This is a genomic window from Virgisporangium ochraceum (assembly GCF_016863655.1).
Taxonomy (GTDB): domain Bacteria; phylum Actinomycetota; class Actinomycetes; order Mycobacteriales; family Micromonosporaceae; genus Virgisporangium; species Virgisporangium ochraceum.
On the sequence record NZ_BOPH01000069.1, the window covers coordinates 1 to 104,597 of the forward strand.

106 protein-coding genes and 3 pseudogenes are annotated in these 104,597 nt (G+C 70.8%); 54 read left to right on the forward strand and 55 right to left on the reverse strand.

Annotated elements, in window-relative coordinates; all coding sequences use genetic code 11:
- Positions 1–5 precede the first annotated feature (5 nt).
- From Voc01_RS23735 to Voc01_RS54670, 6 genes and pseudogenes are all read left to right on the forward strand, one after another.
- A complete protein-coding gene (locus Voc01_RS23735; RefSeq protein WP_203929831.1) occupies positions 6–929 on the forward strand; it encodes a DUF58 domain-containing protein in 924 nt (307 codons plus the stop codon).
- A gap of 64 nt (positions 930–993) precedes the next feature.
- Positions 994–1,953: a VWA domain-containing protein gene (locus tag Voc01_RS23740; RefSeq protein WP_203929729.1), complete on the forward strand. Its 960-nt coding sequence runs from the start codon at positions 994–996 to the stop codon at positions 1,951–1,953.
- Positions 1,954–1,965: 12 nt separating this feature from the next.
- Positions 1,966–2,658 carry a response regulator transcription factor gene (locus tag Voc01_RS23745; protein WP_203929730.1) on the forward strand — a complete coding sequence of 231 codons (693 nt, stop codon included), beginning with the start codon at positions 1,966–1,968 and terminating at the stop codon, positions 2,656–2,658.
- 1 nt (position 2,659) lies between these two features.
- On the forward strand, positions 2,660–3,877 hold the full coding sequence (locus tag Voc01_RS23750; protein WP_203929731.1) for a sensor histidine kinase: 1,218 nt from the start codon (positions 2,660–2,662) through the stop codon (positions 3,875–3,877).
- A gap of 487 nt (positions 3,878–4,364) precedes the next feature.
- A complete protein-coding gene (locus Voc01_RS23755; RefSeq protein WP_203929732.1) occupies positions 4,365–5,504 on the forward strand; it encodes a hypothetical protein in 1,140 nt (379 codons plus the stop codon).
- 1,397 nt (positions 5,505–6,901) lie between these two features.
- Positions 6,902–7,312: pseudogene (locus tag Voc01_RS54670) on the forward strand (sensor histidine kinase); the annotation flags it as partial.
- Positions 7,313–8,349: 1,037 nt separating this feature from the next.
- Here the strand turns inward: Voc01_RS54670 and Voc01_RS54675 are convergent.
- Positions 8,350–8,988: pseudogene (locus tag Voc01_RS54675) on the reverse strand (pentapeptide repeat-containing protein); the annotation flags it as partial.
- 93 nt (positions 8,989–9,081) lie between these two features.
- On the opposite strand from Voc01_RS54675, the gene Voc01_RS23765 reads away from it, so the two are divergent.
- The 7 genes from Voc01_RS23765 (at position 9,082) to Voc01_RS23795 (ending at position 16,124) form a co-directional block, all read left to right on the forward strand.
- Complete coding sequence (locus Voc01_RS23765; RefSeq protein WP_203929734.1) at positions 9,082–9,507, forward strand: roadblock/LC7 domain-containing protein; 426 nt, start codon at positions 9,082–9,084, stop codon at positions 9,505–9,507.
- A gap of 64 nt (positions 9,508–9,571) precedes the next feature.
- Entirely contained in the window at positions 9,572–10,084 is a 513-nt protein-coding gene (locus Voc01_RS23770; RefSeq protein ID WP_203929735.1) for a DUF742 domain-containing protein, read from the forward strand.
- Positions 10,062–10,643 carry a GTP-binding protein gene (locus tag Voc01_RS23775; protein WP_203929736.1) on the forward strand — a complete coding sequence of 194 codons (582 nt, stop codon included), beginning with the start codon at positions 10,062–10,064 and terminating at the stop codon, positions 10,641–10,643. Before Voc01_RS23770 ends, Voc01_RS23775 begins: the two co-directional genes overlap by 23 nt.
- Positions 10,644–10,662: 19 nt before the next feature.
- Positions 10,663–11,862, forward strand: coding sequence for a sugar ABC transporter substrate-binding protein (locus tag Voc01_RS23780; protein ID WP_203929737.1), 1,200 nt, complete (start codon positions 10,663–10,665; stop codon positions 11,860–11,862).
- A complete protein-coding gene (locus tag Voc01_RS23785) occupies positions 11,855–13,030 on the forward strand; it encodes a sugar ABC transporter substrate-binding protein (RefSeq protein ID WP_203929738.1) in 1,176 nt (391 codons plus the stop codon). Before Voc01_RS23780 ends, Voc01_RS23785 begins: the two co-directional genes overlap by 8 nt.
- Positions 13,023–13,811: a 3-oxoacyl-ACP reductase FabG gene (gene fabG / locus Voc01_RS23790; RefSeq protein ID WP_203929739.1), complete on the forward strand. Its 789-nt coding sequence runs from the start codon at positions 13,023–13,025 to the stop codon at positions 13,809–13,811. Before Voc01_RS23785 ends, fabG begins: the two co-directional genes overlap by 8 nt.
- A 438-nt stretch (positions 13,812–14,249) precedes the next feature.
- Positions 14,250–16,124 carry an elongation factor G gene (locus tag Voc01_RS23795; protein ID WP_203929740.1) on the forward strand — a complete coding sequence of 625 codons (1,875 nt, stop codon included), beginning with the start codon at positions 14,250–14,252 and terminating at the stop codon, positions 16,122–16,124.
- Between the two features lie 258 nt (positions 16,125–16,382).
- On the opposite strand, the gene Voc01_RS23800 is transcribed toward Voc01_RS23795, so the two are convergent.
- The gene (locus Voc01_RS23800; protein ID WP_203929741.1) at positions 16,383–17,372 is read right to left on the reverse strand and encodes an ATP-dependent DNA ligase; all 990 of its coding nucleotides are present in this window, start codon (positions 17,370–17,372) and stop codon (positions 16,383–16,385) included.
- Positions 17,373–17,451: 79 nt separating this feature from the next.
- Between Voc01_RS23800 and Voc01_RS23805 the strand changes: the two genes are divergently transcribed.
- The 5 genes from Voc01_RS23805 to Voc01_RS23825 all read left to right on the forward strand — a co-directional run bounded on the left by Voc01_RS23805 (position 17,452) and on the right by Voc01_RS23825 (position 24,043).
- On the forward strand, positions 17,452–19,527 hold the full coding sequence (locus Voc01_RS23805) for a sensor histidine kinase (RefSeq protein ID WP_203929742.1): 2,076 nt from the start codon (positions 17,452–17,454) through the stop codon (positions 19,525–19,527).
- Between the two features lie 81 nt (positions 19,528–19,608).
- Positions 19,609–20,811: a GAF domain-containing sensor histidine kinase gene (locus tag Voc01_RS23810; RefSeq protein ID WP_203929743.1), complete on the forward strand. Its 1,203-nt coding sequence runs from the start codon at positions 19,609–19,611 to the stop codon at positions 20,809–20,811.
- A 66-nt stretch (positions 20,812–20,877) separates the two neighbouring features.
- Positions 20,878–22,176, forward strand: a complete 1,299-nt coding sequence (locus tag Voc01_RS23815; RefSeq protein WP_203929744.1) for a vWA domain-containing protein — start codon at positions 20,878–20,880, stop codon at positions 22,174–22,176.
- Positions 22,173–23,120 carry an ARPP-1 family domain-containing protein gene (locus Voc01_RS23820; protein WP_203929745.1) on the forward strand — a complete coding sequence of 316 codons (948 nt, stop codon included), beginning with the start codon at positions 22,173–22,175 and terminating at the stop codon, positions 23,118–23,120. The genes Voc01_RS23815 and Voc01_RS23820 overlap by 4 nt, the downstream gene beginning before the upstream one ends.
- Positions 23,121–23,320: 200 nt before the next feature.
- Positions 23,321–24,043, forward strand: a complete 723-nt coding sequence (locus Voc01_RS23825; protein ID WP_203929746.1) for a YqjF family protein — start codon at positions 23,321–23,323, stop codon at positions 24,041–24,043.
- Here Voc01_RS23825 and Voc01_RS23830 read toward each other — a convergent pair.
- On the reverse strand, positions 24,030–24,554 hold the full coding sequence (locus tag Voc01_RS23830) for a hemerythrin domain-containing protein (protein WP_203929747.1): 525 nt from the start codon (positions 24,552–24,554) through the stop codon (positions 24,030–24,032). The genes Voc01_RS23825 and Voc01_RS23830 overlap by 14 nt on opposite strands.
- Positions 24,555–24,642: 88 nt before the next feature.
- Between Voc01_RS23830 and Voc01_RS23835 the strand changes: the two genes are divergently transcribed.
- Both Voc01_RS23835 and Voc01_RS54680 read left to right on the forward strand, forming a co-directional pair.
- On the forward strand, positions 24,643–24,858 hold the full coding sequence (locus tag Voc01_RS23835; protein WP_203929748.1) for an AsnC family protein: 216 nt from the start codon (positions 24,643–24,645) through the stop codon (positions 24,856–24,858).
- Positions 24,858–25,442, forward strand: a pseudogene (locus Voc01_RS54680) (Clp protease N-terminal domain-containing protein); the annotation flags it as partial. The gene Voc01_RS23835 and the pseudogene Voc01_RS54680, both read left to right, overlap by 1 nt.
- Positions 25,443–25,462: 20 nt before the next feature.
- Here the strand turns inward: Voc01_RS54680 and Voc01_RS23845 are convergent.
- The gene (locus Voc01_RS23845) at positions 25,463–25,774 is read right to left on the reverse strand and encodes a DUF3817 domain-containing protein (RefSeq protein ID WP_203929750.1); all 312 of its coding nucleotides are present in this window, start codon (positions 25,772–25,774) and stop codon (positions 25,463–25,465) included.
- Positions 25,775–25,779: 5 nt separating this feature from the next.
- Positions 25,780–26,145: a hypothetical protein gene (locus Voc01_RS23850; protein WP_203929751.1), complete on the reverse strand. Its 366-nt coding sequence runs from the start codon at positions 26,143–26,145 to the stop codon at positions 25,780–25,782.
- A 42-nt stretch (positions 26,146–26,187) separates the two neighbouring features.
- Between Voc01_RS23850 and Voc01_RS23855 the strand changes: the two genes are divergently transcribed.
- Together Voc01_RS23855 and Voc01_RS23860 are read left to right on the forward strand one after the other, a co-directional pair.
- Positions 26,188–26,964, forward strand: coding sequence for an endonuclease/exonuclease/phosphatase family protein (locus tag Voc01_RS23855; RefSeq protein ID WP_203929752.1), 777 nt, complete (start codon positions 26,188–26,190; stop codon positions 26,962–26,964).
- Positions 26,965–27,022: 58 nt separating this feature from the next.
- Positions 27,023–28,498 (forward strand): S8 family serine peptidase, encoded by a 1,476-nt coding sequence (locus tag Voc01_RS23860; RefSeq protein WP_203929753.1) that lies wholly within the window; start codon positions 27,023–27,025, stop codon positions 28,496–28,498.
- Positions 28,499–28,557: 59 nt separating this feature from the next.
- Here Voc01_RS23860 and Voc01_RS23865 read toward each other — a convergent pair whose 3' ends face one another.
- Together Voc01_RS23865 and Voc01_RS23870 are read right to left on the reverse strand one after the other, a co-directional pair.
- On the reverse strand, positions 28,558–29,304 hold the full coding sequence (locus tag Voc01_RS23865; RefSeq protein ID WP_203929754.1) for an ATP-binding protein: 747 nt from the start codon (positions 29,302–29,304) through the stop codon (positions 28,558–28,560).
- 73 nt (positions 29,305–29,377) lie between these two features.
- On the reverse strand, positions 29,378–30,061 hold the full coding sequence (locus Voc01_RS23870) for a phosphoribosyltransferase (protein WP_203929755.1): 684 nt from the start codon (positions 30,059–30,061) through the stop codon (positions 29,378–29,380).
- 107 nt (positions 30,062–30,168) lie between these two features.
- On the opposite strand from Voc01_RS23870, the gene Voc01_RS23875 reads away from it, so the two are divergent.
- The 11 genes from Voc01_RS23875 to Voc01_RS23925 all read left to right on the forward strand — a co-directional run bounded on the left by Voc01_RS23875 (position 30,169) and on the right by Voc01_RS23925 (position 39,580).
- Complete coding sequence (locus Voc01_RS23875) at positions 30,169–30,630, forward strand: phosphatase domain-containing protein (protein ID WP_239160442.1); 462 nt, start codon at positions 30,169–30,171, stop codon at positions 30,628–30,630.
- A gap of 88 nt (positions 30,631–30,718) precedes the next feature.
- Entirely contained in the window at positions 30,719–31,360 is a 642-nt protein-coding gene (locus Voc01_RS23880; protein ID WP_203929757.1) for a sortase, read from the forward strand.
- A gap of 75 nt (positions 31,361–31,435) precedes the next feature.
- A complete protein-coding gene (locus Voc01_RS23885; RefSeq protein ID WP_203929758.1) occupies positions 31,436–33,997 on the forward strand; it encodes a chemotaxis protein CheW in 2,562 nt (853 codons plus the stop codon).
- 6 nt (positions 33,998–34,003) lie between these two features.
- Entirely contained in the window at positions 34,004–34,462 is a 459-nt protein-coding gene (locus Voc01_RS23890; protein WP_203929759.1) for a chemotaxis protein CheW, read from the forward strand.
- A 156-nt stretch (positions 34,463–34,618) separates the two neighbouring features.
- Complete coding sequence (locus Voc01_RS23895; protein ID WP_203929760.1) at positions 34,619–35,614, forward strand: hypothetical protein; 996 nt, start codon at positions 34,619–34,621, stop codon at positions 35,612–35,614.
- A 129-nt stretch (positions 35,615–35,743) separates the two neighbouring features.
- Positions 35,744–36,997 carry a protein-glutamate methylesterase/protein-glutamine glutaminase gene (locus tag Voc01_RS23900; protein WP_203929761.1) on the forward strand — a complete coding sequence of 418 codons (1,254 nt, stop codon included), beginning with the start codon at positions 35,744–35,746 and terminating at the stop codon, positions 36,995–36,997.
- Complete coding sequence (locus tag Voc01_RS23905) at positions 36,994–37,857, forward strand: CheR family methyltransferase (protein WP_203929762.1); 864 nt, start codon at positions 36,994–36,996, stop codon at positions 37,855–37,857. Before Voc01_RS23900 ends, Voc01_RS23905 begins: the two co-directional genes overlap by 4 nt.
- Positions 37,858–37,861: 4 nt before the next feature.
- Positions 37,862–38,248, forward strand: coding sequence for a response regulator (locus tag Voc01_RS23910; RefSeq protein WP_203929763.1), 387 nt, complete (start codon positions 37,862–37,864; stop codon positions 38,246–38,248).
- Positions 38,245–38,724, forward strand: coding sequence for a chemotaxis protein CheX (locus Voc01_RS23915; protein WP_203929764.1), 480 nt, complete (start codon positions 38,245–38,247; stop codon positions 38,722–38,724). The genes Voc01_RS23910 and Voc01_RS23915 overlap by 4 nt, the downstream gene beginning before the upstream one ends.
- Positions 38,721–39,083, forward strand: coding sequence for a response regulator (locus Voc01_RS23920; RefSeq protein ID WP_203929765.1), 363 nt, complete (start codon positions 38,721–38,723; stop codon positions 39,081–39,083). The genes Voc01_RS23915 and Voc01_RS23920 overlap by 4 nt, the downstream gene beginning before the upstream one ends.
- 8 nt (positions 39,084–39,091) lie before the next feature.
- Positions 39,092–39,580, forward strand: a complete 489-nt coding sequence (locus tag Voc01_RS23925; RefSeq protein ID WP_203929766.1) for a hypothetical protein — start codon at positions 39,092–39,094, stop codon at positions 39,578–39,580.
- A gap of 108 nt (positions 39,581–39,688) precedes the next feature.
- Here Voc01_RS23925 and Voc01_RS23930 read toward each other — a convergent pair whose 3' ends face one another.
- From Voc01_RS23930 to flhA, 3 genes are read right to left on the reverse strand one after another with little or no spacing between them, the layout of a single operon-like run.
- A complete protein-coding gene (locus tag Voc01_RS23930) occupies positions 39,689–39,961 on the reverse strand; it encodes a hypothetical protein (protein ID WP_203929767.1) in 273 nt (90 codons plus the stop codon).
- Positions 39,948–42,320: a hypothetical protein gene (locus tag Voc01_RS23935; RefSeq protein WP_203929768.1), complete on the reverse strand. Its 2,373-nt coding sequence runs from the start codon at positions 42,318–42,320 to the stop codon at positions 39,948–39,950. Before Voc01_RS23935 ends, Voc01_RS23930 begins: the two co-directional genes overlap by 14 nt.
- Complete coding sequence (flhA, locus tag Voc01_RS23940; protein ID WP_307781590.1) at positions 42,298–44,361, reverse strand: flagellar biosynthesis protein FlhA; 2,064 nt, start codon at positions 44,359–44,361, stop codon at positions 42,298–42,300. Before flhA ends, Voc01_RS23935 begins: the two co-directional genes overlap by 23 nt.
- A 165-nt stretch (positions 44,362–44,526) precedes the next feature.
- On the opposite strand from flhA, the gene Voc01_RS23945 reads away from it, so the two are divergent.
- On the forward strand, positions 44,527–45,753 hold the full coding sequence (locus Voc01_RS23945) for an EAL and HDOD domain-containing protein (protein ID WP_239160444.1): 1,227 nt from the start codon (positions 44,527–44,529) through the stop codon (positions 45,751–45,753).
- A 30-nt stretch (positions 45,754–45,783) separates the two neighbouring features.
- Here Voc01_RS23945 and Voc01_RS23950 read toward each other — a convergent pair whose 3' ends face one another.
- From Voc01_RS23950 to Voc01_RS24085, 28 genes are all read right to left on the reverse strand, one after another.
- Entirely contained in the window at positions 45,784–46,860 is a 1,077-nt protein-coding gene (locus Voc01_RS23950; RefSeq protein WP_203929770.1) for an EscU/YscU/HrcU family type III secretion system export apparatus switch protein, read from the reverse strand.
- Positions 46,860–47,630 carry a flagellar biosynthetic protein FliR gene (gene fliR / locus Voc01_RS23955; RefSeq protein ID WP_203929771.1) on the reverse strand — a complete coding sequence of 257 codons (771 nt, stop codon included), beginning with the start codon at positions 47,628–47,630 and terminating at the stop codon, positions 46,860–46,862. Before fliR ends, Voc01_RS23950 begins: the two co-directional genes overlap by 1 nt.
- Positions 47,627–47,896, reverse strand: coding sequence for a flagellar biosynthesis protein FliQ (fliQ, locus tag Voc01_RS23960; RefSeq protein ID WP_203929772.1), 270 nt, complete (start codon positions 47,894–47,896; stop codon positions 47,627–47,629). The genes fliR and fliQ overlap by 4 nt, the downstream gene beginning before the upstream one ends.
- A gap of 13 nt (positions 47,897–47,909) precedes the next feature.
- Positions 47,910–48,683 (reverse strand): flagellar type III secretion system pore protein FliP, encoded by a 774-nt coding sequence (fliP, locus tag Voc01_RS23965; protein WP_203929773.1) that lies wholly within the window; start codon positions 48,681–48,683, stop codon positions 47,910–47,912.
- Positions 48,680–49,042 (reverse strand): flagellar biosynthetic protein FliO, encoded by a 363-nt coding sequence (gene fliO, locus Voc01_RS23970; protein WP_203929774.1) that lies wholly within the window; start codon positions 49,040–49,042, stop codon positions 48,680–48,682. The genes fliP and fliO overlap by 4 nt, the downstream gene beginning before the upstream one ends.
- The gene (gene fliN, locus Voc01_RS23975; RefSeq protein ID WP_203929775.1) at positions 49,039–49,848 is read right to left on the reverse strand and encodes a flagellar motor switch protein FliN; all 810 of its coding nucleotides are present in this window, start codon (positions 49,846–49,848) and stop codon (positions 49,039–49,041) included. Before fliN ends, fliO begins: the two co-directional genes overlap by 4 nt.
- A gap of 5 nt (positions 49,849–49,853) precedes the next feature.
- Positions 49,854–50,801: a flagellar motor switch protein FliM gene (locus tag Voc01_RS23980; protein WP_203929776.1), complete on the reverse strand. Its 948-nt coding sequence runs from the start codon at positions 50,799–50,801 to the stop codon at positions 49,854–49,856.
- A gap of 177 nt (positions 50,802–50,978) precedes the next feature.
- Positions 50,979–51,428: a flagellar basal body-associated FliL family protein gene (locus tag Voc01_RS23985; RefSeq protein ID WP_203929777.1), complete on the reverse strand. Its 450-nt coding sequence runs from the start codon at positions 51,426–51,428 to the stop codon at positions 50,979–50,981.
- An 18-nt stretch (positions 51,429–51,446) separates the two neighbouring features.
- On the reverse strand, positions 51,447–52,355 hold the full coding sequence (locus Voc01_RS23990; RefSeq protein WP_203929778.1) for an OmpA/MotB family protein: 909 nt from the start codon (positions 52,353–52,355) through the stop codon (positions 51,447–51,449).
- Between the two features lie 67 nt (positions 52,356–52,422).
- Entirely contained in the window at positions 52,423–53,199 is a 777-nt protein-coding gene (locus tag Voc01_RS23995; protein ID WP_203929779.1) for a motility protein A, read from the reverse strand.
- The gene (locus Voc01_RS24000) at positions 53,199–53,531 is read right to left on the reverse strand and encodes a flagellar FlbD family protein (protein ID WP_203929780.1); all 333 of its coding nucleotides are present in this window, start codon (positions 53,529–53,531) and stop codon (positions 53,199–53,201) included. The genes Voc01_RS23995 and Voc01_RS24000 overlap by 1 nt, the downstream gene beginning before the upstream one ends.
- Positions 53,532–53,592: 61 nt before the next feature.
- Positions 53,593–54,804 (reverse strand): flagellar hook protein FlgE, encoded by a 1,212-nt coding sequence (locus tag Voc01_RS24005; RefSeq protein ID WP_203929781.1) that lies wholly within the window; start codon positions 54,802–54,804, stop codon positions 53,593–53,595.
- A 44-nt stretch (positions 54,805–54,848) separates the two neighbouring features.
- Complete coding sequence (locus Voc01_RS24010) at positions 54,849–55,325, reverse strand: flagellar hook assembly protein FlgD (protein ID WP_203929782.1); 477 nt, start codon at positions 55,323–55,325, stop codon at positions 54,849–54,851.
- A gap of 24 nt (positions 55,326–55,349) precedes the next feature.
- A complete protein-coding gene (locus Voc01_RS24015; RefSeq protein ID WP_203929783.1) occupies positions 55,350–57,287 on the reverse strand; it encodes a flagellar hook-length control protein FliK in 1,938 nt (645 codons plus the stop codon).
- A 3-nt stretch (positions 57,288–57,290) separates the two neighbouring features.
- Positions 57,291–57,908: a lytic transglycosylase domain-containing protein gene (locus Voc01_RS24020; RefSeq protein WP_203929784.1), complete on the reverse strand. Its 618-nt coding sequence runs from the start codon at positions 57,906–57,908 to the stop codon at positions 57,291–57,293.
- A 2-nt stretch (positions 57,909–57,910) separates the two neighbouring features.
- A complete protein-coding gene (locus Voc01_RS24025) occupies positions 57,911–58,354 on the reverse strand; it encodes a hypothetical protein (protein WP_203929785.1) in 444 nt (147 codons plus the stop codon).
- Complete coding sequence (locus tag Voc01_RS24030) at positions 58,354–59,655, reverse strand: FliI/YscN family ATPase (protein WP_239160445.1); 1,302 nt, start codon at positions 59,653–59,655, stop codon at positions 58,354–58,356. The genes Voc01_RS24025 and Voc01_RS24030 overlap by 1 nt, the downstream gene beginning before the upstream one ends.
- Positions 59,652–60,341, reverse strand: a complete 690-nt coding sequence (locus tag Voc01_RS24035) for a FliH/SctL family protein (RefSeq protein WP_203929786.1) — start codon at positions 60,339–60,341, stop codon at positions 59,652–59,654. Before Voc01_RS24035 ends, Voc01_RS24030 begins: the two co-directional genes overlap by 4 nt.
- Positions 60,322–61,329, reverse strand: a complete 1,008-nt coding sequence (gene fliG / locus Voc01_RS24040; RefSeq protein WP_239160446.1) for a flagellar motor switch protein FliG — start codon at positions 61,327–61,329, stop codon at positions 60,322–60,324. Before fliG ends, Voc01_RS24035 begins: the two co-directional genes overlap by 20 nt.
- A gap of 37 nt (positions 61,330–61,366) precedes the next feature.
- Entirely contained in the window at positions 61,367–63,004 is a 1,638-nt protein-coding gene (gene fliF / locus Voc01_RS24045) for a flagellar basal-body MS-ring/collar protein FliF (protein ID WP_203929787.1), read from the reverse strand.
- Positions 63,001–63,258, reverse strand: a complete 258-nt coding sequence (fliE, locus tag Voc01_RS24050) for a flagellar hook-basal body complex protein FliE (RefSeq protein ID WP_239160447.1) — start codon at positions 63,256–63,258, stop codon at positions 63,001–63,003. The genes fliF and fliE overlap by 4 nt, the downstream gene beginning before the upstream one ends.
- A 63-nt stretch (positions 63,259–63,321) precedes the next feature.
- Positions 63,322–63,732: a flagellar basal body rod protein FlgC gene (locus Voc01_RS24055; RefSeq protein ID WP_203929789.1), complete on the reverse strand. Its 411-nt coding sequence runs from the start codon at positions 63,730–63,732 to the stop codon at positions 63,322–63,324.
- A gap of 70 nt (positions 63,733–63,802) precedes the next feature.
- Positions 63,803–64,150, reverse strand: coding sequence for a flagellar basal body rod protein FlgB (locus tag Voc01_RS24060; RefSeq protein ID WP_203929790.1), 348 nt, complete (start codon positions 64,148–64,150; stop codon positions 63,803–63,805).
- Positions 64,151–64,404: 254 nt separating this feature from the next.
- Positions 64,405–64,731 (reverse strand): hypothetical protein, encoded by a 327-nt coding sequence (locus tag Voc01_RS24065; RefSeq protein WP_203929791.1) that lies wholly within the window; start codon positions 64,729–64,731, stop codon positions 64,405–64,407.
- Between the two features lie 7 nt (positions 64,732–64,738).
- A complete protein-coding gene (gene fliS, locus Voc01_RS24070; protein ID WP_203929792.1) occupies positions 64,739–65,137 on the reverse strand; it encodes a flagellar export chaperone FliS in 399 nt (132 codons plus the stop codon).
- 27 nt (positions 65,138–65,164) lie between these two features.
- A complete protein-coding gene (gene fliD / locus Voc01_RS54145) occupies positions 65,165–66,634 on the reverse strand; it encodes a flagellar filament capping protein FliD (protein WP_203929793.1) in 1,470 nt (489 codons plus the stop codon).
- Between the two features lie 122 nt (positions 66,635–66,756).
- Positions 66,757–67,626 carry a flagellin N-terminal helical domain-containing protein gene (locus Voc01_RS24080; protein WP_239160448.1) on the reverse strand — a complete coding sequence of 290 codons (870 nt, stop codon included), beginning with the start codon at positions 67,624–67,626 and terminating at the stop codon, positions 66,757–66,759.
- Positions 67,627–67,744: 118 nt separating this feature from the next.
- Entirely contained in the window at positions 67,745–68,611 is an 867-nt protein-coding gene (locus Voc01_RS24085) for a sigma-70 family RNA polymerase sigma factor (RefSeq protein WP_239160449.1), read from the reverse strand.
- A gap of 252 nt (positions 68,612–68,863) precedes the next feature.
- Here Voc01_RS24085 and Voc01_RS24090 point away from each other — a divergent pair, with 252 nt between their 5' ends.
- The 12 genes from Voc01_RS24090 to Voc01_RS24145 all read left to right on the forward strand — a co-directional run bounded on the left by Voc01_RS24090 (position 68,864) and on the right by Voc01_RS24145 (position 80,042).
- Positions 68,864–69,346 carry a flagellar protein FlgN gene (locus Voc01_RS24090; RefSeq protein ID WP_203929794.1) on the forward strand — a complete coding sequence of 161 codons (483 nt, stop codon included), beginning with the start codon at positions 68,864–68,866 and terminating at the stop codon, positions 69,344–69,346.
- Entirely contained in the window at positions 69,347–70,747 is a 1,401-nt protein-coding gene (gene flgK / locus Voc01_RS24095) for a flagellar hook-associated protein FlgK (RefSeq protein WP_203929795.1), read from the forward strand.
- A gap of 6 nt (positions 70,748–70,753) precedes the next feature.
- A complete protein-coding gene (flgL, locus tag Voc01_RS24100; RefSeq protein WP_203929796.1) occupies positions 70,754–71,629 on the forward strand; it encodes a flagellar hook-associated protein FlgL in 876 nt (291 codons plus the stop codon).
- 11 nt (positions 71,630–71,640) lie between these two features.
- On the forward strand, positions 71,641–72,096 hold the full coding sequence (gene fliW, locus Voc01_RS24105) for a flagellar assembly protein FliW (RefSeq protein ID WP_239160450.1): 456 nt from the start codon (positions 71,641–71,643) through the stop codon (positions 72,094–72,096).
- Between the two features lie 58 nt (positions 72,097–72,154).
- Positions 72,155–72,400, forward strand: a complete 246-nt coding sequence (gene csrA, locus Voc01_RS54150) for a carbon storage regulator CsrA (RefSeq protein ID WP_203929797.1) — start codon at positions 72,155–72,157, stop codon at positions 72,398–72,400.
- Between the two features lie 83 nt (positions 72,401–72,483).
- Entirely contained in the window at positions 72,484–74,472 is a 1,989-nt protein-coding gene (locus Voc01_RS24115; RefSeq protein WP_203929798.1) for a PAS domain-containing sensor histidine kinase, read from the forward strand.
- A gap of 377 nt (positions 74,473–74,849) precedes the next feature.
- Complete coding sequence (locus tag Voc01_RS24120) at positions 74,850–75,248, forward strand: hypothetical protein (protein ID WP_203929799.1); 399 nt, start codon at positions 74,850–74,852, stop codon at positions 75,246–75,248.
- A complete protein-coding gene (locus Voc01_RS24125) occupies positions 75,245–76,099 on the forward strand; it encodes a hypothetical protein (RefSeq protein ID WP_203929800.1) in 855 nt (284 codons plus the stop codon). Before Voc01_RS24120 ends, Voc01_RS24125 begins: the two co-directional genes overlap by 4 nt.
- Positions 76,096–78,201 carry an AAA family ATPase gene (locus tag Voc01_RS24130; protein WP_203929801.1) on the forward strand — a complete coding sequence of 702 codons (2,106 nt, stop codon included), beginning with the start codon at positions 76,096–76,098 and terminating at the stop codon, positions 78,199–78,201. Before Voc01_RS24125 ends, Voc01_RS24130 begins: the two co-directional genes overlap by 4 nt.
- A gap of 226 nt (positions 78,202–78,427) precedes the next feature.
- Positions 78,428–78,619, forward strand: a complete 192-nt coding sequence (locus Voc01_RS24135; RefSeq protein ID WP_203929802.1) for a hypothetical protein — start codon at positions 78,428–78,430, stop codon at positions 78,617–78,619.
- A 23-nt stretch (positions 78,620–78,642) separates the two neighbouring features.
- Positions 78,643–79,389 carry a hypothetical protein gene (locus Voc01_RS24140; protein ID WP_203929803.1) on the forward strand — a complete coding sequence of 249 codons (747 nt, stop codon included), beginning with the start codon at positions 78,643–78,645 and terminating at the stop codon, positions 79,387–79,389.
- Between the two features lie 20 nt (positions 79,390–79,409).
- Entirely contained in the window at positions 79,410–80,042 is a 633-nt protein-coding gene (locus tag Voc01_RS24145; RefSeq protein ID WP_203929804.1) for a hypothetical protein, read from the forward strand.
- Positions 80,043–80,363: 321 nt separating this feature from the next.
- Here the strand turns inward: Voc01_RS24145 and Voc01_RS24150 are convergent, their stop codons facing one another.
- Positions 80,364–80,615: a hypothetical protein gene (locus Voc01_RS24150; protein ID WP_203929805.1), complete on the reverse strand. Its 252-nt coding sequence runs from the start codon at positions 80,613–80,615 to the stop codon at positions 80,364–80,366.
- Between the two features lie 175 nt (positions 80,616–80,790).
- Between Voc01_RS24150 and Voc01_RS24155 the strand changes: the two genes are divergently transcribed.
- Positions 80,791–80,991 (forward strand): hypothetical protein, encoded by a 201-nt coding sequence (locus Voc01_RS24155; protein ID WP_203929806.1) that lies wholly within the window; start codon positions 80,791–80,793, stop codon positions 80,989–80,991.
- The gene (locus Voc01_RS24160; RefSeq protein WP_203929807.1) at positions 80,988–81,272 is read left to right on the forward strand and encodes a hypothetical protein; all 285 of its coding nucleotides are present in this window, start codon (positions 80,988–80,990) and stop codon (positions 81,270–81,272) included. Before Voc01_RS24155 ends, Voc01_RS24160 begins: the two co-directional genes overlap by 4 nt.
- A gap of 1,864 nt (positions 81,273–83,136) precedes the next feature.
- Here Voc01_RS24160 and Voc01_RS24165 read toward each other — a convergent pair.
- The 3 genes from Voc01_RS24165 to Voc01_RS24175 all read right to left on the reverse strand — a co-directional run bounded on the left by Voc01_RS24165 (position 83,137) and on the right by Voc01_RS24175 (position 85,982).
- Positions 83,137–84,012 (reverse strand): hypothetical protein, encoded by an 876-nt coding sequence (locus tag Voc01_RS24165; RefSeq protein ID WP_203929808.1) that lies wholly within the window; start codon positions 84,010–84,012, stop codon positions 83,137–83,139.
- A gap of 506 nt (positions 84,013–84,518) precedes the next feature.
- On the reverse strand, positions 84,519–84,998 hold the full coding sequence (locus Voc01_RS24170) for a hypothetical protein (protein ID WP_203929809.1): 480 nt from the start codon (positions 84,996–84,998) through the stop codon (positions 84,519–84,521).
- A 423-nt stretch (positions 84,999–85,421) separates the two neighbouring features.
- Positions 85,422–85,982 (reverse strand): hypothetical protein, encoded by a 561-nt coding sequence (locus Voc01_RS24175; RefSeq protein WP_203929810.1) that lies wholly within the window; start codon positions 85,980–85,982, stop codon positions 85,422–85,424.
- 106 nt (positions 85,983–86,088) lie between these two features.
- On the opposite strand from Voc01_RS24175, the gene Voc01_RS24185 reads away from it, so the two are divergent.
- Positions 86,089–87,527, forward strand: a protein-coding gene (locus tag Voc01_RS24185) for an IS3 family transposase (protein ID WP_373873863.1) whose coding sequence is annotated in 2 segments (ribosomal slippage) — positions 86,089–86,434 and positions 86,434–87,527 — 1,440 coding nt in all. Because the reading frame shifts where the segments join, the coding sequence is not laid out codon by codon here.
- A gap of 10 nt (positions 87,528–87,537) precedes the next feature.
- Here Voc01_RS24185 and Voc01_RS24190 read toward each other — a convergent pair.
- Positions 87,538–89,316, reverse strand: coding sequence for an AAA family ATPase (locus Voc01_RS24190; RefSeq protein WP_203929813.1), 1,779 nt, complete (start codon positions 89,314–89,316; stop codon positions 87,538–87,540).
- A 103-nt stretch (positions 89,317–89,419) separates the two neighbouring features.
- A complete protein-coding gene (locus Voc01_RS24195; protein WP_307781591.1) occupies positions 89,420–89,572 on the reverse strand; it encodes a helix-turn-helix transcriptional regulator in 153 nt (50 codons plus the stop codon).
- A gap of 312 nt (positions 89,573–89,884) precedes the next feature.
- Here Voc01_RS24195 and Voc01_RS24200 point away from each other — a divergent pair, with 312 nt between their 5' ends.
- Together Voc01_RS24200 and Voc01_RS24205 are read left to right on the forward strand one after the other, a co-directional pair.
- Positions 89,885–90,490, forward strand: coding sequence for a helix-turn-helix domain-containing protein (locus tag Voc01_RS24200; protein ID WP_203929815.1), 606 nt, complete (start codon positions 89,885–89,887; stop codon positions 90,488–90,490).
- A complete protein-coding gene (locus Voc01_RS24205; protein ID WP_203929816.1) occupies positions 90,480–91,691 on the forward strand; it encodes a tyrosine-type recombinase/integrase in 1,212 nt (403 codons plus the stop codon). Before Voc01_RS24200 ends, Voc01_RS24205 begins: the two co-directional genes overlap by 11 nt.
- Positions 91,692–91,767: 76 nt before the next feature.
- Here the strand turns inward: Voc01_RS24205 and gsmA are convergent, their stop codons facing one another.
- The 4 genes from gsmA to Voc01_RS24225 form a co-directional block, all read right to left on the reverse strand.
- Entirely contained in the window at positions 91,768–92,625 is an 858-nt protein-coding gene (gene gsmA / locus Voc01_RS24210; RefSeq protein ID WP_203929817.1) for a sporangiospore maturation cell wall hydrolase GsmA, read from the reverse strand.
- Between the two features lie 645 nt (positions 92,626–93,270).
- Complete coding sequence (locus Voc01_RS24215) at positions 93,271–94,290, reverse strand: zinc metalloprotease (protein ID WP_203929818.1); 1,020 nt, start codon at positions 94,288–94,290, stop codon at positions 93,271–93,273.
- A gap of 85 nt (positions 94,291–94,375) precedes the next feature.
- A complete protein-coding gene (locus Voc01_RS24220) occupies positions 94,376–95,008 on the reverse strand; it encodes a response regulator transcription factor (protein WP_203929819.1) in 633 nt (210 codons plus the stop codon).
- Between the two features lie 41 nt (positions 95,009–95,049).
- Complete coding sequence (locus Voc01_RS24225; protein WP_203929820.1) at positions 95,050–95,946, reverse strand: peptidoglycan DD-metalloendopeptidase family protein; 897 nt, start codon at positions 95,944–95,946, stop codon at positions 95,050–95,052.
- 205 nt (positions 95,947–96,151) lie between these two features.
- On the opposite strand from Voc01_RS24225, the gene Voc01_RS24230 reads away from it, so the two are divergent.
- The 3 genes from Voc01_RS24230 to Voc01_RS24240 all read left to right on the forward strand — a co-directional run bounded on the left by Voc01_RS24230 (position 96,152) and on the right by Voc01_RS24240 (position 99,571).
- Positions 96,152–98,038, forward strand: a complete 1,887-nt coding sequence (locus Voc01_RS24230) for an ATP-binding protein (protein ID WP_203929821.1) — start codon at positions 96,152–96,154, stop codon at positions 98,036–98,038.
- Positions 98,035–98,730 carry a response regulator transcription factor gene (locus Voc01_RS24235; RefSeq protein ID WP_203929822.1) on the forward strand — a complete coding sequence of 232 codons (696 nt, stop codon included), beginning with the start codon at positions 98,035–98,037 and terminating at the stop codon, positions 98,728–98,730. Before Voc01_RS24230 ends, Voc01_RS24235 begins: the two co-directional genes overlap by 4 nt.
- Positions 98,731–98,842: 112 nt before the next feature.
- Positions 98,843–99,571 (forward strand): hydrolase, encoded by a 729-nt coding sequence (locus Voc01_RS24240; protein WP_239160452.1) that lies wholly within the window; start codon positions 98,843–98,845, stop codon positions 99,569–99,571.
- Here the strand turns inward: Voc01_RS24240 and Voc01_RS24245 are convergent.
- From Voc01_RS24245 to Voc01_RS24275, 7 genes are all read right to left on the reverse strand, one after another.
- Entirely contained in the window at positions 99,561–100,010 is a 450-nt protein-coding gene (locus tag Voc01_RS24245; RefSeq protein WP_203929824.1) for a deaminase, read from the reverse strand. The genes Voc01_RS24240 and Voc01_RS24245 overlap by 11 nt on opposite strands.
- Positions 100,007–100,621 (reverse strand): RibD family protein, encoded by a 615-nt coding sequence (locus Voc01_RS24250; protein WP_203929825.1) that lies wholly within the window; start codon positions 100,619–100,621, stop codon positions 100,007–100,009. Before Voc01_RS24250 ends, Voc01_RS24245 begins: the two co-directional genes overlap by 4 nt.
- Positions 100,622–100,627: 6 nt before the next feature.
- Positions 100,628–102,061, reverse strand: coding sequence for a glycosyltransferase family 2 protein (locus Voc01_RS24255; RefSeq protein ID WP_203929826.1), 1,434 nt, complete (start codon positions 102,059–102,061; stop codon positions 100,628–100,630).
- Positions 102,058–103,167 (reverse strand): HEAT repeat domain-containing protein, encoded by a 1,110-nt coding sequence (locus tag Voc01_RS24260; protein ID WP_203929827.1) that lies wholly within the window; start codon positions 103,165–103,167, stop codon positions 102,058–102,060. Before Voc01_RS24260 ends, Voc01_RS24255 begins: the two co-directional genes overlap by 4 nt.
- Complete coding sequence (locus Voc01_RS24265) at positions 103,164–103,538, reverse strand: response regulator transcription factor (RefSeq protein ID WP_203929828.1); 375 nt, start codon at positions 103,536–103,538, stop codon at positions 103,164–103,166. Before Voc01_RS24265 ends, Voc01_RS24260 begins: the two co-directional genes overlap by 4 nt.
- Before the next feature lie 38 nt (positions 103,539–103,576).
- Positions 103,577–104,086: an SRPBCC family protein gene (locus tag Voc01_RS24270; protein WP_203929829.1), complete on the reverse strand. Its 510-nt coding sequence runs from the start codon at positions 104,084–104,086 to the stop codon at positions 103,577–103,579.
- Positions 104,087–104,160: 74 nt separating this feature from the next.
- The coding region (locus Voc01_RS24275; RefSeq protein WP_203929830.1) for a proprotein convertase P-domain-containing protein at positions 104,161–104,597 on the reverse strand (437 nt) is incomplete at its 5' end.

Consider the following 104,597-nt stretch of genomic DNA (forward strand, 5'->3'; position numbering starts at 1 on the left):
CCACGATCCACCAGCTCGCACCGCAGCAGCGGCTGCGGCGGCTGGAGCTCGTGATCACCCGGCGGCTGGACGGCCTGCTGCACGGCCAGCACCTCGGCCTGCTGCCGGGCCCGGGGAGTGAGCCGGCGGGCAGCCGCGAGTACCGGCCGGGTGAGGACGAGGTCCGGCGCATGGACTGGGCGGTCACGGCCCGCACCACGGTGCCGCACGTCCGCACGGTCGACGCCGACCGCGAGCTCACCACCTGGGTGCTCGTCGACGGCACGGCCAGCATGGACTTCGGCACCGCCGACCACGAGAAGCGGGAGCTGGCGGTCGCGGCCGTGGCGGCGGTGGGGTTCCTCACCGCCGGTCACGGCAACCGCCTCGGCGGGTTCGTCGTCGGGAGCGGGCCGATGCGCCGCTACCCGCCGCGGACGGGCAGGATCCACCTGCTCGGCATGCTGCGGGCGCTCCTCGACCGCGAACGCCAACCGGAGGGCGAGGCACCCGGGCTGCACGACGCGATCGGGTCGATGGCGAGGCTCGCGGCGCGGCGCGGCCTGGTCGTCGTGGTGAGTGACTTCCTGGACCAGCAGAGCGCGGCCTGGGAGACCTCGATGCGACGCCTCGCGGCCCGCCACCAGGTGCTGGCCGTGGAGGTCCTCGACCCTCGCGAGCTGGAGCTTCCCGACGTCGGTCTGCTCACGCTCGTCGACCCGGAGACGGGCCGCAAGCGCGAGGTGGCGACGACGCGCAAGCTGCGCGAACGCTACGCCGCCGCGGCGGCCGGGCAGCGCCTGGAAACGGCGGCGGCCATCCGCCGCACGGGCGCCGCCCACCTGCGCCTGCGCACCGACCGCGACTGGATCTTGGACCTGGTGAAACACGTGCACGCCCAGCGCCGCCTGGCCCGGGCGGCACACAGACCCGGAGGGGGCGCGGCATGACGACCGAGCGAAGCTCGGGCGGCGTGACGGCGCGTCCTTGTGCGGCATACGGAGGTGGAGCTTCGTGACATTTGAATCGCCGGCGAGGTTGTGGCTGCTCATCGGGGTGGCGGCGCTGGCCATCGCGTACGTGTTCGTGCAGCGACGGCGTAGCCGTTACACCGTCCGCTTCACGAACCTGGCGCTGCTCGACAAGGTCGCGCCGAAGCGACCGGGCTGGCGCCGGCACCTGCCGGCGGGCCTGTTCCTGGCGATGCTGGTGCCGCTGGTGGCCGGCTTCGCCCGGCCCGCCGACGACGTCGAGGTTCCGCGCGAGCGGGCCACGGTGATCGTCGCCGTGGACGCGTCGACCTCGATGCGGGCCACCGACGTCGACCCGAGCCGGCTGCAGGCGGCCGAGGACGCCGCGCGCGAGTTCGTGCGCGGGCTGCCCGAGGAGTTCAACGTCGGCCTGGTGACGTTCGCCGGTGGCGCGAGCCTGCAGGTGGCGCCGACCACCGACCGGGCGGCGCTGGAGGCCGGCATCGAACGGATCTCCGACGGCTACGCCGGTGCGCAGGGCACGGCGATCGGTGGCGCGATCGACGCGGCGCTGCAGGCGATCCGCGGCTTCGACGCGGAGGCCGGCGAGGAGCCGCCGCCGGCGCGGGTCGTGGTGCTCTCCGACGGCGCCAACACGTCCGGGCGCAACCCGGCGGAGGTGTCGGCGGAGGCGGCCGCGGCGGAGGTGCCGGTCGACACGATCGCGTTCGGCACCGCCGACGGCACGATCAGCCAGGGCGGCCGCACCACCCGGGTGCCGGTCGACGGCGGGACGCTGGAGCAGGTCGCCACGGCGACCGGCGGCGGCTACCACGAGGCGGGCAGCAGCGACGAGCTGCGGGCCGTCTACGAGGACATCGGCTCCGACGTCGGGTACGTCACGCGGAAGCAGGACGTCTCGGCGCGCTTCATCGGCGTGGGTCTGATCTTCGCGATGGCGGCGGCGGCCACATCCATGCTCTGGTTCGCGAGATTGCCCTAGGTTCGAAGAATCATGCGATTGCTCCTGGTCGAAGACGAGGAAGATCTGGCCGGCGCGCTCCGACTCGGGTTGGAGCGCGCCGGCTACGCCGTCGACGTCGCCGGTGACGCCGCCGACGCCTACGAGCGCCTCGCCGTGAACGCCTACGACCTCATGCTGCTCGACATCAACCTGCCCGACGCCGACGGGTTCACGGTCTGCCGCGCGATCCGCCGCGGCGAGGTCGACGTCGCCGGCGGCCCGGGCCTGCGGATGCTCATGCTCACCGCGCGTGGCGCGTTGAAGGACCGCGTGCGCGGCCTCGACGAGGGCGCCGACGACTACCTGGTCAAGCCGTTCGCGCTGGCCGAGCTGCTGGCGCGGGTCCGGGCGCTGCTGCGCCGCGACACCGCGGCGGTCGGCTCCGTGCTGACCGTCGGTGACCTGCAACTGGACGCCGCGCGGCACAGCGCCTCCCGCGGCGGCGCGCCGCTGCGCCTGACGCCGAAGGAGTTCGGCGTGCTGGAGTACCTGATGACCCGGCCCGGGCACGTGGTGCCGGCCGAGGAGCTGCTCGAGCACGTCTGGGACGAGAATGCCGACCCGTTCACCGAGACCGTGCGGGTCACCGTCGGCACGCTGCGCCGCAAGCTCGGCACCGGCTCCGACGAGGGCCCGCTGATCGAGACCGTGGTCGGGCGCGGGTACCGCCTGCGGGAGGACTGACATGAGGCTGCCCCGGTTCACCCACTCGATCCGGTTCCGCCTGACCGCCCTGTACTCGCTGCTGCTGTTCGCGCTGGCCGGGTCGGCCCTGGTGGTGACGTACGTGGCCGTCGAGCGGAGCACCGATCCGAAGCCGATCACCGAAAGCTACGAGGTCGAGCTGCGCAAGCGCGGCTACGACGGCCGCGAACGCACGATCGACACGGTCGACATGGCCGCCGTCGAGGAGGTGGAGTCGGCGGTCAACTTCCGCACGCTGCAGACGCTGCGCAACTACTCCGGCCTCGCCCTCGGCGGCCTGTTCCTGGCCAGCCTCGGCATCGGCTGGGTGCTGTCGGGCCGGGCGCTGCGCCCGGTCGGCCGGATCGCCCGCACCGCACGCGAGATCCAGGCGACCGACCTGTCCCGCCGGATCGACCTCGGCGGCTACCGCGACGAGCTGCGCGACCTCGCCGACACGATCGACTCGATGCTCGGCCGGCTCGACTCGGCGTTCGCCGCCCAGCGGCAGCTCATCGACGACGCCTCGCACGAGCTGCGGACGCCGCTGGCGATCATCCGGGCGAACCTCGACGCGACGCTCGCCGTCCCCGGAACGGGGTCCGAGGAGCGCGACCGGGCCGTCGCGGTGATCGACCGGGCCACCGTGCGGATGTCGCGGCTGGTCGAGGACCTGCTGGCGACCGCGCGGCGGGAGGCCGAGGGCTTCGACGACGCGGCCGTCGACCTGGCCGAGGTGGCGCGGGAGGCGGGTGAGGAGTTCGCGGCGGTGGCGGGGGAGCGGGGGGTGGCGATCGAGTACGCGCTGGGTAGCGGGCTCGTCGCGTCCGGCGACCACGACGCGCTGCGCCGCGCGGTGGCGAACCTGCTGTCGAACGCGGCCCGGCTCGCGCCCGCCGACACCGTCGTCACCGTGGGCGCCGGCAACATCGACGGATGGTTGTGGATCGCGGTGGCCGACCGCGGTCCGGGCATCGACTCTGGCGACCGCGAGAAGGTCTTCGACCGGTTCTGGCGGCGCGAGACCGGGGGGCGCGACCGGGGCGAGCGGCGGACCGGGCTGGGCCTCGCGATCGTGCGGCAGATCGTGGAGTCGCACGGCGGCCGGGCGGCGGTGCACTCGACCGTGGGCGCCGGCAGCACGTTCGTCCTCTGGCTTCCCGCCGACGGGGTGGAGGGTCCGGTGCCGATCGAGGTGAATCCCCTGGTGAAGGCCTGACCCGGTCATGATTCCGGACCGGTTCCGGGCATGAGGGAGGCCGGCACTCACGGGGGAAAGTGCCGGCCTCGAATAACAAGGGTATGGCCTGCACGCGCGCTGTGCAATCGGCCGTCGGCAACCCGACGGGAGGAAAATTTCGCAGGTTCGCCCGGTTGTCGACCGCTTCAAGATCGAGTAATCACGCTGCGACAGCATGCGATGTTCGGATGGCCGCAAGACGGCTGATCGGCCGATGTCTGCCTTCCGGTGTTGACCGGACGTGCACCTTTCGACGTAGATTCACGGACGGTCGGAAATCCGGGGAGGGAGATCACTCGTCCCTGGCTTCCGCGTAGGGCCGAGGGCTCCGCGCGGAGTGGCGGAGAGAGCGGTTTCCCGCCAGCGCCGGTCGCGGAAGCGGCGGGTGGTGGCGGCAGAGCGGGAGGCGACATTGGCGGTCGCGGAACGCCGGTCCAGCGTTGGCTGGGTTCGGGTGGTCACAGCGGTGGTTCTCGCGGTGGCCGTACTGGTGCCACTGGCCACGGTCGCCGCGTGGGCGTCGTCCGACAACGGCGACGGTCGTACCCGCATCGAGGCGGAACGACAGGGCGTGGAGTACCTGCGTCCGCTCACCGCACTGCTCGGCGCGCTGGTCACCGGCCAGAGCGCCGCAGTGCGCGGTGAGCAGGTCGACAACCAGCAGCTGGAGGCCAGGCTGGCCGACGTCGAGCTGGTGGAGCTGCGCAACGGCGCCGAGCTGAGCACCCGGTCACGGTGGCCCATCCTGCGCGACTCGATCCGGGAGCTGGTGCGCAGCGCCGGCAACCCCGGCCTCGACGCGTACCAGCGCTGGGCCCAGGCGGTCGACCTGACCGTCGCGCTCGTCCGGCGCGTCGGTGACACGTCGCGGCTGTTCGTCGACGCCGAGGTCGACTCGTCCTACCTCATCGACGCCGGTCTGCTGCGGCTGCCCGAGATCATCCAGGCGGCGGGCCAGCTCTCCGACCTCGGTCACCTCAATCCCGGTCTCAGCGCCACCGACCCGCGGGCGGCGGTGCTGCGCGACCGCATCGCGACGAACGCCGCGCAGGTGGCGACCGGGCTGGGCAACGTGGCCGACGCCAGCAGCAACGAACGGGTGGGCAGCGCGCTGCTGTCGCCGCTCGACCAGTTCGGCGCGGCCACCGACCAGCTCGCACCGTCGGTCGCGGTCGCGAGCATGCCGCCGCTGCCCGACAACCTCACCGCCGCCTCGGTCGGCGTCCGCGACTCGTCGGGCCGGCTGGCCCAGACCGTCTGGGCCGAGCTCGACCGGCTCCTCGTCATCCGGCTCGACGACCTGTCCAGCCGGCGGATCGAGATCCTCGTGGTGTCGGTGCTCGGCCTGCTGGTGGCGGTCGCGGTCGGAGTCGCGCTGCTCGTGATGACCCGGCGCACGCCGGCGTCGCCGCGCCGGCGCAGCCCCGCGCACGCCGCACCGGAGGACCCGACGCCCGAGGGCGGCCAGTCGCTGGGTGCGTCGCTGAGCGCGACGTTCGGCACCGAGCCGCCCGGCCAGCCCGGCGGGCTGTACACCGGTCCGCACTCCGACCCGGCGATCGCCGCCGTCGTGAACACACCGAGATCCGCGGCAGGTGCCCGGTGATCTTCCGGCTCCGCCGGCGGCTCGGCCGGCTGCGGGTCTCCCAGCGCCTGGCCCTGCTGGTGCTCGTCCCGCTCGCCGCGGTGGTCGGCCTGGCCGTCCCGGTCGTCACCGACCGCGTCGACAGCGCGCAGGCGCAGGCGTCGATCGCCGACGAGGCGGAGACCCGCCGCACCGTCGGCTCGGTGCTCGAGGAGCTCCAGCGGGAGCGGCTGCTGTCGCTGATGTACCTGGCCGTCGACTCCGCCGACAGCAGCTCCGTCGTGCGGCAGAGCCAGGCCGTCAACGACGCCATCGACGACCTGCGCAGCCACGCCGACCAGCGGCTGCGCCCCGGCATCGCCGAGCTGGTCACGCTGCTGGGCATCGTGCGGCCGCGCGTGCTCGACCGCAGCGTGCTGAGCATGGTGGCGCACGAGGTGTTCAGCCGCGGCATCGAAGCGATCATCTACAACATCCCGCCGCCCACCGCGGCCGGCACCGACGCGGCGCTGTCGCCGTCGGCGCCGCTCGACGAACTGCTGCGCGCGAACGAGCAGGCGGCCCGGTTCGGCACCGCGGCCCTGGTCGCGGTCGTCGAGGCGGCACCGGGCGAGAAGCTGCTCCGCGAGGCCGAGGTCGGGCTGGAGCTGTACACCGCCCGCTTCACCCAGCTGGCGAGCGTCAACCAGCGCAGCCTGCTCACGGCGGCCGAGAACAGCCAGGCCTCGCAGCGGGTCGTCGCGCTGGCCGCCAACCCCGGCGAGGGCGCCCTCAACGAGAAGGTCATCCGCATCGCGTCGGCGGTCGAGACCTACACGACGCTGCGCCGGCTCGTCGGTGACCGCATCGCCCGCGAGATCACCGACGCGGCCGCCGAGGACGCCAACGCCGCGCTGCGCGAGGCGATCATCGTGGGCCTCCTCGCGTTCCTCCTGCTGCTGTTCGTGGCCGCGCTCGCCGCCGCCGGTGCCCGGTCGATCGCGGTACCGCTGGCCCAGCTGAACGCCGCCGCGGTCGCGGTGGCCCGGGCCACCGGGCGGGAGCTGGAACGGGTCAGCGACGTCGAGAACCAGTCGGAGTCGACGCCTGCCCTGAGAGCCGTGCCCACCACCGGACCCGGTGACGTGGCCGACCTGGCGGCCGCGTTCAACCAGGTGCAGGAGGGCGCGGCGGCGCTGCTGGAGCGGCAGGTCACCACGCGGCGCAACGTCTCGGCGATGTTCGCGACCGTCGCCCGGCGCACCCGGAACCTGGCCGACCGGCAGCTGAACCTCATCGACGTCCTCGAACGCCAGCAGCAGGACCCGCAGCTGCTGGAGCGGCTGTACCGCCTCGACCACGTCGCCACCCGCCTGCGCCGGAGCGCCTCGGCGCTGCTGGTGGTGTCGGGTGCCGCCGACGACCCGGCCACCGGCCCGATGCGGCTCGCCGACGTCGTGCGGGCGGCCGCCGCCGAGATCGAGCAGTTCACCCGGGTGCGGCTGGAGGACGCCGTCGACGTGGCGGCCGTGCCCCGCGTGGTCTCCGACCTGATCCTGCTCGTCGCCGAGATCCTCGACAACGCGGTGTCGTACTCGCCACCGCCCGGCCCGGTGACGGTGTCGGTCTCGGTTCTCGGCGAGGGCTGCCGGATCTCGATCGCCGACGTCGGCATCGGCATGTCGGCCGACCAGCTTGAGGCCGAGAACAAGCGGCTGGTCGACCGGGAGCGGCTGGAGATCGCACCCACCCGGGTGCTGGGGCTGTTCGTGGTGGGCCGGCTGGCCCGCCGGCACGGCCTCACCGTGACGCTGCTGGCCAACGAGCCGCAGGGTGTGCTCGCCCACATCGACCTGCCCGCCCGCCTGCTCACCGCACCGGTCGGGGTCACCGCGCCGGCGCCGCAGCCCCGCGGCATGCGCCAGGCGGTCCGCAGCGCCGCCGCGTCGACGCTCCCGGTGCCCGAGCGCACGGTCGTCGCGATGCGGACCGCGGCCGGCGAGCACTTCGACTGGTTCGGCGACCCGCCGATGCTCCCGGCCGGCGCGCAGCCGGCGATGCTTCCCGGTCCCATGGCCGACGACGAGACCGGTCCGCTGCCCGTCCGCGGCGGGGCCGACGCCATGCCGCTGGCCGCGTTGGGCATGCCGCGCGCGGGCCGGACCCCGCCGGCGTCGGCCGTGCCGTCGCCGCTCGTGCCGCCGTCGGTCGCGTCGGGCCCGATCGTGCCGTCGGCCGGCGGGCGGCCGCTGGCCCCGGCCGCGCCCACCGCGTTCGCCGGGCCGCCGTCGATGCCCGCGGCGCCGGTGGGAGGAGCGCCGGGCTTCGGGGGAGCGTCGGTTCCGCCGATCCGTCCCGGCTCGCTGCGTGACCGTCCGCAACTGCCCGGCGAGGGCCCGACGGCCGCGGTTCCGCTCCCGTCGACCCGGTCCCCGCTCCCGCCCGACGGTCCGGCCGACGGGCCCGACGCCGACGGCGGCCCCGTCGAGGAGCGGGGCGGGCTCAGCCGGCGCGTTCCCGGCCGCAACCTGCCGAGCGGCATCCCGGCGGCCGACCAGCGCGATCCGGCACCGGTCGACCCGGCGATCGCCCGCGCCGAGGCGGAGGCGTTCAGCCAGGGCTTCGCCCGCGGCGTGGCGACCGTCCCCGGCACGACGCGTCCGTCGGAGCAGCCCGGGACGTCCGACACCCGGCCCCTGGCGCGGCCCGGGTCCCCGGCCGGGGAGTCGTCGGCGCCGCCGCAGTGGCCGCTGTCGGCCGCGATCCCGACGCAGCGCGCACCGATGCCGGCCGAGCGGCTCGACCGGGACGCTCCGGTGAGCCCGGCTCCCACCGGCAACGCGCCGGTGAGTTCGGCACCGGTGAGTTCGGCACCGGTGAGTTCCGCACCGGTGAGTTCGGCACCGGTCAGCTCCGCGCCGGTGAGTGCCGCACCGGTCAGCCCTGCGCCGGTCAGCGGCGCGCCGGTGAGTTCAGCGCCGGTCAGCGCCGCGCCGGTGAGTTCGGCGCCGGTGAGTTCGGCGCCGGTCAGCCCCGCGCCGGTCAGTTCCGCGCCGTTCAGCCCGGCGGCTTCGGGCGGTTCCGCGCCGGTCTCCGGGATACCGACCGGTTTCCCGCCGGCCGGGGTCGCGACCCCGGGCCCGGTGGCACCGATCGGGCCCACCCCCGAGGACGCCGCCCGGTACCCGCTCCCCGCCCGCCGGGTGCCCGGAAGCACACGCAACGGGTGGGCCGGCGAGGACACCCAACCGGTCCCGCCTCCGGCCGCCCGACCCCCGGCGGTGCCGCTCGACGACGGACAGCTCACCCGGCGGGTGCCCGGCAGCCACCTCGCCAACGAGCTGCGGGCCCCCGGTGCGGTGCAGCCGGCGCCGGCGGGTACCGCCCCGCGCTCCGGGCGCACGCAGGCCCCGATCGACCGGGACCCGCAGTCGGAACAGCTCCAGCTCGACGCGATGTTCGCCGGGTTCGCCCGCGGTGCCGCCGCGGCCGAGGCCGGCAACGGTGTACCGGACCGTGGTCCCACCAACGGCGGTCCGTCGTCCCATCAACCCACCCCCAGCTATCAGTACGACAGCGGTACACCTAACGGGGCCGAACCGCAGAATGTGGAGCGACGATGACCATCGCCTCGCCGGAAGCACGTAGTTTCAACTGGCTGTTGGACCGGTTCGCCGCCGAGACCGCTGGTGTCTCCGACGCGATCGCCGTCTCGTCCGACGGACTGCTCATCGCGATGGCCACCACCAGCAACCGCGACGACGCCGAGCGGTTCGCGGCCATCACCTCCGCGATCACCAGCCTGGCCGGCGGCGCGTCGCGGCTGTACCAGATGGGCTACACCAACAAGGTCATCATCGACTTCGAGCACGGCTACCTGCTGGTGGCGACGATCTCGGCCGGATCGGCGCTGGGCGTGCTGGCGTCGCGCCGGGCCGACCTCGGCACGATCGCCTACGAGATGGCGGTGTTCGCCAACCGGGCCGGCCGCGTCCTCACCCCCCAGCTGATCGACGAGTTGAAGAACTCCGTGGCGGCGGTATGACCGCCGTAGCGGAGCGGAGGCGGGCATACCGCGGTCTTTTCGCACTTCCTCCGGGCGGCGCGGTATGAGTAGCGTGGGCCCGTCGGACCGGTTGCGGCCGTACATGCGCGGTGCCGCGGCCGAGCCCGCGCCCGGGCCGCTGCCGGCCGTGCCGGCCGGGCCGTTCCACGGGCACATCGTCGACGGCGAGATCGTCTCCGACCTGTCCGGCGACGCCCTCGACGACGACGAGCCCACCGACGCGTCCCCGCTACGCCCTTACCAGCTGACCGGCGGACGCACGGTGCCGGTCGACCCGACGCTGGCCATCGAGGCGCAGGTGGTGGCCGTCGGCGACGTGTGGGCGACGCCGCAGATGGTGCGGTACGAGCACCGAGACGTCGTGAGCGCCGCCCGGGCGCCCGTGTCGGTGGCCGAGCTCGGTGCGTTGCTGCGGCTGCACCTGCAGGTCGTGCGGGTACTCGTGGCCGACCTCGCCGCCGCCGGTCACCTGCGGGTGCTGCGCCCGCAGCACTCCATCGCCAAGGATCCGGCCATGATCGAGAGGGTGATCCGTGGGCTATCCGCAATATCCTGAGCCGATCGCTCCCACCCCGATCAAGATCGTGATCGCCGGTGGGTTCGGCGTGGGCAAGACGACCGCCGTCGGCGTCATCTCGGACTCTCCGCCGCTGACGACGGAGGCCGCGATGACCGACGTCGCCGCGCAGATCGACCGCACCGGCGAGGTGCCGGAGAAGACGACGACCACGGTCGCGATCGACTTCGGCACGATCCGGCTCGACGAGGGCCTGAAGCTGTACCTGTTCGGCACGCCCGGGCAGGACCGGTTCGGGTTCATGTGGCACGACATCTGCCTCGGGGCGCTGGGTGCGCTGGTGATCGTCGACACCCGTCGCCTCGACGACTGCTACCCGGCCATCGACTACTTCGAGCAGGCCGGCATCCCGTTCGTGGTGGCCGTCAACATGTTCTACGGCCGCCTGAAGCACAACCTCGACGACGTCCGCTGGGCGCTCGCCGCCAACGGCGACACCCCGTTGATCACGTTCGACGCGCGGTCCCGCCCGTCCGTCCGGGACGCTCTGCTCACCGTCTGCCGGCACGCGTTGGAACGTGCGACCGCCGGCGTCTAGCCCCCGTAGGAGATCTGCTGTGAAGTTCCGCCTGCGCGGGACGCTGTCGGTCGCGCTGCTCGCCGTCTCACTGGGCGCTGTGACGGCCTGCGGCTCCGACTCCCCGCCGGACGAGCCGTCGACCCCGGCGGCGGCAACCCCCGGATCCGCGTCGCCGGCCGACCTCATGACCGAGGCGAAGACCATGGTCGAGGGCGCGTTCAAGGGCACCAACAAGGCGCCCGACGGCGCGACCCGGATCGCGGCGAAGGGCTACGGGATCGCGATCATCTCGCGCGGTCAGCAGTCGCCGAGCTCCAAGGTCCCCACCGACGCGGCCGACGAGGCCGCCCGCGCGCTCGGCTGGAAGGTGGTCCGGTACGACCTGGCGCTGGATCCGCGCAAGGCCGGCCAGGCCGTCCAGTCCGCCATCGCCGAGGGCGTGCGCGGGATCGTCACCAACGTCGACTGCGCCTTCGCGCCGGCGGAGTTCGCCGCGGCGAAGGCCAAGGGCATCCTGATCATCCCGCTGTTCGCGTTCGACTGCACCGACCCGACCGTCACCGGTCAGACCGGACCGGCGCAGTTCACCACGTTCGTCAACTACACCGGCACCAACCAGCGCAGCGACCCGGGCCGGCAGAACGCCGCCGCCGGTGTGCTCGCGGCGAACGCGGTGATCCTGGCGACCGGCGCCAAGGCGAAGGTGCTGGCGTTCAACGAGACGACCTCGACGGTCCTCAACTACATGCACCTCGGGTTCGTGTCGCAGATCAAGAAGTGCACCACGTGCGAGCTGCTCGGCGAGGTCAGGTACACGGCCGCCGACGTCGCCAGCGGCGCGCTGCGCGGCATGGTCGACGAGGCGCTGCGCCGCCATCCCGAGGTCACCGCGATCCGGGGTGCGAACTCCACCGCGGTGCAGACGGCGATCGCGCCGGCGCTGCAGGCGGCGAAGAAGCAGAACCAGGTCGTGGTGGTCGGCGGCGAGGGCCAGCAGGCCGACCTCGACCTGATCCGCGCCAAGCAGGGGCTGAACATCACGATCAGCTTCGACACGCCGTGGCACGCGTGGGCCGCGATCGACACGTTGAACAGCGTGTTCAACGGCGAGCAGCCGCGGGTGCCGGGCGTCGGCGTGATGCTGATCGACCGGGAGCACAACCTCCCGCCGTCCGGACCGGTGCAGCACAACGTCGACTTCCGCTCCGTCTACAAGAAGGCCTGGGGAGTTGACTGACCGGCTCCGCCTGGTCGGGCTGGTGCTGCTGATCGGCGCGCTGACCGCGTGCGGCGGCGCCCAGCCGGCACCGCCCGACGACGACGCGACGGCGGTGCCGACCGGCACCGCGGCGGCCGAGGTGCTGGCGCAGGCCCGTGCCGTCACCGAGGCGGCCTGGAAGGGCACGTACCGCTCGCCCGACCCGGGTACCCGACTCGCCGCGAAGAACCGGAAGATCGCGGTGATCTCGCGCGGGCAGCAGTCGCCGACGTCGGCGGTGCCGGTGAGCGGCGTGGTCGAGGCCGCCCGCGCGCTCAACTGGGACGTGACCGTTCTCGACCTGAAGCTCGACCCGTCGAACGCGCCCGGCGCGGTGCAGAAGGCGATCGACCTCAAGGTGAACGGGATCGTGGCGAACTTCGACTGCGCGTACGCGCCGGCCGAGTTCGCGAAGGCGCGCCGGGCCGGGATCAGGATCGTCCCGCTGTTCGGCTTCGACTGCACCGACCCGAGCGTCACCGGGACGGCGGGCGAGCCGACGTTCACGACGTTCGTCAACTACGGCGTGGCCAGGGTCGACACCGCCCGGTACACGAAGAACTTCGGCACGGTGGCGGCGAACGCGGTGATCGCGGCGACCAACGGCACGGCGCGGGTCATCGCGTTCAACGACCCCTCGTCGACGGTGCTGAGGTACACCCACGCCGGGTTCGTCGAGCAGCTTCAGCGCTGCCCCGGCTGCGAGGTGCTCGAGGTGGTCGAGTTCGGCAGCGCCGAGCTCGGTCCCGCGCTGACGGCGAAGGTGAAGGCGGCCCTGGACCGGCACCCCGACGCCACCGTCGTCCGCAGTCCCCACTCGGCCGCGACCCAGGTGAGCATCGGTCCGGCGGTGGTCGCGGTCGGCCGGCAGGCCGACCTGGTGGTCATCGGCGGGGAAGGTCAGGCGAGAGACCTCGATCTCATCCGTACGCGACAGGGTCTCACGATGACGTTGAACACTGACTCACAATGGGCCGGTTGGGCTACCGTCGACTCGCTGAACAGCGCGTTCAACGGGGAGGAGCCCCGGCCCGCCGGGTTCGGAGGTCTGCTGGTCGACCGTGACCACAACCTGCCGCCCTCCGGACCCGTCGAGCACAATGTGAGCTTCAGGAACGTCTATCGAAAGGCTTGGGGAGTTGGCTGACAACCTCGCCGGTGAACCCGGTTCCGGCTCCGCCGGTCGTGTCGCACTGGTCACCGGCGCAGCCCGGGGTATCGGTGCCGCCACCGCTGTGCGTCTCGCCGCTGACGGCTACGCGGTCGGCGTCCTGGACCTGACCGAGGAGTCCGGCAAGGAGACCGTGGAGAAGATCACCTCGGCCGGCGGCCGCGCCATCGCGGTCGGTGCCGACGTGAGCGACAAGGCCCAGGTCGAGGCCGCGGTCGCGCGGGTCAGGGACGAGCTCGGCCCGGTGGCGGTGCTGGTCAACAACGCGGGCGTCATCCGCGACAACATGCTCTTCAAGATGACCGACGACGACTGGGAAACCGTCATGAACGTGCACCTGCGCGGCGCGTTCCTGATGACCCGCGCGGTGCAGAGCCAGATGGTCGACCAGCAGTTCGGGCGCATCATCAACCTGTCGAGCAGCAGCGCGCTGGGCAACCGCGGCCAGGCCAACTACTCGGCCGCCAAGGCCGGCCTGCAGGGCTTCACGAAGACGCTGGCGATCGAGCTCGGCAAGTTCGGCATCACCGCGAACTCGATCGCGCCCGGCTTCATCGCCACCGACATGACCGCCGCCACCGCCGAGCGGATGGGCGTCGACTTCGACACGTTCCAGAAGGCGGCGATCGAGCGCATCCCGGTGCGCCGCGTCGGCAAGCCGGAGGACATCGCGGCGCTGGCCTCGTTCCTGGCGAGCGAGGAGTCCGGCTTCGTGAGCGGCCAGATCATCTACGTGGCCGGCGGCCCGCTGAACTGACGCTCGCTGCCTCTTTTGCACAGACGGTGGTCGATCCACGCGGGTAAGCGCAGTGGATCGACCACCGTTTATGCATTGCGGGGCCGCGTTCCAGTGCAGGGCGGACATTCCGGCCGCACCCGGCGGCAGCGCCGGCGATCTTGGACGCCTGTGCACGCCATAGGGTGCACAGGCGTCCAAGATCGCCGAGCCGGCCGCTCCGCGCGGCGCCGAAGCCGCAGGACATGTCCGAAAACCGCTAGCCGCGGCATTGTCGGCGCATGCCGGAAGGATGCCGCCCGCTGAGCCCTCGCGCGGCGGGCGGCGTAATCCGGTTGCCGCCCCACGCCACGGCTGCTTCGGTAGGGCAGTAGCCGACCGAGAGGATACCGAGATGGCGCGCACGTTCATGTCTCGCGAGAAGGGAAGATTCGCCCACCCGGAGGACATGAACGCCCGGTGCACTTTCTCAACCTGGGAATCCTTGCGCACGTAGACGCCGGCAAGACCAGCCTCACCGAGCGGCTCCTGCACGCCGCCGGTGTCATCGACGAGGTCGGCAGCGTCGACGCCGGTAACACCCGGACCGACTCGATGGAACTCGAGCGCCAGCGCGGCATCACGATCAAGGCCGCCGTGGTGTCGTTCCCGCTCACCGACGACGTCACCGTCAACCTGATCGATACGCCCGGCCACCCCGACTTCATCGCCGAGGTGGAGCGGGCGCTCGCCGTGCTCGACGGTGCGGTGCTCGTCGTGTCGGCGGTCGAGGGTGTGCAGGCGCAGACGCGCGTGCTGATGCGGGCCCTCGCCCGCCTGCGCCTACCCATGCTGATCTTCATCAACAAGACCGACCGCCGTAACGCCGACCCCGGCCGGGTGCTCGCTGAGCTCGCCGGCCTGGTGCCGGCCGTCGACGCCGGAGCCGACCTGCTCCCGCACCTCGCCGAGTACGACGACGACCTTCTCGCCGCGTACGTCGACGGCGAGCACCCGGGCGACCTCACGCGGCGGTTCCGGCAGCAGACCGCCGCTGCCCGCGTCCACCCGGTGTTCTCCGGCTCCGCGATCACCGGCACGGGGGTCCCGCAGCTCATGGACGGCATCGCGACCCTGCTGCCGACGGCGGCGGCCGACCCCGACGCGCCCCTCTCGGGCACCGTGTTCAAGATCGACCGCGGGCCCGCCGGCGAGCGCATCGCCTACGTCCGCATGTTCGGCGGCACGCTGCGCGTCCGCGACCGCCTCGGCGACCTCGGCCGGATCACCGGCATCGAGGTCTTCGAGAACGGCGCGGCCGTCGCGCGTCCGGCCGTCGTGGCCGGGCGCATCGCGACGCTGCGCGGTTTGTCGCGGGTGAGAATTGGTGACGCGCTGGGTCGTCCAGCCGTTGACCGCAGCTTCGCGTTCGTGCCGCCGTCGTTGGAGACGGTCGTCGAGCCGGCCGGTCGCCGCGACGCCGGCGCCCTGCACGCGGCCCTCACGCAACTGGCCGAGCAGGATCCGCTGATCAACCTGCGGCAGGGCCGGGACGGGCTGGCGGTGTCCCTGTACGGGGAGGTGCAGAAGGAGATCATCGAGGCGACGCTGCGCAGGGAGCACGGCATCGACGTCACGTTCCGGGAGAGCACGACGATCCATGTGGAGCGCCCGGTCGGCAGCGGCAGCGCCGAGGAGGTCATCGCGACCGGCGACAACCCGTTCCTGGCCACCGTGGGGCTGCGGATCGACCCGGCGCCGCCCGGTAGCGGGCAGGCGTTCCGCCTGGAGGTCGAGCTGGGTTCGATGCCGTACGCCTTCTTCGTCGCGGTCGAGGAGACGGTGCACCGCACCCTGGCCGAGGGCCTGCACGGCTGGCAGGTCGTCGACTGCACCGTGACGATGAACCGCTCCGGCTACTGGGCACGGCAGAGCCACTCCCACGGCACGTTCGACAAGAGCATGTCCAGCACGGCCGGCGACTTCCGGAATTTGACCCCACTGGTTCTGATGGACGCGCTACGCGCGGCCGGCACCCGCGTGTACGAGCCCGTGCACGCGTTCCACCTGGACTGCCCGGCCGACCTGTTGCCAGCGCTGCTCCCGACGCTGGCCCGCCTGCGGGCCGTGCCACTGGGTGCCACCGGCGGTGAGATCACCGGCGAGATCCCGGCCGCCTCGGTGCACGACCTGCAGCTGGTCCTGCCATCGCTGACGAGGGGCGAAGGAACCCTGGAAACCACGTTCGACCACTATCAGCCTGTGGCGGACCCGCCACCGGACCGGCCGAGAACCGACCACAACCCGCTGAACCGCAAGGAGTACCTGCTGGCCGTGGTCCGCCGAGTCCCCTGACACACCGCGCGCCCGTTCTGCGCGTGCCCGCGCGCTCGTGCCGTCGCCCCGCGCGCGTGCCCCCGCGTTCCCGCGCGCCTGTTCCCCGCGTGCCCCGCGCCCGTATGCCCCCGCGCCCGTCCACCGTGCCCCGAGCGCCTGTGCCCCACGCCCGCCGCGTGCCGTCGCCGTTCACGCCGCCGTCGCCTTCCGTGCCTTCCGCGTGCCCGCCGCGCGTGTGGGGCGGCGTGTGGGGCGGCGGACGCGCGCAGGCCGGCGTTACACGTCCAGCAGGGGCACGTCGTACACGGACAGGTCAGCGCGCATGCGCACGAAGCGCACCGCGTGCCGCCACCGGCTGTGCTCGTACGCCGAGTCCACCTGGACCTCCGCCACGATCACTGGTGCGACCTGCCGGTACTCCAGTGGCCCCGACCGGTCGAAGGCGCCGGTCCAGCCGGCCGGAAGCGGGCGGGGCCAGGGGTGGTTGATCCGGCCGTCGCGGCGGGTGCCCGCCGGCGTGAGCAGTGGGGCGAGGTCGGCCTGCGCCGGTGCCGCGAGCGGCGTGGTGCGCCCGGCGTACCGGAGGCGGCCGTCGGCGTCGAAGCGGGCGAGGAGAAGCACCTCGGGTCGGGTGGTCGGGCCGAGCACCCCGGCGACGATCGCCTCGGTGGTGTGCCGGCGGCGTAGCTTGCGCCAGCCGCGCCGGCCCGGCTGGTAGCGGCTGCGCACCGGCTTGATCACCAGCCCTTCGACGCCCTGGGCGGTCCAGGCGTCGAGCCATTCGCGGGCTTCGGCCGGGTCGGTCGTCTGCGGGCACACGGTGAGCTGCGGGGGCGCGTCGGCCAGCGTCGTGGTCAGGGCCGCGCGGCGGTCGGCGAGGGGCCGGTCGAGCAGTTCCGCGCCGTCGGACTGCAGAAGATCGAAGGTGACCAGGTGAGCGGGGTGCCTGTACGCCTCGCGCACCGGGCTGCCGGCGGCCACCCGCCGCTGGAGGAGGGCGAAGCTGGTCCGGTTGCGTTCGGGTTCCCAGATGACCAGTTCGCCGTCGAGCACCAGGCCGGGCGGCAGCGCGCGGGCGAGCCGGGTGACCTCGGGGAAGTACCCGGCGAGCGGCTTACCGCTGCGCGACTGCAGGTAAACGCCGGAGGCGGTGTCCCGGAACACCAGGACACGCCAGCCGTCCCACTTGGGCTCGTACACGTACGCCCCGGTCGGTAGCCGGTCGACCGCCGTGGAGAGCATCGGCGTGACGGGCGGCGTGAGCATGCGGACCCCAGCTGGTCGGGCGGGGGTCGAACTTCGGAGACTGGACCCGCTGGTCCGGTCACCTTGCAATAGTGACAGAATGTGGCGATTTACGGCGATATCGCGGAAGTATGTCGCGCGCCCGCTGCTCGTGTGGGCGCTGCTGCTCGCCGCGGTCGCCACGGGCGTCTACTGGGTGGACACGAACGGCCACCACGAACTGGAGCACCGCTTCCGGCTGCGCGTGGTGATCGCGTCGGACTTCGTGTCGACCTACGCCGAGGACCTCATCGCCCGGGAACGCACGCAGGCCCTGCAGTTCCTCTCCGGTCCGACCGTCGAGGCCCGCGTGTTCGAGCAGGCGGTCGCGTCGTTCGGCTACTCCGCCGCGGTACTGCTCGACAGCAACGGGCAGGCGATCCACGCCGTGCCCGCGAACCCGACCACGCTGGGCGTCGACCTCACCACCCGGTACGAGCACCTGCGCGTGGCCCTGCGCGACGGCCGGCCCAGCGTGTCGTCGGTGGTGACGTCGGCGGCGGAGGGCCTGCCCGTGGTCTCGTTCGCCACGCCGTACGAGACGCCGGCCGGGCGACGCGTGTTCGCCGGTGCCATCGACATCCGGTCCAGCTCGCTCGGCAACTACCTCAGCCACGCGATCGCGTTGGCCGGCAGCCACGTCTACCTGGTCGACAACGCCGGACACGTGGTGGGTGCCAACCAGAACGTCGTCGGCATCAGCACCCTCGCCGAGCACGAGCCGGAGCTGGCGCACGCGGTCGCCCGGAATGAGAGCGGCTCCTACGAGTCCGACGAGGAGGCGTGGCACTACGACTCGGCCCCCGTGCCCGGCACGCCGTGGAAGCTGGTCGCCTCGGTGCGCAACGAGGTGCTGTACCAGCCGATGGACGGAACCGCCGCGGGTGGCTGGGTGGGGCTCGGTGGCCTGGCCGTCCTCGGTCTGTTCGGCGTGCGGCTGTGGGCCCGCAGCGCCCGGAACCGGGCGGAACTGCGCGAGAGCGAGGAGCGCTTCCGTGGCCTGTTCGACGGCTCGCTCGTCGGCATGCTGCTCGTCGGCGCGTCCAACGGGCGGTTGCTGCGGGTCAACCCGGCGCTGTGCGACCTGCTCGGCTACCGCGGCACGACGCTGGCCGGCCAGACCCTCGACGACATCGTGCACCCCGACGACCTGGCGGCCTACGACTCGCTGCGGGCCGACGCGGTGGCCGGCACCCGGCGCGGGTTCACCACCGAGCTGCGGTTCGTCGACGCGATGAGCCGCGCGCTGCCGGTGGCCCTCACCGCGACGCTGGTGCGCGACGCCGACGGCCGGCCGCTGTACTTCGCCGCGCAGGCCGTCGACGTCAGCGAGCGGCACCGGTGGGCGGCCGAGCAGCGCCGCATCCAGGTGGAGCTGACCAGCCGCGCGGGCGACCTGGAGCGGGCCAACGACGCGCTCAGGTCGGCGCAGCAGCGCACCGCCGACCTCGTCGCGATGCTGTCCCACGACGTGCGCCAGCCGCTGGGGGTCATCACCGGCTACTGCGAGGTGCTGCTGGAGGGCTGGGAGGCCCTCAGCGACGAGAAGAAGCTGCGCGAGGTGGGCCGCATCTCCCGGGCCGGCGGCAAGATGATGGAGCTGGTCGAGGAGGTGCTGACGCTCACCGAGGTCGACCAGGGTGGCCTGAAGGCCCGGCGCAGCGGCATCCGCATGGAGGAGGCGCTCGGCGAGGCCCTCGACGGTCTCAGCGCCTCCGAACGCCCGCGCACCCGCGCCGACGTGGAGCCTGGCCTCGCCGTGCTGGCTGACGCCCGTCACCTTCAGCAGATCCTCGTGAACCTGTTGAGCAACGCCCACAAGTACGGCGGCGAGGACGCCGAGGTGCGGGTGCAGGCGGGCCGGCTGGACAACGCGCTCGTGGAGATCGTCGTGTCCGACTCCGGCGAGGGGGTGCCCCCGGAGTTCGTGCCGCACCTGTTCGAACGGTTCAGCCGGGCGGCGAGCGGTGTCGCGCCGACCCGCACCGGTACGGGTCTCGGCCTGTACATCGTGCGCGAGCTGGTCGAGGCCAACGGCGGGACGATCCGGTACGAGCCGAACCGCCCGACCGGCAGCCGGTTCGTGGTGGAGCTGCCGGCCGACCCCGCGCGCGTGCGCGAGCTGACGTCGAGGTGATCGATCTGGCGGACAGCCGCCGACCGGCTGACCTACCGTGAGGTCGTTGGGGGACGCCGAGTTCGGGGGAGCTGGGGTGCGATGGTTGCTCCGACGCGTGCACAGACCGACCGCGCCGTCCGCGACCTCGGCCTGCTCGCCGCCCGGCCGGAGCCCGACCTCGACACGATGGTCGAGCTGACCGCCGCGATCTGCGGCACCCCGGTCGCGCTGGTGTCGGTGCTCGACCACGACCACCACACGGTCATGTCCGGGTTCGGCGTCGAGGCTGGTGCGCCGGTGCGCGGCCAGGCCCTGTGCGCGCAGACGATCAGCGGCCACGGCCTGCTCGTGGTGCCCGACGCGCGGGCCGACCCGCGGTTCGCCGACCACGCCGACGTCCGGAACGAGCCCGGTGTGCGCTTCTACGCCGGTGCGCCGCTGGTGACCGCCGACGGCTTCGCCCTCGGCACCCTGTGCGTCACCGACGCGGTGCCCCGCCGTCTCGGGCTGGGCCAGCTCCGCGCGTTGCGCGCGCTCGCTCGTCAGGTGACGACGCTCCTGGAGCTGCGGCACGGCGCCACCCGGCTGGCCCGCGAGTCGGTGCGGCGGCACGAGACCGAACGCCTCCACGACGAGCTGGTGCCGCTGCTCCGCGGTGAGCTGCGCCAGCCGCTGGCCGAGCTGCGCCGCAACGTCGAGGTGCTCCGCGACGTCGAGTTCTGCCCCGCGGAGGTGGCCGCCCGGCTCGGTGCCTCGGCCCACGCGCACGCACCGGTTCTGCTGCGGCTGCTCGACAACCTGATGCGGATGGCCGAACCTGCCGCCGCCCAGTCGCACAGCGAGGCGACGGCCAACGAGCGGCGCGCGGTCGACCTGAACACGCTCGTCGAGTGGTCGGTGCGCGAGGTGCGCCCGATCGCCGAGGCGCGCGACATCCACCTGCGCCTCGACGCGGGTCCGGCCGCGCCGGTGCCGGCCGACCCGCGCCGGCTCGCGCAGGCGTTGGCACACCTCATGTTCAGCGCCGTGAAGTTCACGCCGCCGACCGGACGCATCCGCGTGCGGATCGCCGGTGGACCCGCGGCACCGATGCTGGAGGTGCGGGTGCTCGGTCTCGCCGACGCACCCGCGACGCTGTTCCCGCACCTGGTGAACGGCGCCCTCGGCGCGCCGCCGGTGTCGGGCGAGGACGCGGGGCTCGCCGCCCTCAAGGTGGTGCTCGACGCGCACCACGCCGCGGTGGCGGTGTGCGACACCCCGGGCGAGGGAACCGCGCTGCAGGTGGTGTTCCCGCCCGCCTAGCGGTGGAAAACCCTTCCCGCAAAGGGTTTTCGGGAACCTATCGTCGTCTCCGACAAGGAGACGACGATGAATGCAGAACTGATCGCCCAGCTGACGGCTGAGCTCGCGGCTTCCGATGAGCCGCTGCGGGTGTCGCGCTCCGGCCGGATCACGGGGCCGGCCGGAGCCGACGCCCACGACGCCGCGTACGCGGCCGACGCCGAGGCCTACGCCCTCCTCGCGCTCGTGCCCGGCACCTCGGTCGAGCAGCGGGCCGGCATTCTCCTGCGCCTCCTGGGCGCGTCGCGTACCGGGATGAGCGCGCAGACCCGGCGCACGGTCGAGCGGGTCACGCGGGTCCTCGTCCTCGGCCTGCCGGCGCACACGGTCGGCACGGTACTGCTGGCGCTGCGGCACCGGCGGGCGAACCACAAGCACGTCACGCGCGCCGCGCTGCGGCTGCTCACCGAGCACGCCGAGGCGGCGACGTTCGTGCGCACGCACCGGCGGATGGCGGTGTCCATTGTGGAGCACGCGCTCGGCAAGGCGACCGCCCGCGGCGTCGCGCGCGCCCTGCGCACCGGCGAGGTCGTCGCCGACGTGCGGCGGTCCTTCCTGCGGTTCGTGTCCGACCCGGCGCTCGCCACCCAGCGGCTGCTGGAGGTCTACGCCGAGGCGCGGGTCGACGAGGTCGCGGTGGGCGTCCAGCGGCTCGACCTCGACCTCGACGGTGAGCGGCCGGCCGTCGTCACCGCGACCAACCGCGGCGACCTCGCCGCGACGCTCGTGCACCGGTTCCGGGGCGGCGACTCCGCCGACCTCGACGCCGCGCAGGAGCGGTACCTGGCCGCGGCGGCCGCCGCGGTGCCGCGGTTCCCGGGCCGGCTGGCCCTGGTGATCGACCGGTCGGCGTCGATGGACGGCTACGGCGAGCGGGAGTGGGCGGTGCGTTCGCAGGTGGCGGCGCTGGAACTGGTGCTGCGTCAGCGCAGCGCCGAACTGGTCACCGTGTACACGCCGGGTTCGGGCACCGACCTGGCGGGCGGCGTCGTCGCGGCGCTGCGCGAGCGGCCCGACCTGGTGGCGGTGGTCTCCGACGGATACGAGAACACCTACCCGGGCGACCTGGCCCGCGTGGCGGCGACGCTGCCGCGGCTGGGCGTGCGGACGGGTGTCGTGTTCTGCACGGCGACGTTCAGCCACAGCGACGATCTCACGCTGCGCCGGCCGGCACCCGGCCTGCCGCGGCGGGCGTTCTGGCACGAGGCCGACTTCGCGTCGCTCGTGCTGTGGATGCTGTTCCAGACGGAGGCCGCCGACGCGGCCGAGTGGCAGCGCACCGCCCTGCGGGAGCGACTGTCCATTGTGGAAGGAGGTGCGGGATGACCGCCCTCGCGATGATCGACCTGGCCGGCTTCCGGCTGGGCGTACCGCAGCGCGCCGGTGTTCTCACCGTCGTGCCGGTGTTCGGTCCGGCGTACCCGGGGGTGCTGTCGCCGCGTGACGGCGTGAAGCTCGCCCGGGTCGACGGGTACGGCACCGTGATCCTGCGCAACCCGGGCAGCGACGGCGTGGCGATCGTGCCCCTGCACATCGGTTACGTGCAGGACGGCGCGCAGAACCACGCGCTGTGCCGGTCGGCGTTCCTGGCCGCCGGCCAGGAGCTGCGGTTCACCGACGCGTGCTGCGTGCAGGAGACCACCGGTGGCTACCTCGGCGAGCGCGACCAGTGGTTCTTCACGCTGCCGGTCGAGCTGCGGGCGGCGGCGCTGGAACTGCGCGGCGAAGCCAACTACAGCAAGCTGTGGGGAGCGATCTCCCGGCTGAACCGCGGCTACGGCCTGCCGGGCCGGGGCCACCTGGAGTCGATCCTGGCGCGCAAGCGCAACGTGCTCACGCAGTTCCGGAGCCGGCTCGAGCTGGTCGCGGAGCAGTTGGGTGCGCTGTTCTTCCTCGGTTCCCGGCTGGTCGGCGCCGAGATCGCGCCGTCGCCGGCGTACTTCGCCGACGTGTGGCCGGCGCTGGTCTGCTTCGCCTACGGCCCGGCGGCCATGCGCCGCGAGCCGGTGGCGGAGTCGGCGGTGGAGCCGTACGCGGTGTCGACGCTCGACGAGCTGGAGTCGGCCCGCGCGGCCGACGTCGCCGCGCGGGCCGACGAGGTGCGCGGCTGGATCGACGCGGCGAACTGGACCGCGCCGGCGGTCACCGAGGAGGACCGTTACCTCCACATGCGACTGTGCACAGTGGACGGTGAGCGCGTCGCCGGCCAGGTCGTGCTGGCCGACGACCGTCCGGTCTACGCCTCGCTCTTCAGCAAGGAAATCAATTGACCGCGTAGGCACGGGAAGTGTCTACTAGAGACACGCCGGGAACTGCACCGGGCATGGCGAGCGGAACCTCGAATTCCAAGCGCGAGAACCGATTGCATATGGAGCAATTAAATGCTCGCCGCCGCGCTGGTCGCCCGTCCCGGCAAGACCTCAACAGAGTACGACCCCCGGGGAATCCCGGGGGTCGTACTCTTCTGTGCGTGGTGACCATTCCCGAATCGCCCGTGGTGCACCGGCCGGTCATGTACCAGAGCTGGCTCGACCTGACGTTCCTGCACTGGCGCTACCCGGCCGACGTCGTGCAGCGGCTGCTGCCGCCCGGCCTCACCGTGCAGGAGTTCGACGGCTCCGCGTGGATCGGGCTGGTGCCGTTCACGATGAGCGGCGTCCGGTTCCCCGGTGTGCCGGCGCTGCCGTGGATGTCGCGGTTCCCGGAGACGAACGTGCGCACGTACGTCACCGGTCCCGACGGGTCGCAGGGCATCTGGTTCTTCTCGCTCGACGCCACCCGCCTGCCCGCCGTGCTCGTCGGGCGCACCACGTACCGGCTTCCGTACGTGTGGTCGCGCATGCGGGTCCAGGCCACGCCGGGCCGGTTCCGGTACACCTCCGCCCGCCGGTGGCCGGGTCCGCGCGGGGCGCGGTGTGACGCGGTCGTGGCGAGGGGACCGGCGATCGAGCCGGGTGCGCTCGAATACTTCCTGACCTACCGGTTCCAGCTGTACTCGGTGATCCGGGGCAGGCTCGTGCAGGCGCTGGCGGCCCACGGGCCGTGGCCGCTGTTCGGCGGAACGCTGGAGTCGTTGTCGGAGAACGTGATCGCCGCCGGTGGTCTGCCCGCACCGGAGGGCGAGCCGCTGGTGCACACCTCACCCGGGGTCGCCGTGCGCATCGGGGGATGGCGGCGGGTCACAGGTCGCTGACCTTGGTGGGCCGGTTGGCGAGGGCGTCGCGCACGCGGTCGACCAGGCCGCTGCCGGCGGCGCCGAGGCGGGTGCCCGGCACGTGGGGATGCGGACGGGTCGGCGCGATCCGCTTCGCGGCCTCGGCCCGGCTACCGAGGTCGGCCAGCCGGTCGGGTGGGCAGGCGTGGCGCACCCGCGGGAACAGGTCGCGTTCCTGCTCGTCGACGTGGGCGCGGACGGCCACGATCACGGCCGTGAGGTCGGTGTCCTGGACCGCGTCGAGGGCCCGTTCGACGTCGGCGTGCTGCCGCAGTCCGCGGTCGGCCAGCGCGTCGCCGTCGGGCAGCAGGTCCCGGACGGCCGGGTAGAGGTACAGCTCCTCGGCCACCGCGTGCCTGACCACCTCGGCCACGATCACGTCGACGAGGTCACGGCGGTGCGCGGGGTCGCTGTCACCGGTCTCGAGTTCGGTGAACAGGCTCTCGATCCGCCGGTGATCGGTCACCAGCACCTCGATCAGATCCGTCATGTCACCCGGGTTACCCCTCCCGCCACTGCCGGTACCGTGGTGTCAACAAAGGTTGACGACTGGCCAGTTGTCAATGTAGGTTGACAGCATGGAAGAGCCGAACCAGTCGGTCGCGGCGGCAGCCAGCAGCGCCGACCCCACCGTGGGTCTGCGCGCCGTCGTCGCGCTGTACCGGCTCGCCGAGACGCTCGAGGCGCTCCAGGTGCGCAACGCCCGTCACAAGGGCTGGTCGTGGCAGGAGATCGCCGACGCGCTCGGCGTCAGCAAGCAGGCCGTACACAAGAAGCACTCGGGGAGGGTGTGATGTTCGAACGGTTCACGCACGAGGCCCGCGAGGTGGTCGTCGGCGCGCAGGAGGTCGCCCGGCGGCTGGACCACCCACGGATCGGCACCGAGCACCTGCTGATCTCGCTGCTCGAGGGCGGCGGCTGGCTCGCCGGCCTACTGAACGACCACGGACTCACGGTGCGGCGGGCCGAGGCGGCCGTCGGCCGGCACCGCGGCAACGCGCCCGGCATGCTCGGACCGGCCGACGCCGCCGCGCTCAAGGTCATCGGCATCGACCTCGACGCGGTGCGCGCCCACCTGGAGGAGAACTTCGGCCCCGAGCCGCTGGCCCCGCCGCCCGCGCCGCCGCCCAGGCGACGGTTCGGACTGCGCCGCTCCCGGCCCGACGAGGGCGGCGCGCCCAAGGGGCACATCCCGTTCTCGCCGCGCGCCAAGAAGGTGCTCGAACTGTCGCTCCGCGAGGCGCTGCGGCTCGCCGACCGCGAGATCCGCACCGAGCACATCCTGCTCGGCCTCATCCGCGAGGGTGAGGGCCTGGCCGCGCTGGTGCTCGCCGGTGCCGACATCGACCTGAAGGACCTGCGCGTCGAGGTCGAGCAGCGGATGCCGAAGAGAGCCGCCTAGACCGTCGCCGGCTCGGCCGAGCGGATCTTCGAGGTCGCCCAGCGCTCGGCCCAGAAGCTGAACACCGGGATCGTGCCGGCCAGCATCACCAGCGCGATCCGGCCGAGCGGCCACCGGGCCTTCATGCCGAGGTTGAACGTGACCACCAGGTAGACCATGTACAGAAAGCCGTGCACCGGCGCGATCACCGTGGCGAAGCCGTCGGAGTCGGCGAGGTACTTCAGCGGCATCGCGACCAGGATGAACAGGATCAGCACCACGCCGACGACGTAGGCCACCACCCGGAACCGGGTGAGCGCAGCGGACATGCTTGTCAAACCTCGCGGTAGTCGGCCGGCCGGGCGCCGGGGTTGGCGTTGAGCCAGGCCAGGTATCGGTTGTAGGCGGCCAGTTCGTCGTCGTCACCGTCGTCGGGCACCGGGACCGGTCGGGTCGCCCGCAACGGTGGCAGCTCCTCCCGGTCCACTGAAGATCCACGCGCGGACAGTTCGCGACGGACCTCCTTGACCCAGACGAACACCACGAACCCGGCGAACACCGGCCACTCGACGGCATACGCCCAACTGAGCATGTTGCCGCCGGCCGCCCGGCCGATCTGCCACCAGCCCAGGGCGAGGAACGCCACCACGAGCGTGACCGCCAGCACGTGGCGGACCAGCCAGGCCCGGGTCCAGAACACTCATCGAGCGTAGCGAGCAGTGCCGGCCCTAGGGTGGACCGGGTGCGCCTCGCGACGTTCAACGTGCTCCACGGCCGGTCGCTCGACGACGGGCTCGTGACGGCAGACCGGTTCCGGGCGGCCCTCGCCGCCGTCGACGCCGACGTCGTCGGGATGCAGGAGGTCGACCTCGACCAGCCCCGCAGCGGCGGCCTCGACCTCACCGCCCTCGCGGCCGAGGCGCTCGGCGCGTCGGACCACCGGTTCGCGGCCGCCGTCGTGGGCACGCCGGGCGAGGCGTTCCGGCCCGCGGGTCCCGATTTCGCGAGCGGAGCGGACGGCGAGCCGCAGTACGGCGTGGCCATCGTCAGCCGCTTCCCGGTGCGCAGGTGGCTGATCCACCGGTTGCCGGCGGCACCCACCCGCTCGCCGGTGCCGGTGGGTGGCCGGGTGCTGATGCTGCCGGACGAGCCGCGCGTGCTGCTGGCCGCCGTCGTCGACACGCCGCACGGGCCGGTGACCGTCGCCACGACGCACCTGTCGTTCGTGCCCGGGTGGAACGTGCGGCAACTGCGGCGGGCGGTGCGCGCGCTGCGGGCGCTGCCCGGCCCGCGGGTGCTGCTCGGCGACCTGAACCTGCCGGCCGGCGTGGCCCGGGTGGCGTCGGGGTGGCGGGTCGCCGCCCGGCTGCCGACCTACCCGTCGACCACCCCGAAGATCCAGCTCGACCACGTGCTCGTCGACCCGGCGTTCCCGGCGACGGTCGGCACGGTGTCCACGCCGGCCACGGGCGTCTCCGACCACCGGCCGCTGGTGGTCGAGCTCCACGTGCGGTCGTGACCGGGTAGCAACGTCAGCGCGACCGCGAACACCACCCGCCGCGCCGACCCTGGATGTCATGCGCCTGCGAGCATCCCTACTCGGCCTCGTCGTCGGTGCCGTGAGCCTGCTCGGCGGCGCCCCGGCGGCCGCGGCACCCGAACCGGCACCCGACCGCTACGTCGTGGTGCTCCGGTCGGCACCGTCGTGGGCGTCGGCCCGGGCGCTCGCCGAGCGCTACGGCGGCGTCCTGGAACAGGCGTTCCAGACGGCCCTGCCGGGCTTCTCGGCGCGGCTGACCACCGACGGCGCGCGTCAGCTCGCCCTCGACCCGGCGGTGGCGTCGGTGCAGCACGACCGGCCGGTGCGGCTCGCCGGCACCGAGATCACCCCGCCGTCGTGGGGGCTCGACCGGGTCGACGCACCGGGCATGAACGGCGCCTACACCTACGGCACCACCGCGTCCGACGTCACCGCGTACGTGATCGACAGCGGGATACGCACCACCCACACCGACTTCGGCGGCCGCGCCACCAGCGGCTGGGACTTCGTCGACGGTGACGCCGACGCCGACGACTGCTCCGGGCACGGCACCCACGTGGCCGGCACGATCGGCGGCACCCGGTACGGCGTGGCCAAGGACGTCTCGCTGGTCGCGCTGCGCGTGCTCGACTGCGAGGGCGCCGGCACCTACGCCGGCATCATCGCGGCGGTCGACTGGGTCACCGCGAACGCCCGGAAGCCGGCCGTGGTCAACCTGAGCTTCGGCGGGGAGAACTTCGCGCCGCTGGCCGCCGCGATCACCGCGTCGATCGCCAGCGGCGTCACCTACGTGGTGGCCGCCGGCAACGACAACGCCGACGCGTGCGGGTTCGCGCCGGCCAGCACGCCCGCGGCCGTCACCGTCGGTGCCACCGGCGAGAACGACGCCCGGGCGCCGTTCTCCAACACCGGCCCGTGCGTCGACCTGTTCGCGCCCGGCGTCGGGATCGCGTCGGCCGGCATCGCCGACGACTCGGCGACCCGTACCTCGAGCGGCACCTCGATGGCCGCACCGCACGTCACCGGCGCGGCCGCCCTCGTCCTCGCCGCCGACCCCGGCGCCGCCCCGGCCGAGGTCGCCGCCGCGCTGACCTCCGGGGCCCGCCCGGGCGCCGTCACCGACCCGGCCGGCGCACCCGACCTGCTGCTGCGGACGCCCGCGTCCCCTTGCGACGTGCGCACCAACGACTCCGACGCCGCGATCCGAGACCGGGGGACCGGCACCAGCGCGATCGGGCTCACCGGCTGCTCCGGCCGCGCCACGTGGGCGTCGGTCGAGGTGCACATCGACCACCCGCGCCGCGGCGACCTGGTGATCGACCTGGTAGCGCCGAACGGCAGCGTGAAGCGGCTGAAGCCGTCGAACCGGCACGACCGGGCGGCGGGCGTCGACGCCACCTACGCGGTGAAGCTGACCGTGAAGGACCGGGCCGGCACGTGGAAGCTCCGCGTGCGCGACACGACCAAGGGCGCCACCGGCCACGTCGACTCCTGGACCCTGACAGTCGCCTGACCCAGCGTGCCCGCCCCGTGCGCGGCCGCGCGTGGGGGCGGCGCGTGGGGGCGGGGAGGTTATGTGGGCAGGGTGGCCCAGACGACCTTGCCGTCGACGGTCGGGGTGGCGCCCCAGGCCCGGGACATGATGCCCACCACCAGGAGGCCGCGGCCGCCCTCGACCGTGGGCGGTACCGGTCCACCCGGTTTCGGAAGCCGCCGGCTGCGGTCGCGCACGGACACGTACACGGCGCCGACGCCGCGGGTGAGCGTGACCTCGACGGCCGCCGACGCCGCCGACGTGCCGTGCCGCACCGCGTTGCTCACGAGTTCGGTGACCACCAGCCGGGCGGTGTCGCGCAGCGCGGGCAGCCCCCACTGCGCGCACGCCTTGTCGACCAGTCGGCGCGCGGTCGCGGCGGCCGACTCGATCGGCGACAGACCCACCCGCAGCCGGGGCGCGTCGGCCTGCCTCGCCCGGATCGCGGCGGCACCGGCCAGCGCGTCGGGCAGGGTCGGGAAGCTCGGCAGGGTGCCGGAACCGACCAGCGACGCGCTGAGCGCCCGTGACGCGCCGCCGACCACCACCGTCGCACCGGGCCAGGCGTACGCCCGGTCGGCGAGGGCGAGCAGGTCGGCCTCGGCACCCTCGGCGACCGTGACCTTCGTGACGTCGAGCGCGACGATCTCCGGCTCGCTCGACAGCAGCTTGGTCAACGCCTCGTGCAGCACGGGCGCCGTCTGCGGATCGAGGGTGCCCGCCACCCGCAGGACGACCGGCTCGCCCGGTGCCGCCGCATCGAATTCCGCGGTCAGGCGGGTCATGGGGCGCACTTTACCGTGTGTGCGCGGAGTGCCGCCGGTTCGGTGGTGTGGCTACCCGGACGGGGTCGACCCTTCAGCCCGCGGTGGCCAGGGTGCGCTCGGCGCGCAGGATCCCGGTGATGTCCGCGTCGGTGAGCTCGGGGATGTCGCGGTACCAGAGCCCGGTGGCGCTGAAGCAGCACGGGCAGCGGAGGTGCACCAGCCCGTCGGCCTCGACCTCCAGCGCGCCGCTCGCCTCGGCCGCGCAGACCGGGGTGGCGAACACGAGGTGGGCCGGCATCCCGGCGTGCAGGGCGCGCAGCGCGGCCCGGGCCCGGACGCCGGTCTGCATGCCGTCGTCGACCACGATCACCGTCCGGTCGGCGACGTCGGTGGCCGGACGGCCGTCGCGGTACAGGTCGGCGAGGCGGAACAGCTCGGTCCGCGCGGCCGAGAGCGACGGCGCGAGGTCGTTCGTGGCGACGTCGGCGCGGGTCAGCTTGTCGTGGTTGATGACCATGGGACCGTTCTCCGCGATCGCACCGACCTTGAAGTCCGGCTTCCACGGCAGGCCGACGGCGTCGACGACGATCACGTCGAGGTCGGCGCCGATCGCCCGGGCCACCTCGGCGGCCACCGGGACCCCGCCGCGCGACATCCCGAGAACGAGCGGACGCTCGGCGACACCGTGCTCGCGCAGGTACCGGGAGATCTCGTCGGCCAGCGCCGACCCCGCCTCCGCGCGGTCAGCGAAGCGCTCGGACTCGTCTGGCACCATCGGGGCCTCCTCGAATATCGCCTGTACGTCACAGGAGTGCTACGGAGAGTACAGCTCAGCGGTTGCAACACCAGGGGTAGCGCGGGGATCCTCGTACGGTGCTCGCGGTGTTCGATGTCGACGGGGTGGTGGCCGACGTCCGGCACCGCCTGAAGTACCTGACCCGGCGGCCCAGGGACTGGGCCGGGTTCTTCGCGGCCGCGGGTGACGACCCGCCCCTGGAGATCGGCGTCGGCCTGGCCCGCGAGTGGTCGTCGTCGCACGACCTCGTGTGGCTCACCGGCCGTCCCGAGCATCTGCGCCGGGTCACCGAGCGCTGGCTGCGCGACCAGGGCCTGCCGGTCGAGCGCCTGCTGATGCGGCCGGCGCACGACCGTCGTCCCGCGAAGTTCTTCAAAGCGGACCGGGTGCGCGCGCTCGCGGCCGAGACCGAGGTCGCCGTGGTGGTCGACGACGACCCCGACGTGGTGGCCGAGCTGACCCGCCGGGGCTGGCCGGTCTACCTCGCCGACTGGGTGCCGCGGGCCGCCGCGCTGGCCGAGGCCCAGGACAAGGAGGGCCGCACCTGACCGGAGTGGCACCGCCGGGCTAAACGGGCAAAATGTCTATTCTGCTCAAGTGCCTGCAGCCTGGACGAATCTGAACGGTGCCCGCCTCATGCGCACGATCGCCATCGGGCTGATGGTGGTCGGGCTGGTCTTCGGGATCGGCGTGGCGTGGCAGTGGCTGGCCAAGGTGCGGCACATCTCGGCCGAGCAGGGCCGGCTCGAGGAGACCCTCACCTCGCAGTGGTCGGCCACCTGGACCGGCGCCGGCCGGACCCGGGTGAGCCGGATCCAGGGTGCCGCCACCGGCAGCCCGATCGCGCGGCTGCACCTGCCGACGATCAGCCAGACGCTGGTGGTGGTCGAGGGGGCCGAGGAGCCGCAGCTCGACAAGGGACCGGGCCGGCTCGCCGGCACCGCCCCGTTCGGGCAGCCGGGCAACACCGCGCTGGCCGGTCACCGGTACCCCGGGGTGTTCTGGAACCTCGACCTCCTGGAGGTCGGCGACCCGGTGGTGGTCGAGACCGCCGCGTCGTGGCTGGTCTACCGCATCGTCCGCACGGTGGTCGTCGAGCCGGTGGACGAGACGGTGCTCGCCGCCCCGGCGGGGGAGGGCCCGAGGATGCTCACGCTCATCACCTGCGAGCCGAAGCTGAGCACCGCGCAGCGCCTGATCAAGCAGGCGGAGCTGGTACGCACCGACGACAAGGGCGGCGACGCCCCGCGGGAGCTGAAAGCGAAGACGCGGCGCTGACCGGTGCGCAGAAGGTAGCAAAACAGTCTCAAGTCCGCCTGGGCCGTGCCGACAGGGGTATCGGCGAAGGGAGTCATGGTGGACGAACTGGGCGATATCGTTCAGGAGTTCCTGGTCGAGAGCCACGAGAACCTTGACCAGCTAGACCGGGATCTCGTTGCGCTGGAAGCGGATCCGAACTCGCGCGACCTCCTGTCGAGCATCTTCCGCACGATCCACACGATCAAGGGCACCAGTGGCTTCCTCGCGTTCAACCGCTTGGAGAAGGTGACCCACGTCGGTGAGTCGCTGCTGGCCCGGCTGCGCGACGGCGCCCAGTCGATGACGCCGCAGACCACCGACGCGCTGCTGCGCATGGTCGACGCGGTGCGCGAGCTGCTGGCGACGATCGAGGAGTCGGGCAGCGACCAGGGCGGCGACGAGGAGAGCCTGCTCGCCGTGGTCGCCGCGGTACAGGCCTGCATCGACAACCCCGGTGGCGGACCGGCACCGGCCGCCCCCGCCGCGGTGCACGCGTCCGAGGCGGCGACCGAAGCGGCCGTGGTGGCCGGCAGCGCCGTCCAGGACGCCGTGGCCGCCGGTGCCGCCGCGGACGAGGCCGCCGAAGCGGCGGCCGCCGCGCTCGGTGCGGCCGGGGTCGCGGCGGTCCGGGCCGACGCCGCCGCCGGTGCGGCCGTCGTCGCGACGACCGTCGCCGAGGCCGCGGCCATCGACGCCGCCGCCGTCGCCGCGGCAGCGGCGGAACAGGCCGCCGCGGAGAAGGCCGCCGCCGAGGAGCTCGCCGCCCGCCGGGCGGAGGAGGCCGAGAAGGCGAAGGGCGACGGCGAGCCGGCACCCGCGCCGGCACCGAAGAAGTCCGGCGGGGCCGCCGGTGGCGAGGGCGACGCCGACGGGCACGCCCGGCGCAGCATCGCCGACAGCTCGATCCGCGTCGACGTCGACCTGCTCGACACGCTGATGCGGCTCGTCGGTGAGCTGGTGCTCACCCGCAACCAGATGATCCGGGCGATCGGCAGCGCCGGCGACCCGCACATGACCCGCACCGGTCAGCGGCTCAACCTCATCACCAGTGAGCTGCAGGAATCGGTGATGAAGACCCGCATGCAGGCGATCGACAACCTGTGGTCGAAGCTGCCCCGGGTCGTCCGGGACCTCTCCGGAAGCCTCGGCAAGCAGGTCCGCCTCGCGATGGAGGGCCGCGAGACCGAGCTCGACCGGAGCCTGCTCGAAGCCGTCAAGGACCCGCTGACCCACCTCGTGCGCAACGCGGTCGACCACGGCATCGAGGGTCCGCAGGCGCGCCGTGACAAGGGCAAGAACCCCGAGGGGACGCTGACGCTGCGCGCCTACCACGAGGGTGGCCACGTGGTCGTCGAGGTGTGCGACGACGGATCGGGCATCGACCCCGACCGCATCGCCGAGGTGGCGATCCAGCGCGGCCTGCTGACCCGCGACCAGGTGGCGACGATGGAGCGCCGCGAGATCCTGATGCAGGTCTTCCGGCCGGGCTTCTCCACCGCGAAGACGGTCACGAACGTCTCCGGCCGCGGCGTCGGCATGGACGTCGTCAAGACCAACATCGAGCGGATCGGCGGCGCGGTCGACGTCGAGAGCACGCTCGGCGTCGGGACCACGTGGCGGCTGACGATCCCGCTGACGCTGGCCATCATCCAGGCGCTGACCATCGAGTGCGGCGGCCAGAAGTACGTCATCCCGCAGGTCGCCGTCCACGAGCTGGTGTACCTCGACGGCCAGGGGGGACGGGTGATCGAGCACGCCATGGGCGCGCCGGTCTACCGGCTGCGGGGCAAGCTGCTGCCGCTGGTCCACCTCGACCACGTGCTGGGCGTGCGGTCCGACCACGACACCGCCAACCGCGACGTCTACGTGGCGGTGCTGGCGGCCGAGGGCCGCAAGTTCGGCCTGGTGGTCGACCGCGTCCTCAACACCGAGGAGGTCGTGGTCAAGCCGCTGAGCTCCCGGTTCAAGGACGTGGGCGTGTACGCCGGCGCCACCCTGCTCGGTGACGGAACGGTGGCCCTGATCCTCGACGTGGCGAGCCTCGCCCGCCGCTCGCACCTCGCCGGCGACAAGGCCGAACGGGCGCAGCAGCAGGAGACGACGACGTCGCGCGCCACGAGCGGCACCGTCGACCGGCTGCTCATCGCCGGTGTCGGCGACCGCCGGGTGGCGATCCCGCTCGACATGGTGACCCGCCTGGAGGAGTTCCCGGCCGAACGGCTCGAACGCGTCGGCAACCGCGAGGTCGTGCAGTACCGCGAACAGATCCTGCCGGTGCTGCGCCTGGCGCACCTGCTCGGCACGTACCCGGCCGAGGACGGCGCGACCGTTCCGGTGGTCGTCTACACCGAGCGCGGGCGCAGCGTGGCGCTCGCCGTCGACAAGATCCTGGACATCGTCGAGGACGTCGTGGAGGCCCGCAGCGAGGTCGGCGACGACGGACTGCTCGGCTCCGCCGTGATCCAGCAGCGCGTCACCGAGCTGCTCGACGTGCGCCGGGCGATCCTCGCGGCCGACCCGCGGTTCAACGAGACCGAGGACGCGTACGGCGGCTACGAGGGTGCCGAGTACCAGGGCTACGAGGACTACCAGGGCCAGCAGATGGCGGGGGTGTGACGGGGGATGGGCAGTCGCCAGTACGCGACCTTCGAGGTCGACGACCAGCTCTTCGGGGTGCCGGTCGCCATCGTCCAGGAGGTCCTCAGCTTCGACGAGTACACCCCGGTGCCGTTGGCGCCGCAGGCGGTCGGCGGGCTGTTCAACCTGCGCGGCCAGGTGATCGCGGCGGTCGACCTGCGGGTGCAGCTCGGCGGCCCGCCGCGCGACCGGGACGGGCCCGCGATGAACGTGATCGTGCGCCAGGACGACGAGTCGGTGAGCCTGCTGGTCGACCGGATCGGCGAGGTCGTGCAGCTCGACGACGACGCGTTCGAGCCGCCGCCGGACACGCTGCACGGCCCGACCCGCGAGCTCATCAACGGCGCGTTCAAGCTCGACGGCCGGCTGATGCTGGCGCTGGACACGGCCCGGGCGACCGACACCGGGTCCGGCGCGGAAGCGGCCGAACTTCACTCTTCGTGATCGTCGGGCAGCGCACGGCACCGGTCATACCCGCGTTGATCTCGGCGTTGTCATCCGACCGGCCAACTTGTCGGTAGCGGAGAGTAGTCGCAGACCCGTTCGGTGGATTGTCGGTTGCAACCCGGTTGCTGAAGACTGTGCGTTGTGTACAGCCTGGTGAGTGCCCCCGTACTGGGATTCGACCTGACCCGCCTCGACGGAGGGGCGGCAGCGGCCGACGTGCTGCTGCGCGCCCTCACGGTGACCGCGGACGACCTGCCCGCGATCGCCGCCGCCCAACCCGACGAGTGGAGCCGCGTGGGCCACTGGCTCGACGTCGACTCCGCCGCCCGCACCCGTCGTCGCGTGTCGGCAACGGCGACGAGTGCTACCTCGGCCTCGGGCCCGGCGTCGCCTGGACTGAGGAGCGCAGAGAGCGAAGCGACCGGAGCGACGAGGGAAGGCGACGCCTCCCAGGGCCCGAGGCCCGCGCGAGCGGAGGCGAGCGCCGATCTTGCAGCCACGTTGGCCGCCCTCGAGCGGGCGCCGATCGGCACCGTCGACGGTCTGACCCACCTCGTGCGGCACGACATCTTCGACTGGACCTGGCGCCGGCACCCCGGCGGCCTGTCGCAGATCAAGCCGGCCGACAAGGCCGCCGCCGTCGTGTGCGACGCCGCCGCGGCCGCCTACCTCTGGGAGATGCTGCCCGACGCCACCCGCCGCGAGCTCACCGCGCCGTGGCTCACCGCGATCAGCGGCCTTCCGCAGCGCGCCGTCGACCTGGGCCCCCAGGCCACCGCCGTCGACGCGTTGGTCGAGCGGGTCGCCGGCATGTCGCCGCAGCTGGTCCGCAAGCTCGGCGCCGCGTCGGGCAAGGCCCGCCCGGCGCTGGCCGACTGGGCGCAGGCCGTGCACTCCGCGTCGTGGTCGGTCTTCGTGGCCGGACGCGTGCGCGCGTCGGCGGCCGCGCAGCTGATGCTGGTGCAGGCGGTCGAGAACGCGGGCGTGCCGGTGGCCGACCGGGCCAGCGGCGTGTGGAACCTCCTCAGCGGCGCGGTGCAGGCGCTCGTCGTGCGCGACGTGCTCGACGGCCCGACGCTCTACCGGCTGCTCGACCCGGTGGTCTCCGTGCTCGGCCCGGTGGTCGTTCCGCGCCGCCCCGTGGACTGACAGCCCCGCGGGCTGACAGTGGGTTACAAACTGATCGCGGAGAGTTCTCAAGCGGTAGGTATCGGGCGCCGATAAGAGGTCGGGACCTGACAGCGGCTCCGCGCTGTCCCCGTCACTGGAGGCGCGCGCGTGATCTCGGTGCTGGTCGTGGACGACTCGGTCGTCGTCCGTCGCCTGATCACCGATGCCCTCGCGGATGATCCGAAGATCAATGTGGTGGGCACCGCCCCGAACGGGAAGGTCGCCCTCCAGAAGATCGAACAACTGAAACCGGACCTGGTCACGCTCGACATCGAGATGCCGGTCATGGACGGTTTGACGACGCTGCGGGAGCTTCGGAAGAAACACCGGGCACTCCCGGTGATCATGTTCAGCACGCTGACGGCCAACGGCGCCGCGGCGACCCTGGACGCTCTCTCCGCGGGCGCCAGCGACTACGTGACCAAGCCGGCGAACGTCGGCAGCGTCAGTGAATCCATCCGGAGCGTGCGCGAGCAGCTCATCCCGCGCATCCACGCGCTCACGGGCCGGCGGTCGGGCCCACCGGGACCACCCGGTGGCGGACCCGGCCGGCCGCCACCCGGAGCACCGCCGCGGGCACCGGCCTACCCGTCCCGGCCGGGTCCCGCCGCGGTGCGAACGCCCCCGCCGGGTGCGCCGGCCGGCGCTCCCGTGCGTCCCGGAGCACTGAACCGACCGCCCGCCAGCGTGACGGCCGCGACCGGCCCGGCCACGGCGGGCCCGGGCCGCCCCGCCGCCGCACCGCGCGGCGGCGGCAAGATCGAGGTGCTCGCCGTCGGCTGCTCCACCGGCGGACCCGACGCGCTGACCCGCGTGATGAGCCGGCTGCCCGGCAGCTTCCCGGTGCCGGTCGTCGTCGTGCAGCACATGCCGCCGGTGTTCACGAAGATGTTCGCCGAACGGCTCGACCGCAACTGCCCGCTGACCGTCGTGGAAGCCACCGGCGACATGCCGCTGGAAGCCGGAACGGTCTACATCGCACCGGGCGACTTCCACATGGAGATCCAGCGGCAGGGCACGGTGGTCGCCACGAAGTTGCACACCGGCCCGCCGGAGAACTTCTGCCGCCCCGCCGTCGACGTGCTCTTCCGGTCGGTGAACCGGGTCTACGGCAAGAGCACGCTCGCGGTGATCCTCACCGGCATGGGACACGACGGCCGCGAAGGCTGCTCCCACCTCGCCCGCTCGGGTGCGGAGATCGTGGCCCAGGACGAGGCGACCTCCGTGGTGTGGGGAATGCCGGGCGCGGTGACCAACGCCGGTCTCGCATCGGTCGTCCTGCCCCTCGACGACATCAGCAACCACGTCATGACCCGCGTCAACGGCGGACGCACCGCCAGGTCCATGGAGGTGATCCGATGACGCTCAGCGCGAGCGAGTTCGCGTACGTGAGCCAACTCGTGCGCCGCGAGGCGGCGATCGTGCTCGAACCCGGGAAGGAGTACCTGGTCGAGGCGCGACTGACGCCGGTGGCCCGCCAGTGCGGTGCCGCCACGGTGTCGGAGTTCGTGATGCGCGCCCAGCAGAAGCTCGATCCCGAGACGCAGCGCCGCATCATCGACGCCCTCACCACCAACGAGACCTCGTTCTTCCGTGACGGCGAACCGTTCGCGGCCATGACGAACCTCGTGCTGCCGGAGCTGATCTCGAACCGGTCGGCCACCCGCCAGGTACGGATCTGGTCGGCCGCGTGCTCCAGCGGCCAGGAGGCGTACACCCTCGCCATGCAGATGGAGGACAACCTCCCCGGCGGCTGGACCTACGAGATCGTCGGCACCGACATCTCCACCGAGGTGCTCGCCAAGGCCGAGGCCGGCAAGTTCAGCCAGCTCGAGGTCAACCGCGGGCTGCCGGCGACCTCGCTGGTCAAGCATTTCGAGCGGGTCGGCGCGCACTGGCAGGTGTCGCAGAAGATCCGCCGCAACGTGTCGTTCAAGCGGCTCAACCTGGCGTCGTCGTTTCCGCCGATGCCGCACTTCGATGTGATCTTCATCCGCAATGTACTGATCTACTTCGACGTCGCAACCAAGCGGGCCGTACTCAACCGGGTGCGGGCACTGCTGAAGCCGGACGGCTGGCTGTTCCTCGGCTCCGCCGAGACGACGATCGGAATCGATGAGCAGTTCGACCGTGTGGTGACCGGACGCACCTCGGCCTATCGCCTGCGTTCCGCCGCCGCCAAATCTGCACCAACGCCGCTCGGCGTGGCAGGAAAGAGGTGACGCTATGCAGGCAATGGTGATCGACGACTCACGTGCGATGCGGCTGATCCTGGCCCGCATCGCCGGCCAGTTGGGATTCGACGTCATCCAGGCGGGTAACGGCCGCGAGGCCCTCGACAGGCTCGAGGAGCTCGACGAGACCCCCGAGCTGGCGCTCGTCGACTGGAACATGCCGGAGATGAACGGACTGGAGTTCATCCTCGCGGTTCGCAAAGAGCCGAAGTACAAGTCGATGACGCTGATGATGGTGACCACCGAGAGCGAGCAGGGCCAGATTGTCCGGGCGCTCGCCGCCGGCGCGCACGAATACGTGATCAAGCCGTTCACCCCGGACGCCATCGTCGAGAAACTCGCGTTGCTGGGTCTGGTGAGAAATGGGGTTTCGGCATGACCACCCACGAGATGCCGCAGGAGTCCGACCTGTGGGCGATCACCGAGATGATCTGGGCGTCCTACCTGGACCCCTTGGGTGAGAACCCGCTCATGGCCGGTCCGGCCCCGGCGAACGCCGACGACGTGCACGGCTCCGTGTCGGTCACCGGCGCCTGGGACGGCCAGGTCGTGGTCACCTTCTCGCAGGTCGCCGCCCAGCGGGCGACCGCGGCCCTGCTCGGTCTGGAGACCGACGAGGTCAGCGCCCCCGACGTCATGGACGCGGTGGGCGAGCTGGTCAACATCATCGGCGGAAGCGTGAAGAGCCTCATGCCGCAGCCGACCGTCCTGTCCCTGCCGTCGGTGCGCACCGGGCCGGCGGTGGACCTGCCCGGCACCGAGATGCTGCGCCTGACCGGCACCTGGATGGACGAGCCGGTGACCATCGCCGTGCTGGAGAGCGCGGACGCCTACGTAGGGGGGAGTGCCCGATGAAGATCCTGATCGCGGACGACAGCCGGGTGATGCGGCAGATCGTCACGCGGACGCTGCGCCAGGCCGGCTACGAGGGCCACGACCTCGTCGAGGCCGAGAACGGCAAGGAGCTCTACGACACCGCGATGGCGCAGAAGCCCGACCTGGTGCTCTCCGACTGGAACATGCCGGAGATGAACGGCCTGGAGGCGCTCAAGGCCGTCCGGGCGGGCGGGCTCACGATGCCGTTCGGCTTCGTGACCACCGAGGGCACGCCCGAGATGCGCAAGATGGCCGAGGACGCCGGCGCACTTTTCCTGATCACGAAGCCGTTCACGGCTGAGAGTTTCAAGGAAATGTTGGACCCCATTTTGGGATGATATGAGGCATGCCGCGCGAATTGCCCGTTCCTAAGAACGTCAAGGACCTGTTCGACGAGCTTCTCGGTCGGCCCGTCACCGTCGGGCCGACCGATCCCATGCGCGCCCCGGATCTCCATGCCAAGCCTTTGAGCTGCCTCTACGTCGACGACTCGCTGACCCTACGGGCGATCATCGCGATGGACCTGAAGCTCGCCGCCTACTCGGGCGCCGCGCTGGGCCTGGTGCCCGCGACGGCCGCCGAAGCGAGCATCGAGGAGCAGGAACTCAGCGAGACCATCTCGGAGAACGTCGCGGAGGTCTGCAACATCATGAGCTCGATGCTGAACCACGAGGGGGAGGCGCGGGTGAAGGTGCACCAGACGTACCTGCCCGGCCAGATGCCCCCGGCGGACGCGATCGGCTACATGTTGGCGTTCGGCCGCCGCCTGGACCTGATGATCGACGTCCAGGGCTATGGCGCCGGCAAGATCTGGATCACGCTGGCAAAGAACTGACACGCTCCCGCGCGCGCACCCCACCCCGTGCGCCGATCTCGCACTTGTGGCCGCCCTTTCCTGGGATATTGCCCGGTTTGGGGAGGGCCACAACTGCAAGATCGGCGGCTACGAGCGCACCGGCGGATCGCCCTCGATCGGTTGATCGGGCTGGCGGTCCGTCCTGCGTCGCAGCATGTTCGTGATGAGCGGCTCCGGCCCCGACCCGTAGTCGCGGGTCAGGGCGCGGAGAATCGCCAGCAGGATGGCCGCGACCGGTACACAGATCAGGTACCGCAGCGCCGCGTCACCGATGGGGGTCTCGCCCTTCAGCATGCTCAGGATCGCCGGGCTCGCCATGAGCGCGGCGACCGTCAGCACGAGCGGGCTAGCGATCACCACCGGAGAACTCCTCTTCGAACAGGCGGCGGCAGAGCAGCGCGGCCCATCCGTGCGGGCCGGCCGGCTGACCGTCCAGCAGTGCCACCGGAACACCCAGCGCGAGCGGGCTGGCCGGGTCGGCGGTCGCCTCCAGCGCGTGCACCGCGAGCGCGTCGACCCGGGGCAGCGACCGCAGCTGCCGCGCCACGTCGGCGGGCTTGCGGGTGGCGTCGACCGCGCACCACACGGCGTCGGGCCGCAGCGCGACCACGACCTGCTGCACCCAGCTCGTCGGCGCCGGCGCGTCGACGCACACCAGCCGCGGCTGGTCGCCGCCGCGCAGCCGGGCGGCCTGGCGGCCGGCGTCGCCGGGGTCGGCGATGTGCCGTCCCACCTGAGGCGACTCGCTGGCGATCAGGATGCGGTCGGCGTCGAGGCGCAGGATCCGCGCGACGTCCTCCGCCACCGCCAGCGCCCCGGCCAGCTCCCCGATGATCGTAATGATCATTCCGGGACCGGAGGGCAGCGCCGGCGCGCCCGGCTCGTCGAGCAGCGCCCGCACGATCGACGGGTACGCCTCGCCCAGCGGGAGGCGGTCGACCACCCGCTGCGGCAGCCCGAGGTCGGCCAGCTTCTGCGGCAGCGGGGTCTCGGTCGGGATCGTCTCCAGGTCCCCGTACGACAGGAAGTGGTTGGGACGCCGCGGATCCGGCGACAGCGGCCGGGTCCGCGCGGGGTTGGCCGCGCTCCTGGCCGTTCCACCGTTCTGCGCTGCGCCGTTCTGGGCTGCGCCGTTCTGGGCTGCGCCGTTCTGGGCTGCGCCGTTCTGGGCTGCGCCGTTCTGGGCTTCGCCGTTCTGCGCGCCCGCGTGCTGCGCGGCTGTGCCGTGCGCCGCCGTACCGTGTGCCGCCGCACTCTGTACGGGAGCGTTCTGGGCGGCCGGACTGTGTGCGGCCGCGTTCTGCGTGGCCGGGTTCTGGTTGGGCGCGGTCCGGGCCGGCGTCTGGTTGTGACCGGCCGCGGGCCTCGTACCCGCGGTGGCGACACCCGCGCGAGCGGCCGGCGGCGCCTCGGGAGCACCCTTGGCGGGCGCGAAGATCGGATCCATCGAGAACTCCACCGTTTCGGCACTGGTCGGTGCCGACTCCTGCCGCAGACCTGCGGGCAGGGCCGACTCGATAGCGCTGTGAATGGCACTCGGCGGGGTCTGTGCCGACTGAACATGGGCCGACGTCGTTGGTGCGTGCTGTTGCGTGGCCTGACCGTGCGGTGCTGCTTGGCCGTGTACGGGGGCGATGCCCTGTGCGGCCCCGTGAGGGACGCCGTGGGACGTGCCGTGGGACGTGCCGTTGGTGATGCCATTGGCCATGCCGTGACCGTTCATGGCGCCGTTCGCTGAACCGTTGGCGGCCCCGTTGGCGGCCCCGTGGACGGCCCCGCCAGCGGCACCATTGGCGACCCCGTTGGCGGCACCGTTCATAGAGCCGTTCGAGGTTCCGTTCGTGGAACCGTTCGTGGAACCGTTGGGACCGTTGCCGTTGACGCCCCGCAGCTCGGCGAGCACCTCGTCGAAGCCGGCCGGGGCGGCGGCCGGGTCCGGGGCGGCACCACCCACCGACGACGAGTCGGGCGTGGCGGCCTCCCGCTGGGCGAGCAGCGCGAGCAGCTCGTCGACCTCGGGACCCTGCTCCGCCCGTCCGCCACCGGCACCACGCGCGGCGATGGCGGGAGCGTTCGCCGGCCGGCCGGCCGACGCCCCGTTCGTGCCGTTGCCCATCGCGCCGCCGGCCGCCGCGTTGCCGTTGCCGTTGCCGTTGCCGTTGCCGGCCAGCGTGGTGCCCACGCCGTTGCCGGGCATGCCGTTGCGGCTCGTGGCCGCCGGATAGGCCGGTAGGTTTCCGGCCTCCGGGCGGGCCGAAGGCGCCACCGCCGGCGAGGCCGCCGGCGTCGCCGCAACAGCGGGCGCCACCGGAGCAGCGGGCGCCACCGGAGCAGCGGGCGCCACCGGAGCAGCGGGCGCCACCGGAGCAGCGGGCGTCGCCGCAACGGCTGTCGTCGCCGTCACCGCGGGGGGCGCCGCCACAGCGGGCGCCGCCGTCACCGCGGGGGGCGCCGGTACCGCGGGCGATGCCGCCCGTGGGACGGCCGGCTGCGTCACGCCAGCAGCGCCCATGGCGCCTACCGCTACCGGGGCGTCGGCGGGCTCGTCGTCGGAGAGCTCGACCGTCAGCTCGTAGCGTTCGGCGCGTAGCAGGCCGGTCAGGCCACCTGCCCGCACCCGCTCCGCGGAGACGATTTTGGCGCGCGTCCCGTGCTCCTCGCGCACCTGCGCGAGCAGCTCCTGCAGGTCGCCGCCTTCAAGCAGCAATCGAGTGGGCACCGCTTACCACCCCAACAGTTTCGATCCGGAATGTGCATTTCGCGATCTCGGCGTACGACAAGATCGGTAGCCGGGGGACAGCCACGGCCGTAAGGCGCCGCAGCGGCATACGCAGTTGCGGCGAGACCACGACGACGGGCGTCGTGCCCTGCTGCTCGGCCGCTTCGAGCAACCGGTTCATGTCGCCGATGAGCGACTCGGCCCGGTGCGGGTCCACCAGGAGCTGAAGGCCGGCGTCGGTGGGACGCAACGACTCCAGCAGCGACTGCTCCAGCCGCGGCTCCAGCGTGATCGCATACAGCGTCCCGTCGCTGAGGTGCCGGGCCGCGATCGCCGGGCCCAGCGCGACACGGGCCGCCTCGAGAAGGCTGTCGTGGTCGGTGGTCACCTTGGCGACCAGGGACAGCGACTCGAAGATCCGCACCAGGTCGCGGATCGACACGCCCTCCTCGAGCAGGCCCGCCAGCACGCGCTGGACCTGTCCCAGGGAAAGCAGAGCCGGTGTCAGTTCCTCCACCACTACAGGATGCGTGCGTTTAACCACTTCTGTGAGGCTTCGTACATCTTCGCGACCGAGTAGACGCGAAGCGTTGGCACGCACGACTTCTGCGAGGTGCGTGATGATCACTGAGGCGCGGTCGACCACCGTGGCGCCACTCAGCTCGGCCTGGTGCCGCAGCTCGGCGGGCACCCACTTGCCGGGCAGTCCGAACACCGGTTCGACACCGGCGCGGCCGGGCAGGAAGTCCAGCCCCTCGCCGATCGCCAGCACCGTGCCGGGCGGCGCCTGGCCGGTCGCCACCTCGACGCCCGAGATGCGGATCGAGTACGTCGACATCTCCAGCGTCAGGTCGTCGCGGGTGCGCACCGGGGGCATGAGGATGCCCAGTTCCAGCGCCACCTTGCGGCGTAGGGCGCGCACGCGGTCGAGCAGGTCGCCGCCGCTGGTGTCCACGAGATCGACGAGGTCGGGCGCGAGAGCGAGCTCCAGCGGGTCCACCCGCATTTCGCCCATGAGCGCCTCGGGGGAGTCCGGCGGCGGCAGGTCCGGTTGGACCTCCTCCTCCGCGGTCTCCATCGCCGCGATGTCCGCCGCCTTCGGCAGGCGCTGGGCGAGGAGCAGCACCGCGCCGCCGACGACGAGGAACGGCAACTTCGGCAGGCCGGGAATGAGGCACAGGGCCAGCGCGGCGCCGCCACCGATCTGCATCGCCAGCCGCTGCCGGGCGAACTGCGACACGACCGTGGTGCCCAGGTCGCCCTCGCCGGCGGCGCGCGTGACCATGAGACCGGTCGCGACCGACAGCAGCAGCGCGGGGATCTGCGACACGAGGCCGTCGCCGATGGACAGGAGACTGTAGGTCTCCACGGCGTCCATCGCGTCCATGCCCTTCTGGAGCATGCCGACCGCGAACCCGCCGATCAGGTTGATCAGCGTGATGATGATCGCGGCGATCGCGTCGCCCTTGACGAACTTCGAGGCACCGTCCATGGAGCCGTAGAAGTCGGCCTCGGCGGCCACCTCCTCGCGGCGTCTGCGGGCGGTGTTCTCGTCGATGAGACCGGCGTTCAGGTCGGCGTCGATCGCCATCTGCTTACCGGGCATCGCGTCGAGGGTGAAGCGGGCGCCGACCTCGGCGACGCGCTCCGCGCCCTTGGTGATCACGATGAACTGGATGATGACCAGGATCGTGAAGATCACGAGACCGACGATGAGCGACCCGCCGACCACGAAGTGGCCGAAGGCCTCGATGACGTCGCCGGCGAAGCCGTCGAGCAGGACGAGCCGGGTGGCGCTGATGTTGAGCGCGAGCCGGAACAGCGTGGCGACCAGCAGGATCGCGGGGAACGAGGAGAACTCCAGCGGCCGGTTGACGAACATCGCGACGAGCACGATGAGCATGGCCGCGGTGATGTTCAGCGCGATGAGGATGTCGATGAGCAGCGTCGGCAGCGGCACGACCATCATGACGATGATCAGCACCACACCTATCGGCACGACAAAGCGGCCGATCCGACCAGCTCCCACGCGCACCCCCACCTAGGTCGGCGCCGAGCAGATGTCAGGCACCGTGTCAATTCGGAGCGCCGTCCTGGCAGAGAAATTTCGCCGTCCTGGCAGTCGTCCGATCGGCCACTCCTGCGCAGGGTTGAGCTTTTTCTTCACTCAGTGCCGCGGGTGCCGATCCGGACCTGCGTGACCCTCGTGACTGAAGCAGCCGGCGCCAGCGGACTCGTCCACATCGGCCGCCAGCCGATCCATGACCGCACCGGTGCGATCGTGGCGTACGAGCTTCTGTTCCGGGGTGCACGGACGGCGGTCGCCGCGACCAAGTTCGACGCGTACGCCACCACGCAGGTCATTCTCACCGCGTTCCAGGAGTTCGGTCTGGAACAGATCGTCGGTGACCGACGGTGCCTGCTGAACATGACCCGCGAGTTCCTCGTCGGCGACCTGCCGCTGCCGTTCGAGCCCGATCGGGTGGTGCTGGAGGTGCTGGAGACCGTCGAGATCGACGAGGAGGTCATCGCCGGCGTGGCCACGCTGGCCGCCCGCGGGTTCAAGATCGCACTGGACGACTTCGTCTGGGGCAGCGGGCACGAGCGCCTCCTGGGGCTGGCCTCGTACGTGAAGCTGGACGTGCTCGGCGTGCCGCTCCCGGAGGTACGGAAGGCATTGGACGACGTGCGGCGGTACCCGCACATCCAGGTGCTCGCCGAACGCATCGAGGAGCAGGATCAGCTCGACGCGTTGATGGCCATGGGCTTCGACTTCTTCCAGGGGCACATCTTCGCGCGTCCGCAGACGCTCACCGCCGTGTCGGTGAACCCGTCGCGGCTGCGTCGCCTGGAGCTGTTCACCGCTCTGTCGGCGGCGGACACCGACATCGACGAGGTGGTGCCGATCGTCACCGCCGACCCGGCCCTGTCCTTCCGGGTGCTGCAGGCGACTAACTCGGCCGCGATCGGCCTGACCCGCAAGGTCTCGTCGGTGCGCGAGGCGGTGACCGTGCTCGGCGCCGACCGCATCCGCCAGTGGGTCGTGCTGCTGATGGCGAGCGACGTGGCGGAGGCGTCGCCCGAGCAGCTCGCCGGAACCCTGACCCGCGCCCGGCTCTGCCAGCTGGTGGCCCGGCACGCCGGCGCCCCGATCGACGCGGCGTTCACGGTGGGACTCCTGTCGGGCGTCGCCGACCTCGTGGCCGAGCCGATCGAGGAGCTGGTGCCGCGGCTGCCCGTCACACCCGAGATCGCCGCGGCCCTGACCGGCGGCTCCGGCCGCCTCGGCGCGGTGCTGGCGCTGGTGCGCGCGTACGAGCGCTCGGACCTGCCGGCGCTGGCGGTGTCGCCGATGTCGGCGAGCGAGCTCGCGCGCGCGTACCTGTCGGCGGTGGGCTGGAGCGAGGCCGCGCTCGCGGGGATCATGAAGTAGCGCCGGTGCGGTCGTTCATGCCGAAGCCCGTCACACCACCGGCTGGCGGTGCAGGCCCGCCGCCGCGCCCTTCGCCTTGAGCGACATGACGAACGCCAGCACCCGGGCCACCGCCACGTACAGCTCCGGCGGGATCTCCTGGCCGAGCTCGACCGTCTTGTACAGCGTGCGCGCCAGCTCGTGGTTCTGCACCAGGGGGATGCGCAGCTCGGTCGCCTTCTCGCGGATCTTCGCCGCCACGGCGCCGGCGCCCTTGGCTATCACGCGGGGCGCGCCCAACGCCTGGTCGTAGGCGAGCGCCACCGCCACGTGCGTCGGGTTCACCATCACCACGTCGGCCTGCGGGAGGTTCGACATCATGCGGTTGCGGGCCATCGCGATCTGCTTGGCCCGGATCGCGCCCTTCAGGTGCGGGTCACCTTCGGTGTTCTTGTGCTCCTGCTTGATCTCCTCCTTGCTCATGTAGATCTGCTTGTTGATGCGGCGGCGCGCCATCGCGTAGTCGGCCGCGGCCATCACCAGGCCGGCCGCGGCGGCGTACCGCATGAGACCGACGGCGGTGTCGACGACCAGTTGCAGCAACGACTTCAGCGGCAGTGACCCGTGCGCGATGACCGCGGGCACCAGGTCCTTGATGCCGAAGTACAGCACCAGCCCGAGCACCGCGGTCTTCACCGTGGTCTTGACGGCCTCCCACGCGGCGTGCCCGCCGAACGCGCGCTTGATGCCGGGAAACGGGTTGAGGCGGTTGAACTTCGGCATGAACATCTTCGCCGGGAAGTGGATGCCGCCCTGTGCCGCACCGGCCACCAGACCGAGCACCATGAGCCCCACGCCCAACGGCAGCAACGCCTTTCCGGCCTCGGTCATGCCGGTCTGGAACAGCTCCTGCGCCCGTTCGATGTTCGGGTCCTCGGCTATCCCCACACCCCGGCGGAAGATCTCCGTGGCGCTGTTCATCATGTCCTCCAGCGCCATCGGGACGAGGAAGCTGGCGAGCAGCATGCCGGCCCAGGCGCCGAGGTCGGGGGTCCGGGCGATCTGCCCCTCGGAGATCGCCTTCTTCTTGCGTTGCGCTGTGGGCTTTTCTGTCTTCTCACCGGACACTAGGTCCCACCCACCAGGTCGACGACGGCCCGCACGGCGCGCTCCATCAGCCCGTTGAACGCCTGCGGCAGCAGCACCAGCGCCGTGCTCGCGATCAGCAGCGTGAGGCCGATCTTCACCGGGAAGGCCAGCGAGAAGACGTTGAGACCGGGGGAGACCCGGGTGAGCAGACCGAGCGCCACGTCGGTGCAGAACAGCACGGCGACGAGCGGACCGGCGATCTGCATCGCGGCGAGGAACATCTGGTCCATGCCGGTGGTGAGCAGACGCGCGAGCGCCTCCCACGAGAACACCTCGCCGACCGGTAGGGCCCGGTACGAGGTGGCGAAGCCGCGCACGACCATCGCGAACCCGTCGGTGGCGAACAGCAGCGCGGTCGCCAGGATGTTGTAGAACCGGCCGAACACCGCGTTTGCCGTCCCCGAGAACGGGTCGAACGCCGACGCCACGGAGAAACTGCCGAACAGGTCGATCATGCTGCCGGCGGCCTGGACGGCGGCGAAGAACAACGCGGTGATGAACCCGAGCGCGGCACCGACCACCACCTGCTCGGCGGTCGCCCGGACGAACGCGCCCATGTCGGCGGTCGACGGTGCGCTCGCCACGAGCGCCGGCGCCACCGGCAGCGCGATCGCCACGCTCACGAGCGCCTTGACCCGCGCCGGGATCTGCCGGGAGTTGAACGGGGGAACAGCCATCATCCAGGCCAGCGCCCGCACGGACGCCAGCAGGACGGCGATCAGGAGATCCTCCGCGACCCCCAGGTTCATACGAGCAGCGACGGGATCTGTTCGAACAGGTTCCGGGTGTAGGTGGTCATCTCGTGCAGCATCCAGTTGCCGCTCAGCAGCAGGGCCACCCCGACGCCGGCCGCCTTCGGCACGAACGAGAGGGTCGCCTCCTGGATCTGGGTCACCGACTGGAACAGGGAGATCCCGAATCCCAGGATCAGCGCGGTGAGCAGGATCGGCGCGCCGAGCTTCAGCGAAATCTGGAACGCCTGCATCCCCAGAGTGACGACTTCGTTGTCGGTCATGCTGATCAGCCCCCTACTGATAGCTGGCGACCAGGGCCGTGATGATCAGGCCCCATCCGTTCACGAGCACGAAGAGCAGCATCTTGAACGGGAGCGACACGGTCACCGGGGGAAGCATCATCATGCCCAGGGACATGAGTGCCGCCGATACGACCATGTCGATGATCAGGAACGGTATGTAGATGACGAAGCCGATGATGAACGCCGCCCGCAGCTCGGAGAGCGCGAACGCCGGGATCAGCGTGGTCAGCTCGACGTCGTCCTGGTTCTTCGGTAGCGGCTTGTCGGCCACCTTGGTCAGCAGCGCGATCTCTTCCTCGCGCGTCTGCTTGAGCATGAACGCGCGGAGCGGCTTCACCCCGTCCTCGAAGGCGACCGACTGGCTCTTCTCGCCCTTGAGGTAGGGCTGGACGCCCTGTTTGTTCATCTCACTGACTGTCGGCCCCATGATGAACAAGCTGAGAAAAAGGGCGAGCCCGGCTATCACCTGGTTGGGTGGCACGGTCGTGAGGCCCAGGGCGTTGCGGGTGATCGACAGCACCACGAACACCTTGGTGAACGCCGTTGTCAGCAACAGGATCGCGGGCGCCACCGACAGGATCGTCAACGCGATGATGATGATGATCGAGTTGCTCGGTTTGCCGCCGCCGACGTCAATGTTGATTCCGGGCGCCGGTGAGGGCGGGGTGGGCGGCGTCGGCGGCGAAGGCGCCGCCTCGGCCGCGGACACCCAGAGGACCAGGAGCAGCAGACCGAGGCCGGCGCCGGTCACCAGTCGCCGGGTCATCTCCGCCCTCCCCGGATGGCGTCCACCGCGCGGCGCCAGGTCGAGGGGGAGAGCGCGGAGCCGGACAGCGCGTCGAGGGGGACCGGCTCGCGGACCTCGTGCGTGGGCGCCTCGATGGTGGCGGGGTCGGTCTCGGCCAGCAGTGTGACGTTCTGGTCGGTGACGCCCAGCACGTAGGCCCGCGTACCGACGCGGACCACGGCGACCGAGGCCCCACGGGTCAGCGGCTGACGCGCCAGCACCGCGAGGGCACCGGCGTTGCGGCCACCCAGCGGGCGCCGGGCCATCCTCGCGAGCAACCACATCAGTCCCAGCACCGCCACCAGTGCCAGGAACATGTTGACCGCGACTTCGATCATGCGACGATCTCGGTGATCCGGATGCCGAAGTTCTCGTCGATCACCACCACTTCCCCCCGGGCGATCAGGCGGCCGTTGACGAGCAGGTCGGCCGGTCCGCCGGCCAGCCGGTCGAGCTCGATCACCGCGCCGGGCGCCAGCGACAGCAGGTCGCGCACGCTCATGCGGGTGCGGCCCAGCTCCGCGGTGACCTCCATCTCGACGTCGTGCAGGAGTTCGAGCCCGCCGCGTACCACGGGTGCTCCCCGCGGTCCCGGTGTCAGGGGCGCGAACCCGGCCGGCACCGCGCCGACGCCGTCCATGCCGTCCATGCCGTCGTCGAGGTCGCCCTCCAGCACGTCCTCGTCGTCGACGCCGGCTCTACCGGTCCCGCCGATCTGACGGTCGATGACGAGACCGATGAGCGCGCGTACCTCGTTGTCGGCGGCCTCGTCGACGAGCGGAACCAGCAGCCCGCCCGCGTCGACGATGCTCTGCATGGCGACCGCCGGATCGCCCTCGACGCCCGGGTCGACCACGACCGGACCGAGCGTGGCCGCGGCCGCCTCCAGCGCCGGCCGTACCGCCTGCGTGATGTCCAGGGCGCCGAGGGGGCTCAGTGCCAGCGCGCCGACCAGCTCCGGCCCGACCATCACGGCGATCTCGCCCTGGGCGGAGCCGGTGAAACGGGCGCTGATCGCCTGACCGAAGAGTTCGACCGGCTCGTTGATCGGCGTGCCCACGGCGAGCGGCGTGGGGGCGGGCAGCAGCCCCACGGCCGCCTCGGCGGCGGCGCTCGCGCGCGCGTCGGTCAACGCAGAGGTCATCTGTTTCAGTCCTCCTTCGGCGGCGGGACCACGAGACAGGCCAGGCGGTTACCCGAGCTACCGGCGACGGCGTGCGCGAACGTGACCCCGTGGGAGGTGACCGCCAACGGCGAGGTGACGGGGTGCTCCAGCGGCACGATGTCGCCGGGGCGCAGCGTCACCAGGTCGCGCGGTGTCATCAGCACCGAGTTGAAGCGCACCGAGACCTCCACCGGTGCGCTGCCCAGCCCCGCGGTCATCGCCCGGAGGGCGGCGTCGCGGGCCTGCCGTTGCGCGTCGGTGAGCTCCACGCCGTCGGAGTCGGGCCGGAGCTTCGGAAAGATCGACGCGAACGGCATGCAGATGGTCGCGACGCACTCCTGGCTGCCCACCTTCATCTCGAACGAGGTGACGATCATCGCGTCGGACGCGGCGGCGTTCTGCGCGAACTGCGGGTTGTACTCCAGCCCCACGATCTTCGGCGCGCTCAGCTCGACGATGTGCTCGAACGCGAACCTGAGTTCGCCGAACACCCGGTCGAGCATGCTGTTCACCAGAGGGACCTCGATGTCGGTCAGTGGTCGTTGGGGCTGTTTCCCGCCGGGACCGCCGAGCATGTGGTCGACCCATGCCAGCGCGGTGGTGAGGGAGAACTCGAAGATGGTGACTCCGGGCAGCGGCTCCATCTCGATCATGAACATGCACGTCGGGTTGTTGAGGCTGGCGATGTACTCGTCGTAGGTGACCTGCTCGATGGACAGGAGGCTGACCTGTGAGACGGCGCGCAGGGTACTCGTGAGCAGAGTGGTGTACTGCCGCGCGAACGTCTCGTAGGCGACCTGGAGCGTGCGGACGTGCTCCCGTGCGAGCTTCGTCGGGCGCCGGAAGTCGTACTTCTCCGGCCCGGCGGACTTGGCGCGCCGGTTGCCCCGCCCGGCCGACCGGGTGCCGGTCTTAGGCGCCGAATTGCTCACAGTCGGCCCATCGGCAGCCCATTTGCCGGGTTAAGAAAAGTCCGTCCGGATGCCCTTCGCACGGGGCTGGCCCCGACACGCCGGACTCCGGTGGCCTCAGGGGAGCCACCGGAGCCGCGCGTCACACCGGATGTATCTCATCATCCGACAAAATAGCTCACTAACCCGGCAACCGGGTCATTGCATCACAAACTCGGTGAAGTAGATGTCGTAGACCTCCTCGTGATACGCCTTCTTGATCTTCTCCACCAGCTCCTTCTTCTGCGCCTCGCGCCCCTCGTTCGTCGACAGCTCGGCGACCGACTTGTTGCTGAACTGGGTGATCATGAGGTCCAGGGCCTGGCTGCCGTCGGGCTCGTGCGCGGCGTCGGCGGTCACCTGCAGGGCGATGCTGACCTTGAGGAAGTGCCCGTCGTCGAGGTTGATCGTGATGGAGTCCAGGGCGACCACCGCACCCGGCTCGTAGACGACCTCCTCCTTCTCGCCGCTGCTCTTGAAGAACATGAAGTACGCGCCGGCACCGCCACCGCCGAGCAGGACCACCGCGGCGATGATGATGATGAGCATCTTCTTGCTCTTCTTCGGCGCTTCGCCGTCGGCAGGGGCCGCCGCCTTGTCCTTGGCCATGAAACGTGTCCTCCGTGGTTAGTCAGGGTCGCCGGCGGCGCTGGGGAGCAGGGCGGCCTCGTTGGGCGGCAGGGACGACATCACGACGACCTCGACCCGGCGGTTGACGGTGGCGGCCTGCGGGTCGCCCGGGTCCAGCAGCGGCCGGGTGTCGGCGTAGCCGGCGGCGCTCATCCGGATCGCGGGGAGGCCGAACCGGTCGATGAGGTACCGCACCACGCTGGAGGCACGGGCCGACGACAGCTCCCAGCCGCTCGGGTAGTTCCGCGTCTGCACCGGAAGCTGGTTCGTGTGCCCGTCCACCTGGATCTTGTTCGGCAGGGCGGCGATGGTGGGCCCGATCGAGTCGAGGATGCCGCGGCCGCCGGCCTGCAGCTCCGCGCTGTCGCCGCCGAAGATCACCGAGCTGGTGACGATCGTGACCACCAGGCCCCGCTCGTCGATGGTGAACCGCACGTTGTTCGCCAGGCCCTTGGCCTCCAGCTCGGCGGTGAGCTTCTTCTGGATCTCCTGGAGCTTGTCGGCCTCGGTCTCGGCGCGCTGCGCCATCTGGCTCTGCTTGGCGCGGTCGGCGTCGGCGATCACCTTCTTCAGCTCCTCGTCCTCCGCGGCGGCCTCCGCCGGGTCGACGGGCTGGCCGACCTTGGAGCCGGGATCGAACGGCTGGGAGTCGGGCTCCGCCTCCTGGAGCTGGCTGCCGCGCCCTTCGAGAGCCACGTTCTCGGCACCGAAGCCGGCCGCGAGACCGGCCTTCAGCTTCACGAACTTGTCGGCGTCGACCTGGCTCATCGCGAACAGCACGATGAACAGCACCATCAGCAGCGTCATCATGTCGGCGTAGCTGACCAGCCAGCGCTCGTGGTTCTCATGTTCCTCGTGCGGGGGATGCTTCTTGTGCCGCTTCCCCTTGCCGTGCCCACCCGACATGCTTAAGCCCTCCCGCCGAAATCCCGCACAGGAGCGCCGCGTGAGCGCTTCCGCTCCGCTACAGCGCTCACGCGGCCTTCTTGTCCTCAGCGGGCGCGGTGCCGGGGGGCAGCATGCTGCGCAGCTTCTGGCCGACCAGGCGCGGGTTCGCGCCCGACTGGATGTTCACGATGCCGGCGATGACGAGCTCCATCTGGGTGGCCTCGTACTCCGACAGGCGCTTGACCTTCGCCGACAACGGCAGCCACATGAGGTTCGCCGAGAGCAGACCCCACAGCGTCGCGACGAACGCCGCGGCGATGAGGTGACCGAGCAGCTCCGGCTGGTCGAGCTTGGACAGCGCGTTGATCAGACCCAGCGTGGTACCCACGATGCCGACCGTCGGCGCGTACGCGCCCATGTCGGCGAGGATCTTCGCGTTCACCTTGTCCTGCTTGCGCTTCGCCTCGACCTCGGCCTCCAGGATGTCCTGCAGCTCGTCCTGGTCGGTGCCGTCGACCGCGAGCTGGAGTCCCTTGCGCAGGAACTCGTTCTCGACGTCCTTCATGCCGTCCTCGAGTGCCAGCAGACCCTCGCGGCGCGCCTTCTCGGCCAGCTTGACGATGTCGTCGAGCAGGGCGTCCGGCGGCTGGATCTTGGTCAGCAGCGCACCCTTCAGGGAGGCGAACATGCCGGTCATGTCCTTGAGCAGACCGCCGGCGAGGGCGACGCCGAGCGTGCCGCCGAACACGAGGATCAGCGGCGCGGGCAGCAGGATCTCGCCGATGCTGCCACCTTCGAGGATCAGCAGCGTGAAGACGGCGCCGAACGCCGCGACGATGCCGATGATGCTGGCCGGATCCATCAACGCTCCCTGGGGTGCAGCTGGACGACATTGGTCGGCTCAGCGTCGGTGGTGGGTTGTTCGCCGCCGTCGGCGGCGGGGCGGGGGCGTGCCGCGGACTGCGGCGGGTTGTGCGCCGCCAGCGACGGGTCGCCGGCCATGTGCTGCGCGTCGGCGATCACCGTGGCGCGGTACTGCCGGATGAGGCTGATGACCTCCGGCAGCGACTCGGCGACGAGGTACTTCTTGCCGTCGACGAGCGTGATGACCGTGTCGGGCGTGCAGTCGCACCGCTCGACCAGGTCGGGGTTGAGGGCGAATACGGGGCCGCCCAGGCGGGTCAGGAGTATCACGGTTGTCCTTCTTCCGTCCCAATCACGTCCGGGCGGCCTCTCGTGTCCTCTTATCGGCGGGTTATCGCTTCATGTTCACGAGCTCTTGGAGCAATTCGTCCGCGGTCGTGATCACCTTGGAGTTGGCCTGGAAACCGCGCTGGGACACGACCAGGTTGGTGAACTCCTGTCCCAGGTCCACATTGGACATCTCCAGCGCCTGGCCCTGCAGGAAGCCGCGGCCGCCGCTGCCGGCGGTGCCGAGCTGGGCCTCACCGGAGTTGACCGACGCGCGGTACACCGACTCGCCGGCCTTCTCCAGGCCCGGCGGGTTGTTGAAGTTCGCCATCGCGAGCTGCGCCAGCGTCTGCTTCTGGCCGTTGGAGAACACACCCACCAGCAGGCCGTCCTTGGAGATGCTGAACGAGGACAGCGAACCCATCCCGGAGCCGTTCTGCTGCTGCGGCGCGACGGTGTTCTGGCCGGCGAAGCCGGTCACCCTGGTCAGGTCGATGGTGATGCTGTTGCCGGAGTCTGCGATGGGCATGGTGAGCACGGTGTTGTGCGCGTTGGCGCCGTTGGCGCCGAGGTCCACCGAGCCGGTCACCGTGTTCGGCGGGGTGGCCGTGTCGGTCGCCGACACCTGCCACGTGGTCGCCGGGGCCGCGTCCTTGGTGAACGTGACCGACAGCGTCTTCTCGGCACCGGCCTGGTCGTAGATCTTGACCGACGTGGTGATCTCGGTGCCGTCGGCCGCGTTCTTCGGCAGGTTGCCGGCGAAGATCGTGCTGTCGGTCTCCCGCGGCGGGCGCAGCGTGCTGATCGGCAGCGTCACGTCGCCGGGCACCGACTTGGTGTCGACCAAGCCGGCCGCGTTCGTGCCCCAGCCCTGCATCACCATGCCCTGCGGGTTCACCAGGCGGCCGTCGGCGTCGAACGAGAACGCGCCCGCGCGGGTGTACATCTGCTCGCCCTTGTTGTCGACGACGAAGAAGCCGTCACCGTTGATCATCATGTCGGTGCTGCGGCCGGTCACCTGCGTCGAGCCCTGGGTGAAGTTCGTGGTGACGGCCGACAGCTGCACACCGAGGCCGATCTGCGACGGGTTCGTACCGCCGTTGCCGGCCTGCGGCGCGCCGGCGCCGGTGACCATCTGGCTCAACGTGTCCTGGAAGATGGCCGACGACGACTTGAAACCGGTGGTGTTGACGTTCGCGATGTTGTTCGCGGTGACGTCCATCATCTGCTGGTGCGTGCGCAGACCGCTGATGCCGGTGAAGAGTGAACGCAGCATGTCGGATGTTGCCTTTCGTGAAAAAGCAGAGCGTTCAAGGGGTGCTACTTGGCCGCGGGGTTCCCGCTGGCGGCCGGTGGGTTCTTGACTTCCTTGACCGAGGACAGCGCAACATCCGTGTTCCCGACCTTGAGGTGCGGGTTGCTGCCGATGGTGGTGGCGGTGACCACGCCGGTGGCTTCCTTGCCGTCGATGCCGGTGTAGGTCACGGTCTTGCCGATCAGGCCCGTCGCGCTGGTCATCAGCTGCGCGGTGATCATTTCCTGCTGCTGCTTGGTGACTTCCTCGAGCTTCTCGACCATCGTGAACTGCGCCGTCTGGGAGAGAAACTGCGACGTGTCGGTGGGCTTGGACGGGTCCTGGAACTTCAGCTGCGCCACGAGCAGCTTCAGGAACAGGTCCTTGTCCATCTGGGTCTTCGACTTCGCGTTCGGGTCCGGCTTCGGCTCGGTGCCGGGCGTCGCCGGGATCGTCGGCACGGTCGGCGGCAGTTCGGTCGATCCAGAGATCGGCGAGCTCATCGCGTCTCCTTCCAGTCGGGTGGGTCAGACCTGGAGGTCCACCGAACGGGTCGCCGCCCGGTCGGCGGCGGTGCGGTGTTCGGCGGCCCGCGGATCGGGTTCGCCGGGACCGCTGTGGCCGGTCGGCCGCGCGGTTCCGGGGTCGGTGTCCGGTTGATGTCCACCGTGCTGCTGGTGCTGCCCGGCGAGGCCCGGGTGGTGCGGCTGCTGCTGCCCGGGTTGACCGCCCGGCTGCCCGAACGCCAGCTGGGTCGACTGCTGTGACGACTGCTGTGACGGCTGTTGCGACGACTGCTGTCCGCCGCCGAACTGCGCGGTGGACGACTGCGCCGCCGCGGCGACGGCCGGACTGTACTGCCCGGTGGCGTCGTCCCGCCGGATCGGGCCGGTGCCGTCCGGTTGCACCACCTGTCCGATCGGCTGACCGTCAGTCTTGGCGCCCGCGGTTGTCGTCGCGGTCCCGTCGGTTGCGTAGTTGGTTGCAGTGGCGGTGACCGGTGAGGCCGGTGCGGTCGGTGCGGTCGCCTGTGCCGGTTGCGCCGTGTGGTGCGGCGCGGGCTGGGTGGCCTGTACGGGTTGCGCGGCGGTTGCCGCCGCGGCTCCCGGCCCGGTCGCCGGTGCGGTGCCGGGCGCGGTGCCCGGCACCGCCTGCGCGGCGCTCTGCGCCCAGGCCGGCCGCAGCGGGTCGGATTGCGGCGCCTCGCGTACGTTGAGGGTCAGCGTGGCGAAGCCGCCGTCGCGCAGGTCGCGTTCGAGCTGCGGCAGGGCGGCACGCAGCGCGTCGCGGCCGACGTCGGTGGCTCCGGTGAGCTGAACCGAGAGCTGGTCGCCCTTGACGGTCGCCGTCACGCTCACCGGCCCCAGCTCCTCCGGGTTCAACAGGATCGTGAGCTGGTGGGTGCCGTCGGGTCCGGCCCGCAACGGCGCCAGCCGCAACGCGAGCTGTGCCGCCGGCGGCAGGTCCGGGGTGGGCGCCGGAGCCGGTGCCGCCGAGGTGGTCGGTGCGGCGCTGTCCGCGCGGGCCGCGGCCAGCGTCGGGATCCACGCCTGCTCGGGACCGCGGGTGAGCTGACCGTCGCCGTGGTCCTGCCCCGGTGCGGTGTCGGCGAACGCCGTTCCCTGGCGCACCGCCGTCTCCGCGGTGGACCCGCCCGGAACACCCGCGTCCACTGTGGACGTCGCGGACCCCGGCACCCCGGCCGTACGGCTGACCGGTTCCGGCGCCGCGACGCCCGGAGCGCCGGGCACCGGTACGCCGGAAGCGGTGGTTCCCGCCACGGAGCCGGCGAGTGCGCCGGTGAGCCCGGCCGCGGCGGCGGCTCCCGCGGCCTGCGCGGCCGGTGCGGCGGCCACGGCGGCGGGCACGGCGGCGGGCACGGTGGCGGGCACGGTGGCGGGCACAGCGGAGGCCAGCGGAACGGCGGTCGGCGCGGGGGCGGTGACCGGGCCCGGTGTGGACGGTGTACCGGCGCCGGGCACCGGTGCCACCACAGTGGACGGTGCGGCCGCCGCGGTGGGCGGTGGTGCCGCGCCGGCGGGCAGCGTTCCCTGGGCACCGGCGGGTTGGCCGGGAACCGTGAACATGGTCGGCTGGCCCGCGGCCGGCAGGGGCAGGAGGTTGCCCGGAAGCGTCGTCGGCACCACGGTGCCGCCTGTCGGCGTGGCCGGCACGTACGGGGCGGCCGTACCGGTGGACTCCGTCGCCGGGGGGAGCGCTCGCGCGTCTCCGATCGGGAGATTGAGCCCGACGAGCAGCGCGCCACCGAACGGCGCCGCGGTGGCCGCGGCCATCGCCTCCAGCGACTCCTCGGTGGCGTCGCTGTCGTGGGAGCCGTCGGCGCCGCTCGACAGTCCACTGAGGACGGAGCCGAAGAGCGAGCCCGAGTCGGTGGCCTCCGACGCGCCCGCGGCGGCGGGGGAGACCGGTGCGGCGGGCGCCGCGAAGGTGATCGGCATCGACATGGGTCAGCCTCCGAGTGCGGCGAGCGCCGCCTTGACCTTGGGCACGTACGCCTGCGTCTCCGCGTACGGCGGGATGCCCCCGTGCTTGCGCACCGCGCCGCCGCCGGCGTTGTAGGCGGCGAGCGCGAGTTCGAGGGATCCGAACTCCTTGAGGTTCGCCTTGAGGATGCGGGCCGCGCCGTCGACGGCCTGCGCCGGGTCGAACGCGTCGACACCGGCGCCACGAGCGGTCGACGGCATGATCTGCATCAGGCCCTGCGCGCCCGCGGGGCTGACCGCGCGCTGGTCGTAGTTCGACTCGACCTTCGCGACCGCGGCGAGCAGCCGCGGCGAGATGCCGTACTTCGCGCCGGCGGCGTTGAACAGATCGGCGTACGGGATCCCCGACACCGCACCGCTCAGGCCGGTGGCGGCGACGAGGTTCGCCGGGCGGGCGCCCACTGCGACCGGCACAGCGGCGGCGCCGATGGCGCGGCTGACGGCCTTCTCCGCGCGGTCACCCTCCATTGTGGACTGCAGCGTCGCCGCGAACTGTTCGCCCGACGCCGTCGCCGGCTTCCGGGTGACCGCGAGCTGGCCCTGCAGCTGCGCGATGCGGCTCATCACATCCGAGACACCCATGTCTAGTGGCGGTCCTTCCGCTGGTTGCGCTGGCTCTGCGTGTAGCGGGCGTTGGTGATGTCGTCGACCTCGGCCCGCTCGGCCACCTCCGCCCGGTGGCGGCGGGTGACGGCGTGCCGCTCGGCGAGCTTCTCCATCGCCTTGCGCTGGCGGGCCGCCGCGGCGAGATCGGCCTTGCGGTTCTCGACGATGACCTCGGCCTCCTCGGCCTGACCCACCGCGAACGCGAGCTCGGCCGCCATCGCCTGCCGGGTGGCCATCGCCACGGCGAGCGCGTTGGCGGTGCTGTAGTCGGCCTTCTCCGCCTGGTCGAGGGTCGCCGACTGGCGGTGCACCTCGGCCATCGCGGCGTTCGCGGTGAACCGCGACCGGGCCACCTCCGCCTTGGCGGCGTTCTCCTGTGCGACGCGGGCGCGTAGGACGCCGGCGAACTTGAACAGGGCCATCAGGCTGCTCCTTCCGCGAGCAGGTGGGCGAGCGCGACCCAGGCGTCGTGCGCGCTGGTCTGGTCGGTCATGTCCTGGCGCAGGAACCCGTTGATGCTCGGTTCCAGCGCACGCCCGCGGTCGGCGAGCGGGTTGGTGCCGGGAACGTAGGCGCCGATCTCGACGAGCTCCTTCACCTCGCGGCCGGCCGCCATCAGGCGCCGCAGCTCGGTGGCGGCGGCCCGCTGCGCGGGAGTGGTGACAGCGCCGGACACACGCGACACCGACTCCAGCACGTCGATGCTCGGGAAGTGGCCCGAGGTGGCCAGCCGCCGGTCGAGCACGATATGACCGTCCAGGATGGACCGTGCGGCGTCGGCGATCGGCTCGTTGTGCTCGTCGCCCTCGACGAGCACCGTGTAGAGGCCGGTGATGCTGCCGACCGCGCCGGGTCCGGCACGCTCCAGCAGGCGGGGGAGCATCGCGAACGTCGAGGGCGGGTAGCCGCGCGTCGCCGGTGGTTCGCCGGCCGACAGCCCGACCTCGCGTTGGGCCATGGCGGCCCGGGTGAGACTGTCCATCAGCAGCAGCACGTCCCTGCCGTGGTCGCGGAAGAACTCCGCGATGCGGGTCGCCACGAAGCAGGCCCGCAGGCGCACGAGCGGCGGCTGGTCGGACGTCGCGATCACCACGACGGCCTTCGCCAGTCCCTCGGCGCCGAGGTCGTGCTCGAGGAACTCGCGTACCTCGCGGCCGCGCTCACCGACCAGGCACACCACGGTGATCTCGGCCTCGGTACCCCGGGTGATCATCGACATGAGGCTGGACTTGCCGACGCCTGAGCCGGCGAAGATGCCCATGCGCTGCCCGCGGCCGCACGGGATCAGCGTGTCGAGCGCCCGCACGCCCAGCGGCAGCGGCTCGTTGACGAGCTTGCGCTCCAACGCGTTCGGCGGCACGTTCTCGACCGTCACGTAGTGCAGACCGGGCGGCAGCGGCCGGCCGTCCATCGGCTGGCCGAGGCCGTCGAGGATGCGCCCGCGCAGGCTGTCGCCGACCGGAACCTGCAGCGGGCCGCCGGTGTTGCGCACCCGCGCGCCGGCCGAGATGCCCGACAGCGGGCCGAGGGGCAGGCAGGCGAGCTGCTCGTCGTCGATCGAGACGACCTCCGCCGGCACCCGCTCGTCGATGACCACGAGGTCACCGACCGCGGCGCGGATGCCGCCGACGCTCACCGACAGACCGACGACCGAGGTCACCTGTCCGAAGACCTCGGGGGCGGCGACCCGCAGCGCCGGCCGCATGACGTCGAGGAGTCTCACGCGATCTCCAGTGCCTGGCGGGCGCGCTCGACAGCGGCGGCCACCCGGGACTCGATGGTGCTGGCGTCGCACTCGACGACCGCGTCACCGGGCGCCAGCGCCGGATCGGCGACCACCAGGATCTCGCGGCCGTCGACGGTAGCGGTGCCGGACAGCGTGGCCGCGTCGGTCGGGCTCAGCCGGGCGACGGCCCCGCGCCCGGGTGGCGCGAGCGCGAGAGCACGCGCGATCGCGTCGCGCCCCGGCTCGGTGGCCGTGGCGAGCTCGCGCCCGATGATGGCCTCGGCCAACGCGAACGCCGCCTCGACCAGCTCCACCTGGAGGTCCTCGACCGCCGGCGTGGCGCGTTGCTCGAACCGGTCGACGGCCGCGGCGAGGGCACCCAGCACCCGCCGGGCGCTCTCCTCCTGCGCGAAGGTGATCTCGGCCGCCTCGGCGGCGAACGCCTCGCGCGCCTCCCGGGCCGCCAGCTCCGCCGCCTGGCGGCCCTCGGCCCACCCGGCCGCGTAGCCGGCGGCCTGTGCCTCCGCGCGCAGCCGCGCGGCGACGTCCTCGGGCAGCGCGGCGTGCTGCGCGAAGCCCGCGTCGAACCGGACGCTCCGCGCGGTCTGCGCCGCGGCGTCGCGTACCAGTCCCGTCGTGCCGACCGCCCGGTGGCTGCGGGCGTCAGGCGACCATCTCGTCATCGTCACCCCGTGTGATCATGATCTGGCCCGACTCCTCGAGCGCCCGGATGCTCTGGACGATCTTGGCCTGGGCATCCTCGACGGTCTTGAGCCGCTGCGGGCCGAGCAGCTCGATCTCCTCGGACAGGTTCTCCGCCGCCCGTTCCGACATGTTCTTCATGACCTTCAGGCGCACGTCCTCGCGCACACCCTTGAGGGCGACGGCGAGGTCGCCGCTCTCGACCTGCCGCAGCACGAGCTGGATGGCGCGGTCGTCGAGCGTGATGATGTCCTCGAACACGAACATCTGCGCCCGTACCAGCTCGGCGAGCTCGGGGTTGCGCTCGCTGAGCCCCTCCAGGATCATCCGCTCGGTCGCCCGGTCGGAGCGGTTGATGATGTCGACGAGCGGCTGCAGACCGCCGACGCTCGACAGGTCCGCCGGCTGCAGCACGGAGCTGAGCTTGCGCTCCAGCGTCGCCTCGACCTGGCGCACGATGTCCGGCGAGGTGCGGTCCATCATCGCGATCCGGTTGGCCACGTCGGCCTGCAGGTCCGGCGCGAGGCCCGAGAGGACCTGCGACGCCTGCGACGCGGTCATGTGCGCCAGCACCAGCGCGACCGTCTGCGGGTGCTCGTCCTGCACGAACGACAGCAGCTGCCGCGAGTCGGCCTTCTCCAGGAACGCGAACGGCAGGTCGCGGAACACCGCGGCGAGCCGGTCGACCATCTCGCCGGCCTTGTCCTTGCCCATCGACTGCACCAGCATCTCGCGGGCGAAGTCCATGCCGCCCTGCGCCACGTGCCGCTGCACGAGCATCATCGTGTGGAACTCGTCGACCACGCTGTCGATCGCGTCGGCGTCGACGAACCCCGTGCGCACGATCTCGGCGGTGAGCTCCTCGACCTCCGCGTCGCGCATCTCCCCGAGCACCTTGGCCGCGTTTTCCTTGCCCATCTGAACAAGTAGCACCGCCGCTTTACGCAGCCCGCTCATCTCGTCGGCCATCGGTCCCCCTCTCCGTGCTCAGGTCTTCAGGTGGTGTTCAGCCGCGCCGGTCGGCCAACCAGCTGCGCAGCAGCGTGGCCACCTCGTCGGGCTGGCGCTCGACGAGCGCCGTGATCTCGCGGGACCGCTCGGCCCGGGCCAGTTGCTCGGCGTCGGGCTCGGCCGGCCCGGCCGTCAGGGCGCCGGCGGCGCCGGTGCCGGCCGCGAGCGCGGCCATCTGACGGGACTCGAGCTCGGCCTGCTCGGCCTCGAACCGCTCGATCTCGGCCTGCAGCATCTTCTTCAGCTTCTTGTTGCGGCGGCGGTTGCCGATCAGCGCGATCAGGATCAGCAGCACCACGCCGAGCACCGTGGCACCGGTCTTGACCATCGACAGGAGCGCCGCGTTCTTGTCGGCCGCCTTCGCCTGGTCGAGCTGCCGCTGGGCGGCCTCGGCGCCGCTGGTGTCGAACGTCAACGCGCTCACCGCGATCGTGTCGCCCCGCGTCGGGTCCAGGCCGACGGCCGAGGAGATCAGCTGCTGCAGCTGTGCCTCGTTGGCGCCCTGCACCGCGTCACTGTTGATCATCACCGCGACCGAGAGCTTCTTGACCGCGCCGGGCGCCGACCGCCGCACCTCGTCGGTGACGTCGACCGCGTTGTTGCGGGTCGCCTCGCTCTGCTCGTACGAACCACCGCCGCTGGCACCCGTGCCGTCGGCGTTCACCGGTACCTGGACGTTGTCCGGGCCCAGCACGCCACCGACCGGAGCGCCGCCCGTGCCGTTGGAGTACTTCTCGGTCTTGGTGCTCTCCGCGACCGGCGGCATGTTCGGGGTGGCCGAGTACTTGCGGCTCTTGGTCTCGGTGTTGTCGAAGTCGAGGTCCGCGCTGATCTGCACGACCGCGTTGCCGGCACCCAGGGCCTGGTCGAGCATCCGCTGCACCGACGCGTTCATGCGCGACTCGAAGTCGGAGGTCGCGCGCGCCCGCGAGTCGGTGCTGCCGCCGGCGGAACCGGACCCGCCCGGCGCCGACAGCACGCGGCCGTCGGCGCCGACGACCGTCACCGCGCCGGGTTCCAGCCCCTCGATGCTCGACGACACCAGGTGCACGACGGCCTGGACCTGGTCCTCCGTGAGCTGTTTGCCCGCACCGGTGGCGACGAGCACCGAGGCGGTCGGCTTCTGCTGGTCGTCGGTGAACACGTCCTTCTGCGGGATCGCGAGGTGCACGGTCGCGGCGGTCACGCCGTCGATCGACTTGATGCTGTTGGCGAGCTCGCCCTCCATCGCGCGGCGGTAGCCGACCTGTTGCATGAACTCGCTCGTCATCACGTTCTGGTTGTCGAGGATCGAGTAGCCGCCGTTCGACGTGTCGGCCGGCAGGCCCTGGCCGCTCATGGTCAGCCGCAGGGAGTAGACCTGCTCCTTGGGCACCAGGATCGTGTTGCCGCCGTCGGTCAGCTCGTACGGCACGCCCTCGGCGTCGAGCTGCTCCACGATGGCCGCGGCGTCGGCGCCAGCGAGGTTCGAGTACAGCGGCGCGTAGGTCGGCTTCGACACCCACGTGGCGAAGAAGTAGCCACCGACCACGATCGCGATGACCGCGACGATCGAGACGGCCTTCTGCCCCGGCGTGAACGAGCCGAACTTGCCCGTGACACTCCGCAGAGCGGCGGCCAACCGGCCTTTCACGCCTGCAACCTCATGATCTCGTTGAACGCCTCAACGGCCTTGTTGCGCAGGGCGACCGTCAGCTGCACGGCGAGCCCGGCCTCGTTGGCGGCGATCAGGTAGTTGTGCACGTCCTGCAGACGGCCGGTGGCGGCCTCGATGGCGAGGCCGTCGGCTTTCGTCTGCATCGCCTGCACCTTGTCCAGGCCGCCCGAGACGAGCGCGCCGAAGTCCAGGCCGCCGGTGGAGGTGGCGGCGGCGTCGATGTCGCCCATGGTGCCGATGGGGCTGATAGGGGCGAACCCGCCGATGGGACCGATCGGTTCGATACTCATGGTCTACGCCCTCCCGAGCTGCAGTGCCGCCTGGTACGCCTCACGCGCGCGGTCGACGACCGCGAGGTTCGCCTGGTATCCGCGCTGCGCCATGATGAGGTTGCCCATCTGGTCACCGAGGTTGATGTCCGGGTACCGCACGTTGCCGTTCTCGTCGGCGAGCGGGTGGTCGGGCTCGTAGACGAGCTTCCCCTGGGTCCTGCCGGAGAACACCGCGCCGCCGACCTCCGCGCCCTCGGTGCCCCGGCCGTAGTCGACGGCCCGGGCGATGATGTAGCGCGCCTGGAAGGCGTCGTTGCTCGTGCTGGTGACGTTGTTGATGTTCGCGATGTTGTCGCTGACCGCGTCGAGCCACTTCCGGTGCACCGTGAGCCCGGTACCGGAGATCCCGAGAACGCCGAAGATTCCACTCATGCTGTCGCTCCGCTGCGCTCCGCGAGGCATTCGCCAAGCACTGTGCTGATGATTCGCTCGCAGGGCTCGCTCATGCCCCACTGCCCATCGCCGTGCGCAGCGTCGAGATCTTGCCGTCGATCACGCGCAGCATCAGCTGGTAGCGCAGGTTCGTGTCGATGTGGGTCAGCGTCTCGTGGTCGAGGTTGACGTTGTTGCCGTTGACCCGCGTGGGCTCCAGCGAGCGCTGGTTCAGGAACCTCGTCGCGGCCGGTTCGCCGTCGCGCACCGCTTCCCGGAGGTTGTCCTCGAACGAGACGCGTCCCGCCAGGAATCCCGGGGTCTCCAGGTTCGCGATGTTGTCGGCGGTGACGCGCTGGCGCATGGCGAGGCCGTTGAGTGCCGTGTGCGCGGTGACCGATGTGATGTCGTCGAGCACGGACGAACTCCTTCTCGCGAGGAGGGTGCCAGTCCGTGGCCGGTGCCGAGCGATCCGTGCTCTCAACAACCACTATCGGAAATTCGCCCGGCGTGCCGAGTGCGTTCCGGTTGCCAACCGGTTGTATCCTCCGCCGAACCGGACACCCGGTCGGTTCCGTCCGGGTGCGAATTGGTTGCCGGGCCTTGGTCTGCCCGATTCCACTGCCCGCAACGGCAAACGGCCCTCCGGTTCGTGCCGGGGGGCCGTTGCTTCTACATGGCGCGGTCGACATACGTCGGTGGTGCTTTTCCGTACCCCTGCTCCACCTTCGCGGCGAACGCCGCCTGCTTGCGGTTCGCCGCGATCGCCACGGCCAGCTCCCGGGTGGCGTTCAGCTGGCGGGTCAGGATCGCGTCGGCGCGCGGCTTGAGGTCCAGTGGCAGCGGCCCGAGTCCGGGCGGCGGCGTCCACGGGTCGGCCAGCGGCAGGTCGCGGACGCGTTGCGCGTCGGCGATCAGCGCCTCCACCCGCGCCACGTCGGCGTCCAGAGCGTCGAGGGCCGCGACCCACGCGGTCCGCCAGCTCCCGGGGCGCTCCATCGCTCGCCTAGGAGGCCGCTACCGGCGCCGCCGTCGACATCGCGGCTTCCCGCCAGCTGTCGCGCAGCGGCTCGATGAGCCCGCGGCAGTCCGACACCCGCTTGATGTCGCCGTTCATGTTGGCGTGGATGAGCTCGGTGAGCACGAACGTGTAGAGCTGCGCCAGGCCGTTCGCCGCCTCCCAGGCGTCGAGCTTCAGCGACGTGCGCAGTTCCAGCACGATGTCCTGTGCGTGGATGAGGTGGCTCGACGCCGTCACCCGGTCGCCGGCCCGCAGCGCCTCCTCGCCCCGGTTGAGGTCGAGCACGAGCCGGTCGTACAGCATCACCAGGAGCTTGGCCGGGGGAGCGGTGGCGATGGAGTCGGCGAGATAGCGCTCGCGCATCGCCGGGTTCGGAACGGTCATCGAATGTTGTCCCTTGCTGTCTCGTGGTTAACCGAGGCCCGCCAACTGACCGGCCAGCCAGCTGGACTGCTGCTGCATCTTGCTCAGCGCGACCTCCAGGTTGGAGAACTGGCGCTGGAGGTTCTCCTTGCGCAGTTCCAGCCGGGTGTCCCAGGCGGCCACCTGGTCGTTGAGGCCCTTGATGGTCTCGTTGCGGCGTTGGATGATGCCGCCCAGCGTGCCCTGCTTGATGGTTCCGGTCGGGTCGGTGGGCAGGAGGACGCCTTCGGTCGCCGTGACGCTGATGGTCTGGAGCTTGCGGGCGATCCCCTCGGCGGTGTCCCATCCGGGTTCGAACGCGTTCGGGTTCGCCTTGGCGTGCGGCTTCTCGGTGTACTTGTCGAAGTAGGCCTGCGTCTTGGCCGGGTCGGCCTCGAACGCGGCGAGGAACTTGTCGCGGTCGAAGCTCAGCGTTCCGGTCTTGTCGAGGTTGACGCCCACCGCCGACAGGCTGCCGAGCGAGCCGGCGCCACCGGCGACCGCGCCGAGGATCTCCTGGCCGAGGCCGCGCAGCGCGGCGTCACCGGGCAGGGCGCCGGCGGTGGCGTTGCCGCCGGTCTTCGTCGCGGTCGCGGTCCTGATCTCGGTCAGTGCCGCCTGGGTGGCCTCGACGAACGCGGCGACCTTGTCGGCGACGGCGTTCGCGTCGTTGGCGACACCGATGGTGACCGGGGTGTCGGTCTGCTTCTTGGTGACCGTGATGGACATGCCGGGCAGCACGTCGTTGAACGTGTTGCTGGCCGAGGTGACCGTGTAGCCGGTGAGGGCGTCGTCGCCGATGGTCAGCTTCGCGTCGGAGCCCTTGGTGGTGGTGCTGACGGCGCCGAGCAGGTCGATGCCGTCGGGCATGTAGGCGCCGCCGGCGGCCTTGGTGGCGAACGCGCTCGCCGCGCCCGGCTCGGTGGCGGTGAGCTGCAGCGTGTACTTGCCGGGGGCGATCTGCACCGCGGCGGCCCTGTAGGCGGCGTTGGCGGTGTTGTTGATGGTGTTGACCACCGACTGCAGCGACGCGTTCTCCGGCGTCACGTCGACCTCGCTGCCGTCCTTCAGCAGCACCTTCATGTAGCTGCCGGTCATGACGGGCGCGGTGTTCGCGTCGGTGGTCGAGCCGACGGCCTTGGTGACGTCCTTGAAGGTCTGTGTGTGGGTCGCGGCGACGGAGTCGATGGTGAAGCTCAGCGACCCGGTCGGCGTGCCGGCCTTCGCGGTGACGATCGCGGCGTCCGACGAGGAGGTCGACTTCGCCGCGCCCCACGTCTCGGCGGAACCCACCGCCTTCGCGGCGGTGGCGAGCGCGGCGAGCTTCGTGTTGACGCCCTGGTACGCCGTGACCGCCTTGTTCTGTACGGAGATCTTGTTCTTGAGCTGGTTCTGGGGAACGGCTTCGACCTGCATGAGCTGGTTGATCATGTTGGTCGTGTCCATGCCGCTGACCAGTCCGTCGATGCTCGACGTCATGGTGGCTCCCCTCCATGGGTGGTTCTGGCAATGAGAACGGGCGGCCGGCGATGTCGCCGACCGCCCGCCCATTCAGTTGTGTATTGAGTTGTCGTCGCTGACTGTCGTTGCTACCGCTCGGATTAGCGGAGCAGCTGCAGAACGTTCTGCGGAGCCTGGTTGGCCTGAGCCAGCATCGCGGTACCGGCCTGGGACAGGATCTGGCTGCGCGTGAACGACATCATCTCCTGTGCCATGTCGGTGTCCCGGATCCGGCTCTCGGATGCGCTCATGTTCTCCACCGCGACCGACAGCGAGTTGATCGTGTGCTCGAGCCGGTTCTGCGACGCACCCATCTTGGCGCGCGCCCCAGAGATGTCGGTGATCTCCGTGTTGATCAGGTCGATCTGAGTGGTGTCACCGACGCCACCCGTGTTCGCACCAGCGGCGGTGCGCAGCGCGCCAGCGGCACCGGCCAGGTCGACGCCGGTCAGGTCGACCGACACCTGGTCGTTGCTGTTGGCGCCCACCTGGAACTTCAGGTTCGCCGAGCCGTTGAGCAGCTTGACGCCGTTGAAGTCCGTACGGGTGCCGATCGCCTCGATCTCGTCCGCGAGGGAGTTGAGCTCCGAGTTGATGCCGTCCAGGGAGGTCTGGTTGTTGCTGCCGTTCGCGGCCTGCACCTGCAGGTCACGACCGCGCTGAAGAATGCTGTGCACCTCCTGGAGGGCACCCTCAGCGGTCTGCACAACGCTCACACCATCCTGGGCGTTGCGGACGGCGGTCTTGAGACCGCCGACCTGGCTCCGCAGACCCTCGCTGATCGCGAGGCCCGCGGCGTCGTCGGCCGCCCGGTTGATCCGGAAACCCGACGACAGCTTCTCGAGCGACTTGGACATCTGACCGTCGGAAACGGACAGGTTCCGGTAGGCGTTCTGAGCAGCGATGTTCTGGTTGATACGGAGGGCCATTGGGTTCCTTCTTCCTTGAGAGGCTCTCTTCGCCGGCTCCATCCGTGGGGCCGGTCGACTGTCACATCGGGCCCGCGGGCCCGGTTCTTAGGGAACTTTCCCGAGAAATATTGGGAAAACCAGGTCGCAACCGGTCAGCAACCGTTAAAAGGCAACGGGTCTACGCGGTGCGGGTGAGGGGAAGGCCGTGGCTGTCGGTGAACGAGAGCCGGCTGCGCAGATCGCCGTGCGCCGTGATCTGTGCGTAGTAGGCCTCGCGGCGGCGGGCCACGCAGCCGCCCGGCCGGTCGGGGCCGGACACGAGGTCGGGGTCCAGGTGGGCGTTCAGCCCGTCGCGGAGCAGGATCAGCGCCTCGGCGCGCAGCTGCGACACCCGTGACTCGGTGACGCCGAGCTCGCCGGCGATGTCGGCCATCGGCAGCTCCTGGAAGAAGTACGCCTCCACGACGCGGCGGAGCCGGTCGGGCAGCGCGGCGATCGCGTTGTGCAGGTAGCCGACCTTCTCGCGGTGCACGAGCAGGTCCTCGGGGCCGGCGGTGCGCTCGGGCACCAGGTCCTCGGCGGTGCCGGCGGCGAAGCCCTGCAGGCTCAGGACCACCGCGCGCTGCACGTCCTCGTCGACGGCCTTGATCTCGTCGATCGCCACGCCCATCGCCTCGGCCAGCTCGGCCGGAGTGGGCGTGCGGCCCAGCGTCGCGGTCAGCTGCTGCTGCGCGGTCTCCAGCTTGCGGGCGCGGCTGCGCACCGAGCGGCTGGCCCAGTCGAGGCCGCGCAGCTCGTCGAGCAGGGCGCCGCGGATGCGCGTGGTGGCGAACCCGCCGAACGGGATGCCGCGCCCGGCGTCGAAGTTCTGCGCGGCCGTCGCCAGCGCCGCCATGCCGGCGGAGACGAGGTCCTCGCGGCTGACGTGGGAGGGGAGGCGGCTGAGCATCTCGCGGACGAGGTGCCCGACCAGCGGCAGGTGGCTGCGGACGAGCTCGTCGACCGAGGGCTTGGCGATCGGTGCGGGTGCGGCGGAAAGACTCACGGCGACCTCTTCGCAGGCGATGTGGCTGTTCGGACTGCGGCAGCCGCGCGGCGGAGGTCGGAGGTGTGTCCGCCCGTCAAGCTGGCCAGGTACGAGCGTCTGTCGCTCTGGGTGCACCGAAGGGTCACTGACAGTTGCAGTCGAGTTGCCGTCGTCTCGCGCTGGCACCGAAAACCTCAGGTGCCGCGGATGACCGACGAATGGCGAGGCAACGCACCGCTCCAGGCGTTGCGCTGACGGAAGGGGCAGCAGGTGGGCCTGTCAGACCTGTCGAGCATCCTGTGGCGGGAACGGGAGATGCTCGAACTGCTCCTCTTCAAGCTGGAGGAGGAGCAGCTGATCCTCGCGAGCGGTCGGGGCCGGTGGTTGGCCCATGCGACCCGTGAGGTGGAAGTCGTCCTCGACCAGATCCGCCGCACCGAGGTCGTGCGCGCCGCGGAGGTCGAGGTCATCGGTGCCCAGCTCGGCCTCGGACCCGACGCCAGCCTCGGCCAGCTCGCCGACCACGCCCCCGCACCCTGGGGAGACCTCCTCCGCGAGCACCGCAAGGCGTTCCTGGCCCTCGCGTCGGAGGTCAATGCGATCGCCGAGACCAACAGGGACCTGTTGACCTCGGGCCAACGGGCGGTGCGCGAGACCATGCTCGCCTTCGTCGGCTCGGTGGAGACCTACAACCCGCGCGGCGAGACCGTCGCCGCCGCCCCCCGGACCCGGATTCTCGACCAGGCGGTCTGAATGAGCACTTTCCGCGGCATTTCCGCGTCACTCACCGCGTTGCACGCGAACCAGCGCGCGATGGAGGTGACGGCCAACAACATCGCGAACGTCAACACCGAGGGCTACACCCGTCAACGCGTCAACCTGACCGAGATCGGCGGACCGTCGGTGCCCGGCGTGCACGCGCAGGCGAGGCCCGTCGGCGACGGCGTGATGATCGACAACGTCCAGCGCCTGCGCGACGCGTTCCTGGAGAGCCGCGGACGCGTCGAGCACGGCCAGCAGGCCTACCTGCAGGGCACCCAGCAGACCCTCGGCCGCATCGAGGCAGCCTTCGCCGAGCCCGGGGAGAACGCGCTGCAGGCCCAGCTGGGCGAGATGTGGAACGCGTTCGCCGACGTGGCGAACAAGCCCGACGACCAGGCCGCGCGGTCCGCGCTGGTGGTGCGGTCGACGGTGGTCGCCGACACCATCCGCAACGCCTCCGGCCAGATGGAGTCGGTGTGGAACACGGCCCACGAACAGCTGAACGCGCTCGTCACCGAGGTCAACGCGACCGCGCGGACCGTGGCCGAGCTCAACCAGGCGGTCGTGTCCAACAGCAACATCGGCCAGCCGGCGAACGACCTGGCCGACAAGCGCGACCTCGCGGTCATGAAGCTGGTCGAGCTCACCGGCGGCACCGTGCACGACCGGCCCGACGGGTCCGTCGACGTCCAGGTGGGCGGTTCGCTCCTCGTGCTCGGCAGCACCAGCCGCCAGTTCCAGGAACCGACGGGCGCGCACGACATCGGTGACGCGAAGCTCGGCAGTTTCGTCGAGGTGCGGTGGGCCGACGGGAACAACCCGAAGGTCGCCACCTCGGCGGGCAAGCTGGGTGCCGCCCTGGAGACGCTGAACTCGACGCTGCCGACGTACAGCAAGCGGCTCGACGAGGTCGCCAAGGACCTGGCCGACACCGTGAACACGGTGCACGCGCAGGGGCAGACCGACGCCGGCGTCCGCGGCGGCGCGTACTTCGGGTCGGGTTCGGCCGACCCGGTGAACGCGTCGAACATCCGCATGGAGATCAGCGATCTCAAGGACCTCGCCATCGCCGACTACGGCGCCGCACCCGGCGCCAAGGACGGCACCAACGCCGACCGGATGGCCGACCTGGCCAAGGAACCGGACGGTCCGGACCAGCGCTACAAGCGGATGGTCGTGGACCTCGGCGTGCAGACCCAGGCGACGAACCGCCGGGTCGAGATCCAGAACGGCATCGTCAACGAGGTCGATGCCCAACGGGCCGGTGAGTCGGGGGTGAACCTCGATGAGGAGATGACCAACCTCGTCCAGTTCGAGCGTGGGTACCAGGCCGCGGCGCGGGTGATCACCACGATCGACGAGATGCTCGACACGCTGATCAACAGGATGTGATGACGGATGCGGGTGACCCACGGCTCGATCGCCAAGAACGTCCTTGCCAACCTGCAGAACAACGTCAACCGGCTCAACGAGACGCAGCAGCGGCTGTCGAGCGGCAAGCAGATCAACCGGCCGTCCGACTCGCCGGGCGGCACCGTCTCGTCGATGGAGCTCCGGTCGTCGTTGGCTCAGCAGCAGCAGTACAAGCGCAACGCCGACGACGGCATCGCGTGGCTCAACGTCGCCGACAGCGCCCTGCAGGGCGTCGACGAGAAGGTCACCCGGGCCCGCAGCCTGGTGCTGCAGGGCATGTCGGCGGGCAACGGCCAGGAGTCACGCAACGCCCTCGCCGCGGAGATCCGTGAGCTCAGCGAGGCGATCCGCAGCGAGGCGAACACGTCCTACCTGAACCGGCCGGTGTTCGGCGGCACCGGAGCGTCGACGGAGGCCTTCCCGAAGGCGGGCGGGTTCACCGGAGACAGTGTCCAGGTGCTCCGCACGGTGGGTACCAACACCAAGGTGGCGGTGAACGTGGACGGTAGGGCCGTGTTCGGCGACGGCAACGACTCGATCTTCAACGTCCTGTCGGAGATCGCCACCAAGTTGGAGAACGACCCGGACGCGCTGAAGGTGGAACTGGATCGGCTCGACTCCCGAGCCGCTACGATTCGTAATGGTCTGTCCACCGTCGGTGCACGAACAAACCAGCTGGAACGGATGCGTCAGGCGGCCGACGACATGGCCCTGAACGTCACCCAGTCCCTGAGCGACGTGGAGGACATCGACCTGCCCCAGACCATTACCGAGCTTCAGCTCCAGCAGACCGCGTACCAGGCGGCACTCGCCGCCGGGGCACGTGTGGTCCAACCCAGTCTCGTCGAGTTCCTCCGTTAAGGAGACAGATCATGCCCAGCGTCAAAACCCGTTCCGAGAAGGCCGCGGAAATGGCCGAGACCGCCAGTCAGGACCTCGAGATCCCGGTGCTCGAGTTCGTGTCGCCGATGCCGGGTTTCCCGGACCACAACCAGTTCGTCCTGGTGCGGGTCCACGACGAGGGTGTGCTGTACGCCCTTACCTCGGTCAGCGACCCTGACCTGAGGTTCCTCGTGGTCCCGCCGGCGCCGTTCTTCACCAACTACGAGCCGGAGATCGACGACGAGTCGCTGGCCGCGATGGGCGCGACCGAGAAGGACGCCGACAAGCTGGCGATCCTGCTCGTGGTGACCGCCGGCGACACCGCCGGGTCGTCGACGGCCAACCTGATGGCGCCGATCATCGTCAACGAGTCCAACCGGACGGCCTGCCAACTGGTGCTCGGCGGCAGCTGGCCGGTCCGGGCGGTCCTCATGCCTGCGGCTTGAATCGGGTAGTCTGCGCTTATCGCCCATTTCGGGGTGATTACCCGAAGGGGGAGCGCCAGTGCTCGTGCTGACCCGCCGCCCAGGCGAGAGCATCATGATCGGCGACGACATCGTCGTCACCGTGCTCGACGTCCGGGGGGATGTCGTCCGCGTGGGTATCAAGGCGCCGCGCTCGGTGCAGGTGCACCGCGAAGAGGTGTACCTGGAGCTGCAGAGGGCCAACCGCGAAGCCGCCTCGCCCAGCGAGTCGGCCGTCGAGGCCCTGAGTGAGCTGTTGAAGGGCGGGCCGATGTCGGGGGCGTGAGCCGCTTGCGGCTCGCGCCCCCGACATCGCCAAGCGAAGCTCATTCGGCCTCCCGAACGGGCATTCGACGCAATACTGACGGGGTGACGCGGCCCCTCGACTCCGCCGGAAGGTGGCGGCGGCTCGCGCCGTTCGGGGCGGTGGTCGCGGTCGCGCTGGCGCTCGCTCCGGTACCGCCGGCGGTCCGCACGGTGCCGCTGCTGCTCGCGCTGGCGCTCACCGCGGCGGCGGTCGCGGCGGTCGCGCTCCTTCCGTGGAGACGGTGGCCAGCGGACGCGTCAGCGGCGCCGGCCGTGGCCGCGATGGCCATCCTCGGACTGCTCCACCACGGCTCGTCGGAGCCGGCGAGCGGCTACGGCCCGCTGGTCCTGGTCCCCGTGTTCTGGTTCGCGCTGCACCACGGCGCACGGCAACTGGCGGGCGGCCTCGCGCTCGCGGCCCTGATCCTTCTTCCCCCGGTGCTCGACGACCCGGCCGGCCTGCGGCTCACCGCGCTGTGGCTGTGCGCGGCCGGCGCCGTCACGTGGACAACGCACCGGCTGGTGCTGCGGTCGGCGTCCGCCCGGGCCGCCGCCGGCCGCGAGCGCGACTTCACCGCGGCCGTGCTCGACGCGAGCGCCCTCCTGCTGATCGTGCTCGACGGCGACGGCCGGATCGTCGCGTTCAACCGCCGCTGCGAGGAGCAGACCGGGCTGCGCGCCGCCGACGTGCGCGGCCAGCTGTTCTTCGAGGTCGTTCCGCCGCCCGAGCACGCGGCCACCGACGTGCGCACGGTCCGCGCGGCGTTCGCCCGCATCACCGCCGCCGACTTCCCGCTCACCTTCGACAACCACTGGACGTTCGTCGACGGGCGGCGGCACTCGCTGGGGTGGCGGGCGAGCGCGCTCGGCTCGACGAACCACGTGGTGGTCACCGGCGTCGACGTCACCGACCAGCGCGAGGCGGAGCGGACGCTCGCGCACGTGCTGACCGCCGCCACCGACAACTCGATCGTCGCGACCGGAACCGACGGCGTGGTGACCGTATTCAACGCCGGCGCGGAACGCATGCTCGGCTACGACGCCGAGGAGGTCGTCGGCTGGGTGTCGCCGCTGCTGTGGCACCACCCGGACGAGCTCGCCGAGCGGGCGGCGGCGATGGACGTCGCGCCCGGTGCCGCGTTGTTCCGCCCGGCCGAGGAGATCGGCCCGCAGGAGTGGACGTACGTGCGCAAGGACGGCACGCACGTGCCGGTTGTGCTGACCACCACCGAGATCCGCGACGACCTGGGCGAGGTGACCGGCTATCTGAGCGTGGCCCGCGACGTGACCCGCGAACGCCGCGGCGCCGAGGCCATGCGGGCCGCCCTGGCGCGGGAGACCGCCGCCGCCGACCGGCTGCGCGAGCTCGACCGCTTCCGCAGCGACCTCGTCGCGACCGTCTCCCACGAGCTGCGCACGCCGCTCACGAGCATCCTCGGCAACATCGAACTGCTGGCCGACGGCGACGCCGGCGCGCTCAGCGGCCCGCAGGCCCGCCTGATCGCCGCCGTGGAACGCAACGCGCGGCGGCTGCTGGCGCTCATCGAGGACCTGCTGATGCTGTCGCGCATCGAGTCCGGCGCCGTGAAGATCAACGCACGGCCGGTGCACGTGCGGGCTATCGTCGGCGGTGCGCTGGAGGCGCTGACCACCGTCCGCGCGACCCGGGGCGTCGAGCTGTCCGTCGACCTGCTCAGCGAGCACCTGGTGGTGCTGGGCGACCAGGCGCAGCTGGAGCGGGTGCTGATCAACCTGGTCGACAACGGGTTGAAGTTCACCCCGCCCGGCGGCCACGTACACGTCACCGTCGACGACGAGGACGGCTACGCCCGCCTGGTCGTCTCCGACACGGGGATGGGCATCCCCACCGACGAGGTCGACAGCGTGTTCGAGCGGTTCTTCCGCTCGACCCGGTCACAGGAGCGGGCGGCCCAGGGCACCGGCCTGGGGCTCGCGATCACCAAGTCGATCGTCGAGCGCCACGGCGGGCGCATCTGGGCCGCCTCCGGCGGCGAGGGCACCCGGGTCACGTGCCTCCTGCCCCGGGCGTGAGGCCGACCCGGCTTCGACATAAACGACGCTCTATCCAGTGCGGTTCCGGGGCGGAATTGCACACTGGATAGAGCGTCGTTTATGTCAAGGACCGCCTACGGCAGGTCGTACTGGTACAGGTTGCACCGGTACCGGCAAGCCGCTGACCTGCGACTAATCCGCGATCACGCTTCTGACCTGCGTTTTCTGGTCCGGTTAGATCCGATCGGATCGGCCTCCCTCTGGCCTCACCTTGGGCCGAATCTGGGCCGCATGATCTTGCGGCGAGGCCCGCCGCTGTTCCTGTGCATCTCTGGCCGCCCTCAAGACAAAGGCGGCCCCGGCGCGGTGATCGAAGCACCGACCGGGGCCTTGATCGGAAACGGAGCTTCCGACCCGTGAGCATCTTCCTACTCGCGCGCCTAGCGCGGGCTATCCGGGGCGTCATGTCGCCCGAAACACCGACCGTGACCCGATGGGGCCTCGACGGCATCGACCTGGCGGGAGTGCCCGCCTCGACCCTCATGGGTCGCCCCACCCCTGGCGCCGAAATTGTCGAGGTGTTCGGCCCGCTACCTGACTGGTTCCTCCTGCGCCGAGGTGACGAACTGCTGGCCGAGGCCCGCCGCATCAAGGCCGAGGCGGCGCGGTTCGCTGAGGCTCGGCGTAGTGGTGTCACACCAGAATCGTGCGACACGCGCGACACCTGCGACACGTATGTCAGATCTGCAGGTCAGCGTATGTCCGCGGTGTCGCGGCCAGCGTGCGACACCGTGCGACAGGCGGTGGCCCGATGAAGCGCACGGGTGAGCCCCGCCTTGCGGGCCTGGCGTCCTGGCTGGTCCTCGGCGCATCGTTCGGCCTGTCGGCGGCAACGTGGGTAGCGCTCGGGCGGCTGGCGGGGTTTGAGGGCGAGGCCGAGGTGTTCGGCGCCGCCCTGGCCCTCGCGTGGCTCATGCCCGTTGCGGTTGACGGCTATGTCGTGGTGGCCCTGCTGCTGTGGATGGCGCCCGTACCGCCTGCGGTGGCGCGGTTCGCTCGGGCCAACACGTACGCGGCGGCCTCTATCGGGGTGGTGGCACAGTCCGCGTATCACGCGCTGGTGGTGTTCGCGGCCACGGGCTCGGCCTGGCGGTGCGTCATGGCCGCCGTGGTGGGCGCACTTCCGCCCGCCGTGGCGGCGCTGGCGGTCCACATGCGGGCGCTGCTGGTGCGCGAGTCCTCGACCGCTGCGGCCCCTGCCGAGGTGGCGCCTGCGGCCCCCTCGGTGTCGATCACACTTCCGCCTGTCGAGGTGGTGTCTGCGCAGGTAGAGGTACCTGCGCCGCCTGCCGAGGTTCCGCCCTCACCGCCAGCGGTGATCAAGGAACCGGTCGGGGAAGTAAAGCGCGTCGAGGCGCCCGAGGTGGCCCCGGTCGAGGTGCCCACCGAGGCGGCCAAGGTGCCTGCCAAGGCCACGCCGCGCAAGGCCGCCAAGGCGCCGCCTGCGGCCCCTCGGCGCCCGTTTGCGGTGACGCAGCGGGCGGCGGCTGCCTTGGCTGCTGATGGTATGGCGGCCCCTGATATCGCGGTGGCGCTCGGGATTTCGGTGCGTCAGGCGCGGGCGGCCCTCAAGCCCGTTCCGTTGACCGGTGGCGGTGCCGCATGACCGCCGTTGCTGACTGGACGCCCCCGCCCGAGGTCGACGCCCATGACCCGATGATCCGTGAGGTTGAGCTCGGCCAGGCCGTGACGGTCGACGCCGAACAGGTCGAGGTCGAGGCATACCGCCAGGGCGGGCCGATCGACGCCGATCGGTCCAAGGAACCGCGGTACGCGGTCATCACGGGCCTGGCCGAACAGGACCGCGCGCCGATCATCCCCGCGTGGATGCGCAACCGGTCGCAGCGCTGGCGGGTGCCACTGGCGACCGCAGGTTTCGCGCTGTACGTCCTGGCGTTCCATCTGCTGCGCCTGCCCAAGTACATGGTGTTGGGCGCGGCTTACGCCCCTCGCGGGGGCTGGCGCCTCGGCGCGGCCCTGCTGTCGTGGTTGTGGGTCACCGAGCAACTGCCGTTGCGCCTGCGGGCGGTTCAGCGCCTCGACACCGAGACGTGGATCAAGCTGCACAAAGAGGTGCACGGGTCGAGGAAGCGGCACGCCTGGATAGTCGCTGGCGGCCTGGTCGCCGTGGTCGTGGTGCTGGCCCTCGGATGGCGGGTCGGTGGCGCTGCGGCCCTTTGGCTGTCCGTGTTGGCGGCCTTGGCGGGCGCGGCGAGAGCGGGCGCACCCGTCGATCGGCCGCTCATCGATCGGGTCACCACGTCATCGAGGTTCACGCGGCTGACCGCTGAGGCGGTGCGGCTGGCGTTGGTGCAACTAGCTATCCCTGGCCTGCGTGAGCCTGCGGCGCTGACGTTCCCCCCGCCTGGCATCCACCGTGACGGCCCCGGCTGGCTGGCGCGGGTCAACCTCCCGGGCGGGGTCACTGCGGTCAAGGTGCTCGAACGTCGCGAGGAACTGTCCTCGGCGCTGCGCCTGCCGATGGATCAGATCTGGCCCGCGGTCGGGCCGGCGCACGCGGGACAGCTTGACCTGTGGGTGGGCAACAAGCCCGCCTCGCAGATGGGCAACCCGCGCTGGTCGGTCCTCAACGGCAAGCCGTTGAGTTTCTTTGAACCTGCGCCGTTCGCGTTCACCCCGCGCACCGACCCCGCTCAAACCGTTCTGTTCCAACGGAATTTCTTGCTCGGCGGTCAGCCAGGGTCGGGAAAGTCTTTCGCGGCAAGAGGTCTCGCAACCATCGCGCTACTCGACCCGCTGTGTGAGGTACAGGTGGCCGAGTTCAAAGGCGTTGGTGACTTCCTCGACCTCGAACCGCTGTGTTCGCGGTACGTGGTCGGCACCGATGACCAGGCGTTTGACGATGGCGCCGACATGGTGCGGTGGCTGTTCGGCGAGGTGGGCCGGCGGGGCGCGGTCATCAAGGCGATGCGTGAGCAGGGCCGGGCGCCCGAGGGCAAGGTCACGCCGGAACTGGCGGCAATCAAGGGCCTCGGGCTCCACCCGTTGGTCGTGGTTCTCGATGAGATCCACGAACTGTTGGCCGAGCGCCCCGAGGTGGCCGACATGCTGACCCGCATCATTAAGCGAGGCCGCGCCCTTGCGGTGGTGCTGGTGCTGGCGACACAGATTCCTGACGCCAAGACGATTCCCTCGGGGCTCACAAAGTCGGTGTCGTCGCGCTGGTGCTTCTCAGTGCTCGAACAGGTTGCCAATGACCAGATTCTCGGCACGGGGTCATACAAGCGGGGCCAGACGGGCACGGTGTACCGGCCCGTGGTCGATGCGGGATGGGGCTACGCCAAAGGCTTTACGGCCGAGGATGGCCCCGTGCGGTCGCCCTGGCTGACGCCCGAACAGTGGGCCGCCGTTACGGCGGTGGCCTCGGCCCTGCGCGGTGGCCGACGCGTAGGCGCCGACGATGGGCCGGTCGCTGGCGAGGTGTTCCGGCGTGACCTCATCGAGGACGCCTTGGCCGTCGTGGGCCAAGCCAACGGGTCACACTGGCTCGGCCTGGTCGAGGGCCTGGCCGCCCTCGACGCCGAGTCATACGGCGACCTCGACCCCGAATCGGTCGGGGCGATGCTGCGGGCGCTCGGCGTCGAGACGGGCGATGTCAAGGTGTCCGGCGTGACCCGCAAGGGCGTCAAGCGGCGGGCGCTTGAGGCCGCTCGGGAGCGCCGAGCGGTGACCGCCGGCGCACGGTAGCGGCGAGGGTAGCGGCAGCGGCCGAGGTAGCGGATGGGCTACCTCGGCCGCTGCCGTCTGACCAGGGAAGCGGCCCGAGGTAGCGGGTAGCGGCAGCCACACCGAGGGCCTCGGAATCGACCTTGAGAGCCTCGCTGACGCCTTGGCGGGCCAGGCTGCTACCTCGGGTTCACCCGTTCGCATGACATCGCTGAAACCCGATACCCGAGCGTGTGAGGATCGCGCCATGAGCCAGCCCACGGAACCGAGTGCCGTCACGATTCGCCTCATAGCGGTCGAGGCCGCAGGCAGGCGCCTCGGCGCCACGCCGGAACCCAAGTCTGACCACAAGAACGCTCGGGCGTTTGCCGCTGAGGACATCATCGCGACGGCGTTGTCACTCGAAACATTTATCAAGACAGGGCGGGTCGAATATTAACCGCCTGGCGTAGAGTGCCGCGCGTGAAGTTGACCGACACGTGGCAATTCTGGATTGCCATGATCACTCTCGGCCTGGCGCTTATCGGGGCCGTCACTGGGGTTGTCAGCCTCAGAAGGCAGACCGTCATGGGTGAGCGCAGCGCCAGGGCCGCCGAGCGATCCGCCGATGAGGCCGCAGAGGCGAACAAGCACGGCATGCGGGCAGCAGACGAAGCAGAGAAGGCCACACACGCCTCTGTGCGGTCTGCGGACTCGGCCGATATCTCGGCCGGTGAGGCTCGGACCATCACACGCATCGAGGCAGGGCGTCGCCATGATGAGCTTGGTCCCTCGGTCAGCGTGCGTTTTATCTGGCGACCCTCCCAAGCCGGCGGGCAAATCTACGCACTAGTAAAAAATACGGGGCAGCGCGATTTGTTGGTGTTGCCGGTTCAAGAATGGGAGACCGGGGGCGAGACAACGCTTAGCGATACTGTCCTGTACGCAGGCCATGAGAAGAGAATCGCGTACGCCCAATTCAGGTTAGGGCAGCTAGGTCAACTAGCGTTCTCCCCCAGCCAGTGGGATGACCGCCTCAATGCGTTTGGCGCGCAAGACAACGTGATCCGCAACGAACTGGCCGCCGAGCTTGAGCGCGCGGGAACCAACGTCGGGTATCTCTCGCTGCGCTACAGGTCTCCCGATGATTGTCCTTGCAACACCAGCCCGCCGAGCGCGGACTATGGGCACTGGTCGACGCGCCACTACGTCACCGAACTCGATATCTAGCCGGGCGCTACAGTGCTGGCGTGGCGGACGGGTGGGACATCCTCGGCGCGGTCGGCGGGACGGTCGGTGTCATCGGTGGCGTGGTGTTCGGAATCGCCTCGTGGCGCCTTAGTTCCCGCAGCGCCGACGCCGCCGACCGGGCCGTGGTTGCCGCCGACAGGTCGGCCGCAGAGGCGCAGGCCATAACCCTGATCGAGGCGCGTCGGTATCACCGCGAGATCGCGCCCGACGGCATTAAGGTGGCGTTCCGCTGGCGGCCAGGGACGCCGCCGACCATCCACGCGCACATAACGAACAACAGCACGCGGGACGTAGACATCAGGGTTACTCATTACTCCGCCACGGGCGGGCATGAGGTCCCGACTACGCGCCCGCTGGCCGCTGGCACAACGGTTCTTGTTCCTCTGGGCTACCTCGGTCTGTCCGTCCCTGGCGAAGTAGAGGCCGATTGGGAGAACCAGTGGCAGAACTACCGGGACGCCCCCGCCGAGCGCGAGCGCCTCGATGCGGCGTTTCGGGGGTCGCCGCTAGACGGTGGCAAGGTAGTCATTGAGTACGCGATCGCCGAGCACTGCCCTTGCGACCTCGACCCGCCGAGCGGAGATTATGGCCATTGGAAGACTACGCACCGCATCAACGGGGTGACGTTCTAGTCGACTGTCATCTTGTCCGGCCGGTCGACAGGCTGCCATCCGGCGGGGGCAACGGCCGCGGTGGCTTGGGTGGACCCTCCGTCAAGGCGAGAATCGCGGCCGCGACCGCCATGAGCGCCTTAGCCGTCGCGGCCTGGGCGAGTACCGCACTGTCTTCGACGCTGGGGTTCGAGTTGTTCGTATTCCTAATGGCCTTACCGATAAGGCTCTCGGCCTCATCGATGCGGGAACGCGCTGATCGTGCGTGGCTCAACACGGGGCCTCCAATCATCCGGGATGACCACCCTGCCGGGCGTAGACCCAAGGTCACAAGAGCGCACGCTAATCAGGCTCGATGCCGCCGGCCCGCAGGATTGACCTGACGCGCTCCCGGGAGTAGCCGGTCACCTCGATGATCTCTTTCTGCGCCATGCCGGCGCGGGCCGCATCCACCATCGCGGCGTGTAGGTCCGTGCGGCACGCCTCGGCCTTCTCCCTGGCGGCCCTGATGCGGGCCTCGGCGGCGGCCTTGGCTGACTCGATGCCCTTTTCCGCCTCGCGGTAGGCGCGTGCGGCGGCGCGTAGATCAGCCATGCCGCCGATGGTTCCATTTGGGTAGCTTTGCCCAATCAGAGAGTAACAACTGGGCCTAGAGTGACTTGCCTGCTAGGCCCAACGGGAATAGCGTCGCTGGGCATAGACGAAGGCGGGCCGGGCGGTGCTGTGAACACCGTTGCACCGGCCCTAGCCCCTACAGGGAGGGGTTCCGATGAGTATGCAAGGGGAACTGACCGACGTGGCCGAGCGGGCGCTACGGGCCTTTGGGGGCGACGTGACGCGCCCGCAGGCCGCGCTATTGCTGACGATGTGGCGCTACGTCCGTGACCTCACGCCAGCCGACATGGCGGCAGTCCTCGGCCGGTTTCCCTCGGCCGATCGGGTCGAGGCGGCGCAGGGCGGGAACCGATGAGCGACCTTCTACCGCCCGGCCCTGAACTGTTCGCCGCGAACCAACGCGTGCTTGCCGAGCGCCTCGGTTGGCCGCTCGGGGCCGTCGAGGCTTGCCAGTCGATCGATGAGGAGTTTCCTGGCTGGTACACGCTCTATTGGCCCGTCCATCGCGGCAAACCGGCCGGCTACTACGCCTTCCATGACAACTCGAACTGGATGGAACCGCACCTCTACGGGGCTACGCCAGATGACTTACGCGAGGCCATCAGGACGCACCGTTGCCCAAGCCGCTGGACCTAACGCGTTACTCACCCTCAGCTCGGGGCCTGGCTTCCGCGTGACGCCAGGCCCTAGCGCTGTCAGGGCCATCGCAGTTGGAGTCACTCAATGTAACGTTACTACGGAGAGTGATGCGCTCTAATCGGTCATACGGACTCCGCGGCCAACCAGCCAATACTACAGAAAGTAACCACCAAGCGAGCGTCGAAGTAGAGGCACCATTGTCTGTCTGTACCCGCCAGTCACCAGCACAGTGAGCATGCGCTGTCAAGGGCTCTGACCTGCGAAAACGCAGTGTAGCGGGGAGTTGCGCGCGCTCGGGGGGAGAATTGGGCGAGGTCGGGGGTCACCCGCCCTCGCCTACCCTCAAAAAAATACGGACGGTGACGGCGGTCCGATGCTACATAGCGTGACACTCGTCGAATCGTCACTCACCGTCCCGTTCCCTGATTCGAATACAGAGGGTGACCCTCGGGCAGGAGGTCACCCTCTGTGTTGTCACTGAGGTTGGTACACCCCGTTCAATACGAGAACGTCTGTGCTCGCCCATGTGAACGGGACGGTAGGCGTAACGATTGAGCCTGGCCCATTCGCTGTGCCGAGGATCAGTACGCCAGATTCGGTTCGCGTGGTGATTCCGTATGTGGCTCCACTGGAGGTATCGGTTGCGGTCCCGTATGCAACCAGATCAAGGAGACTGGTAGCTGACGGCGCGTTGGTGCCTGTCGGCACACCGATCCTCCATACGCCCGTTCCGAACGTGGTGGTCGATCCCATCACGATGCGAACAGTGAAATTGACCCCATCCGCCCCTGCCGACCGCCTGAATCGGCCGCTAATACTGCCATTGCCGATCGCTGGATTGCTTCCGCTAGCTGTCCAGGCTGGCGTAAATGAGGTCCATCCTGGCGCCGTTAAGGCGTCGATCTGGTCCAGGATGGCGTCTAGGTTTGTAGAGGTCACTTTGTGACCTGCGGGCATCGAGGGGCGAGCAGACCAAGCCATTATTCGCCCCCGCAAGCCTGCTGGAACAACATCACACCAAGGGCAACCTCAAGAGGAACATCCCCATTCGACTTGGCGGCCCACCTTACTGCGCGCGCCATTCCTTCGCGCGAAGGGCCGAGTTCGGCGAATTCGGCAAGAATCCGCTTGATTTCCTGCCTATCCATTCTTGCTGGCTTCCTTTGCCTCTCGACGGGCTACGCGGATCACTTTTTTCACGGCGCGTTCATTTGCGTCGTCGCTTCCTCCGTACTTGTGGCGTAGGCGCTCGATTCGGCGTCGCATTCTCGGGGTGATTCTCATTCGATTTGATCTCCATTACCGTGATGAACGGGCGGCCCTCGGTCCAGTCGTATCGGTACCGAGTCACGCGGAACCCTCGGCCCGCCTCGACGTGCCGCATGGCGGCCTCTAGGACGCCTGGCAGCCACCAAACAACGGGCCGCCCTGGTGTTGGCAGGGCGGCCCGTACGATGGCTTCACATTCGGCCTGACTGGTCACAGATTGGCGGTTACCGCGTCTCGACCGCGCGCCCGGTCAGCGTCGCTATGCCGCGCTGGCCCGCTGTGCGAGCAGATGCGTAGCCGGCGACCACGGCCTTGACAGTGATGAGCGGACGGCGGCCAGTGCGGTCGAGGTTCTCGCTGCTGGCCCGGAACCCTGAACCTGAACGCCGCAGCCGGTCTGCGACTGCCAGAACCCCTGGCGCCCAACGGATTTCAGCGTCACCGAGGTCGGTCCGCCACTGGCGTAGCAGGCGCTCACACGCGGCCCGATCGGCGGCGCTGTCCGCCCGAGCCCATGTCTGGCGCGCCTTGGCACCCGCGGCGGCCTGTCGCATCGCTGCAATTCGTTGTGCTGGCGTCATTCCAGCCATGGCTACGCCCCCCATCCTTCCTGGAACCGTGACGCAGTGCGAGGTGCGGGCGAGGGTGCCCGTGGCCCGCTATCCCCGCCCGCAGGCCCCCAACCGTCACCGATGATGGGCGCCACCTGGTCAGCGGTCGGCCTGCGGCGGCTGAGAGCGGGACCGTACTCCCTAGGCTCGGCCGGACCATCAGCCGGAACGTGTTCGTTGGCGGCTCGCGCATCCTCGACGCTAAGGGGCTCGGTATTGGGCGTCACCGAGTCAACGGGGCTCGCTGCGGTCGAGATGTAACGGATGTGCTTTTCCTCATCGGGCGTCAGGACGCCTCGGGCGGCAAGCGCCTTGGCTCGCTCTCCTCGGCTGGCCTGAATCAGGCGCGCACCCTCGACCAGGCCGAACAGGTCGACCCACTGACGTTCGCTGCGCAGGTACAGGCTTTGGTCACGGTGCGGGTCGCGGTGTGCGAACCGAACCGCCGAGCCGAAACCGTCATCCTCGAACCGCATCCCGTACACCGAAAGCTCGGTGTCAAGCTCGGCGGCCCGCCGTTCCTTCGGCGTCATCGCCTCGGCCTTGGCGCGGTTCTCGGCGGTGAGGCGCGCCCATTCGGCGGCCTGCTCTTTCGGGTCCATCGCGTGTCCCACGCGCACCGAGCGGGCCTCGGAAACGGTGGCATTCTGCGCCTCGTACATTTCGGATGTGGTGAGGAACAGCCAGGGATACGCCTTGACCAGGCGGTGATTAGCCGGAAGTGCCTTTCCTGGTTCCGGCGCCACCATGTGACCCGTTTGTGGGTCCTTTACAACTGCGGCGCCGCCCATTTCTCGCGGACGGACGAATACGTATTCATTGGGCGCAGCCTCAGACTGCTTGCGCTTAAGCGCCATGAGTTCTCCTTACTTGCAGATAGATATCGAGGTCATCCGAGTTGATAACCCACGCTCGGCCGACCTTTCGGCCAAGCCCTTTACCGCCGTGGCGTTCCGGTCTAGCGAGGCGGCGCATATGCCGCTCGGTCACGCCCGCGATTGTGGCGGCCTCGGAAATGGACAGACTTCTGTCCCTGTCTTTAAGTGTGACATTCGCTGAATCTGGCGGACCGTCCATAGGACCGCCAGCGGTCATTGACCGCTGTACGGGCGCCGTGTCGTAATGTCTTCCCGCTCGGCGCAATGCCTCAATGGCGCTATCGACCTCGGCCCTTAACTCAACCGGGAGATACCGCAGCGTCCTGGCCGCGTGATTGTCGGCTAGGCGGGCAAGGAACCATGCGGCCCCGCCGTTGATAACCGCCGCCTCGATGTAGCCGGCGCTCATTTGGCCCCTGCCTCAAACGGGTAGGGGACGGTCCCCGCGACCGTCCCCATTCCGTCAGCGGGCCTCTGAGGGGCGCTCACGCACCATTCCGGCGTGAGGCGCGGGCGGCGGCCCGCCGCTCGGCCCGGTTACCGGGCCAGGGCGAGGCACCAATCAGCGCCATCGGAGGTCGGCCGTCAGCACAGTCCCGGCACAGGCCCACAATGAAGATCACGAAATCAACCACGCCGCGATACCAGGCACCCGACCTCGGCTCGGCATTCCCGCAGAGGTCGCACCGAGGCGCCATGCCCTCGAAATCGAGGCCGTTGGCGCACGGCTGGCAGAAGAGGTAACCCGGCTGGCGCGCCAGGACGTACAGCGGGCGCGGCATCTGGGTGACGTGGCCGCAGTCGCGGCCCTGGTGGCTGCGGATGGCGGCCTGGTGCCGTTCCCACAACGGGGCGACCAGCGTCCCGCTGAGGGCGGGGCCGACACAGCCGAGGCGCTCGGACAGGCGCTCGGCGTGGTCAGCGGCGGCCTGGCGCTGATCCTCAAGCCAGGTGGGGTTATCCATGGGTGTTGCTCCGATTCCAAGTCATCTCAAGGGTTTCGAGCAAGTACGGGCATCGCGTGACCGACTGCGCAACGGGGTGGTTGTGACGGCCAGGCCAGCGGCATGCGCCAACATGGCCGCCGGCCCCAAGCTGCGCCGCCGAGGCGTGGCACCCGTCGCATGCCAACACCACGGCGCGGCCCTCGGCCACCTCGGGCCACTCGGCGGGCACCGCGCACGGCTGTTCCGGCACAGCGGCGGCCAGGTCGGCATCATTGACCTCGGCTCCGGACCAGTCCGCGCGCCAGACGTGGCCGAGGCTGCACCGATACCACGCCCTCACCGAGCGGTGCCCGTGACGCCGGACCAGCGCCACGGGCCGACACAACGGGCTGTCGTCGCACCGCCAACACGGGTCGGTCAGCCGGGTGCGGGTCGGGGCGTTCATGCGGCCCCCTTGACCTCAAGCGGCTCACCAGAGACCAGCCAGCGCCCCCGGGGCGGCCCACCGTCGCTCGGTTCCTCTGCGGTCTCCGAAGGGAGCGAAGAGCGCGAAGGGAGCGAAGAGCGCAGTTCCTTGGGAAGCGCGCTCTTCGTGCGCTCTTCGGGTCGGTTGTGGGGCGGGCCGCCGAAGGGAGCGCCGAAGGGAGCGCGTTCTAGGGAACTGCTCTCTTCGCGCTCTTCGCTCCCTTCGCGCTCTTCGGCGGCCACCTTGAGAACCCACATCCACCCGCTGTCCATCGCGCCTTTGCGGGACGTGACGCCCGCCTTTTTCTTGGCCCGCTTGAGGGTGTCCTGGCTGAACCCGTTCTTGGCGCCAGCTCGGAACACGTCAACGGCCTCGGCCTCACCACCGTTGTCGGCTAGGTAGGACGCCAGCCAGGCCGCCGCATCACGGCGTTCGGCGCGGTCATCCTCATCGAGGCTCGATCGGGCGTCGCGCAACACGTCTTGAACGGTGCGGTCAGACTCTCCAAGGAACTGGAACAGCCCCGTGAACGTCACACCTCGCCGCGTCGGCACCTCGGCGGACCCTCCGTGCCAAGATCAGGTGAGGCAGGATCTGATCCTGAAACGTTGACGCGAGGGCGAGCGAGGAGTCACCTTCCAGATGAGTTCGAGCGAGCAGGTGCCTGATCCGGAGGTGCCGGCGAAGGCGCGGTCGCGGACGTACTCGGCGGCGTACAAGGCGCGGATTCTGAGCGAGTACGAGTCGTTGGACAAGGCGGGCAAGGGTGCTCTGCTGCGCCGGGAGGGCCTGTACACGTCGTTGATCTCGGCGTGGCGGATCCAACGCGATCAGGGCGTGAAGGAGGCCCTGGCCCGGCCGGCGGGTCGGCCGCCGGCGGATGCGCGGGATCGGGAAAACGCCCGGCTCCGTAAGGAGAACGAACGCTTGCAGGCCGAGCTGTCCAAGGCCCGCAAGGTGATCGAGGTGCAGGGAAAGCTCTCCGCGCTGTTGGGTCAGCTCGCGACCGACAGCCCGAACTCCGGGAGCGAGCCCACGCCATGATCCAGGCTGCGATCGATGACGCGATCGCCGAACTGGAGCCGCTGGTCGGGGTTCGGCAGGCGTGCCGGGCGACCGGACGGCCGCAGGCCAACCATTACCGCCGGCACCGGCAGTCCCCGCCGCCACCGCGGCCGGTGCGCCCGCGTCGGCCGCAGCCTCGGGCGCTGAGCCAGGCGGAGCGAGATACGGTGCGCTCGCTGCTCAACAGCGAGGATTTCGTGGACAAGGCGCCAGCCACCGTCTACCACGAGTTGCTCGACGAGGGCACCTACGTGGCCTCGGTGTCGACCATGTATCGCATCCTGCGTGCGCACGGGGAGGTCAAGGAGCGCCGCCGCCAGGCGGTGCATCCGCCGCGGGTCAAGCCGGAACTTGTTGCCACGCAACCAAACCAGTGCTGGAGTTGGGACATCACCAAGCTGCACGGCCCAGCCAAGTGGTCCTACTTCTACCTCTATGTGATCATCGATATCTACAGCCGATACGTGGTCGGCTGGCTGATCGCCGAGCGCGAGTCCGCCGCCCTGGCTGAGAAACTGCTCGCCGACAGCATCGTCAAGCAGCACATCGACCGGGACAGGTTGACCATCCACGCCGACAACGGCTCGTCGATGGCCTCCAAGCCGGTGGCTTTCCTCCTCGCCGATCTCGGCGTGACCAAGACCCACTCCCGGCCGCACACCAGTAACGACAACCCGTACTCCGAGTCACACTTCCGCACGCTGAAGTACCGGCCCGACTTCCCCGAGACCTTCGGTTCCCTGGTCGACGCCCGGGCCTTCTGTCAACGGTTCTTCCGCTGGTACAACACCGAACATCGACACTCCGGCATCGCCTGGCACACCCCGCACAACGTCCACTATGGACAGTCGGCAGTCGTGCACGAGATCCGTGCCGACGTCCTCGCCGCGGCCTACACCCGCAACCCGGAACGGTTCGTGCGCAAGCACCCCGAGCCAGCCACCCTGCCCGACGCCGTGTGGATCAACAAACCGCCCGACCAGGACGAGCAGCAGGCTCACTCAAAGATCCCCTGACAAACCTGCCTCAAAGATCTTGACATGCGGCGGACTCGATGGTGTACCGCAGCGAGGGCAGTTCCTCGCGACCAAGGCTGTTCTTGACCTGCGTCATGACGCGTCCGCCCGACTCGTCGGCCTCATCTTTGGCGAACCCGAAAATCGTGCGCGGGACGTTCTTGAACGCGCCCGATCCGGTGATCAGTGAGGCCGCGTCGGTGCCGCCCCCCTTGCTGAAATGGGCGATGCCGAGGATGACGCACGCGGTTCGATCAGCCAGTTTCGCCAACGGGTCGAGGGCGGTTCTCACGTCCCGCTCTCGGTGCGTGTCGACCCGATCCGAGATCACCGACATCAGCGGGTCGATGACCACCAGAACCACGCCCGCGTCTCGGATGGCGGCCTCAAGGATGGCGTTGTCGACGGGCAGGCTAAGTGTGACTTCCTCGCCCTCATCGACCACGACATCGAATCGGCCGACCCTCGACAGATCGGCGCCCGCCGCGATGAGGCGAGGAACCAGGGTGTGTTTCCATGAGTCCTCAATCGCCACGTACAGAACGGGTCGGGGCTGCCCGTAGAACGCCCCGGGCAGTGTGCCGGTGGTGATCCTGGCGGCCATCCAGATTCCGAACGAGGATTTTCCGGTCCCCTCCCGGCCCGCCGCAGTGCTGAGAGAACCAGCCGGCAGGCGTCCGTGGCCCGCGTCCTCCCACGCCCATACAACCGGCTCTGGCTCGATCTCAGATGCCCACGTGATCCGGTAGCTGCGGTTGGACCGTCCCTCGCCCTCTGGTGCATTGGCGTTTGCGTGGCCGCTCGGCGTCGCCCTGGTCGAGGTGCTCGGCGTGCCGTAGCCCTCGGCGCCCAATGCCCGAGCGGCCGCCTGGTAGTCGCCACCGTGGTTCAGCGCGGCGTACGCCGCAAACTTGCTGTAAGAGCGATCGGCCTCGAAGTCACCGCTGCTGGTGGTGAACACGTACAGGAGATCCGACCCGCCATAGCCGACTGTGGCCGAGGTGCCCTCGCTCTTGCCGGGGCGCCGCCAGTGCTCGGCCCCGCCATGCGTCCCGACGTACGTCCACCCGTGCGGTTCCAGGATCTCGGCCCACTCGGTCCGCTCGGCGTAGTCGTCGCCAGGGCGGCCCGCTGAGGCGGTGCGCTGGCGCGGCGGTTCGGCCGGTTGGCGCGGCATCTCATCGAGAGTGCGAAACAGCCCGAGGAACGTTTCGCGTTCGTCGGGCGTCAGGGTGGCGATGGTTTCCGGCCCGCCGCTCGTGACCGCCCATGGCCCACCGCTCGGGTGCGTGTGCCCGCCCGAGGGCGCCACCACGACGAAACCGCCCTTGCCGCGCGTCTCGGCCAGCACCTTAATTCGATCGGCCGGATTGGCGGCTAGTTCGGCCTCGGTAGCGGGCCGGCGCGCCAGTTTGGCGTTACCCGGTACGGCCTCGCCCTCAAGGCGGTAGATGTAGTGCAGGCCGCCCGATGGCGTCCGCTCGGCATAGCCCGAGGTGACCCGTTCCCACAGCTTGCCGCAGCCCGTGGCGTCGGCCAAGGCGCCGAGGCGCTCAACCGCGCCAGCCTCGACCGCGCGGCCCTCAAGCTCAACCATTTCGAGGCCGCCTGACACTGCGCCGCAGATGAGGCCGAGGCCCTGGGCGCCGTTGCGGAACCAGGCGGCCACCTGTTCGCGGGTCGGCCGCCGCGCCTGGTAAGCCTTCCATTCGCCGAACGGGCGCTTACCCGGCTGCGTCGGCACCACGCAGGCGCCGATGTCGTGCCACGCCAGGGCCGCGGTGCTCACCTGGACAGGCGTTTGCCCTGGTCCTACACTGAAAGTGGTTGTATTTGTAGTACCGAGTCCGTCTCGTTGGCGCGAGGCGGACTCTCCTTTTTCGTCGGCCATGTCAGGCCGCCTCGGTGATCTGCGCAGTCAGCCAGCGCTCAACATCCGACCAGCGGTAGCGGACGTGGCGGCCCACCGTTGCCCACGCTGGCCCCCGGCGCCGGTAGCGCCAGTCGACCAAGGTCGACACCGAAACGCCGAGAAACTCGGCCACCTCGGCGGGGGATGCAAGTGGGCGCACGGCGCCCGATGTCGTTCGGCCCATGGCCGTTCCCTCCGAATTCGTCGGACCGTAGCCCGAGAGTCGTTGTTTTTGTGGACATGCAGAACAGCCCGGTTGGCTAGCGATGGCTGATTGCCAGCGGTGCCAACGGGTCTGGTGCTGTTCTTGCTGCCGATCTTGAGTTTGCGGAACGTCCGACTACTTTCGCAAGCGTCGGGCGAAATCTGTCACGTTCGGATGTGACAGGAACACTTCGTATGACATCGGTGATCCATCTTGCATTACGGATGATAGACACGCAAGATGGAGACCGTGACCGAGGATCGAACAGCCAAGAACCCTCTCGGGCCGACCGGGCGTCGGGCCGCGGAGAGGGTTCGGATGCTGCGTGAGCAGCAAAAACTGCAATTCAAGGAGCTATCTGAACGGCTGGCTGCGCTCGGGCGACCAATCGCAGCGCTCGGCCTCTCGCGCATCGAGAAAGGTGAGCGCAGGATTGACGCCGATGACCTGGTGGCGCTGGCGCTAGCCTTTGGCGTCACACCGCTGGCGCTGTTGCTGCCCAATATCAGCCCTACGGGCATCACATGGCGTCCCGACTCTGTCGACCTCACTTCGGAGCGGGCCATGACCTTCCCCGAGGCGTGGCGGTGGGCAACGGGCGTTCAGCCACCAGACGCCATCAGCCTCAGTGAGTCGCTGCGGTGGGCGGAGTACCTGAGTCCGCTGGCCGATGCCGCCAAGTCGGGCGTGCTGGCGGGCATCCCTGCTGGGAAGATCCGCGCACTTGTCGGCCAGGCCATCGAGGAAGCTTTGGCGCAGCGCGATGAGGAAATGTGGTCCGAGGGCGAGGTTCCAGACTCGCAATTCGACCTTGAAGCGGAGAGGCGGCGCGACGATGGCCGTTGATGACCGCTGGTATCTCAGCAAAAAGGACGCTGACGGCAGGCGTGTCCCGAGCGCGCGTCACGGCCGAGGGAAGCGCTGGCGCGTGCGGTATCTCGATGACGCTGGCGTGCCCCGCGAGCGCATGTTCGAGCGCAAGCCAGACGCCGAACTGTTTGACGCCAACGTGCGCGCCGATGTCAGCCGAGGCCAATACATCGACAACCGGGCGGGCAAGGTCACGGTTGCCGAGTACGGGACACAGTGGCGGGCAAACCAGATCCACGCCGATACCACTGTGGTCAAGGTTGAGCTTGCGTTCCGTCTGCACATTGAGCCGAGGCTCGGCCACATGTCGATGGCGGCGGTGCGTACCAGCCACATTCAGGCGTGGCTCAAGGATCGGGCCGAGGTGCTGGCGGCCACCACGCTGCAAGTGGTGTTCTCCTACGTCCGATCGATGTTCGCCACGGCGGTACTTGACCGGATCATCGGCACCTCGCCATGTGCGGGCGTGTCCCCGCCCGCGATTGAACGTCGGGATTACTACATCCCCACCCCCGGCCAGGTTCACGCCCTGGCCGAGGCGATAGACGGCCGGTACTCGGCGGCCGTCTATGTCGCAGCGGGGTGCGGCCTGCGCCTCGGGGAGGTGCTCGGCCTTGAGGTGGGAAACATCGACTTTCTACGCCGTGAGATCCACGTCAGACACCAACTCAAGGTGGTCAAGGGGCGCAAGCCTTACCTCGGGCCTCTCAAGACCAAGAACAGTTACCGGTCGGTGGAGCTACCCGACGAGTTGGGCCTGGCGCTGGCGGCGCACATCAAGGCCGAGCACCCCAAGGCGTTCGAGGTGGATGACCTCACCAACCCCCGCAAGCCCTTGCGGCGCGAGGCGAACATTATGTTTCCCTCGGTCAGCGGTGACGGCCTGATCCAGCTTGGCGCATCCTGGTCGCGGCTCTGGACCCCCGCCCGCAAGGCGGCGGGCCTACCCGAGAGATGGGGGATGCATGGGCTACGGCACTACTACGCAACGCTCTTGATCCATGCGGGTGCAAGCGTCAAGACTGTGCAGATGGCGCTTGGGCACAGTAACCCCACCATCACCCTCAACACCTACGTCGGGGAGTGGCCCGAGGCGCTCGACCGCACCCGCGCCTTGGTCAGCAAAGCGCTGTGGAATGCCGATGCGGCGGCCCGCTCGGTGGTGGGCCGAGCATGACCGCCGCATCGCTGGTTTGGGCCGCATCTGGGCCACGTGATCTTGACTGCTGTGTTTTGCCTGGTAAACGGGCCGCCTACGGCAGGTCGTACTGGTACAGGTTGTACTTGACCATGATGGCGACGAGCTTGTCGGTGTACAGCAGGTCCGTCGCGTAGCCGGCCTTGTGGATCTCGGCGGCGAACTGGTTCGGGAACTTCGAGTAGGTGAAGGCCGGCGCGTAGCGGGACAGCGTCGCCAGCTGCTTGCCGTGGTCGCGGAACGAGTCGGTGGGCGACTTGTAGACCCGGAACGTGGCCGTCGTCGTGAAGCAGGTCTGGGTGACCTTGTCGCACTCCTGGGTCACGTACTCGTGGCAGCTGACCGCGATCGCGCCCGGGTTGCCGAAGCACTTCATGCCGAAGTAGTTCAGGTCGTTCATCGACAGCTTGCTCTTGCCCCAGCCCGACTCGAGGATCGCCTGCGCCAGCGTCACCGACGCGGGCACGTTGAACTCGCGCTGGCTGGCCTGTGCCGGTCCGGCGGCCGCCGCGAGGAACGCCGCGTTGCTCACCGTGGTGAGCGGGCCCGTCGGCGCGGCCGGAGACGGCGCCACCGGCGTTGTGGGCGGGCAGGCCGGGATCTTCATCGTCGTATCGACGTGCGCGTGCGACAGGTACTTGCCGTTGGTCAGCCGGTCCCACTGCGTGGTCTTGCGCACGCTGCCGCGCACGTACTGGCCGTTGACCTTGCACGAGATCGACACCCGGGCACCGTCGCGCACGGAGCCGGCCCGCTCCGACCACTCGCTGGCCGCGGACCGGAGCACGGCGTCCCCGGCGATCGTGGCGGTGACGTCGGCGCTGGCCGCGCCGGCGCTGAACGTCAGGACGGCGCCGGATGCGCAGACAGCCAGGAGCGGGCCGAGCAAAAGGCGGCGGGCGGAACGGAACATCGCGGGCCTCCGGTGGGGGAACGTGGTGTGTTCCCACCGTCGGCGTCACGGGTAGCCCGCTCCGGACCCGTTCCGGTGCTTGATGGTTGCCGGGCTTCCGAGGGTTGCGACCCGGTTTCCGGGGCCGGCTCGGGCGCTCCGAAGGCACGTCGTCGGCCGGGTGCAGGGCGGTACCCGCGGAGATCTTGGACGTCTGTACATCGATTCCGATGCAGGAGCGTCCAAGATCGCGGGGAGGTGCGGCCCGGGTGCCCGGGCAGCGGGACAGCGGCGGGCGGGGGAGGGGTGGGGAAGGCGGGAGCGGCGGGTAGCTGGGGCGGGGGAGTGGGGCGGGGCGAGTGGGGTCCTGCGGGGTGAGGCGGGTGGGGGTTCCGCGGGGTGAGGCGAGTGGGTCCCGCGGAGCAGGGAGGGTGGCGTGTGGGTAGCGGCGTGGGGGTGGCCGCTGCGCTGGATGGCGCGTTGAGCGGACCGCCCGGGGCACCGGCCGGCCGCGGACCGGGCGCGAACCAGCGGCCTACGTGGTGCTGTAATGCCCGCGCGGCCTGCGCCGCCGCCCGCGACCCGCGCGCGGCCTACGCCGCCGCCCGCGACCCGCCCGCGACCCGCGCGGCCTACGCAGCGTCCACCACGTAATCCGCGCGCGGGTTACGTGGTGCCGTACTGGCCGCGGAGCGTTTCGTAGTCGCCGAGGCCCAGCGAACGGAAGCCGGCCGAACACGCCGGTAGGCCGTCGCTCATGGTCAGTTCGCCGTGTTCGGCGTAGGCGACGTGGCCCAGGCCGAACACGTGCCCGAACTCGTGGGTCAGCGTGCCCTGCAGGTCCCAGCTGCCCGAGCAGCCCGCCGCCGGGTCGAGGGTGAACATGCCCGGCGCGTCGCTGATCCGCACGTCCGACTCCACGGTGCGGCCGCGCGACCACCACAGGCACGTCAGCGCCAGCAGTCCGCCGTCGAGGCGGCCGAAGGCCACCACGTTGCGCTCGTCGCGGTCGCCGCAGGTGCCGTCGGCGTTGATGCCTGCGTCGCGGGTGGTCTCGCCGCTGTAGCGCTGCGACAGCGCCAGATCGCCCACGATGCCGCAACTGTTGTGGCCGCGGTCGACCGCGGTCGCGGCGTTGCGCACGGCGTCGCGCACCGGGCCGAAGGCGCCCAGGTAGCCGGGCATGCCGGCGGGGCGCATCATCCAGCGGTACGCGCCCTGCCACCGCATGCCGAGCCAGGCGCCGGCACCGTCGCCGCAGCGCACGGTCGTCGTGGCGGTGGTCGCCTCGGTGGGCGGAGGGGGCGAGACGCTGCCCATCCGAGCCACCGGCGGCCGCGGTTTCGGCGCCGGCGCCGTGTCGGACTGCCAGATCCGCGCGCGCACCGCACCGGAGAAGCGTTCGACGGTGAGCGTCGCCGGGTGCCCGGTCCGCGCGGACCCGGCGGCCGTCACCGACTCACCGTCCTTCAACGGGACCCGCACAGCGAGCGATCCGGCACCGACGACCGCACCGGCCAGGTCGCAGGCCCGGGCCGGGACCGGCGACGCCAGCGCCGACGCCGGAACCACCCCCGACACGGATGGACACGCGACGCCCGGCGCCACCGAAGGGGAGACGCCGACCAGAGCCGCGGCGGCCACGAGCGCGACCGCGGTGGGGAGCAGAAGCCCACGCCTGTTCATGATCTTTCATTGTGAGACGCGGGCGGCATCTTGTCCGGATTTCTCCACTTTTCGCGAAGCAACCTCAAGCAGCGGTGGAGTAACCTCAAGCAGCGGTGGAGTCCAGCAGTCCCTGGTTCACCGCGGCCATCAGCGCCTGCGACCGGTTCTTGACGCGCAGCTTCGTGTACAGCCGCGCCACGTACGTCTTCACCGTCGCCTCCGACACCGCGAGCCGCTCGGCGATGCCGGGAAGGCTGATGCCGTCACGCATCAGGCTCAGCACCTGGCGCTCGCGCTGGCTGAGCAGCCCGCTGCTGGCCCGCCGCCGGGCGAGCGCCGCGGCCAGTCCCACCGCGTTGAACGCGCGCGGCGCCTGCGCCGCGTGCCGCACCGCCGCGAGAACGGCGCCCGGCTGGGCGTCCTTGGCGACGAACGCCGACAGGCCCTCGTCGAGCGCGCGGCACATCGTGGCGTCGTCACCGGCCGAACTCAGCAGCACCAGCCCGATCGTCGGGTACCGGGCGCGCAGGCGACGGGCCAGGTCCCAGCCGTCGCCGTCGGGCAGCGTGGTGTCGAACACGACGACCGTGGGCAGGGTCTCGTCGACCACGGCCAGGGCGTCGGCGACGGATCCGGCCTCGCCGACGAGGTCGACGTCGGCGATGCCGGCGAGCAGACGCGTCAGGCCGAGCCGGAGGAGGGCGTGCTCGTCCACGACAACGAGGCGGATGTTCATCGGGGGACTCCTGGGGGGTGGGAGCAAAGCGACGGAGGGTTTCAGAGCGGTGCGCCTACGAACTGCATGAACGGCACGGGGTCGATGGCGTTGAGGCGGCTGGCCTTCTCGCCGAAGTGCACCTCGAAGTGCAGGTGCGGACCGGAGGAGTGGCCCGACGAGCCGACGAAACCGAGGACCTGCCCGGTCTCGACGACGTCGCCGACCTTCACCTCGGGCTCGCGGATCATGTGGCAGTAGCGGGTGACGAAGTGGTCGCGGTGCCGCACCTCGACGTACCAGCCGCAGCCGCGGGTGGTGGGTGAGCCGTCGACGTCACAGCTGGGGCCGGAGGTGTTGCAGCGCACGGTGACGACGGTTCCGGCGGAAGCCGCGACGATCGGGGTGTTGCGCGCGTGCGGCAGGTCGACGCCGTCGTGTTCCGGCCGGGCGACCGTGCGGAAGCCACCGATGACGGTCGGCGGTACCGGCAGTGTCCACTCTGGACGCGACCGTTCGTAGGTGGCGACCGGTCCGGTGAGCGATAACGGCGACGTCGCCGGTCCGATGCCGCGGTAGGCCGCGGCGGGGCCGGCCGGTACGACCGTCGGCGCACAGGAGGGGACGACGATGTCCCTGGGGCGCTTGATGAACGCGTCGGACACGTACCGGCCGTTGGTCAGCCGGTCCCACTTGTCGGTCGTCCGTACGCGTCCCTTGACGCGTGCGTCACCGCGGACCTGGCACACGACGGACACCTTCGCCTTGTTCTTCAAGGCATCCACCTGCGCCGAGTCGGCGGTGGCGGCGGCGCGGACCGCGAGGCGGCCCTTGACCACGACGCTGCCCGCGACCGAGCCGTTCGCGATGGCGGAGGTGGGTTCGCCGATCAGGGCCGCCGTCGCGCCCGCGAAGGCGACGACGAATACGCCGAAAGCAAGGCGGCAGCTATGTCCCATGAGACACCCTTCCGTCCGGCGACAAGCCCCGACCGGTCGGCCGGGCGCAGCCCGACGGGAAGTCGGGCACTTGTCGAGGTTCGCTGGCCGAGAGCGCTACAACGGTCCCCGCCGGATGCGAACGGGTTGCCGAGTACGCCCGGAATTTACCGTAACAACCCAGGACACTAGGTAAGAATAGGACGCACAAAGAGTGAGGAGAGCCGTGCGCGGAGACACCGATCAGGCGGCCGAGGCTGGCACCGCGGCGCTCGTGGCACCCGCGGCCACCGAGCTGATCGACCGCGCCGAGCGGGCCGCGACCATGGTCGACGTGCAGGCGCTGCTGCCCGACGTGCGCCAGTTGCCGGGCGTGCGCGGCGCCGCCTTCACCGTGGCCGGCCAGCCCGGCTCCGGACGGCCCGAGCTCACCGCGTCGCGGCCGGTCGGACCGCTGGAGTGGCGGCAGGTGCTGCGGACCGACCTGACCGACCCGGAGGCGCACCGGCTGGCCCGCGGGGCCCTCGACGCGATCGTCGACGCCGCCGGCCGTGCCCTGCGGCTGCCCTGCCGGGCCGTGCCCGAGCACGACGGCCCGCCGGTCGGGCTGCACGGGGTCATCAGCCGGCACGCCCGCGCGCTGATCGTCGTGGTCGACCCGGCACACGGCTGGACGCCGCTGTCGGACTCGTTCAGCACCCTGCTCGGTTACGACCGCGCCCACCCGCCCGCCGGCAACCTCCTCGACCTGATCCACCCGGAGGACCGGCCCGACGCCCTGTCGACGTTCATCGCCGCCTGCGCCGGCGAGGACCTGCCGAACTGCGTCGACCTGCGCATCAGAACCGCGGCCGGCAACTGGCGCCGGTTCGAGTTCGCGGTGCGCAGCTTCGTGCGGATCCCCGACGCCGGTGTCGTCGCGTACTTCGGCCTCGACGTCACCACCCAGCGGGCCGCGGAACGCGCGTTGCGCGTGGAGCGGGGCCGTCTCCTGTCGTTGGTGGAGACGCTGCGCGACGGCATCCTGCTCATCGACGAGGACCAGCGGGTCACGGTCGCGAACTCGTCGTTCCGCCGCATCCTCGGCATGGCCGACCCGGTTCAGGTCGGCGGCGAACGCGGCTGGCCGCGGCTGCTGGCCAGGCTCCAGCCGCTGTTCGGTTCGGGCGTCACCGACGCCGTGCGGCTGCGCGACATCGTGGCGGCCCGCCGCGCGATGATGGGCGAGGAGGTCGAGCTCGCCGACGGCCGGGTGGTGGAGCTCGACTTCGTGCCGCTGGAGAGCGAGGGTGGCCCGCGGGGCACGCTGATGCACCTGCGCGACGTCACCTCGAAGGTCGCGATCCGGCGCGGCCTGGAGGAGCGCAACCGCGGCCTCGCCGAGGCCGCGGCCCTGAACAACCAGTTCGTGGCCACCGTCGCGCACGAGCTGCGCGGTCCGCTGTCGTCCGTCGTGGCGTTCGGTCACCTGCTGGGTGACGCGAGCAGCGGGCTGCTCAACGACGAGCAGCGGCAGTACCTCGACGTCATCGACCGCAACGCCAACCGGTTGCTGCGCCTCATCGAGGACCTGTTGCTCCTGTCGCGCCTGGAGGCGCGCACGTTGCAGTTGCGTCCGGCGCCGGTCCGCCTGTCCGAGCTCGTCCGGACCGCGGTGACCGAACGCCTGCCGGCGGCCGAGAACGCCGGCCTGCGCCTGACGGTGGAGACGCAGGACGGCCCCGAGCTGACGTGCGACGAGACCCGGGTGCACCAGGTGATCGACAACCTGCTGAACAACGCGTTGAAGTTCACGCCGGCCGGCGGATCGGTGACGGTCCGCGCGGCGCCGGCCTCCTCCGGGTGGCAGCTGTCGGTGGCCGACTCCGGCGTCGGTATCCCGGCGGCCGAGTTGGCCCGGGTGTTCAGCGCGTTCTTCCGGGGCTCGAACACCACGGCGGGCGGTGGCCAGCCGGCCGCGCCCGGCACCGGGCTCGGCCTGGTGGTCAGCCGGGCCATCGTCGAACTGCACGGCGGCACCATTCAGGTCGCCAGCACCGAGGGCGCCGGCACCACGGTGACCGTGACCCTTCCCACGCGTCCCGCACGCCGCACAAATGGAGGAACACCATGAGTCGTCTCCTGGTTGTCGAGGACGATCCCGACATCGCTCTCGCGCTGCGGCTGCTGCTGCAGCGGGCCGGGCACCAGGTGGGGCACGCCAAGGACGGCCGGGCCGGCCTCCGGGACGCCTTCAACGAGCGTCCCGAACTGGTGATCCTCGACATCGGCCTGCCCGGCATGGACGGCTGGCAGGTGCTGGAACGCCTCCGCGACATCTCCGACGTGCCGGTCCTGCTGCTCACCGCGCACGGCCAGGAGTCGGACAAGGTCCGGGGACTGCGTGGCGGCGCCGACGACTACCTGACCAAGCCGTTCACCAACGCGGAGTTGGTGGCCCGGGTGGAGGCTCTGTTGCGACGGTCCGGTACGACGGCCTCCTGGGCCGACGAGGTGTACGACGACGGCACGCTGCGCATCGACCCGGCCGCCCGCCGGGCGTTCGTGGCCGACGCGGAGGTGCGGCTGACACCCACCGAGTTCCGGTTGCTGAACGTGCTCGTGCGGCACGCCGGCGCGGTGCTGTCGCCGAACCAGCTGCTGGCGCAGGCGTGGGACGACCCGACCGGCATCGGGCCGGAGCGGGTGAAGTTCGCGGTGCTGCGGCTGCGCCGCAAGCTCGGCTGGACCGACCCCGACGCGAGCCCCATCGAGAGCGTGCGCGGCTTCGGGTACCGGTACCGGCGACCTCCCGCGGCGGCATAAGGCGGCGTAGCCACCTTTCGGCAACGTCGCGGGTCACCGAACGGCACGGATCGCTCCGGAGTATTGGTCGGGCAAGGTTCCCCCGTCCCTGCCAGACACACGGATGTGTTCCATGATCGACCTGAGCCGCGACGCCCACGTCCACACCGCCTTCGCCGCGGGCCACGACAGCGTCAGCGTCCTTGTCGCCGCCGCCGAGGCGGCCGGTGTCACCGAGCTGACGTTCGCCGACCGGGTCGGGTCCGACACCGGCTGGCTGCCGTCGTACCTCGCCACCATCGAGCGCGCCCAGAAGCGCACCGACGTCGCGCTGCGGCGCGGTGTCGAGGTGGAGGCGATCGGTGTGGACGGCTGGCTGGCGTTCCCGTCCGACCTCGGCCAGCTCGAGGTCATCTCGCTCGGCATCTCCCGGCTGCCCACCCCCGGCGGCCTGCTCGGCCCGGACCTCGTGCGGGCGCAGCTCGACAGCGGCGCCCTGTCGGCGGCCGAGGTCGCCGACCGCCTCGTCGGCGTGCTGTGCCTGGCGATGGAGCGGGTCGGCCGCTACGCCCCGACCACGCTGGCCCGCCCGCTGGAGTTCCTGGCGCAGGCCGGTATCGCGGAGTCCACTGTGGACGAGTCGGTCGTCGCGACGCTCGCCGAGGCGTGCCGCGGCACGAACACGGCCGTCGAGCTGAGCGAGCGGCACCGCCTGCCCACCCGCCGCGTCGCGGTGGCGATGGCCGCCGCGGGTGTGAAGCTGCTCGCGGCGAGCGACGCCTACACGGCCCGCGACGTGGGCCGCTGGCAGTACCTCGACGAGCTCGCCGCCGAGGTGGCCGACTCGCCGGTCAGCGTCTGACGTCACCGAAGAGGTGCGCGTTCACCGCGCGCACCGCGTCGGACAGCTCCTGTACCTCGACGACCTCGACCCCGGCGGCGCGCAGCAGGGCCGCGCCGCCGCCGGGCGCGAGCGTCGGCGGCTCGCGCAAGGCGAACACCACCCGGCTGATCGCCGTCTCGGCGATCAGCCGCGCGCACGGCACGGGTCGCGAGGTCCGTACCCCGCACGGTTCGAGCGACGAGTACAGCGTCGCACCATCAAGATCTTTCGATTGGACCCGCGTGAGCGCGGCCTCTTCGGCATGCGCCGTCGCCGCTGTCTCGCGGGAGTAGCCGCGGGCGAGCTCGATGCCCTGTGCCGACACGACGATCGCTCCGACGGAGTACGCCGCGAGGCTGGGCAGGCACAGCCGCGAGTGCTCGATGGCTTCGCGCAGCCACCGCCCGTCGGTGTTCACAGTGGACGCTCGTACTTGAGCACGGCCATGTCGCCGACCTGTTCCATCGCCTTGAGCGTGAGGCGGCCCTTCGGGAACGTCGCCGGGTCGACGAAGCGCGTGCCGCCACCGACGAGGATCGGCGCGACCGCGAGCTGGAGCTCGTCGGCCAGGCCGCCGGACAGGAACGCGGTGTGCATCGACGTGCCGCCCTCGACCAGGAGCCTGCCGACGCCGCGGGCGGCCAGGTCGGCGAGCAGCGCCGGCAGGCCGTCGACTTCCACGACGGTCGCCGGGAGGTCGGCGGTGGTTCCCGGTGGCACGTACACGATCTTCTCCGCGTCGCCGGCCGTGAAGAAGGCCGCGCCGGGGTCGAGATCGCCGGTCGTGGTGAGCGTCACCTTGATGAGGTCCCGGGCGCGCCCGCGCCGCCGCTCCTCGCTCCTGATGAGCAGGCGCGGGTTGTCCGCGCGCACGGTGCCGGCGCCGACCAGGATCGCGTCGCACGACGCGCGCAGCGCGTCGACCCGGTCGAGGTCGGCCGGGCCGGAGAGGATGAGTCTCTCGTCGGTGTCGTCGTCGATGTACCCGTCGAGGGACATCGCGCAACTGAGGATCACGTGCGGCCGCATCGGCTCCTAGCGTGCCTCATGGAAGCCGGTGCGCGTCATCACACCCCACACCTGGCGGCTCTTGCGGATCGCGGCCCACGCTCCCATGACCCGCCAGACCGCCGTCACCTGGCGGTAGCCGATGTTCTCCAGGGCGCTGGCGAGGGTCGCGTAGGCGAGGTCCGTCCACCGGGTGTAGCGGGCGAACGTGAACTCCTCGACGGCCAGCGCGATGAGGTTCACCACCATCGCGTAGCCGTAGGCGACGAGCAGGAAACGGAACGCGAACTCGACGTTCACCGCGCCGACCGCGAGGCCGAGCGGCACCATCACCACGCCGGCGAGCTCGATCACCGGGGCGAGGAACTCGAACAGCACGTAGTAGGGCATCGCGACCAGCCCGATCCGGCCGTAGCGGGGGTTGCCGAGCATGCGGCGGTGCTTCCACAGGATCTCGGTGATGCCCCGGTGCCAGCGGCGGCGCTGGCTGCCGAGCACCTTGACGGTCGACGGGGCCTCGCTCCAGGACACCGGCTCGGCGACGAACACCACCCGGTAGTCGCGCTTCTGCTCGCGCAGGTGCCGGTGCAGCCGGACGACCAGTTCGGCGTCCTCGCCGATGGTGTCGTGGTCGAGGCCGCCGACCTCGACGACCAGGTCGCGGCGGAACATGCCGAACGCGCCCGAGATGATGAGCAGCCCGCCCAGGCGCGACCAGCCGGTGCGCCCGAGCAGGAACGCCCGCAGGTACTCCACCACCTGCACCCGCGGCAGCCACCTCGGCGGCATGCGCACCTCGACGATGCGACCGGCGACCACGCTGCAGCCGTTGGCGACCCGCACCACGCCGCCGGTCGCGGCGGTGCGCAGCGGGTCGTCGGCGAACGGCTTGGCGACGGTCAGCAGGGCCTGCGGGTCGAGGATCGAGTCGGCGTCGACCATGCAGACGAGCGGCTGCCGGGCCAGGTTTATGCCGGTGTTGAGCGCGTCGGTCTTGCCGCCGTTCTCCTTGCGCACCACGATCAGCGGCTCGGGCCGCAGCCGCGGGACGTAGACGCCGGTCACCTTGCCCTTGGTGGGCACCTCGGGCGGCACCACGCGGGGCGTCTCGATGAGGTCGAACTCGTCCTTCAGCCTGTCGAACGTGCCGTCCCCGGACCCGTCGTCGATGACGATCACCTCGAACTGCGGGTACCGCAGCGCGAGCATGCCCTGCACCGACGCGACGATCCCGGCCTCCTCGTTGTGCGCGGGCACGAGCACGGAGACGCCGGGGGTCAGCGGGCTGCGGTACATCTCGTCGAGCCCGGCGAAGGGCTGGTGCCGCAGGTGCCGGATGAACTCGGCCGAGGCGAACAGGATGAGGACCAGGTAGCTGGTGTTGATGACGAGGAAGTAGGTGAGGATCGCGACGTCGGTGATGCGGAAGAACTCGCGGACCCAGGCCGCGACCTCGATCATCGGGCCGCCCCGACCACTGCCTCTTTGCGTAGCTCGACGAGGTGGGCGGCGCCGAGTGCCTCGCGGGCGTGGCCGCCCGGGGTCGGCGCGCTGAGCGGCTCGTCGCCGGCCTGGTCGACCGCCTTCTCCAGCTCGGCGCGGCCGGCCATGCCGAGCTTGAGCAGGGCCCGGGCCGACTCGTGGGCCACCTCGTGGTCGTCGTCGGCGAGCAGCGCCGCGAGCGGCTGCGCAGCCGACGGCGCGCCGAGCTCGCCGAGCGCCTTCGCCGCCTCGGCCCGCAGCTGGCGCGGGTGACCCGGCTCGACGGCCTCCAGCAGCGGCGCCAGCGCCGAACGCGGTCCCAACCGACCGAGCGCGCGGGCGGCCCGCACCCGGACCTCCACCGACAGGTCCGACCGCAGGGCGTACTCCACCTGCTTGGCGGTGCCGACGGCGCCGATCAGCCCGAGCACCTCCATCGCGGTGGCCCGGGCCAGCTCGGAGTGGTGGAACATCCCGGCGACGATGGCCGCCTGCGCTCCCGGTCCGAGCCGCACGAGCGCGTGCGCCGCCAGCTGCGGCGGCACCGGGTGGTGCCCGGTCACGGCGTCGAGCAGCGGGATGGCCGCGGCCGGGTCGGCGATGCGGCCGAGCGACCGCGCCACGACCACGCGCACGTCGGGGTTGCGGTCGCGCAGGAGCGGACACAGCGCCGGGACCGCCTTCGGGTCGCCCAGGTTGCCGAGCACCTCGGCGGCCCGGGCCCGGGTGACGGCGCCGCGCGCCCGCAGCTCGCCGAGAGCCCGCTCGCCGGCGCCACGGCCCTGGAACACCGCGACGAGACCCGTGTGCGCCTCGCCGCGTACCTTGCCGAGCATCGCGACCGCGGCCGGCTCCACGGCCCGCCAGGTGCGCTGGTCGACGGCGACCAGCTGGTCGACGAGCGTCTCGTCGTCGTCGCCCGCGGTCAGGCGCACCAGGAGTTTCCGGGCGGGTGCGGCGAGCCGGGTGCGGCGCGCCTTCAGCAGCCGCTTGACCAGCCGCCCCGACACCGTGACCGCGCCGAACACCAGCGCGGCGACGAGCAGCGCGACGATCGCGACCGCGGCGGCGTTGGCAAGCGTCATGCCTTGGCTCGCGCGAGCACCGCCTCGACCCGACTCACCAGTTCCTTGGGGCTGAACGGCTTGACCACGTAGTCGTCGGCGCCGGCGCCGAAACCGATCTGGACGTCGCCCTCCTGTGCGCGCGCGGTCAGCAGGATCACGGGCAGCTGGGCGGTGGCCTCCTCGGCGCGCAGCGCCCGGCACACGTCGATGCCCGACAGGCCCGGCATCATGACGTCGAGCAGCACGAGGTCCGGCGGCCGGTCACGGGCGGCCTCCAGCGCGGAGACCCCGTTGTCGACCGCCGTCACGTCGAATCCGGCCGCCTCCAGCTTGAACAACACGAGTTCACGGATGTCCTCGTCGTCGTCGGCGACCAGGATTGCGGTCATGCCGGCTCCCCCTTGCCCTTATGCAGGCTCCCGTGAGCTTAAGCGGCGGGACCGCGCCGCGCCCCGCGTTCGCCGGTACTGGTGCGGCCGATCATCCGTTGCTCACGCCAGTTCGACCGGTGCCGGTTGAACGTCGGTGGACGCTCGTTGACGAAGTGCCCCACCGGCGGATGGTCGTGCTCGACGCGGCGTTTGAACTCGGGCAGGTCGGCGGCGAGCCCGTCGACCATCGTCGCCGGCCCGCTCAGTTCCGCGGTCACGAGACAGCGCTGTGGTGAAAGGGGTTGGATGGTCACGGTTTCCGTGCAGTCGGGACCGTCGACGCTGTGCCACCGCAGTAGCCGGTCCTGCTCCCGCGCGTCGAGGCGGGCGGTGAAGCTTTCGCCGGGAAGGTCCCACCGGAGGGTGTCGTCGGACAGCGCGGACACTTCACGCACCTGGTGCCGGAACAGCGGATACTCCTCGATCCGGCAGATCCGCTCGTACGCGATGTGCGCGGGCACCGCGATCTCGACCGTGCGCCGCACGGCCGCCCCCCGTGTCTCCATGATGAATACGGTACGGATATGCGAAGGCGCCCGGCCGGCCTTTCGGCCAACCGGGCGGCTGCGCTGTCGCTTCCTCAGATCGTGAGGTTCCAGGTGTCGAGCGTGCCGGTGTCACCGGCGAACTGGTCCTGCACCCGCAGCTTCCAGGTGCCGGCGCGGACCTCGCCCGACAGGTCCACGGTGTAGGCGGCGTTCAGGTTTGCCACGTCGTCACCCGAGGTCGCGGTCTTCAGCGTGTACTGCGTGCCGTCGGGGGCGATGAGGAAGACGGCCAGGTCGCCACGGTCGGTGTGCCGGGCGCTGACCTTGACCTGCGCCGTGCGGGAGCCGTTGCCCGCCGCGTTGGCGACGGTGATGGGGCTCTCGACGGTGGCGCGGTCGGCGATCGGGAGAACGGTCGGGTTGATGATGTAGACCGTGGTGCCGGCCGGGGTGCCGGTGGGCTTGATGTTGCCGGTGAACACGAGTTTGTTCGGCGAGCCGCTGGCGGCGTTGGTGACCTTGCTGGCGG

What these genes read in the sequence shown, in the direction of transcription:
- Voc01_RS23745 (WP_203929730.1), top strand. Translation starts at nt 1,966, where the DNA reads ATGCGATTGCTCCTGGTCGAAGACGAGGAAGATCTGGCCGGCGCGCTC.
- Voc01_RS23750 (WP_203929731.1), top strand. Translation starts at nt 2,660, where the DNA reads ATGAGGCTGCCCCGGTTCACCCACTCGATCCGGTTCCGCCTGACCGCC.
- Voc01_RS23765 (WP_203929734.1), top strand. Translation starts at nt 9,082, where the DNA reads ATGACCATCGCCTCGCCGGAAGCACGTAGTTTCAACTGGCTGTTGGAC.
- Voc01_RS23770 (WP_203929735.1), top strand. Translation starts at nt 9,572, where the DNA reads ATGAGTAGCGTGGGCCCGTCGGACCGGTTGCGGCCGTACATGCGCGGT.
- Voc01_RS23800 (WP_203929741.1), bottom strand. Translation starts at nt 17,372, where the DNA reads ATGCTCACGCCGCCCGTCACGCCGATGCTCTCCACGGCGGTCGACCGG.
- Voc01_RS23805 (WP_203929742.1), top strand. Translation starts at nt 17,452, where the DNA reads ATGTGGCGATTTACGGCGATATCGCGGAAGTATGTCGCGCGCCCGCTG.
- Voc01_RS23810 (WP_203929743.1), top strand. Translation starts at nt 19,609, where the DNA reads ATGGTTGCTCCGACGCGTGCACAGACCGACCGCGCCGTCCGCGACCTC.
- Voc01_RS23815 (WP_203929744.1), top strand. Translation starts at nt 20,878, where the DNA reads ATGAATGCAGAACTGATCGCCCAGCTGACGGCTGAGCTCGCGGCTTCC.
- Voc01_RS23820 (WP_203929745.1), top strand. Translation starts at nt 22,173, where the DNA reads ATGACCGCCCTCGCGATGATCGACCTGGCCGGCTTCCGGCTGGGCGTA.
- Voc01_RS23830 (WP_203929747.1), bottom strand. Translation starts at nt 24,554, where the DNA reads ATGACGGATCTGATCGAGGTGCTGGTGACCGATCACCGGCGGATCGAG.
- Voc01_RS23835 (WP_203929748.1), top strand. Translation starts at nt 24,643, where the DNA reads ATGGAAGAGCCGAACCAGTCGGTCGCGGCGGCAGCCAGCAGCGCCGAC.
- Voc01_RS23845 (WP_203929750.1), bottom strand. Translation starts at nt 25,774, where the DNA reads ATGTCCGCTGCGCTCACCCGGTTCCGGGTGGTGGCCTACGTCGTCGGC.
- Voc01_RS23860 (WP_203929753.1), top strand. Translation starts at nt 27,023, where the DNA reads ATGCGCCTGCGAGCATCCCTACTCGGCCTCGTCGTCGGTGCCGTGAGC.
- Voc01_RS23865 (WP_203929754.1), bottom strand. Translation starts at nt 29,304, where the DNA reads ATGACCCGCCTGACCGCGGAATTCGATGCGGCGGCACCGGGCGAGCCG.
- Voc01_RS23870 (WP_203929755.1), bottom strand. Translation starts at nt 30,061, where the DNA reads ATGGTGCCAGACGAGTCCGAGCGCTTCGCTGACCGCGCGGAGGCGGGG.
- Voc01_RS23880 (WP_203929757.1), top strand. Translation starts at nt 30,719, where the DNA reads ATGCGCACGATCGCCATCGGGCTGATGGTGGTCGGGCTGGTCTTCGGG.
- Voc01_RS23885 (WP_203929758.1), top strand. Translation starts at nt 31,436, where the DNA reads ATGGTGGACGAACTGGGCGATATCGTTCAGGAGTTCCTGGTCGAGAGC.
- Voc01_RS23890 (WP_203929759.1), top strand. Translation starts at nt 34,004, where the DNA reads ATGGGCAGTCGCCAGTACGCGACCTTCGAGGTCGACGACCAGCTCTTC.
- Voc01_RS23905 (WP_203929762.1), top strand. Translation starts at nt 36,994, where the DNA reads ATGACGCTCAGCGCGAGCGAGTTCGCGTACGTGAGCCAACTCGTGCGC.
- Voc01_RS23910 (WP_203929763.1), top strand. Translation starts at nt 37,862, where the DNA reads ATGCAGGCAATGGTGATCGACGACTCACGTGCGATGCGGCTGATCCTG.
- Voc01_RS23915 (WP_203929764.1), top strand. Translation starts at nt 38,245, where the DNA reads ATGACCACCCACGAGATGCCGCAGGAGTCCGACCTGTGGGCGATCACC.
- Voc01_RS23920 (WP_203929765.1), top strand. Translation starts at nt 38,721, where the DNA reads ATGAAGATCCTGATCGCGGACGACAGCCGGGTGATGCGGCAGATCGTC.
- Voc01_RS23925 (WP_203929766.1), top strand. Translation starts at nt 39,092, where the DNA reads ATGCCGCGCGAATTGCCCGTTCCTAAGAACGTCAAGGACCTGTTCGAC.
- fliR (WP_203929771.1), bottom strand. Translation starts at nt 47,630, where the DNA reads ATGAACCTGGGGGTCGCGGAGGATCTCCTGATCGCCGTCCTGCTGGCG.
- fliQ (WP_203929772.1), bottom strand. Translation starts at nt 47,896, where the DNA reads ATGACCGACAACGAAGTCGTCACTCTGGGGATGCAGGCGTTCCAGATT.
- fliP (WP_203929773.1), bottom strand. Translation starts at nt 48,683, where the DNA reads ATGACCCGGCGACTGGTGACCGGCGCCGGCCTCGGTCTGCTGCTCCTG.
- fliO (WP_203929774.1), bottom strand. Translation starts at nt 49,042, where the DNA reads ATGATCGAAGTCGCGGTCAACATGTTCCTGGCACTGGTGGCGGTGCTG.
- fliN (WP_203929775.1), bottom strand. Translation starts at nt 49,848, where the DNA reads ATGACCTCTGCGTTGACCGACGCGCGCGCGAGCGCCGCCGCCGAGGCG.
- Voc01_RS23985 (WP_203929777.1), bottom strand. Translation starts at nt 51,428, where the DNA reads ATGGCCAAGGACAAGGCGGCGGCCCCTGCCGACGGCGAAGCGCCGAAG.
- Voc01_RS23990 (WP_203929778.1), bottom strand. Translation starts at nt 52,355, where the DNA reads ATGTCGGGTGGGCACGGCAAGGGGAAGCGGCACAAGAAGCATCCCCCG.
- Voc01_RS23995 (WP_203929779.1), bottom strand. Translation starts at nt 53,199, where the DNA reads ATGGATCCGGCCAGCATCATCGGCATCGTCGCGGCGTTCGGCGCCGTC.
- Voc01_RS24005 (WP_203929781.1), bottom strand. Translation starts at nt 54,804, where the DNA reads ATGCTGCGTTCACTCTTCACCGGCATCAGCGGTCTGCGCACGCACCAG.
- Voc01_RS24010 (WP_203929782.1), bottom strand. Translation starts at nt 55,325, where the DNA reads ATGAGCTCGCCGATCTCTGGATCGACCGAACTGCCGCCGACCGTGCCG.
- Voc01_RS24015 (WP_203929783.1), bottom strand. Translation starts at nt 57,287, where the DNA reads ATGTCGATGCCGATCACCTTCGCGGCGCCCGCCGCACCGGTCTCCCCC.
- Voc01_RS24020 (WP_203929784.1), bottom strand. Translation starts at nt 57,908, where the DNA reads ATGGGTGTCTCGGATGTGATGAGCCGCATCGCGCAGCTGCAGGGCCAG.
- Voc01_RS24025 (WP_203929785.1), bottom strand. Translation starts at nt 58,354, where the DNA reads ATGGCCCTGTTCAAGTTCGCCGGCGTCCTACGCGCCCGCGTCGCACAG.
- Voc01_RS24035 (WP_203929786.1), bottom strand. Translation starts at nt 60,341, where the DNA reads ATGACGAGATGGTCGCCTGACGCCCGCAGCCACCGGGCGGTCGGCACG.
- fliG (WP_239160446.1), bottom strand. Translation starts at nt 61,329, where the DNA reads ATGGCCGACGAGATGAGCGGGCTGCGTAAAGCGGCGGTGCTACTTGTT.
- fliE (WP_239160447.1), bottom strand. Translation starts at nt 63,258, where the DNA reads ATGGGCGACATCGACGCCGCCGCCACCTCCACCGGCGGCCTGGACTTC.
- Voc01_RS24055 (WP_203929789.1), bottom strand. Translation starts at nt 63,732, where the DNA reads ATGAGTGGAATCTTCGGCGTTCTCGGGATCTCCGGTACCGGGCTCACG.
- Voc01_RS24065 (WP_203929791.1), bottom strand. Translation starts at nt 64,731, where the DNA reads ATGGAGCGCCCCGGGAGCTGGCGGACCGCGTGGGTCGCGGCCCTCGAC.
- fliS (WP_203929792.1), bottom strand. Translation starts at nt 65,137, where the DNA reads ATGACCGTTCCGAACCCGGCGATGCGCGAGCGCTATCTCGCCGACTCC.
- fliD (WP_203929793.1), bottom strand. Translation starts at nt 66,634, where the DNA reads ATGACGTCGAGCATCGACGGACTGGTCAGCGGCATGGACACGACCAAC.
- Voc01_RS24080 (WP_239160448.1), bottom strand. Translation starts at nt 67,626, where the DNA reads ATGGAGCCGGCGAAGAGAGCCTCTCAAGGAAGAAGGAACCCAATGGCC.
- flgK (WP_203929795.1), top strand. Translation starts at nt 69,347, where the DNA reads ATGAGCACTTTCCGCGGCATTTCCGCGTCACTCACCGCGTTGCACGCG.
- flgL (WP_203929796.1), top strand. Translation starts at nt 70,754, where the DNA reads ATGCGGGTGACCCACGGCTCGATCGCCAAGAACGTCCTTGCCAACCTG.
- fliW (WP_239160450.1), top strand. Translation starts at nt 71,641, where the DNA reads ATGCCCAGCGTCAAAACCCGTTCCGAGAAGGCCGCGGAAATGGCCGAG.
- Voc01_RS24125 (WP_203929800.1), top strand. Translation starts at nt 75,245, where the DNA reads ATGAAGCGCACGGGTGAGCCCCGCCTTGCGGGCCTGGCGTCCTGGCTG.
- Voc01_RS24130 (WP_203929801.1), top strand. Translation starts at nt 76,096, where the DNA reads ATGACCGCCGTTGCTGACTGGACGCCCCCGCCCGAGGTCGACGCCCAT.
- Voc01_RS24135 (WP_203929802.1), top strand. Translation starts at nt 78,428, where the DNA reads ATGAGCCAGCCCACGGAACCGAGTGCCGTCACGATTCGCCTCATAGCG.
- Voc01_RS24150 (WP_203929805.1), bottom strand. Translation starts at nt 80,615, where the DNA reads ATGGCTGATCTACGCGCCGCCGCACGCGCCTACCGCGAGGCGGAAAAG.
- Voc01_RS24155 (WP_203929806.1), top strand. Translation starts at nt 80,791, where the DNA reads ATGAGTATGCAAGGGGAACTGACCGACGTGGCCGAGCGGGCGCTACGG.
- Voc01_RS24160 (WP_203929807.1), top strand. Translation starts at nt 80,988, where the DNA reads ATGAGCGACCTTCTACCGCCCGGCCCTGAACTGTTCGCCGCGAACCAA.
- Voc01_RS24165 (WP_203929808.1), bottom strand. Translation starts at nt 84,012, where the DNA reads ATGGCGCTTAAGCGCAAGCAGTCTGAGGCTGCGCCCAATGAATACGTA.
- Voc01_RS24170 (WP_203929809.1), bottom strand. Translation starts at nt 84,998, where the DNA reads ATGGATAACCCCACCTGGCTTGAGGATCAGCGCCAGGCCGCCGCTGAC.
- Voc01_RS24200 (WP_203929815.1), top strand. Translation starts at nt 89,885, where the DNA reads ATGGAGACCGTGACCGAGGATCGAACAGCCAAGAACCCTCTCGGGCCG.
- Voc01_RS24205 (WP_203929816.1), top strand. Translation starts at nt 90,480, where the DNA reads ATGGCCGTTGATGACCGCTGGTATCTCAGCAAAAAGGACGCTGACGGC.
- gsmA (WP_203929817.1), bottom strand. Translation starts at nt 92,625, where the DNA reads ATGTTCCGTTCCGCCCGCCGCCTTTTGCTCGGCCCGCTCCTGGCTGTC.
- Voc01_RS24215 (WP_203929818.1), bottom strand. Translation starts at nt 94,290, where the DNA reads ATGAACAGGCGTGGGCTTCTGCTCCCCACCGCGGTCGCGCTCGTGGCC.
- Voc01_RS24220 (WP_203929819.1), bottom strand. Translation starts at nt 95,008, where the DNA reads ATGAACATCCGCCTCGTTGTCGTGGACGAGCACGCCCTCCTCCGGCTC.
- Voc01_RS24225 (WP_203929820.1), bottom strand. Translation starts at nt 95,946, where the DNA reads ATGGGACATAGCTGCCGCCTTGCTTTCGGCGTATTCGTCGTCGCCTTC.
- Voc01_RS24235 (WP_203929822.1), top strand. Translation starts at nt 98,035, where the DNA reads ATGAGTCGTCTCCTGGTTGTCGAGGACGATCCCGACATCGCTCTCGCG.
- Voc01_RS24240 (WP_239160452.1), top strand. Translation starts at nt 98,843, where the DNA reads ATGATCGACCTGAGCCGCGACGCCCACGTCCACACCGCCTTCGCCGCG.
- Voc01_RS24250 (WP_203929825.1), bottom strand. Translation starts at nt 100,621, where the DNA reads ATGCGGCCGCACGTGATCCTCAGTTGCGCGATGTCCCTCGACGGGTAC.
- Voc01_RS24255 (WP_203929826.1), bottom strand. Translation starts at nt 102,061, where the DNA reads ATGATCGAGGTCGCGGCCTGGGTCCGCGAGTTCTTCCGCATCACCGAC.
- Voc01_RS24260 (WP_203929827.1), bottom strand. Translation starts at nt 103,167, where the DNA reads ATGACGCTTGCCAACGCCGCCGCGGTCGCGATCGTCGCGCTGCTCGTC.
- Voc01_RS24265 (WP_203929828.1), bottom strand. Translation starts at nt 103,538, where the DNA reads ATGACCGCAATCCTGGTCGCCGACGACGACGAGGACATCCGTGAACTC.
- Voc01_RS24270 (WP_203929829.1), bottom strand. Translation starts at nt 104,086, where the DNA reads ATGGAGACACGGGGGGCGGCCGTGCGGCGCACGGTCGAGATCGCGGTG.